Here is a 115,343-nt window from a genome sequence, read left to right as displayed (position 1 = left end):
TCTAAGCAATCCAATATAATAGCTGCACTAACTACAGTTGCCAAGCCCTCTCTTCTATGATTGTGATCAGTCGCAACTTCAATTTCAATCCCATCATTATAAATACTATAGGAGGATGCACCGCATACAACTTCTCCATTATATAAAATGCTATAACCTATACCACGGTTTATATAATCTTCTATCGAATGAAATTGACTTGTAAAATCTTCAGATATCTTATGTAATTTGGGGCTATTTGCGATATGCTCATCTATTCTTCTTAACTCATATTCTTTTGGAAGTGCTGATATAAAAGATTGTAATTTTGAACGATTAAAAACTTCTGGATTTCGTTTGAATTTATAACGTAAAAACTTATCTATTTTTCTTTCATGGAATGTTTCTAAGCGTTGTTTCCACTCTTCACTATTTACGATAACTAAAATTCTTTCTGGAATATTACGTAATAACTCTTCTGTTTCTTTCGTATTTGGGTCTCCAGCGTAAAATGTAAAAATTCCTACCGTAACTTGTGCTACTGTTGGATTTTCAAGATCATTTACATTCCCGCCTTCTTTAGAATCAACCACTCTTAACATTTTCATGAGCGCTCCATAATTCGTATTCATATACACACCCACCTGTTCATCATAAAAGCAATTGACTATTAAATTGAAACTTCGAATATTTATAAAATATCAGTAAACATAAAATGATTATAACATCTACTAACTATGAAATGATCAACCTATAAAATAAGTCAACAATAAATATATTTCTTACTCGTTAACAAATGGCTTAAAGGATCAACATAATTAATTATGTAACAACCCTCAACAATAGTTTGAGGGTGCATTTAAATACATGTATTATAACTCATTTTTATAAATAAAAGATTCCGTCTCACCGTTCTTATATACTTTAGTCAATTTAACAACTGACTTGTACGTATTATCGTCATCCTCTATCATTTTTTCATCTCTTCTATTTCGGCATTACCAGTTCCGCCCTCTATTTTTAAACAGTTCGAAATGGCAAGGTATCCGCTTGATGCCAATATAAAAATAAAAATCGTATCAGGAAAATTAATAAATAATAATCCGTAGTTTAAAGGGTCTCCAGCTGGATGTGATAAAAGTAATCGAAAACCTACCAGTTCAGGTACTTGAACAAAATCTCTAGAAACTCTCGGTTCACAACCCACTTACACTCCATCCCTTCTCTATATAGAATTGCTACTACATACATATAGGAAGAAAATAAGAAAAGCTTGGACAATATAACTTTAACGTAACATTATCGTTACCTACTCGTACATTTATATGGAAATCACACCAATTTTGAGTAAGAACACATAATTTTTACTATAAATACATATAACAATTTCATCTTTCATAAAAAAAACGTTATAATGAGGTGTAGCCTCTACGATTACGTTATAAAGGAGATTAAAATTATGGCTAAAATTAAAGTGTACCAAGCAAAAGAAGAAAATATGGATGCAGTAAAAAATATCATTGATGTTGAGGAACAAAACCCAACTGCTGAAAATTTACAAAATCTATATGCGTGTGTATTAGATACTGAAGATATGGCATTGCCTGAATCATATATTGAAGAAGATATCTTAATTGATTCTATTGAAGTTATGGTTAACGCTTCTCAAAGCAAAGTAAGAGACTTAGGCGCATACGATGTAATCGAAGTTCAAAACAAAGGCAAGAAAACGCAAATTTTATTACTTGCAGACGAAGAATACGAAATTATCGAAGGCTAATCTAACACCGTACATACGAAAAAGCTCCTTTCCAATTGGAAAGGAGCTTTTTCATTACGCTTTTGATGTTTCACTCTTTTTATTCATTTGTTCTTTCTTAATTACCATACGCTCATTTCCCATAAAGAAAATGAACATGAATGCTAATCCAGCTGGTACCAATGCCCACATGAATGTTTGAACAATTGAACTAGAAAGAGCGTCAATAATCTTATCTAATATTTGCGGAGGGATTTGAGATCTTGCCGATTCTGATAAAATGGCTCTTGAATCCCCTAATTTTGTATTCATTCCCCCGCTCATCCCTTTAAATGCTTCTTCTAATTGATCTTGGAAACCTGTTCTTTGGATCATTCCGAAGATTGTAATACCTAGTGTCATTCCTAATGAACGAATGAAGTTACTCGTTGAAGTTGCAGATCCACGCTGTTCCATACCGAAGTTATGAATTGAAGCCATACTTAGTACAGAGAATGAGAAACCTACTCCAAATCCGATAATAATCATATAAACCGTTAATAATGCACGACTTGTTTCTGGCGTTAATGTACTTAATAAGAATAATCCGATTAACATAATAACAGCAGAAATAATCATAATGTTTCGGTAGCTCAGCTTAGTCGTTAAAAATCCACCTAACTGCGCTGTTACGACTGATCCTAGCATCATAGGTAAAAGTAATAATCCTGAGTTTGTTGCAGTCCCGCCGTATACACCTTGAATGAATAACGGAATGTAAACAGTTGCTGACATAAATGCAGCACCGTAACATAATGCAATAATTGTACTCATTCCGAATAAGCGCTGCTTAAACATCTCAAATGAAATAATTGGTTCTTCTACTTTTCGTTCAATAAAAATGAATGCGATGATTAAAATAGCGAATCCACCAAATAAACTTAAAATAAAGCTAGAATCCCAATCATATTTTTGTCCGCCTAGTTCAAGCGCAAACATTAAAGAAACTACTGCACCAACTAAAGTAATTGCGCCAAACCAATCAATCTTTTGCTTTCTATGAACGCGTGATTCTTTATAAAAGAATGTAATAAAAATAAGTGCTAAAATGCCAAGTGGTAAGTTAATATAAAATACCCAGTGCCAGCTAATGTAATCGGTAATATATGCGCCAAGTAATGGCCCGAAAATACTAGATAATCCAAATACAGCTCCGAATAAACCACCCATTTTCCCGCGTTTTTCAGGTGGAAAAATATCAAAAACGATAGTAAACGCGATCGGCACTAATGCCCCGCCGCCAATACCTTGAATGGCACGATAAATACCTAACTGTGTAATATTTTCAGCAGTACCACAAAGTGCCGAACCAATCATAAAGACAATTAAACCGAAAATAAAGAATCTCTTTCTACCATACATATCTGATAGCTTACCGAAAATAGGCATGCCTGCCATTTCTGCGACCATATAGGCAGAAACGACCCATACAAAGTTTTCGAGGCCTCCTAAGTCACCAACGATTGTTCCCATCGCCGTTACGACAATGGTATTATCCATCGATGCCATTAAAATACCTAGCAATAAGCCCGCCACAACAAAGCCGAGCTTATTATTCTTCTCAACCATATCTCTTGCTCTCCCTCATACTACTTATATTTGTTTATGTTCTTTTACGACTGCATTACCTTTTTGATTAAAACTAGTATGATATTCTACAACACTAATTTCACATCCAGGACCAATTGTGACGTTGTTGCCTCTTACAACTTCAGCAATCGTATGTTCTAAATAGATATCATCTCCTTCAACAATTGAAGTTTGGAGGTTTCCAGCATGACTAGTAAAAGGAATAAATCTCGCTTTTTTACGAACGGTAATTTTTTTACCACCAATTTCTCTTACCTTACTGCCTTCATAACGAAGTGAGATTTGAATATTTTCAGCATTAAGTAATCCATCACTTTCAAGACCACCAGTTAATGATAAATCTTCTACTTCAATATCTCCCTTTACATTTAAAGCACCTTTTACATCTACGAAATCACCTGAAAACTTTCCTTCAATATTTATCATACCTCTAACTTTTGTTTTTTCAATATGAGCATCACCATGAATTTGTGTATTACCATATACTTTTACATATTCCGCATCTACATTTCCTTGTACTTCGTTATCTCCATACACGACATAGTTTTTCACTTTCACATTACCGCGTACATCACTCGTTCCGTACGTTTTAAACTCATTGCAACTCATATCATTCGTAATTGTTCCTTCACCGCGAATCTTCACTTTATTATAATCTCCGCCTGCTGAATTACCAGAACCATTTACTGTGAGACTATGTGGATGTTCCATACTGATTTCTCCCTTCCGTTAAACCTGCTTAATTTCTTTTACATTTGCATTTTTATCAACAGTAAGAACACCGGTATATTCAATCAGTTCAATCTCACAGTTTGCTCCTACTGTAACATTGTTTCCTCTTACCGTTCTTATGTGAGCATAATCAATATCGATATTGTCACCTTCTAATAGTTCAGCTTCTAACTGCAAGCCAAATACTGTTTTAAATAGCCTACTAAATGTACCTGATCTATGTCTTACTTTAATCGTTTGACCACCAATTTCTTTCGCTCGACATGTACCGTGAATATTTATATTAATTTCATCTGCGCTTAATAAACCACCGATTGTAAATTGTCCTTCTGAAGAAAAAGTATCCACTTCACAATTACCGTCAATTGTAGCTTGACCATTGACTTTAAATTCTTCACCAGTGACATTTCCACCTATCGTACCTTTTCCTGCAATTTTCAAACTGTTTGCTTTTACATTTTGCGTAATTGTTGCTTTTCCATCAATTCGCATCGTTTCAGCTTGAACTGTGCCATCAACTTTACCAGATCCGCTAATTCGTGCACTGCTACTTTTCAAATCGCCAGTAACTGCACCGTAACCGTTACATTCAAATTGCTCACATTCAACATTTCCATTCACAGTTCCTTTTCCGTTTAATTGCACTTTATGAAACTCGCCACCATTCGATGAACCGTAACCATTTATAATCAAATTATCTGTACGCATACTTTCTCCTCCACTACAACAATTTAGTTTTTAATGCTTCGGTATATTTCATAATCGCTTCGCGTAAAACGATTTTTGTGCCTTTTTCAAAAATTAAATCGTCCACGTTTGAAACTAATAAACATGTAGAAATCCCTAACTTTCGGACAATAATTAAGTCACAAGTTTTATGTTTAATTGCTTCATAATTTTCACGTAAAACTTGCAAGACCATTTTTCCTTCTTCTAAACTAATCTCTCCTGATTGCAGTAATTCTTCTAACATGTACACATAAAGAATATCTACAAATTGAAACTCTGCTCTTTTATTCGTTTGTTCTATGAAAAATTGTAAAACTGGTTCTGATGCAATCCCCTTGCATAAAATGTCTTCCTTTGTTAAAAGAATTTCTCTCACACTCGGCGAAAACATGTTCGCTAGTTCATCAAGTGATAAATCCTCTTTCATCGTTTGGATTTTATCGATACGCTCTAATATCTTTTCTTTCGGAAAAAATGTCTCTTGACCTGTAAACGTTGATTTTCGTACAAACCAATCTTCCGGAATTAAATTTTTTCTTTTCCACCTATATAACTGTCCGTATGAAATACCAGTTAGTTCTAATAAATCTTTTTTTGAAATTAAATCTGTACTCAACTGTATAACACTCCTTCCTGATAACAATGTAACATAACACTGTTACGCTGTAAATAAACTTTTATCACAAGTAGCGTAACAATGTGTAAAACAAACCTATTCCTACATACAAAAAAGGCTCTTACACACCTTATGAAAATGTGCAAAAGCCCTTATATATCAAGACTTAAACCAAATATTATAAAAATCAATCCAACCTTGTGAATTAATCATTATATTTTGAACTTTTTCATGTGTACTTACCTCTTGTTTATTACGATATAAAGGAATAATATGAATTTGACGTAACAAAGTATCCTCGATATCGCGTAACAGTGTAACTCTTTTCTCTAATTCTTCTTGTCTAAAATAAGGAGACAACTTTTCATGAAAGTCCATGCTGCTTTGTCCATGAATAAAACTATTTTTTGTAAGAAACATATATAATAGACTATCTTCTATTCGTTCACTAATTGTGGCACTATCATGCATCATATCGGCCTTTTGTATCGTACTTACTTCCAATAGCTCTTCTATATCAAGAAAATTATTTTCTACACGAATCCCGTATTTCGCACACTCTTTTTGTATCCACTGTGCATCTTCAACATGATCTCGTCCTGTAAATGTGTAGAGTTGTAGCACTTCATTATGATAAGTACTCCTTTTAATTAAACTTTCTACATCTTCCTCAATCTCTACAATGCTTTCACCTGCTAATATTAGTTTTTTTGCCACTTCTCCACGTTCTCCGCCGAGTTCTTGAACGATTGTATAACCATGAATGATGTTATATAACGCTTTCCGAAATAACGCATCTTGCATTGGTCCTTCTTTCGTAAGATTACATGTTATATATGTCACGTTCGACTCAAGCCGAGACAATTCTTTATTATGTTTTTCTTTATCTTTATACTGCGCCTTTACTAAAACATCGTATGTACTTACACCTTGTTCTACATTCCACAACTCAACACGATCTAAAAAAGGTCTTTCACGAAAATATAAAGGATGTCCTTCTAAAATGAACAGATTTTCATTACTTTTATATAATTGAAAAGGCCCGGTTCCAATTAGCCCTCCTGCTTCATCTTCATTCACGATAGAACACTGTTCTGCACTTAGCATATGTAAAAACATTCGATTTTCTGTATGTAATTGAATTTCGAAAACGTAGTCATCCACTGAACGGATACTTTCAACGTGTTGTAACATCCATGCGTGTGCATTATTTTCCAGCTTCATAAATCGATTCAACGAGTATATAACATCATGTGCAGTAAGTTGTTTTCCATTATGAAAGTGAACTCCTTTTCGTAAGTAAAACGTCCATATTTTTTCAGCGTCATTATATTCCCAGTGAAATGCAAGTCTTGGCTCTATAATGTTTGTATTACCGTCTACATACACGAGTGTGTCGAATATATGTTTTACCATATGGCATTCTGAGCGCATTGTAGCGTATACAGGATCTAATGTGATATCTAAATTCATTTGTACTTGCAACCGGAGTACATCTCTTCTCCCTTCAGATGTCATTTCAACCTTATGACCAAATATTGAATCCACCCAGGAATGATATTCTCCCTTTACCGATGGAAAATGTGAGCTATAGCGTTCCACAAATATACTTCCGCTTTTCACATCCCCTTTTTTCGTTATTTCTTTTCCTCTATCTAAAATTAAAGATATCGGGTGCTTTTGAAATATTAACTTAGACCGATTTCCTCTGCCGCGACCTGGAAACCACTTGATCCAATTTAACTCATCTAATTTTTTTATAATTAATTTACTATTACGCTCTGTACAAAATAATGTACCAGATATATTTTGCACTGTTACTTCCAATCGTTCTCCCTCTTTTTTCCCTTTTCCATAAGCAATCCATAGTTCAATGTATTGATCTAAAATAAACATCATACTCCCCCTAAAAGGTGAAAAATCCTCCCTATAGTTTCTACCCTTTTTCCAACTCTCCTTTCATCTTATCATTTCAATATAGAAAGGAGGAATTAATATTGAATTATCTCTTACTTCGTTACAATAAACCTATTTTTATTAGATTGTGCGGTGAATTATTAACCCGAACGACTGAATCTATGTTAGCTCTCATTATGATTATTTACGTCAATAAAATGTTAAACGGCAATATAATTATAACTATGCTAATTTTCGGATTACAGCCACTTTCAGACATTTTATTTACACTTATTGCTGGAGGAATTACTGATAAATATGGCCGGAAAAAGATTATGTTACTCGGATTATTACTACAAGGTGTTGCAATCGGCAGTTTCGTTTTCGCTCAATCTGTTTTTATATTTGCACTGTTATATGTCATTAATGGTATTGGCCGTTCCTTATACATTCCAGCTCAGCGTGCACAAATTGCTGATTTAACAAAACAAGAGCAGCAAGCAGAAGTTTTTGCTCTCCTACAAACAATGGGAGCAATTGGATCCGTAGTCGGCCCTTTAATCGGTGCAAGTTTTTATAATACTCACCCAGAATATTTATTTATTGTGCAAAGTGTAACCCTTACGATATATGCCGTTGTTGTTTGGACCCAGCTCCCAGAAACCGTTCCACCTATGAGTAAGTCGAAACAAACAGTTGAGGCAAGTTCACCAAAGCAATTTATTTTTAAACATTATGCCATATTCGGTCTTATGGTTTCTACACTTCCTATTAGCTTTTTTTATGCACAAACTGAGACGAATTATCGTATTTTTGCAGAACATGTATTTCCTAATCTCGTATTCATACTCGCATTTATTTCAACATGCAAAGCCATTTTGGAAATCATTCTACAAATCTTCCTCGTAAAATGGTCTGAACGATTTTCTATGGCGAAAATCATCCTTATTTCTTACGCCTGCTATACAATAGCTGCAGTTGGCTTTAGTTATTCAACGACGATATTCTCGTTGTTCTTCACCTTACTCTTTTTAGTCATTGGAGAAAGTATTGCTCTAAACCACTTATTACGATTCGTTTCAGAAATTGCACCTCACAATAAACGTGGTTTATATTTTTCAATTTACGGTATACACTGGGATATATCTCGAACGTGCGGACCAGTTATTGGTGCAGTTTTATTAAGTAAGTTACATGGAAGTATGCTGTTTTATATTTGTGCTAGTTTCTTATTAATTGGAGGTATTGTTCAAGCACTGTTTGTTCAAAATTTAGAACGTAAAAAAATCATGAACCAGCCTACACATAATTTATAGGTTACTACTTTTTCAGTAGATCAATATTTCTTATTGGATGAATATTAAAAAACAAAAGTGAAGTATTTCGCGTATGAAAGTATGTTTTATATGGCAGGAGACGTTCCTTATTTACAACTAAAAACACCTCACTTAAGGAAAGTGAGGTGTTTTTGAAATCACTTAATTTCTTATCCTGCCATTTTATTAATACTATCCTCTGGTGAAAATACAGAAATATGATCTACCTTACCAGTCGATTTTGGAATGACAAATTTCAGCTCATACTGGTTATTTACTTTGTATACATATATTTTATCTTCACCATTCTCTTTAACTGAAGATGGTTTTCCTAATGCTTTTTCAATTTCTTGTAATGTAATCAATTTTAGTTCTGCATGATATGAGCGTACATCAAAAACTTGTGACCCTTTATTAAATCCGAAAACAATATTTTTATTTGTAAAAGTTGCGTACATTCCGTTCCCTGCATATTCGGTTTTATTTGCTTTCCCCCACGCTTTTTCAATTTCTTCAATATCCCCTGTATGGGCTCCAAATGGTACATTAGGTACTTTTCCTTCTTTTGCGAGTTCAAACAAATCTTTAACGTGGTTAATTGATTTTTGATTAAGTGTTCTATTTTTCGAATCTGGGTCAGGCGATGGTTTTGTTGTTTTTTCATTGCTTGGTTTTGCTTCAGGATTTTTCTGTTCTTCTGAAAAATTACTTTGTTCATTTTTATTATTTTCCGAGGTTGGATTTGTTTCCTTTTTTTCGTCTGTCCCTTTACATGCGACTAGCGCAAACATACATGTAAACACCAAAAATAACATAACTATTTTTAAATATATTTTCATCATTTTTACCCCCTATTGCATCTTATTCATTTCGTTAACCAACCCATTACATTACTTTTCAAATTATGTTTGTTCCAAAAAGTCAGTGCTTCACTCTCTCCAAAAGCTTGTACAAAATATATTACAAAAGCTGTTTCTAAAAAGTAACCAAGTCTGTTATATCCGAAGTAACTACCTCTTGATAAACGAAACCATTTTCATCTCCTTATTTAAACCTTCTCTTCTCAATGATAATATCCTCTATCTATAACTTAAAACATGCTCTCACAACAGCTCCTTGAAACAGAAAAAAACCAGTAGGAAGTGATTACTCTTTTCCTACTGATTGAAATAAAATTATACGGTAAATCTTAGCTTCTTAAAAAATGTAGCGATAGTATTTTTTACAGTTTCAAAATTATAAGCAAACGTGTTATCTCCACTTAATGATGAAATACATGTTAAACCTGCAGCTTTAATAAAAGCTTTTACATCTACAAGCATAAAATTAGCCTCCATGAATTTAATTACAATCATTATAACAGGTGTTTTACGATGCTAACATGAAAGTAATAAATAAATTTCTATTATTAATTTATCCCGCTATTTGCCGGGCAGTAAGATCCCCACCTCAAAATTCAGCGGAAACAAAGAAGTTAGGTGGGGGCCCTGCTGTCCGTAAAAGCCCGATTGGTGAGGGCTGATAATCAGTGGGGATGAACACCCCCCACTGATTAAAGTTTCACTTTATTTAGCTCACAGTACACCATTCCAATGTCATATAAAAAAGCTGCCCAAAAAGGGCAGCTTCAAATATGTATATTACACTTCGATTGATTTACCATCTTCAACAATATGATAAAGTAAATGCGCTAAATGATGAATTGGACCGTATTCTTCCTCTTCCTCATCTGTTTCACCTTGGAACTCAAGATCGTTTAAGTACAGTGCTAAAAATTGATAGTATAGTTTTAAATCAAATCCGTAGCACGCAGTTGGCTCTTCATGATCACCTTCGTATTGTAACATTAAGTATTGATCGTTTCCTTCTGCATCTTCTGCGTCAAAGAATACGAAGAATCCAACGTTTGTATCTAAATCAAATAGATGACGAGTGCCTTTTTCTGTTGCTTTGTTAAAGTCCTCTTCACTTAATTTATGTACTGTTGTCGCTTTAGCATTATCTTCTTGATGGAAATTTACTGTAAATGTTTTCAATGCTGACACCTCCTGATTGTATAATACTAGCATAACATATAAAAAGGACTGCTTACAAATGTAAACAGCCCTTACATTCATTTTCGCATTGCTCGTAATAAGAAGCTTACGATGAAAATCAAAATGATCGCACCGATTAAAGCTGGAATAATTGCATATCCGCCAATGACTGGACCAAAACTACCAAGTAATTTCGAACCAACCCAAGAACCGATAATACCAGCAATAATATTACCAATTACACCACCAGGTACGTCCTTTCCAGTAATTAAGCTCGCAAGCCATCCTAATATACCACCGACGATTAAAGACCAAATCATATAATAACCTCCTTTGCATTTCACCAATCAAAATATAATTAGAAACAATTGCTTACCATTAGTTATGTGACATTTTTCATAAGTTATTCATGTTGTTCAACTTTAAGATTTTTGAGAATAATACACACAGATTAAACCTTTTTTTGAACTAACGATTTATCCGACTTGTTATTACACACATTAAGGACAATCTGGCTTCAATATTGTTCGCATAAACTCTTCTTTAAAAGCTGCATAGTTAAAACCAACAGCAATTCTTTGAATCGGCCGATTATCAAACCTTGTTGGCTCAGCTATTTTTCTAAAGTCTGCTACACTTTGGCCCCTAGTCACATCATTTGTCGTACTAATCCACACTGCCGATTTTTTATATTCGAAAATACTGTCATCTATAAACGAGATAAACGGTAGTAAATCGTGTATAGGACTTCCACCAATACCCGGATATTCTTTTTTATAGAAGTTCTCATAATAAAAATCAATCATTGGTTTAATGAGTTTCGCCTGTCCAGTTCCTTGTTTATCTATTATATTGGCCATTTCAGGCGTAATAAGCGCGCCCTGTGTTACATTTAACGGGTATATGCTAGCGTTTTTCGCATATTTCATAACAATATTTGCTGCAATTGGATCACCATAAAAATTCGCTTCAGATACTGGTGTAACATTACCTGGAAATAGGAAAGCGCCGCCCATTATATAATACGAACAAATACGATCCATTATATTTGGATACAATAAAAATAACGTAGCAAGCGTCGTTAGTCTCCCTGTCGCCACAATTATAATATCTTCTGGACAAGGTTCGATTAATTTGATTAATTCACAAAAATTTTCTCGTTTACAAATTCTCATCTCAGGTGGAATAATAGGACCTAAACCGTGATCCCCGTGGATTTCAGGGAAAAACAAAGGCTCTTCAGCTGTCATCGGTCTACTCGCACCTTCAATAATTTTCACTTGTGTAGCATAGTACCTTTCTAAAAAATAAACATTTTCCGTAACGATATCTCGTGATACATTCCCGTACTCAGCAACAATACCTAGAATATCTAATTTACATGTTTTATTTGCATAAATTAACGCTACGGCGTCATCAATACCAAAGTCTCCAAAAAAGATAATTTTCTTATTAACTATTCTCACCCCTCTTCAGCATAATCTACTATCATTATTATGTGAAAAAGACAAGGCGGTGAAACAGCGCAAACTAAAAAAGCCGCCTATTTATTGGCGACTTCAATCTTTTTATAAGACAAATATGCAAGTACATTTTTACTTGAATCGTATTTCGGGTTATTTCCTTTTCTCGGCTCTCTCATATGTGTCTTTTCAAATCCAGGAATGTCTGGCATTTTCCCCATAAATTCAAGCATTTCTTCCTCAGTACCTTCAATGCGTACACGAATCATTATAACTATTCCTCAATTCTCAGTTTCTCTGTACTAAGTATATCGTACTTCAGAAAGACTGCAACACATTTATCTTTTTAACGTTATACTTTTTTTACATATAAACATAGCCATTTCAGTATAGAACGATTCTACTTTATTATTTTTAAATTGAATATTAAAATATTCCTTCATTTCGTTTGGTGCTTTCATCATACATTCTGTTAATTTTTCACGCTTTTGTAAAGGGACATCCATCATATTACACCACCAGTCAAAATCAAACTTCTTATCAAAAGTAAGACATGACTGCATTTGCAAACCATTTTTTTCTAATAAAGTAAGCCATTCTGTCTTTTTTAGAGCTCGTTCATGACTTGGGTCACGCTTTTTTTCTATAAAATTATAAAATGTATCATATTCATTATTTTCTGGCGAAACATTATCTATTAAGATGAATAATCCATTATCCTCCAACGTACGATTTACTTCATAAATAAATTGAGCCGGACTCGTAAAATGATGGGCTGCAATCCGGCATGTAATTGTATCAAAAAAATGGTCTGCAAATGGTAAATTCTCTGCATTTCCTGCTACAAAAGATACATTTTCATGACCATTCTGCTTTATAAAAACTTTTGCTTTTTCTAACATCTGTTCTGTTAAATCAAGTGCAACTACTTCTTCAAACATAGGTGCTAACATATTTGCCACATGCCCGCCACCAGTAGCAACATCAAGAAGACGATTATTATGACGAGACTCAACTTGTTGAACTACATATTGTAAATCCAGTCCTTTAGCATGTATTTTACTATTTACATATTTATCTGCATTGCTGCCAAACTGTTTTTTCACAAGCTCTTCTTTACTCATATTATCATCTTCTTTCTATTGTTATTTACATATACGACTCATATAATTATTACAATTCTCTTAATGTATTTTCAAATCCTCTTTTCATCTCACTTCTTATCATATTTACCTTTCATTAAAATAATATAATTTTGCATTTTATTATTAAACAAAAAAAAGGCTATGGGAACTTCCCCCCTAACCTGAATAAATATTTACTACATTTTTATTTCTTCGTATATATCTATATAATATAAATCCTCTTTCAACTTCATAATAACATCTACTTCGTTATAAGTAGCCTCACGAGCATGTAAACCAAATTGATCCATACCAATCCATATCCACCCAGGTGTAAGATATAAAACATCTATATTAAAATAATCTAACTTAGTAAGCTCCGATGTAATAAATTTATCTTTATTAGCGATTTGTTTATCTATTAAACCGTATTCTTTCCCATTTTCAAATAGCGATATAAATTTCCCTACAATCGGATGTTCACGAACAATAAAATGATATTCTTTTTCCTCTATATTTACCACAATCAAACGAGAAACAGATAAATCAGGCCCTGAATTCGACATATTTGTTTATTCACCTCCTTATATAGGCTTCTTAAATATGATAACAAATGAATATTCAAATTAAGTTAATATAATGTAAAAAATAAAAAAGCTGATTTCCCTTTAGAAATCAGCCTTTATAATTTGATCAACTTTATTCTTTTACAAATTATTATAATGTTTCTTTTTCCTCATCATTTCCAGAAACTAAATTTCCTATAGCATCTGCTGTTACTTCCACTACAAATTCACAAATACCAGCCACAACTTCTCCAATTATTTCATCCATCTTTTTACCCCCTTATTTTATGTAACCTATTTGCATTATAGAAGAAACTGGTAAATACAAACTATCGAAAAAGGTGACATAAACCTTACAGAATTGTAAGCTCTTTCATTTCTTTACTTATCCCCTTTGAAACTCCAAGTATTTTTAGCAGACATATAGGCCATCATAATATGAAGCAAGTAATAATCTAGTGTCAGGAGGCGTTTAATATGTATTACGTAAAATTAATTAAAGGTCAATCTTTCTACGCTTTTGATCATCGTTTCTTAGTGTCTGAAGAAGAAGAGGTTTCAGAGAAAATTTATAATTACTTGCGACGTAATGAATTTTTTGAAGTACGTAAAGAAGAATATTCTGCTTAATTACAAAAAGCATTAAGAAAAATATCATCTTATTGTGATATATTCTTAATGCTTTTATGTGAATTTCTTCTTTTCAATAATTATTGTTGACTCTATTAAATAATCCAGTATTTGTCCAAGCTAATTCTTCACTATTTTCATATTCTAGTATATGAGGAGGTGAAGAATATGACTCATATCATTGATTACCAAGCTACTCAGCCTATAAGTAAAACTGGTGAAACAACTTTTGCAATCCCAGCTTCTCCAAATAAAGCAATTTTAGCAAATTTAAAATTGAGAATTTCAAGTAGAGATTCACGAAATAATCGAGTAGAATTAATCGCTACAATTGGTGTAGAAGGTATAACTGAGACTTCACAAGTTTTATTCCGAATTTTCCGTGATAACATTGAAATTTTTAATGCACAAGTAGGTATTGAATCTACAGATTCTGAACAATTCTACGTACAAACATTTCAAGCTATAGATCAAAACGTTAGCAGTGGAACACACGAATATTCATTAACTGTAGAAAACCTTACTAGTGGTGCAAGCGCAGAAGTTGTTGGCCCATTATCTTTTAGCGCTTTAGCTATTGGACAAGAGCGTAAATGTTGCTAAGTGAATCTAATATTTAATTTTGTACTTGAGAAAAGCGAGGCGTAGTTATACGTTCTTGCTTTTTTATATGTATCCTTACTTTCTATTAGCTTTAATCATAAATTTTTTACGTTTTGATTCACTTATTTCATCAATTAACACATCAAATTTTTGACAAATCAAAAAGATTGAAATCCAATTATGAAACACGTAATATAGACTCTGACTCTAAAAAAGTTCGTATGAAAATAGTGCATAAATAAGGAGGTTTTATATACGAGTTTTTCATTTTTAAAAGACGGAGAGGTTTTATGTTATGTGGCGTAATAAAAACGTTTGGATTGTTCTAATTGGGGAGTTTATTGCAGGTCTAGGATTATGGCTTGGTATTCTTGGCAACCTTGAATTTATGCAAAAATATGTCCCTTCTGATTTCATGAAATCAGTTATATTATTTATCGGACTATTAGCCGGTGTTCTAGTTGGACCTATGGCTGGCCGTGTCATCGATCAGTATGAAAAGAAAAAAGTTCTTCTTTACGCTGGGTTTGGTCGAGTTTTAAGTGTTATTTTCATGTTTTTTGCTATTCAATTTGAAAGTATCGCATTTATGATCGCATTTATGGTTGCTCTTCAAATTTCAGCAGCATTTTATTTCCCTGCATTACAATCTGTAATTCCACTCATCGTACGTGAGCATGAGTTATTACAAATGAACGGTGTACATATGAATGTTGGTACAATTGCTCGTATTGCAGGCACTTCACTAGGTGGAATTCTTTTAGTTGTGATGAGTTTACAGTACATGTATGCCTTCTCAATGGCAGCATACGCCTTATTATTCCTCTCGACTTTCTTCCTACAATTCGAAGACAAGAAATCAACAACACCAAGTAAACAAGCTGCAAAAGATAATAGCTTTATGGAAGTATTTCGTATTTTAAAAGGAATTCCTATTGCTTTTACAGCACTTATATTAAGTATCATCCCTCTATTATTTATAGCTGGGTTTAATTTAATGGTTATTAACATTAGCGAAATGCAACATGATCCTACGATTAAAGGGTTCATATATACAATTGAAGGTGTCGCATTTATGTTAGGTGCCTTCGTAATTAAACGTCTATCTGATCATTTCAAACCTGAAAAATTACTATATTTCTTCGCAGTTTGTACTGCTTTTGCACATCTGTCATTGTTCTTTAGCGATATAAAATGGATGGCTCTTACATCATTTGGTTTGTTTGGGTTTAGTGTTGGCTGCTTCTTCCCTATTATGTCGACGATTTTCCAAACGAAAGTGGAAAAAAGTTATCACGGTCGCCTCTTCTCATTCCGTAATATGTTTGAGAGGGTTATGTTCCAAATCGTCTTACTTGGCACAGGCTTCTTCTTAGATACAATTGGGTTACAATATATGGTTCTCATCTTTGGAGTCGTTTCATTATTGATTATTTCTATTTCCCTTTCTAAGCAGAAACATTATGAAAAACAGCATTCGCAATCTGCAAATTTATAAAATAAACAAAGAAGTATGGGTCTAATATTGAATCCATACTTCTTTGTTTTATAATACGCCTATTTATTACGTTTATTGAAATTACCTAAAGGAGTATCCCCCTTTTATTTCGAATAGATTATAAAAAGTACTCTTTATAAAAGGAGTGGTAAAATGTCTGATGGCATCGAAGTATTTATTGTCCTGCTCTTTGCAATTGCTCTGTTTAGCATCCTAAACTTTTTAGCCATTTCCTTATCTGGACATAGTTTTAAAAAAAGAATCGTGGCAGGTTTCATATTTTTACTACTGACTCCCATTATCTTTTTGACTATCGCAACATTTGCTTCTATATTCGATAAAGCAGGATTTGGCGCAGGTACGTTAGCCTTTATGACCGCAAGCGTATATATATTAAATGGAATAGTGATTCTGCTTTCCTCTTTATTTATCCTCAAAAAAGACATAACATAGGCTATAGTACTAGCATGAATCTGACTTTACACTAGATTCATGCTTATTTAATTTCTCCTAAATTTTTATATGAAATTAAATAATTCTTTAAAAAAATTTAAACTTTATTTATTATAATATCCCTATCGTATTCGCACGTTTATTCAAATTTAAAAGAAAGGAGCACAAAATGAAAAAGGTTCTACTTACAATTCCTATACTAATCATCCTACTTAGTGGATGCAGCAATAACGATATATACGGTTCTTGGGAAGTCGTTGACAATAAAAAAGGTGAATGCCCTGTATATTATAAATTTGAAACAGTTGTCAAAAAAGAAAATAAAGAGGAAATTGTGCAAAATTTAGTAGAAATGCAAACAACAAAGAATAAAGACGATTTATATAAAGGCTCATTTGTCAAAAATTCTAATGTATATCACATTGATTATGGTAATTCATTTACATCGGACCAAACTTTAAAAGTTGCCGACGGTACATTAAATGTATACTTTTTGACAGCCGAAAAATTATGCACATATAAAAAGAAATGATTACATTTCAGAGGAGACGCAGAAAATATTTTCTGCGTTATTTCACTTTAGAAATCGTCCACAAAAATAGCCCTTGTTTTCGTATTCTTTTTCATTCAAAACATGAGAAATATACTTAATAAAAACTAGAAAATATCTTAAGTTATATAAAATGAATCCTATAATAGACATTTCAATTAACACATCTACGCTATTTACATCGTTACTTTTCAAAATAGGCTAATCCTCCCTCTAAATTTGTCAATCGTTTTAATTTTCATAAAAAAATGATAAAATGTAAACATGTGTTTTCAGAATAATTAAAAACGCAGAATGAAAGCACTGTTTTTAGGAGGGGTTTTGATGACTTACACGTTAGCAACTAGAATGAAAGCATTCCAATCTTCTATATTTAGTGAATTAGGAGCCTATAAAAAAGAAAAAATTGCAGCAGGTCATAACATGATTGATTTGAGCATCGGAAATCCTGATATGCCGCCCGCTGATTTTGTAAGAGAAACAATGGTACATACAGCGAGTGAAAAAGAGAGCTATGGGTATACATTATCAGGTATTCAAGAATTTCACGAAGCTGTAACTGAATATTACAACAACACTCATAACGTTTTATTAAATGCGGATAAAGAAGTTTTATTATTAATGGGTTCACAAGACGGGCTCGTTCATTTACCTATGGTTTATGCAAATCCAGGTGATATTATATTAGTTCCTGATCCAGGATATACAGCTTATGAAACAGGTATTCAAATGGCTGGTGCAACATCTTACTACATGCCTTTAAAGAAAGAGAATGATTTCTTACCAGACTTAGAAGTCATCCCTGAAGAAATTGCCGATCAAGCGAAGATGATGATTTTAAACTTCCCAGGGAATCCCGTTCCAGCAATGGCTCATGAAGATTTCTTTAAAGAAGTAATCGCATTCGCGAAAAAGCATAATATTATCGTTGTCCATGATTTTGCTTATGCTGAATTTTATTTCGATGGTAATAAGCCAATTAGCTTTCTCTCTGTACCTGGTGCTAAAGAAGTTGGTGTAGAAATCAATTCTTTGTCAAAAAGTTATAGTTTAGCAGGTAGCCGTATTGGATATATGATTGGAAACGAAGAAATTGTTCGTGCACTTACTCAATTTAAATCTAATACCGATTACGGTGTATTTTTACCAATTCAAAAAGCGGCATCTGTAGCACTAAGAAATGGCGCTGCATTTTGTGAGAAAAACCGCGATATTTATCAAGAACGGAGAGATACTTTAGTCGATGGATTCCGAACATTTGGCTGGAATGTCGATAAGCCAGCTGGTAGTATGTTTGTCTGGGCTGAAATTCCACAAGGATGGACTTCTCTAGACTTCGCTTATGCATTAATGGATCGTGCGAATGTCGTTGTTACACCTGGTCATGCATTTGGACCTCATGGAGAAGGCTTCGTACGTATTGCACTCGTTCAAGATAAAGAAGTGTTGCAACAAGTTGTTGAAAATATTAGAAATAGCGGCATTTTCGTCCTTGAAAAAGTAGATGAATTAGTTAAAAATTAGTTCCCACTCCCCTGCTTAACTTTAGCAGGGGTATTATTAATTGGAGGTACTTTCATATGCATATTAAAGACACGCTTCCCCATCGTTATCCATTTTTAATGATTGATAAAGTAACAAATGTAAAACAAGGTGAATCCGTTACAGGATATAAACTCATTACAAATAACGAATGGTTTATAAATGATAGTCAAAAACATATGCCTCATATGTTAATTGTAGAATCACTTGCCCAGCTTAGTGCATTTGTACATACAAGTGATTCTGAAGGACTAGGATTTCTCTCCTCTTTAGATGGAGTTGAATTCCACGGAAAAGCATATCCCGGTGATAAACTTGATTTACATTATGAGCTAACGCGCAATCGCCGAGGTTTTATTCTTGGTAAAGGTATTGCAACTGTAAACGACCAGCCTATTGTAACTATAGAAAAACTATTAATATATCAAGCAGATTAAAGTGTTCCTTATATCAGTTGGAAATATCTATTCTCAACCAATTAAGTAAATAGGAAAACATATTACGTAGTTAGGAGCAGGAAAATGGAACGTACTATCGGTATCGATGCTGGAGGCACATTAACGAAAATAGCTTATTTTAACGAAAAAAAGCTATTAACTTTTGAAAAATTTTATTCACATGAACAACATAAAATAATAGATTGGATTAAAAACAACAATGGCATAAAACAAATATGTATTACGGGTGGTAAATCGAAACTATTACAGCATCTGCTTACAGGTTCATATAAAATAATAGAGCTAAACGAATTTGAATCTACTCTTGCAGGTGTCCAATACATATTAAAAGAAGAAAAACACACTATAAACAATTTTATTTTAACCAATATCGGTACAGGTACTTCTATCCATTATGTTTATAATGAACAATATATTCGCGCTGGTGGAACCGGAGTTGGCGGTGGGACTATTATGGGACTTTCAAAATTGTTAACAAATATAGATCATTTTGAAGATGTAATTCCTCTAACAAAAGTAGGATCTAGAAAAGAACTAGATATTACGGTTGGAGATATTTATGGTGGTATTCTCTCACCTATTGATAATAGCTTAACTGCTAGCAATTTTGGTAAAGCCGCTATTTCAGAATCGAAATATAATAGCTCAGACATACTTGCTACTATACAAGGACTTGTCGGTGAAGTCGTTACTGCATTAAGCCTTCAATTCGCTGAAACAAAAAACATTAAACATATTATTTATATTGGTTCGACTTTATGTAATAACGTACAACTTCAACATATTATAAGTAGCTACACCGAATATCAAAATAAAACACCAATCTTTTTACAAGATGGTGGTAATAGCGGTGCAATTGGTGCATTACTTCATGCTACGAAATAAAAAGCTGACTTTTGTCAGCTTTTTAAAAATGGCACTTCAAATTCAATAATTGATTCCCCGTTCTCTTCAATTCGCTCCACGCTTATTCTATCAATCACACAATTTAACTTCCCATGAAAACTAGGAATCTCCTTCACTACTTCAGCAGCTAATTTGGCACTTTCTTTTCTTCCGACTGTTACATGCGGGATGTACGGAATGTCTTCTTTCAAAAATTGTAATAAAGGTCCTGCATTCTATGATAAGAAATTTTGTATACTAACTCCATCTTCTCCCCTCCATTATTTCAACTGGCTCACTGGATATTTAGCAAATAAAGATTTCCGAAAATCTTTATCTTCCACAAGCATTTTAATTTTTTCTTCATTGCCGTTAAAGAACTTTATAACTTTATTTTTATCCCATATATCTTTTTCTTTTGGAAAATCATCGAATATTCTATGCAAAATTGATAACATTTCTTCCCTCGTTATCTTAAAGTTTTTATTCTCTACCTGAAACTCATAAATTTTTGCATTTGGCACTAAAATCACTAAATATATAGCATTAAAGAAAAAATTCTTCTTCATCGTATCCTTCTCATCAAACCAATACGTCTCAATCATTTCTTCTGTAAGAGCCCCACTTTCTTTTGCGCCATAGTTCACTTTTATATTTTCATTTTCTAAACTTATACTTTGAACTGTTCCACCACCGGGTAAATGATTAACAATTGCAACCACATCTGAATTATTACCAACGTATGTCCCAGTATATTTCTTAAAATCATCTGACCTAATATCATATATATCTTTTATTCTTTCTCCATTAGAACAAGCCGCAATGAATAAAAAAATTGTTAGCATAACGATCATGTTATGATGCATATATTTCATTTAGCATCCCCCATTTTTATCGATATTTCGTTAATTACAATATTTACTTTCAAATCCCTTTTAAATATACGCATTTTAATCAAAATTAAAAATTTTCATTTTTTACGTTTACAATTATCCATTAATTGTATATACTTACTAACGTAAGAAAAAAATTCTAAAAGGAGGTCGAAGGAAATGATGAAATTACAATTACATGCATTAACTTTAGCGTTAACTGCACCTGTGTTTTCTGGACAATTAAATATGAATTCGACCACCCTAATGGAGAATTGAAAATCGTACTTTATTTCATTTAATTCATAAATTCGCCACAGGAGGCCGTATACTTTCCTGTGGCTTTTTCACGCCCAGCCATAGGAGAACTGTATCTTCCTGTGGTTTTTTTGCGCGATTTTTTAGTCTCTTACATTATTTTTCTAAGAAAGGAGCAACATTCAATGACTATTAGCGTATTGTTTTTAAGTATTACGATTCAAAGAAATATAATTTCCAAAGATGAAATTCTTCATAATGAGCAAATTGAAAAAGCTATGAATGATGTTAAGGAGCGCCAAGCACTTTACTGTGATCACCTGTAATTCCTTTTCGAAAGGAGGAATTCATTTATGACTTTTCATATTTTCTTTTTTACGACTGTACTTCAAAAAAATAATTTATCTGAAAATGAAATCAATCGTAAACAACAGTTAAAACAACTGACTGATAAAATAACTGACATTAAAAGTTCATACTACACTCAAATGTATTAAAAATATATTTTAAAGGGGTAATATATTCATGAAATTTAAAGCATTCTTTTTAACAATCACTATTCAAAAACGTAAGCTCTCACAGAAAGAGATTTTACGTGAACAACACATTCAAAACATTATGGACGAAGTAAAAGAGCTTCAATCTTCTTATTACACTCGTCTTTTCTAAACCACTTATAAAGGGGTAATTATCCTATGAAATTTAAAGTATTCTTTTTAACCATTACCATTCAAAAAAATAAATTTTCCGAGTCTGAAATGCTTCATGAGCGACAAATTAATCAGGCTATGGATTCTGTAAAAGAAAGACAAAGTCATTACTGTAGTCACCTGTAATTTCTTATTACACTCGTTTTTTCTAAATCACTTATAAAGGGGCAATTATTTTATGAAATTTAAAGTATTCTTTTTAACCATTACCATTCAAAAAAATAAATTTTCTGAGTCTGAAATGCTTCATGAACGACAAATTAATCAGGCTATGGATTCTGTAAAAGAAAGACAAAGTCATTACTGTAGTCATCTGTAATTCCAATTCGAAAGGAGGAATTCACATATGAAGTTTCACCTATTCTTTTTAACGATTACGATTCAAAAAGAAACAATATCTCAAAATGAATTAAAACAAGAAAGACAATATAAACAAGTTATTGATGAAATTCGAGATCGTAGAAGCAAATACTACACTCACCTTTAATCGTTTAACTATATAGAATTGAAAGGAGTCGATTATGATGATGATAGCACGCTGTAAGAAAATGATTTGGATAGTTCAGAGGGATTCCACATAGTTTTATAGAGCTTATGTCACACAAGTTCATCGCTGAATTTGATGTATAAAAAATATATAATAAAATCAAATCAACCTGCTTTTAATTATTTTTTTATAAACAAAAGATACACCACTTAAAAAGAGGTGTATCTTTCTCAGGTTTTACTATTTCCGATTACTTCTCTTCGTTTTAAACAATCTCACTAAGTTTGAAACAACTGTTTTTGTTACTGCATAAACTGGTACTGCTAAAATCATTCCGATGATTCCAGCAAAGTTACCTACCCCTAAAATTAGGATAATAATTGTTAATGGGTGGATGTTTAATTTCGAGCTCATAATACGTGGTGAAATAATATTACTTTCAAACTGTTGTACAATTGTTACGATAATAATTACGTATAAGGCTTGCATCGGAGATACGAACAGTCCTACAATAACAGCTGGTGCTGCTCCGATAAATGGACCTAAGTTAGGAATGATGTTTGTAAATGCTGCAATAATTCCTAAAACGAAAGCGTACGGTAAATCGATAATTAAATAACCGATAAAAGTAAACGCACCTACAAATATACAAACGAGCGCTTGCCCTTGAATATATGCAGATAATGTTTCGTTCGTTTCCTTAATGATACGAAGCCCCTCTTCACGGTAAGACTCTGGTAATAAACTTACCGCTTTCCCTGGAAAGGCATGTCCATCTTTAAACATGTAAAATAAAATGAACGGTACAGTAAATACAACTAATGCAACGTTCGTGATAATACCAAATAAAGCCGTTGCACTCGACGTAATTGTATTTGGTATATCTTTTAAGTATTCAATCGCATTTTTTTCAATTGTTTCAATGGAAACGTAGTTTTGTGTAGATAACCATTCAAACAACCTATGATGTGATAATTCTTGTATGTATACTTTTCCTTCTTTTATGTAGCCTGGCATATTTTTTACTAAGTCCATTAGCTGTTGTGAAATCGTAGGAACAACTACTCCAACGCCAACTGCAGTTAATGTTATGATAAAAAGATATAACAGCAATATCGCTAAATTTCTAGGTACTTTTTTATTCTCCAAAAAGATTAATACAGGATTAAATATGAAGTATAAAAAAAGCGCGATTAAGATTGGGAAAAATAATGTTGATATGAAGATACCAATCGGTTGAAATAAAAATGATATTTTTGTGCAAATAAATATGATTCCTACAACCATTAGCACTTCTAATGTCCAAAAGTGCACTTTTGATTTCAAAAAAATGGCCTCCTTTAAACTAGCACTTCTCTTCATTGTACCAAAATAAGTATGAATTTCACATAATATTTTCCTTTACAATATTCCAAAATACCAATAAATACACTACAATGAGATTACATACAAATTTGCAGGTAAAGGTGATAAAAATGACACAATGCATCATTTGCAGAAAAGATACGAAAGAACTTAGTGAACAATATGTCATTCCAGAAATATTATGTGGATATTATTTCACAAACTCAATTTGTGATACTTGTCATGAACAAATGACAGCAAATATTGATCGTCCTTTAATTAGGCATAAATTGAGTCAATTTAAGATTGAACAAATGAAAAGACAAATTGATTCCCCACTCTATACGAATGAGCACGGTGAGGAACTTGCAGCTGCTGAGACTGATGTTGTCGAAGTAAGCGACGAAATTCTTTATTCTAATGCATTAATTATGAAACTATGTAAAAAGCACGATATTTCCTTACATAATGAAATTTGGAAAGAGGAACGTGTAACGAAAGTAGCCAGTTCTATTCAACGTGAATTGCTATTGGATAACCGTAAATATAAAATGAGTATATTAAAAATGGCTTATACATTCGCTGTACAAACAGTTGATGGCTACTTTGAAGATCAAGATGCGATTGATATCTCTACCATTCTCTCAAATGCAGATTTCGTGGAACTAAAAGAAAAAAGCATTGTACGTGATTTAAGCAAAAGTTCTTTATGGAATACGCTAAATACAAGTAGTGAAAATCATTACTTTATTTTACTTAGCGATAAAGACGGTTTGTTTTGCTTTATTCGTTTGTTTGACATTTTTGATGTTGTCGTTCATTTATCAGAAAAAAGATTTGACCTTCCATCACCCATTGTCGGTGTAAATAATGTGAATACGCAGAAATTTTATGTCCAAAGTTTAAAACAGTATATGGATGGGCTGTTTAAAGAAAAAGCACCTACTATATAACAGGAACCAGAACATACGGTCTCCTTTCTTGATGAAAAGACACTGTGTTATAATGAGTATGAAAAGAACAATACAATCACATAAACCAATTATAAATTGTATATAAATAAAAAAGACTAGTGTGCGGCTACACACTAGTCCACGTAACTTAGCAGATTGGATTGTTCATTTATCCTATTTGTTTCTTACGAACAAAACAACCCACATTCTATAAGCATAGGTGGGTTGTTATTTTTTGAGCTTGTCTATTAAAACGACGACGAACGTTAACAATGCAACGAGAAACAGTCCACCTTGCAGTAGCAACGCTATTTCACTCACGTATTATCACCCCCCTCCTACTCGGAGAAGTGATAATTGAACAACCAACCGCACCTTAAGTTACCCTTTAATTTTACCATATTTTCTAATAATTTACGATGAAAACCCGCAAGCGAATAACTTGCGGGTTTTTTATCCCGTGTTAACAGGCAGTAAACAAAATGGAGCAATAAATAAGTGAAACTTTATTTCTCACTATTTTTTTAATGCATATGCATCAGCAATCATTTCACCAACAATTTTATTTTCTTCTTTCTTCTCGTCTTTCAATAATGGGAATAACAATTCTGCCACTTCATACGCTTCTTCTAAATGCGGATATCCTGATAAAACAAACGTATCAATTCCTAACGATTCATATTCTTTTATCCTTTCTGCTACTGTATGCGGATTGCCTACAAGTGCAGTACCTGCCCCACCTCTTACAAGTCCGATTCCAGCCCATAAATTAGGGCTTATCTCTAACGACTCTCTCGTACCTTTATTTAAATGGGTCATCCGTTTTTGACCAACCGAATCATATCTTGCAAATGTCTTTTGAGCAAGCTCAATTGTTTCATTATCCACATATTGAATTAAACGTTCTGCCTCTTCCCATGCTTCTTCTTCTGTTTCTCTTACAATTACGTGTAATCTAATGCCAAATCGCACTGTACGCCCCTTCTCTTCTGCAAGTTTTCTTACTTCTTCTATTTTCTCTTTCACTTGCTCTGGCGGCTCTCCCCACGTTAAATATACATCACTATGTTCAGCTGCTACTTCTTTTCCAGCAGCTGACGATCCTCCGAAATATATAGGAGGATATGGTATTTGAACTGGTGGGAATACAACTTTACTATCTGTAACTTTAATATGTTTTCCTTCTAAAGAGATCGTTTCACCTTGCAATGTCGATTTCCAAACTTTTAAAAATTCATCCGCTGCTTCATATCTTTCATCATGATCAAGATATAATCCATCTCCTTGTAGTTCAACTGGATCTCCTCCAGCTACTACATTAATAAGCAGCCTCCCATGTGAAATTCTATCAAATGTAGATGCCATCCTCGCTGCAACTGTAGGGGACATTAGTCCTGGTCTCACTGCTACTAAAAATTTTAGTTTTTCTGTTTCAGCAGCAAGAGCTGAAGCTAACACCCAAGGGTCTTCACATCCTTGACCAGTTGGAAGTAAAACACCCGTATATCCTAAATAATCAGCTGCCGCAGCAACTTGCTTATAATAACCATATTCAGCTGCTCTTCCTCGTTTTGTCGTTCCTAAATATCGACCATCTCCATAAGCCGGAATAAACCATAATAATTCCATACCTTTACACACCCCTTATTTATTTTGAATCGTATACTAACACATTCTATATAAATTACCCCTAATAATTTATATGTTAATTCCCTGTCTCACCTTTAAAGTTATCTCGCCATCTTAAAAACTTCACTTCTAGTAAACGTACTAGAGAGTCAGAAAACTTCCCAACAAATGCAAATATAATTATGCCGACAAATACGATATCTGTATTTGAAAATTGCCTTGCATCCATAATCATATAGCCAATACCTTCTGTAGACCCCATAAGTTCTGCAACTACTAAACTCACCCACGCAACACCTAACGATAACCTTGCTCCTAGTAAAAGGTTAGGCAATGCAGCTGGTAAAATTAGTTTCGTGATTAATTTTCTTTTACTAAACTCTAACACTCTCGCAACATCAAATAACTTTGAATCCACACCTCTAATACCTAAAAATGCGTTTACGTATAAAGGAAAAAATGCACCATCTGCAATTAATAACACTTTTGATGTTTCACCAAAACCGAACCATAATACGAAAAGCGGCGCAACAGCTAAATGAGGTACAGTTCTTAACATTTGCACAGATGGGTCTAAATATTGCTCACTTCTCGTTGAAAATCCAACAATCGTTCCTAAAATGATTCCTAAGCCCCCACCAATAAAGAAACCAGCCGCAGCCCTGAATACACTAATACTTAAATGGCCGAATAACTCTCCTGTTTTAATAAGCTCTTGGAAAGCTAGAAAAATATCTAATGGTGTTGGTAAAACTGTTTTAGAAACAAGACCGAATACGCCAGCCAACTGCCAAATTATTAATATAATAACCGGTATAGTAATCGCCCTTACTAAAACTTTTACATTTAACTTTCGTACCTTCTTTATGCCATTTTTCTTAATCGTTATACTCGCTGGTTTCATAACAGCTTTCGTATTTTCCACTTTACAAAACCTCTTTTCACTTCGCTTTCAATGCTTTTTCTACGAAAGAATTATCTACAACTTTTTCCGTCTTAATTTCTTTCTTTATAGAACCGAGCTTATATTGAAAATCCGCAGTCTTTTGTTGTTCTGCTATTATTTCCTTAGTTACCGGAACTAAAATTGGTTTGTCGTGATTAAACACTTCTTTTACAATCTCTGCATCTATCTTTTTTACAGAAGTGTATACTTTTATTGCTTCATCTAAGTTAGCATCTTGCCATACACGTGCTTTTTCATAAACTTTGAGGAATTTCTCAACTAATTCTGGATGTTCTTTCGCAAATTTTGTCCTCGTAATTAAAAATTCTGGTGAAGAGACATTTAATGTTTCACCGTCTGCAATCACCTTCGCACCTTTATTTAACGTATGTAATGATATGAAAGGGTCCCAAATCGCCCATGCATCTACTGATCCTGATTCGAATGCAGGCTGCGCTTCATCTGGTTGTAATTGAATGACATTTACATCTTTTGCATCAATACCTTCTTTATCAAGTGCTCGATATAATAAATTAAAGGCACTACTTCCTTTTGCTACTGCAATTTTTTTACCTTTTAAATCTTTTACACTCGCAATCTTACTATCTTTTTGAACGAGAATTCCAGTTCCTTTTCTCGCATAACTTGTATTGGCGATTTCGGTAAATCCAATACCTGCTGCTTGCGCTGAAATGACTGGAGAATTCCCTACTTCACCAAAGTCTAACCGGTTTGATGCGATTGCTTCAAAATAAGGAGGTCCACTTTGGAACTCTGTCCATTTCACTTTAACTCCTTCTTTTTTAAACTCCTCTTCAAACCATCCCTTTTTCTTTGCTAGTAATAGCGGGCTTAATCCTTGTTGTATACCAATTTGTATTGTTACATCTTCTTTCTTACTACTTGCTGTACTTTTTTCACATCCTAACAAACATACTGATATAGCTAAAGCAAAAGAAAGAATTTTTAATTTTTTATACATATAAAATCACCCTTTTCCTATATACTTGTTTGAATCAACCCTCCATATTCAAACTGCTGTAATACTTTCGTTCGAAGTTGTTGGAACGATTGAGAAGTTTTATTTCGCGGATAAGGCAAATTATTTTCAATCACTTTATGTATTTTCCCTGGTTTTGCACTCATAATGATGATTCGGTTTGAAAGATATATCGCTTCGTCTATATCATGTGTAACGAATATCATTGTTGTTTTCTTCTGCTCCCAAATATTTAGCAATACTTCTTGTAAATGACTTCGAGTAAAAGCATCCAGCGCTCCAAAAGGTTCATCAAGTAATAATACATTTGGATCTCTTAATAACGCTCTCGCTATCGCAACACGTTGTGACATCCCGCCTGAAATTTCTTTCGGATACGATTTTTCAAAGCCATCTAACCGAACGATTTCAACCCATTCTCTTACCTTATCTTTCACATACTTATCTTTTAACGATAAATCTGCCGCTATATTTTCTTCAACTGTTAACCATGGAAAAAGCCTATGTTCTTGAAAAATAAAACCTTGTTTCTTGCTCGTTTTTAAGATAGGCTCCCCGTCAATAACAATTTCCCCTTCAAAATTATTATCTAGACCGGCAACAATTTTTAGTAATGTACTTTTTCCGCACCCACTCGGACCAATTACTGTAACAAAATCCCCTTTCTCTAATTGAAAATTAATATTCTCTAATACTTGAACAGTACCAGTTTGTTTCAAAAAATATTTTGATACCCCATCAATTGAAACAGTCATTTCTTCCCCTCCTTAAAATGATTCATATAAATGAACAGATTCAGTATTTGTGCAATAAAAAAACCAAAGGCATTTTATCTGTTGATAAAATGCCTTTGGTTTCTCCAATCAGCAATACGTTATGGAATTAAGTACATATTATACAAATATTTCCGATAAGTCAACTAGGTTTTATTAAAACATACATATGATTTGTTTGAACATTTTACTTTTGTTTATTTAAACGATATCGTTTACTTACTATTTTTTCTGATCTTTAATCCACTGTAACCAATAAGAAAACTCACACGCTAAATGCATTTGATGGGATTTAATAACTAAGCGACGAAATTTCTACAAAAAAAAGAGTAATTTCAAGAAATATGCTACTAACCTTAGATTTATTAAAAAAGTTAGATCATATAACTTGAGACTACTCATTCCCATTCAAAATATTTATGTAATTAAATTTTATTTCCTCTGCACCCTGGCTGTCTCCAAAACTATTGGTGGCAGCTCTTTTTGAATGATTTCTTTTAATCCATAAAGAGCTTTCCTCACATACCCACCTTCGAAATTTCCTAATGGTTCTGGTAATTCATCTTCATCCAATATGAAGTATTCTCCATTTGGAAGTACCATAATATCGATGATTAAATCTTCAAAGGAAACCACTTCATCTTTTATTTGTGTGTTTTTTACGATATTAAAATAGGAACCTAAATACTTTCCTTTTATATCTCTCCATACGTATAAATTGTACGGACGATCTTTCCAGTAATATGCGATTGTATAACTTCCTTTTGGGATTGTTAACTTAGTATCATTTGCAGTCATTGTAAATGAATACTGCACCTCGTGAAATAAAACGATACTTTGTGATTGCTTTTCAAGTAATAAGCAATTGTGATCTACTATTGTTGAGTTATACCGGATTTTTCTTTCTATAATTTCAATTTTCGATGTAAGTAACTTATTCATTATTTTGTTTCCCCTTATGCTAGTTCTATCCTCAATTATATCCATTTATGTAGTGATAAAGAAGTGTATAGTTTTTTATATAATGATTTATAAAAGTACATAATAAAAACTCCTTCTTATTTAGAAAGAGTTTTTCACTATCCATGTTTCATATTTTTTCACTTCTAACGGAAGCTCATTTGTTTTTATGTAACTAACAGCACTATTACTCATGTTTTAACTTTTCCTTAACCGCATCATAAAATTTTCGTTCTTCATCAACATTTAAGTAAACACGACTTACTGTTTTAGAAAAGCCGTATAACAACTGCGCTTTCACTGGCTCTTTTAATGTTATTTTAAAAGTAGCAGGTTCTTTTATGAACTCCATAACAGTTGCATCCAATACCTGTTTCCTTTCTTTTGCCGTTAGCAATTCACCCTTGTAGAACGCAATATTATCAATTTGTGTAAATGGCATAACAATTTTCTTTCCTAATCCGATTTGAATGACTACTTGTTCTTCTGTTACGACAAGGGGATTTTTGCGCATCGCTTGTATTTCAGCTATAAAATAAATCATCGCGTATACATTTAAAATAAGTAAAATCCATGCTATTACTGGATTCCACTGATGTAGTAAATAATGAAAACCAATGCTTTCAATTATTGTTGCATGAATAATCATGATATACACACCTATAGCACCAGTCTTTTTATGATATGAGTATACAGATTTACCTGTTGGTACTTTTTCACGCCACGATAAAAACGCATAATAGATTAACTTACACTCTGTTAGAATGACATCTACTAACTTACTTCTTTTCATAGTGGCGTCAAACGCTGCATCAATTGCATAAGAAAAGGAATAATTTTCTCTTCTATATTCTTTATATTTTTTTATTATTTTAGGAAGCACTCTAACAATTTTATAGAGAAGGAATAATTCTAGACCTACAAATGCAATTTCAGCCGCAACAATAATATAAGAGATGAATGAAAAAGCTTGTAAATAGTCACTTGGAATAATAAATCTTGCAAAAATATAACCAGCTATTACAACAGGAACTATATACGTTAACGAGTATCTTTTTCGAATAATGAAGAAATACGTGATGATTGGAATGACAAACATGCAATCTAATAATGACCCAAGCACAACTTCTTTCGGCGCAACTGGTACAATTGGAAGGGCATACAATAAATAGTTTGGTAGCATAATTAAAAAGACGAGTCCAATCCAAACACCTTTTCGCCTTCGTGATAGTGTAACCTCCATACGTTCACTCCTTTATTTAAAAACCTCATTTAAATGGTCTTTATAAAATGAAATGGCACGTTCAAATTCTTTTACTTCCTCTACTTTCACGACAGTTTCAAGTAATAATTTCATCGCTGATTCGTGATCGTTTACGTTATATTTTGCTAATGATAAAAATACTTTCATCGGAGCGTTCTCTGGGAATTTTTTCACCCCAGCTTCTAATACTGTAATTGCCTTTTCATATTCCCCTATACAACGATATGTACTTCCTAAACCAATATAAGCACCGCAAAGCGATTCGCCATCGAGTCCATTTGCGATTGCCTGCTCATAATACGGAACTGCTTCTGTTTCTAGCCCCATTACATCATGTATCCACGCACACTGATACAGTACTTCTGCATCCTTTGTAAAGTTTGTTAATCCTATAAGCATCTCTTTAGACTGCGCATATTTCTTTTCGTTTCTAAGTTTAATAGCTTGCTTTAATAAATGTTCCATAGAATCCACTCCTCACCAATTATTCTGTGTATAGCTCTTGATTGGTATACGCTTCACATTCGTGTAAAAGTAAAATTCCCACCAATTAAAGTTTCGCTTACTTATTACTATGCGGATTCATTCTCATCTAAAAACTTAATTTTAAAAAGCAGTGACACGATTACATAATAACTCTAAGCTTTTGACAATTTCTTTCGCTGTTTCATCTTTCCCATTACACAACTTCCCTTTACCATCCTGTCCAATTACATAATGCACAGCTCCGCGCGAATATAAAGAATGTGGTGAATTCGCAATCATTACATTCGCCCTTGCTTCTTTCATTCTATTTTTTGCTCTTTCAAACAGTTCTTCTTCATTTAAATCACTTTCAAGTTTAAAACCAACAAGTACTGTTTCTGGGTCCCATTCTTTTATTTGTTTTAATACTTTTGGAGCCTTTTGAAAGTGAATAATCGGTGCTATATCACTTGAAATTTTTCCGTTCATATTAAGAACATTACCATCTTGATCACAAATTTTCTCCACAATCCAATCTGATCCAGCCGCTGCCATAATGACTGCATCAATCTTTTCATGTGATATGATACTTTTCATTTTATCTTGTAAATCAACGATTCCTTCAAATGGATGTAATTCTAACCCTCTATGTACATCACTCGGTTTCTCCGCAAAATAACCGTGTAAATATATAACATGTGCCCCTTTAGCTAGAAGTTCTTCTGCGATTATCCTTCCGATTGTACCTTTGGCCATATTCGTATGCCCGCGTACTTGATCCCATTTTTCTAGACAACCACCGCTCGTAATTAATACCTTTTTCCCCTTCATTGTAACCATCCCTTACTAATTTTTCTTACGAAACCATTCTGTTCCAAAGTCAACTATATCACGCTGTTTCATTAGACGACACGTTGCATTCCCTATCTTCCCATTTTTTACAGTTCCTTTTCGCTCAAACTCCACACCAATTTCTACAAACTTCTCAGATTCGTAATCCATTTCAAAAAACTCTTTCCACACTCTTTCACCGTTTTCTATAATAGGTGCTCCTACTTGTATTAACTCACATGCACCAGAACGCACCTCGGATAAATGAACAGACGTATTGGAATCATATCCAACACCAATTAATAATACGTACCCGTCTAAATCATATATTTTTCTTAATGGAGATTCTTCTCCAAAGCTCATTGATAACGAATGGTTCATTGTTATTTCTACTGCATGTTTTCCCCATGCAGCAAAACTTCCTAACGGATGATTACTACGTACTACATTCGGATATGTACGAAAACATTCAACTATTTCACCCATTCCCCTTGTTGGGGTTATACGTGAATCAAATGCTGGGACGTTATCTCGGATAATTTGCCACCAGTCTTCCGGTACAGGTGGTCTTGACCAATGTTTCGGATCGGACAAATCCGAAGATTGCGTTGGCATTATTATCGTTCCTTCTTCCGTAACAACTTTCATTAATGCTTCTACTACAGCAACCGCACCACCAGATATCCACCCGATAGAACTTAGTGATGAATGAACGATAATTGTCATTCCTTTTTCGACTCCTAATGCTTTTAAATCTTTTGTTATTGTTTCGATTGTATTTGGAAATTGTGTACTTGCTACTATTTCATTCATTTTCATATTGGTTCCCCCACTAGCTACGTAAATTTAAACTTTTATATAAATATATTATCATATTTTTCTTAATTTTTAACTTAATCATTTTTCATATCTATAAAAAATGGTAATATTATTACACAAAAAAATTTTTAAATTATAATATCCAGATTTAAAACACAAAAAGAAAGTGAAGTTTTTACATCCCCACCATAAAAAGCTGTTTTATACATAGACGAAAGAGCTCATCACAAATGATGAGCTCTTTGTTTACTTTATCCTTCAATTGTAACCCCAGTAAACATTGATAAGTTTCCCGTTATTTTCTCACCTACACGTAAAAATAAGCCTGCTGCTCTTCCGCTTATACAGTGAGAGCCAATTAATAGTTTACCAGTATATGGACCATCCCATGTGTCAATGGTATAGTCAGGCATTTCTATGTATTGCTGGTATATCTTCCTTTGTTCAAAGTAATACTCTGTTTTATCTTCAGCTAATAATTCATCATTTTCGTATATAGATACTCCGCCACCTTCACGACCAAATACAGGTTTGGAAACGTATGATTCATGTCTTTCTAGAAATCGCTTATTTGAAAAATATGTTGGTAGAAAGTATTTATAAATAATGTCTTGCTCTTCTTCTGTAAAGAAAACACTTTCTTCATAAAGCTTCCAAATTAGTGCGAGTACACTTTTGTTTTGCATAACAAATGCGGCTGGCGGATTAATAATTTTCACTCTTTCTTGCGCAATATGATCTAAAAATTGTAAACCAATCCTTTTTCCATTCTTATCAACGTCCGTTACTAAATACTCTATTGGATACAGTCTATATAAATATTTTATTTTTTCTCCACTCGGCGTATATATACCATCTTCCGCAACGACAATGTCTTGTATTCCTACATAGTCCGTTGACTGATTTAAGCAATACGTTCTTAAAAACTGAACCGTTTGACTATCTTCATCGTGCCAATCATAACTAGTAAAATATATCGTCTCTTCAGGGCCTATATGATAGTCATGTTTAATTTGTTCCCATGCCTGCACAATATGCTCTTCTATATGGTTTGGGTGATTTACATCATGATAACGGCATAACACTTCATTTGCGACAGACGGTTCTAAATAGCCTGTTGGCGTATCACAATTTACTTCTATTAATTTTATATCGTCACCATTTACGATAAAATCAAACCTTGTAAAATATGAAAATAAACCATTATGTTTCATTCTCGCCATTTCCCACGCTTCAGCTGGGAATCCAAGTTTTTGAAAATCTTCTGTCGTATTTACAATATATTGATACGTTCTATATAACACATACATGATTTCTTCTGTCGCTTTTGAGATAGCAGTATAAGTTTTTGCTGGCATGCGATACATCCCTGTTGCCATATATTGATTCCATTCTTCATTCTCTAACAGACTAGGCCAAGTGAAACCATTCCTACTAGCCTCTTCTGCAAGTGAAAACCATACTTTCATATACTCTTCTTGCTCTCGTTCTGTATACATTACTCCATTACCCTTTCGTTTTAGGATCCTGCTGGCGCTTTTGCGTTTCCAATTCCACTTGAACCAGAGTTTACTTTCGGTGTTTGCGTAGTAGATGATTTTGGCGTATTTGTATCTGGTGTTACTTTATTGGATGGATTTGGCTGCTGTTTATTTAAATCTACTTTATTGGAAGTATTATTGTTACCGTTAGAACCACCAGTATAACCACCGCTACTACCGCCACCTGTTCTACGCTCATCTTTTTCACGATATGGAATAACATTATTTGCATACGGTTTCTTCATTAAATTTGGTTTTGCTGTATAATTCATATTTGAAGTTCTACTCGCTAATAAATATCCTGCTACAAATGGAAGTATCGGTAAATGAGAGTTTTCATGATAAGATGAAAATGACGGATTATTTTCCTTGCATAACTCATCTTTCTCTACATTTTCATTGGTTGGGGCTTTATCATCACAATTTAATGTTTCTTGTTCATTTCTTTGTTTTGCACCATCTGTTTTAACAGCTGTACTTTCTTGCTGAGCAGTTTCTTCTTCATAATCACCACAACCTGTTAATAAAAAAGATGACACCCCTATTGAAGTAGCTATTTTTATAAACTTACTTTTCTCCATTCTCACGTGTTATACACCTATCTTCTTTTATCTATATTTTTCCAGATACCTATATTATATAATGAAATTATTATTTTTTTCAAACTATATTCAATATGTACAATTATATATTTTCATGCTATTTTTCCATGTAACAATGAAATCTTTCTATCCCTGGATATTTTTCTCCTAAACTTTTAACTTGAAAACCAATTCTTTTATAAAATTCTACCGCCCCATCGTCTGTCTCTGCTTCTATATAAGTCAATTGGTATACTCTTACAATCTCTTTAATCATTTGTAGTGCAATTCCTTTTTGACGATAATCTGGCGCCACTGCTATATGACATACTCGTGCTTTAGTTGCTCCGATTACTTCAATACCTAGACAAGCTTTTTCTTCATATTTGTACAAAGTCCCTTTATTACTTTGATAAAATAATACTGCTTTCTTTAAGCTTATTTCATTTGGACCGACGGCATATTGTAGCACATTTAATATTGAATCTTTTTCAATTTGTTCAACACGCTGTAAATTCATATTTTCATCCCTTTCTATGAAAAAAAGACTAACTCTTAATAAAAAGAGCTAATCTCATTACGCCGTTATTTTTTCTTCTTTTTTTACAACGACAGCCACATAACTATGAAGTATCATTCCAATAATAACGAGACTCATACCAATCCAAGATAATGATGACGGAATTGGTGCAGATAACCAGATCAGCTCTCCTACTAGCGCAAATAAAACTTCACCAGACTGCGTCGCTTCCACTGTTGCTAATTTTTGCGGATCATCTTTCACAAGATCTGTTGCAAAGAAAAATAATACTGTCGCGATTAACCCAGAGCTAACTGCTACAATAAAACATTGAAAAATTTGGCTACTTGACGGTAATCCGCCTGTTGATACTTCGTAACCAGATAATAAAAACCAAAATGGTAAACTTGCTAATGTCATACCGAGTACTCGCTGAAATACATCTAATTCCCCTTTACAAACTTGCATCATTTTTCTATTTCCAAGAGGATACGCAAATGCTGCAATAAGTACAGGAACTACACATAAAACGGTTTCACGAATACCTAATGAAGAAGCATGTTCTACTTGCATGAGAACAACACCGAATAAAATAATGCCCGACATAACTAATTCCTTCATCGGAAGTTTTTTATGTAGTGGATTCACCGCAAAAAATGGTGTTAACAAAATCCCTGCAACGATTGTAATTTGCCATGTTGATGCAACAAGCCAACCTGGTCCGAACGCTCCAGCAAAACTAAGCGGCGCATAAAAGAGACCAAATCCAACGATACTCCACACTAACCATTCTTTCGGATTGTTTTTCATATATTGAAAGAGTTGCTTTAAGTTCCCTCTATACATAACAATAAGTAATAACATTGGAACCATAAAATAGTACCGTAATGATGCACTCCAAATCCAGCTTCCACCTTCTAAGTCCATTGCCCTGTTTAAAACAAAAGTAAAGGCAAAGAAAAATGATGCCAGTATCCCTATAACAATTGCTTTCATTGTAAAACCCCTTGTATTTAATTTTTTATCTCTATGACATATATTTTAGTATACGCGATGAAAAATCTACATACAAACTTACATTTCACTTTGGGATGATGAAGGAATTGTAGTAGATTTACATGGGAATAAAGTGCATTGGTATGAAATCGAGGCCATTACATATCAAAATTTTCAAGGGTCAAAATCTACTTTAATCTCGACCCACTATACTCACCATGAAAATATACACATCCGCTATAAAAGATGGCTACCAACTATTGCACATTCAATTTACTGGTTTTCTATTGAGAAACCAAAAGATTATCATAAAAATTTAATGATAGCTTGGGAAGAAAAGCGAACGAATAAAAACAAACGCCTCCTTTAATTATTATTTAGGGGCGTTCGTTCATTCAAAAATTAAAGAATATGTAGTTTATATTCTCTGTATAATTTCCTCAAACGACTGATATGAGCTTGATGATACCGATTATGATCTGCTATATGCCATATTCCCCATCTTATTGTCGCAGTTTCGCCTTTTTCATACAAAACTTCCTCTCTTAAAAGAACAACACCATATGTTCATCATCATTATACACACCATTCATTTTTATAGCCCTTTTTTCAATTCCGTATGTTTTAAATCCCATTGATTCATATAATCGTTTGGCTGGTTCGTTCGTTGAAACAACCCCTAAATTCAATTGCTCTAGCTTCATCTCTTTTGCCCTTTCAATTGCTTTACGTATTAAATCACGTGCAAGACCACTTCTTCGATTTTCAGTATCTACATACATTGCAACGATATGTCCTTTATGCTTATATGCGTCTTTTTCTTCTGTTAATAAAGTAACAACCCCAACTAAACGATTTTCATTATTAAAAGCACCAAATGTAAAACTACTATTGGATGAAAGATTACTAGCAACTCGTTCAAGAGGATTTTCTTGACGTACTGCTTCTTCATAAGTCGTTATAAATGCTTCTGGATTTACTTGTAATGCTTGTAAACGTAACTCCCAATATTGTTTTGCATCCGCTTTTGTAAGTAATCGAATCATTTTATCTTCCCCTTTTCAATTTACATAATATTTTTATAGGCTACTTTTTTTGATTCATACTCTTCTTTTAATATACTGTAACGATTGCGATGAATGAACTTCCCCTGTCTCAATCGATCATTTCTCATTAACCCTTCGCATACAAATCCGGCACTTTCATAACTCTTTTTAGCTTTTGTATTATCTTCATCTACACGTAACCAAATTTTCTCCAATTCAAACTGAGAAAAACCTATTTGTAACATGCTGTTTAGAGCTGCCATTCCAAATCCTTTACCCCAATAGTCTTTATTTCCAATCGCAATTCCTAGTTCAGCATTTTTATTTGTTTTATCAAAATTTTTAAGGTCTACCCATCCAATATGTATACCTGCCTCAGTAACGATTGCCCTTTGTTCATAACCATTTTTTCGGCTTATACAAGCTTCAATCCAGTTTCTCGTATCTCCACGAGTGAACGGAGGATATTGATCTGGTACGACTAAATGCTTTGTTACATCTCTATCTAATGACCATTGATAGCGATCTTCTACATCATCTAGTGTCAATTCTCTTAATTGAACATATGGTACATTCATTTTTCTCTCCCCTTTTTATTTACCAATAGAAAATCCTTCGAACACTCTTCCACCATACTGTTCTAACATCTTTTCTATAAAATGAATTAATTCATTTTTCTCTCCCGTTTTATAAAAATGATCAAAAGCGGCTACAAATTTGTTTGCATATTGCTCATCATATCTTCTTAGCACTCTAATAAACCATTTTGAACTCCCAAGCCACTTACCATTTACTCTTAATACATATTCATGTACTAAATCCGCTAATAAATTAGCGATAAACAATTCTTCTTCTCTTTTTGTTGCACCAATAAAGTCATCTAAAGTATCCGTAATAAAATATCGCTTCTGCTTAATCGTTTCTTCGGTCCATTTAGCTGGTCCTTTATGTAGTAAATCATTCGCTTCTTTTTTTAATTTCTCAACAATTTCCTTTTCCCCTTTTAATGCAATCCCTTCCGAAACTAATTGTGGTAACGACGGTCTCCCTCGATCACAATCCATTTTGAAAAAGGTTTTATATGTTTCAAAATTATGAACAAACACCTCAACAGGCCATCCATTACTATAGAAAGATTCCCTATAGCAAGAAGTTAAACTTTGGTCAACTATTACAATATCAAGGTCAGATGTTTTCGTCGCTTCTCCTCGTGCAACGCTTCCGCCGAGTAAAGCTACATCACAATTAGAAAATTGTAATGTAATTATGTTTTGTGCTGCGTCAATTGCTTTCATAACCGATCCTCTTTTCTTATTTCACTTTCTTTTTTTCAGCTCTTTCTCTCGCTTTTTTTATATAGCTTTCTGCATCTGGTGTTTTACATGATGTTGCACCGTGATCAACCTCTACTTTTCCAATTTCACGTGCAATTTCAATCGCTTGTCGCTCTAAGTCTTCATTACGAATTCCTATTGCGATTAAAGCACTATTCATCGCTTCTTTTTTTCTATTTTTTTCATTATGTATATTTTCTTTAATCTCTTCTAAGTACGGAGAGAAGAAATCATCATGTAACGTTTTATTTTTAATCGCTATATTTGCTAATAAAGACCAGCCAGCTCTTCCAATCCATTCATCATTAGACTTTGTCCACTCTTCCATTCTTTCTATTGCAATTGGCGAAGTACATATAGATGTCATAAGAACATCCATCAAACAGTAATAATCAACATCCTGAATCCAACTATTAAGCTGTTCTGTCGTTATTTTTTTCGGATCTAAAATATAAGTTGCTAATGTCATTGCGTCCATATTTTTCGTTTCCCACAATCCAACTGCTAAATCATGATCTTTTTTTATCTTCTTTTTTAACAATTTTAAATTCGCAAAACTAACTCCAAATAACGGCTCTTTCGCTCCGTGGTTTTTATACGTTTTTCGATTTTGTTCTGTTCCATATTCCTCTAGTTGCTGCATTACTTCCTCAAGTAACATATACCCACCTCTTTATCTTTTATGTTGACTGTATATATGTATGTACGATATATTCTACATTACTTTTTGGTTTTCCTATATTTATTTTTAAAATACGGTATGTGAAATTTTTAAACATTGCACAGCTACACCATCAAAAAACTATACATGTTAAACATACAGTTTTTTGATGGTATCAATTTTCCGTAGAATAAGATATAAACTACGAAAGAACTTTTAATGAGATGTGTATTTCCAACATGTTTAGAAAACTCTTTAAAATGGTTTACTATCATACTTTTATACCTCCTTCATAAATTATGTTTACTACATTTATTCTTAGCCAAAATACTTTCTACATTTTAATAACTCTCTCAATAAGATTTTCTTATATAAAAATCCCTACAAACGCTGTAGGGATTTATGTCTAAATCATTTTGCTACACTCTATTTCATATGAAAATAGTTTCCTTATTCAGATGCATTCATAAGCACAATTCTCCAACCATCTGGATCCTCTATTGTGGTTCCTTTCTCTATCCAATACGGGTTTTCTGGTTCCACCTCATGATAGCCCATATTACTTAATCGATTCACTATCTTTTCAATTTCATCTTTATTAGGCATATAAAAAACTAGTAAATTATCTTTTGTCGGTGCCGGACATGGACTTCCATTAACATGTGTAGTAAACTCCAAATGATACTCTTCATCTGGTAATCCAAACATAACCCCGTCATATCCTTCGTGATTGTGAAATTCCCCTATACGTTTTAGTCCTAATCCTGTTTCATAAAAACTGATCACTTCTTCAAATTTATCTGTTGGTCTTGCAATTCTAAATTGAACCCAATTCTTCATGCAATTCTCCTCCTTTTCATTTTTCAAAGCTTTATAGTAATTAGTATAGGTTACATATATTCCCTTTAACATCCCTCATTAGTGTGAGCTTCCTAAGTTGAAAGACCTATTAGTTAATAAACAATAGGACTTTAGTATAAATTGCTATTTTGCATTGTTTCTAATGTTATCCATGACTGCCCAATTGGATTAACATATGGCCTTTCCTCATTACAAATTTTACAGTGAGAAGGTGCTTCTTCATTTTCGGGATACTGTACTCCACATGTAGTGCAAATATAATTATTCATATTCCCGCTCCTTTTTTCATATAATTGTTTCTTTACCAATATTTTAATAAAAATCAAAAATATTCGAATCAATATTTGGAACGAAAACGAAGTGATACGAAAGTATGATTTGGTGATTGAAAGTTTAAATAATAAAGGTTAAATTCATTCTATTTTTCAAAACTGCAATTGATATAAAATCTTGCATACTTTTGGGTAAACTTTTTTACAAGTGTAAAAAAGTTTCTTTGCATTTCCCTACCTATAATTGCTAATATAGTAGAGTAGAACTTTTATAGAGAGAAGGAAAATTATGCACAATGGAATTCGAATGACAACTTTAGTAAAAAGGGCTATGTTAGTTTGTGCGGGAGTATTATTCACATACGAAGCGGCTTTTGGATCAGTACATACTGCTTTAGCTAGTACAGAGGATGAAGCAAAATCTGTTCAACTTGTAAGTGAGATTCAAACATCTCTTGCTCCGAAAGAAGCTCCAAAACATTATAACGGGCAAGTTAGAAAAGTCGCTTATTTAACATTTGATGACGGTCCTGGAAAATACACAGCTGAGCTTTTAGATATGTTAAAGAAAGAAAATGCAAAAGCAACATTTTTCCTAATTGGTTCAAACGTAAAAGCTTTCCCTGATCTTGTAAAACGCGAAGATGCTGAAGGCCACTACGTTGGGATGCACAGTATGACTCATAACTACAAGAAACTTTACACTGAAGGTCATTACGTAGATGAAATGAAGGAAGACCAAGGCTTAATCGCTGGTGTTTTAGGTAAATCACCAGTATTAACTCGTCCAGCTTACGGCTCTATGCCAGGATTAAACGAAGCTCTTCGCAACAAAGTTGTAGACAATGGCTTAAAAGTTTGGGATTGGACAATTGATTCTTTAGACTGGAAATATAACAAAATGCAAGTTGATGCTGCATCAGCTAAAATTGTAGAAAACGTTCTAGCTCATTCTACAAATCCAACAGAAGTTATCCTTATGCATGATATTCATCCACAATCAGTAAAAGCAGTACCTGGAATTATTAAAGGACTGAAAGAAAAAGGATATGAATTAGAAGCATATAATGAGAACGAACACTTCCCATTAAACTTCTGGCATGATAATCGTATGTAATGAAAAGACTTGATCCCCTCTAGTAGGTTATCAAGTCTTTTTTATCGTTTTTAGAATTTCCTTATAGAGAAAACCTATACACGCTTGCACCATATCAATATTATACGTCCCTTCCCTTTTATCAAATAAATTTAACTTTGAAATATCACATGCTATCTTTAATCTAGTTTAAATAAGTAGATGTTATATAATTGTATTTATAGTGCAAACTGAAGAAACTTGGAATCAATTTAAGAAAGAAACGCGATAAGTAAAAAACTACAAAAGCGACTTATTCAAAATAAAAACATACATATCAGAATACAGTCAAAAAAGGATTGAATATACAATTTCAATCCTTTTTTATATTATCAACACTTTAGCACATATTACTCTTAAGGAGTGATATGTATATGGATTTTCTTTCACCTGAATATTTGTCTGCCTTGCTTGCCATTATTGTAATCGATTTAGTGTTAGCCGGAGATAATGCCATCGTAATTGGATTAGCAGCAAGAAGATTACCGAAAGACCAACAAAAGAAAGTTATCATTTGGGGAACCATTGGAGCAATTGCTATTAGGGCTCTCGCTACCTTAGTTGTCGTTTGGTTATTAAAAATACCTGGATTACTCCTAATTGGTGGTGTACTTCTTATTTGGATCGCTTACAAGCTGATCGCTGAGGGCAAAAATCATGATATTAAAGCCGAAGAAGGATTTTGGTCTGCTATTAAAACCATTATTATCGCTGATGCGTTAATGGGCATTGATAATGTACTCGCTGTTGCAGGAGCTGCCCATGGTAACTTTTCTTTAGTAATCATCGGACTATTAGTGTCTATTCCAGTAGTCGTATGGGGCAGCACATTAATTTTAAAATGGGTGGATCGTTTTCCTGTCATCATTACGATCGGAGCAGCCGTTTTAGCTTATACTGCCGCGAAAATGATTGTAGATGAGAAATGGTTCGCTGGATTTTTCGAAAGTAACCCTTTCGTTAAATGGGCATTTATCATTATTATCATCGTCGGTGTAGTTTTCTTCGGAAAGGCAAAACAAAAAGCAACAGCTGGTTTTGTCTCATAATGATGGTATATTTACAAATAAAAGGCGCTATTCATATGAATAGCGCCTTTTATTATTTATTTAGCTTCCCCTTCCGGAGTCGTTTTTACCTTCGTTTTGTTTTTATCACGGTTGTTATAGTTATACTTCGAACGATCTACTGGAGTGAATCCTTCCGGTGTGTAGAATCGTAATAAGTCACCATTTACGACTTGGTCAGAGTATTTTAGTGAGTTTTGAACCATTTGTTCATTTTTCTTTATTTCATCTGTAAATTCTACAGGTTTTCCAGTAGTTGTATCATAGTATTTGCCGTTTAGTGCAGTAACTGTTGGGCTTACGTAGTTACCGTTACGGAACGCAACGACTTGTTTATGATCTGGTGATAATAAATCAGAACCGAATTGAACATAATTCTTTGTATCTGTACCTAGTAAGTGTAATAGCGTTGGAAGAACGTCAATTTCACCACCGTATTGATGTTGTACGCCACCTTTCACTCCTGGTACACGAACGATTAATGGTACACGTTGTAACTGTGCATTTTCAAATGAGTTCATTTCTTTACCCATTACTTTTGACATTGCTGCATTATGATTATCTGAAATACCGTAATGGTCTCCGTACATAACAATAATTGAGTTATCATATAAACCAGATTGTTTCAAGTAATCGATGAAGCCTTTTACAGATTCATCTAAATAGCGTGCTGTTTGGAAGTACGTATCTACTGATGAATCACCTGTTGTTGCTGGTTCAATCGTTGCTTCTGCCTTATCAATTGGATAAGGGAAATGGTTCGATAACGTAATAAACTTTGTATAGAACGGTTGTTTCAACGTTTGTAATAACGGAATAGATTCATTAAAGAACGGTTTATCTTTTAATCCGTAGTTTACTACGTCTTTTTCATTCATATCGTAGTATGACGCATCAAAGAATTTATTAAAACCAAATGATTTATAAATATCGTCACGGTTCCAGAATGTTTTGTAGTTACCGTGGAATACTGCTGATGTGTATCCTTGTTGTCCTAAAATAGCTGGTGCTGATTGATACGTATTATGAGATTTCGTTGTAAAGACAGAACCTTGCGGTAAGCCAAACATTGAATTCTCTAACATAAACTCCGCATCTGATGTTTTCCCTTGTCCTGTTTGATGGAAGAAGTTATCAAAGTATAGTGTATTCGCATCTTTTGTAAATGAGTTTAAGAACGGTGTAACTTCTTGACCATTTAATTTGTAATCAATTAAGAAGTTTTGGAATGACTCTAAATGAATGTAAATTACGTTCATTCCCTTTCCTTTACCGAAATACTCAGGATTTGGACTTGCATAAGTTGATGTTAAATAATTTCGTACTTCTGTCATATTATCGCCATCCGCTAATGCTCGTTCTGTCGATGCTTTCGCACTTTGAATTCCATCATAAATTGTGTAGTTGTATGCACCTAAATATTTCACAATATAATTACGGTCAAACGTTCTTGTTAATAATTCAGGACGGTCAGACTCTGCAAGACCTAAGTTAACACTGAATAATAAAATACCTACTACAAATACTAGAGATAATTTATGCTTCGCAACACGAATTGGTTTTGGATTTGCAAATTTTGTTGCGACTAACACAATTAATATAATCGTGTCTAAGAAGTATAATGGATCATAAAGATGTAACAACGCAAGAATACTACCACCTAAATCTCCAAAGTTATTCGTTTGTGTTAATGTCGGGAACGTAATAAAGTCACTGAAAAAGCGATAGTATACTACGTTTGCGTATAAAAGAATCGACAATAACAAATTAATGATAATTAACCAAATATAAGATCGTTTCCCTTTTGCAAATAATGCAAGTCCTAAAAATAGAACTGCTGAACTAAGCGGGTTAAAAAACAGCAAGAATTTTTGGATTGTGTTTGAAATTCCTAAATTGAATTCCGTTACATAAGCTGCATATGTTTTGAGCCACAATAAAATAACGGCAAACAGAAAGAATCCAAAATGATTGCTTAACACACTTTTGCTCTTTAATAAGAACTGTTTCATTTCTCCACCTCTTTTGATCATCCAAGGCTTATTTTTTATAAGTCTGTCTCTCTATTCAAATTTTCTTCTTCAAATAGATTATCTTTATTTAACTATATGAAGAATATTAGTAATTATAATTTGAAGCTAGTATTTATTCAACTATTTCTTTCTAGACATTTTGACCTTGGTTTCTATTTAACAAAATAAATTTGTAACATTTCCTGTTTTCTCCCAAGATTCATCCACTAATTATGACACCCCATACTATATACCTTTATAAACTCATTCGCAAACTATTCTATCTCCAAATTTGGTACATATTTCACATGACAAAATAATACGATTTGATTATATTACTCCACTTACATTTCCCTTCTTCAACTAACTCTTTAAATCTAAAAGTCATTACATCCCTTCCATACATGAAAGAATTCTCCTGTTCATTAATATTATATTTGAATAATTATTCATTTGACCGACCAGCGATGTTACGTTTTCTCGACAAAAAAACTCGCTCTAAAAAGAACGAGTTTTTTCATTATATATTATTGACCTTTGTACATTGCATCTACTTGTTTTTGAAGTTCCTCATTTTCTAAGAACTCATCATAAGTAGCCTCTTTATCGATTACACCGTTTGGTGTTACTTCGATAATGCGGTTTGCAATTGTTTGCACGAACTGATGGTCATGAGATGTGAATAAGATTGTACCTTTGAATGCAATTAAACCGTTGTTTAATGCTGTGATTGACTCAAGGTCTAAGTGGTTCGTTGGATCGTCAAGTGTGATTACGTTCGCACCACTTAACATCATTTTAGATAACATACAACGAACTTTTTCGCCTCCAGATAATACAGAAACGTTCTTCTTAACTTCTTCACCTGAGAATAACATACGGCCTAAGAAACCACGTAAGAAGCTTTCAGACTCATCTTGTGGAGAGAATTGACGTAACCATTCAACTAAGTTGTAATCACTGTTCTCAAAGTACTTAGAGTTATCTCTTGGGAAGTAAGATTGAGAGGTTGTAACACCCCATTTGAATGAACCGCTATCCGGCTCCATTTCACCCATAAGAATTTTAAATAATGTTGTCATCGCAATATCGTTACGGCCGATAAATGCAACTTTATCACCTTTATTTAAAGTGAAGTACACATTATCTAACACTTTTTCACCATCAATTGTTTTAGAAAGACCTTCAACAGTTAATAAGTCATTTCCTACTTCACGCTCAGGTGTGAAGCCAACGAATGGGTAACGACGTGATGACGGTCTAATATCATCTAATGTAATTTTGTCTAATAATTTTTTACGAGAAGTTGCTTGTTTCGCTTTAGAAGCGTTTGAACTAAAGCGTGCAATGAAGTTTTGTAACTCTTTTACTTTCTCTTCTTTTTTCTTATTAGCATCTTGTGTTAATTTTAAAGCTAATTGGCTTGACTCATACCAGAAGTCATAGTTACCAACATAAAGTTGAATTTTACCGAAATCAAGGTCAGCCATGTGCGTACATACTTTATTTAAGAAGTGACGGTCATGGGATACTACGATAACTGTGTTTTCAAAGTTCATTAAGAAATTTTCTAACCATTGAATCGCTTTTAAGTCCAAGTGGTTGGTAGGCTCATCTAATAATAGAATATCAGGTTGACCGAATAAAGCTTGAGCAAGTAATACTTTTACTTTCTCTGCCCCAGTTAATTCTGACAATTTCTTATCATGAAGATCTTCACCAATACCTAAACCTTTAAGAAGAATTGCAGCTTCTGACTCAGCTTCCCAACCGTTAAGCTCAGCGAACTCACCTTCAAGTTCAGCAGCGCGCATTCCATCTTCATCACTAAAGTCTTCTTTCATGTAAATAGCATTTTTCTCTTGCATTACTTTGTAAAGTTGCGTGTGACCCATAATTACTGTTTCTAATACTGGGAACTCTTCATATTCGAAGTGGTTCTGTTTTAATACTGCTAGACGCTCACCTGGCGTAATATGTATGTCACCTGTTGATGGTTCAATTTCTCCAGATAAAATCTTTAGAAATGTAGATTTACCAGCACCGTTTGCTCCGATCAAACCGTAGCAGTTACCTGGCGTGAATTTTATGTTAACATCTTCAAATAATTTGCGATCCGCGAAACGCAAACTAACGTTACTTACTGTAATCATTTGTGTCCTCCTACTAATACCGCTTATTTCAGCGTTTTCTCACCGATTGTCTTAAAAAATCGCATATTACGACTCAATTATTGTAGACTATAGCTATTATATAGTAGAAGCTGGATGAATAGCAACGGTTGATTACCTTTCTACAATGAAATCGGATAGTTTTTGTCCATTCCCCTAGCTATTGTATGTATATCATCGACCTCTTTCTCATATAACCTTTCACTGCTCATTCTGTAATATATCGGATTCATTTTCATCTGAAATATTATATACCGAAAAAACTGTAGAGAAATCATTCCCTACAGTCTCTTCTTATTTCGTATTTATTATTTTCTCTTTGTAACTCTTCATTTTACTCGTTAACCCTATTAACGCCGGTAATAATATCGGCATCACAATTAAAGCTAATAGAAGAAGTGCAACGCCAACTACTGATGCAACTTGTATAAGTGTTAATACACCTGATGGAATTAATGCTGCAAATGTCCCGCCTAAAATTAGCGCCGCTGATAATACAACTCCTCCTATATGACGAGATGCAGTTACAATTTTCGTTACCGAATCCCCTTCTATCTCGTTATAGCGCATCATTACGAAAATACTATAATCCACTCCTAAAGCGACAATCATAATGAAGCTAAAGAATGGAACATTCCAGCTTAATGAATCTACATGTAATACATGTGCACTAATTTGTTCGCTTATACCGAGTGATGCGAAGTACGCTAATAGTAATGAGCCAATAATAAATATTGTGTTTAGTAATGAGCGTGTAATTACGATTAATACAATCGCAATTCCAATTAACATAATTGTAGCTGTACGTAAGAAATCTTGCCCTGTTACTTCTTTTAAATCAACGTTTCTAGCTGTTGTTCCGCCAATTGCTGTTTTCGCATCATGTAATTCCGTTCCCTTTACAGTGCCATCGATTGTTTTATTGATTTCTTGAATAATTGGCATCGCTTCTTTTGAATACGGATTTACATCTAAAATGATAGTCATTTTAGCAATTTTTCTATCCTGTGACATGTACGTGTTCAATGCTTTTTGGAAATCCTCTCCCTCTAGCACTTCTTTTGGAATATAAAACTTCTCAGAGCTCTTCGATTCATTGAGCTCCCCTAAATATTTTTGTGCGTCATGCAGGCCATTACTTACTTTTCCAAGCCCTTCTGTACTTTTAGATAAACCGGATTGTAATTGCCCCATCTTTTCTTGCAGGTCTTTAAGGCCCGTTAAAAGTTGTCCTTGCCCATCGTTTATTTTCGTTAATCCAGATTGTAACTCAACTGATTTATTTGCAATTTGTTTTGAACCTGAAGAACCTTCATTTAATCCATTTTTAAGATCGGCTGCTCCCTTTTGTAACTTATTAACTCCATTGCTCATTTCTTTTAAGCCGTTATCCACTTTCAGTAACGATTGATTCGCTTCTTTAAATGAACTCATCGCCGTTTTGTGCTGTGTTGCTAATTGATTTAATTCATTTGAAAGTACGCTTAATTTCTTTTGAGCCTCTTTAGCAATTCCTATCGTTTGTTGTATGTTTGGATCATTCGCTAATTCTGGTTTCGTTTGAACGAAATTGGTCATTAACATTTCAATTTGTTCATATCCCTTTTTCGCACCATCAATCGCTTGAAAAATACTTCCGAAGAATTGATCGTAAGAGTTTAAACCTTTTTCTAACTGTGCATAACCAGCATGCAGCTGCGACGTTGCATTAGATAGAACATTTATATTTTCGTTTACTGAAGCTAAACCACTCTCAATTTGCTGTGCTCCTTGTGCACCGTCGTTTATGCCATTTGATAATTGATGTAAAGCTGTTCCTAATGCTGATACCCCGTTTTTCGCCTCGTTCGTTCCATCAATTAATTTTTGAACATTCGCAAGACTATTTGAATCATTACTTCCCATTTTATTTTTCGCATCTGTTAATCCATCATTAATTTCCTTTATGCCACCATCGGCATCTCCTAATCCTGTATTCAATTCTCCCGCTTGCTTATTTAAATATAATTCTTTTATCTTCTCACCAGTTGGACGTGTTGGTGCATATACTTCTGACACACCTTTAACTTTCGAAATTTTATCAGTTAATTCGTCTAAAATTTGTAGAGAAGTTCCTTCATCCAGCTTTTTATCAGATTGAATGACTAATGTACTCGGTGAAGAGAAACCAGGCGGAAAATGATCCTCTATTACGTTAATACCCATCTTGGATTCATACTTATTATCCACTTCAAATAAATCATTGTAATTAAGTGTATTAGAGTATTTTAATACGAAAGGAATCGATATTACGAATACGATGATTAAAGCGACAAATGGCCTTGCTACTGAGTTTTTCGCAAAGAATCCCCATAAGCGACTATCCTCATGACCTTTAAATGTTTTAACTGGATAAAACATTCCTTTTCCTAAAAGCACCATGAAAAATGGATTTAAAGTCGTTAATACGAGTAATAATACTAAAACACCAATTGCTACCGCTGAAGTCGATTGATATAATTTAAAACTTGCTAAAGCAAGTGATGCAAAACCAATTAGCACCGCTATTCCGCTATATAATACAGTTTTACCTGCTGATTTGAATGTTTCTTTCGTAGCTAAAAATGCATTTTCTTGTTTACTTAATTCTTCTTTAAACCTCGTATATAATAAAATGTTATAATCTGTTCCTACCCCAAACAGGACGACGACTACGAACACTTGTGTAAAGTTTGAGAATGGAAAATTAAATTGATCTACAAGCTGGGCAATAATCCCCATTGAAACTAAATACGATATACCAACTGTAAGAAGAGAAACAATTGGAACAACTGGTGAACGGAATACGAGGATTAATACTACAAGAATGAAAATGATTGAAATAACTTCTGTCTTTTTCACTCCCTCTTGAGAGGATTTAAGAAAATCACCCGCTATTAAGTCACTTCCTGTTAAATACGTTTTTACCCCTTTCGTTTGCACTTTTTCATGAAGATTATTTGAAACTTTTGATATTTCACCATGTTTTTTATCTATCGATATTTGCGTTAAAATAGTCGTATTATCTTTAGAAACTAATTGTTTCTCCAAGTCTTTATTGTCTAAATGTGAAACAACTTCCTTAATTCCTAATTGCTCTTTTTCATTTTGCAGGGCGTTGATTGTTTTTGTTATTTCCTTTTTTTGTTCATCTGTTAAAGCTGCCTTATTGCCACTATTAAAAACGGCTATAATTTCATACTTTTCAACCCCTTCTTTATCCATCTCTTTCATCATCTTGTCAGCAATACTGCTTTGCTTTGTATTAGGGATTGTAATTTTCCCTTTTTCTTTCACTAATTGATCCATATTAGGCATCGTTACGACCATTGTAATAGTAATAACTATCCATAATAGAAAAGATAAACTTCTCCAACTTTTTAACTTGCTCATTTGAATCATCTCCCGTTTTGAAAGTTTCACGTTAGTAACGGAATGAACGTTCATTCCTATTGTTCTATTACATTATTTTGTAAATTCTATTAAACTAGTCTTTCCGGAATGAATGTTCATTCCCTTAGTTACACAAACATCCTTTCCTACTCTCATTTTTTAAATCTATTTAGGAATGAATATTCATTCCTTTCCTTATAAAGCTATAGAATCAAATGATTCTAATAGCGTTCCAAGAGCTTTCTTCTAATTCTTTTACTAACTCTTTCGAGTATTCTAATTGCCCTGTTGCAATTACTTTCGTTAATTTTTCTAGCGGTTGATATACAATAATAATTAAAGCAACTGGAGGCAATGGACGAAGAAGACCTTTTGCGATTCCATCTTCAATAATATTCATAAAGAAGCCTATAAAATCATCAAATATTTTCTTACTCTGTTCATCAAGAAAATAACTATCACAGTGAGAATTTGTAAATAAAAAAGCATCTACATTGTTTCTCGCAAATTCAAATAAACGGTTGTACGTATGACTAAACTGTTCACGAATATTTGCTTCAACAGGAAAATCCGTTTTTATTATTTCAGAAAGCTGTAACATACTTTTTGAAAATAATGAGTTAACAAGTGCCTCTTTATTTTCAAAATAGCGATAAATAGTACCCGCACCGACTTTTGCCTTTTCAGCGATCATTGGAATTGTCGTACCATCGTAACCACGCTCTGCAAAAAGTTGCATCGCAGCATCAAAAATATCCTCTTGTTTGTTTTTAGCCATTTTTTCCACCTCTATTTCCAGGAATGAAAATTCATTCCGTTTTTAATTATAAATTACATGGATTAAAAGTCAAGTGCGTGACAAAGTATAGTTACGTTTTAGTGAAAAAATTATATCAACGATTATTAGAATATATCAGCGCAAGTCTAATTATATCAGCGATTTTCAGAATATATCGGCGCATCTCCAATTATATCAGCGATTTTCAGGATATATCGACTTACCGACAACCAAAGAGAAAGCTGTCCCAAAAATTGTTTTTGGGCAGCCCAATTTTCTATTGAAAACTTAAAAGAAATCATAAATAAATGCTTCTCGTACCGGAACTATTTTCTCAAACGCTTGTATTTCCTCTTCACTTCCGCTAATTAATTCTAATTCATTCAGTTGTAACGGACGTTTATAGCCGAACATTATTGTAGATAACTCGTTTATATCCAGTTTGATGCCTTTATCTATTGTTTTTTCTTTTATTATTGTTATTTCATGATTTGCAAGTCTCACTGTTATGTTATTCCACGGAGCAAATGCGTCTGTAATGTTTAGGATCACTTCTTGCTGTACATTGCTCCAATTCAACTCATATTGTTTTAAGAACTGCTCTACATCTACAATTCTTCCCATAAAATATGGATTTATTTCTGTCTTCACGCGCGGCTCTTGCAATGAATATAATAACGGTTCGCTTTCACTTACTGTCATTTCAATTTCTTTAATCATAGAATCATGCTGACAAATAAAGTTCCACAGACCATTTCGTGCTTCATTATGCAGTGGTACAAATTCTTCTACTGTCATTTTATAGTTTTCTATTTTGTATAACATGTAACCTGCTGCCTTTTTATTTTCATCATAGTAAATCGCTAATGTTAAATCATCATAAACCGCTTGTAACCACCAGTTCTTCTCTCGAACTAACATACATGAAAAACGTTCTGCAAATGCTTCATAGAGCTTCTCGACTTCTTCTGGATGATTTTCTTTATTAAAACGTTTCACAGTACCATTTACTTGTTTTTTCATCACTAAATCGCTCTTACTTATATGACATTTGAGTAGATTCGCACAAAGTTCCCAGCCGTATTTACGGTAAAACGAAACAGCAAATGGATGTAACATAGAGACTGTAAAGCCATCTTTTTTCATTGTTTGAAGTGAATGTTGAAGTAGCTCTTTTACATACCCACTTCTTCTGTACTCTGGATACGTCGCTACTCCTGCAACGCCACCCATTTTAAATTTTTCTTTACCTATGTAAATATGAAACGGGATGAGGTGTAGTTTTGCAGCTAAGTCTTCCCCTTCCATAATGCCGTATATTTCATGACTTTCCTTCATTTTTGTAAGTTGCTGCTGTAATCGTTCCTCATCTACTTTATATTGAAAAGCGTATTCTGATAAACGTAATGCTTCTCTAAACTTATCTTCTTTTAATTGTATGACATTCATATAATTCTCCTCCATTCTCTGTTTGAATTGTATCATAATTCTTACTATTATAGTTCGATAAGTGAAATTACAAGGACGTTTTAACAAAAAAAGCAGATACATCACGTATCTGCTTTCCACCCTTTTTATTTAGCTAACTTTTGAAGTTCGTCAAAGAATGTAGGATATGATACACCTACTGCTTCTGCATCTTCAATAATTGTTTTTCCTTCTGCCAAACAGCCAGCAATTGCAAGCATCATTCCGATACGGTGATCACCATAACTATTTACTGTATTGCCTTTTAGAGCTGATTTTCCGTAAATGATCATACCGTCATCAGTTGCTTCTATGCGAGCTCCTAGTTTCGTTAACTCAGCAACGACTGTATCAATACGGTTTGTTTCTTTTACTTTTAATTCGTATGCATCTTTAATTACTGTAATTCCTTCTGCTTGCGTTGCCGCTAATGCGATTACAGGAATCTCATCGATTAATCTAGGGATAATATCTCCGCCAATTTCAATTCCTTTTAATGAAGATGTTTCGATTGTAATATTTGCAGCTGGTTCTGATGCCTCTTCGTTAATTAGATCTACAGTGAACGTAGCACCCATTTTTTCTAAAACATCAATAATACCTGTACGGGTTGGATTCATTCCTACATTTTGTAATACTAGTTTACTATTTGGGATGATTGCACCTGCTACTAAGAAAAACGCTGCTGATGATACGTCACCTGGCACTTGAATGTCTGTTGCTGTTAATTTTTGTCCACCTGACAGCTTCACTGTTTTCCCTTCGCGAGTTACTTTAACACCAAATGCTTCGAGCATTCTTTCCGTATGGTCGCGTGAAATATGTGGTTCTGTAACAGCTGTTACACCTTCTGCACGAAGACCTGCAAGTAAAATAGCCGACTTTACTTGTGCACTTGCAACAGGAGAAATATATTCAATTGCTTTTAAATCGCCGCCACGTATTGTTAACGGTGTAAATGTTCCTTCTTCTCGGCCGTCTATGTTTGCGCCCATTTGTTTTAATGGGTTTGTTACACGCTTCATCGGTCTTTTTGCGATAGATTCATCACCTTGTACGCAAGAGAAAAATGGTGTGTTAGCTAATATACCTGACATTAATCGGATTGTTGTACCAGAATTACCAACATCTAATACAGCTTTCGGTTCTTGTAAACCTTCTAATCCTTTACCAACTACAGTAACCTCATCACCGTTTTGCGTAATTTCTACTCCCATTTCTTTAAAACATGAAATCGTACTTAAACAGTCTGCACCGGGCAAGAAACCTTTAATTGTTGTTTTCCCTTCTGCAATAGAACCGAACATAACAGCACGGTGTGAAATGGATTTATCACCTGGGATTGTAATGTTGCCATTCAATCCGTTATTAACAGGTTGTATTGTTCTTTCTTTCACGTTTTTCACCTTCTCATTTAAATTGTTTCATAAGTTTGGTATTCTTCTTCTCCAAGCGCTAGCTTTGCTTTCATACGATCTTCTTCCCTTTGGAAGCTAATACGTAATACCCCAAGCAGTCCTTCACGCGCTTCTAATATTTGCAAGTTCGTAATACTAATTTCCTCGCGCGCTAAAATACTCGTAATATGAGCCAACGCCCCCACCTTATCTAATACATCGACGTATAAGTCGTGATAGGCAGGAATTGCCCCTCTCTTTCTTACTGGTAAAGAATCACGGTATTCTTTCGCATCTGCAAAATAGTTTTGAATCTCGCCTGCATCTCCGGTAGAAACTGTTTTATATAAATCTTCCATTTCAGAGATCCACTCTTTTAATAATACCATTAAATGCTCTCGATTTTGCTTTACAATATCACTCCACATTTTTGGACTACTAGATGCGATACGTGTAATGTCTTTGAAACCTCCAGCAGCTAGTTGATGAATGAGCGGATTATCTCCTGCATGTTTCTCAACTTGCTTTACTAAACCTGCTGCGATAAGGTGCGGAAAATGACTAACGATCCCTGTTACATAATCATGTTCTTCCGTATTTAAAACAAGAAAATGTGACCCTGTTCCTTTTAACCATACTTTAAGGTCTTCCACTTGTTTATTTGGCACGTGATTCATCGGTGTTAAAATGTAAAATGCATTTTCAAATAAATGTGCCTTTGCACTTTCAACTCCCGTTTTATGAGAACCCGCCATCGGATGTCCACCAATGAAAGAAACATCCTTTGAAAATAAAGCTTCCGCTTCGTTCATAATAGACCCTTTTGTACTACCAACATCAGTCACTATAACATCTTCTCGTAAACGGAATGACGCAAGTTTGTGTAATAGCTTCTTCGTTTCTTCAACTGGAGAAGCAAAAACAATTAAATGTGCCTCTTCACATGCACGCTGTAAATCAACTCCTATTTCATCTACTACGTGTAATTCTTTTGCACGCTCTACTTGCTCTTTAAATATATCGTACCCTGTTATCGTTACATCGTGCTCTTTCTTAATTGCTAATGCGAGAGAGCCTCCTATTAAACCTGTTCCAATTAATACTACCTTTTTACGCATTTGCCTCATCTCGAGACTTATTTTTTTTATTTTCAAAGTGTTGTTTTAACACTGAAATCACCCCTTCATTTTGCTCCCTTGTTCCAACTGTAATACGGACACCATTCGGGAACGGACGAATAATAAATCCTGCATGTGCACAAGCTTCATAAATCTCTCCAGCATTATCTACCGGTAAGAAGATGAAATTAGTTTGTGACGAATAAAATGGTATACCGTTTTCCTTACAGAAACTCTCGTATTGCTGTAACCCTTCTGTATTCATGTGAACTATTTCTTTAATAAACTCGTCATCACCAAAAGCAATCGTCGCTGCTTTTTGCGCTAATGAAGATACGTTAAATGGTAAACGTACGACATTTAATTTCTCAATTAGCTCTTCCTGTCCGATCGCATATCCAACGCGGAAAGAAGCTAATCCGTATGCTTTAGAAAACGTTCTAAGTACAAGAATGTTTTTATGTTTTTCTAAAAGCGGTAATGTCTCAGGGACATCTTTTGCTGTTACGTATTCATAGTACGCTTCATCAATGACAATTAACGTATTTTCACTAATGTCTTCAATAAATTGAGTTAATTTTTGCTCATTCACATATGTGCCCGTCGGGTTGTTCGGATTACAAATCCATACGATTTTCGTATTATTATTTACCGCTGACGAAATTTCGTCTAAATCGTATACACCTTTATTTAAAGGAATTTCTTTCACTTCACAGCCTTCAATAATCGCATGATGGCGGTACTGCGGGAATGTTGCACCTGCTGTTACAATGTTATCTCCCGCTCGTAATACGGCGCGGCTTATCATTTGAATGATTTCATCTAAACCACTACCACAAAGTACTTGTTCCATTTGCACATGCAACTTATCTGCGATTGTTTGACGGAGCGTTGTAGCACCTCCGTCAGGATATAAAGCATGTTCCAACCAAGAGTTTTGCAACTCTTCTAAAACTCTCGGTGAACAACCAAATGGATTTTCATTCGATGCTAATTTCACAAACAAATGATCTCCGTACACTTCTTTCATTTGTTCTGGTGATTTACCTGGTTTATATGGTTGTAATGATGATAGTTGATCTTTTACTTGCACGTTAAACCCACCTTTTTATTAAAATTCTTTTGCGTAGTTATTGTGTTGCATAATGTTTTGTTTTAATAATTCCATACGATCTTTTCCGAATTGTTCGACTAGTGCATCTGCAAGTTCCCATGCCACAACAGATTCAGCTACTACACCCGCTGCTGGTACTGCGCAACTATCAGATCTTTCAATACTCGCTTGGAATGCTTCTTTCGTATCAATATCAACGCTTGCTAACGGTTTGTATAAAGTAGGAATTGGCTTCATCACGCCTCTTACGATAATTGGCATACCTGTTGTCATACCACCTTCTAAACCGCCGGCATTATTCGTTTTTCTCGTGTATCCTTTTTTTTCATCCCACAGAATTTCATCATGCACTTTGCTTCCTGGTTGTCGTGCCGCTTCAAAACCTACGCCGATTTCAGCACCTTTAAATGCATTTATACTCATAATTGCACCAGCAAGTTTTGCATCTAATTTACGATCGTAATGAACGTAACTACCAACGCCAATCGGCATACCTTCTGCAATGACTTCCACAATACCACCGATTGAATCTCCACTACTTTTTGCGTTGTCAATCGCATTCATCATTTCTTGCTCTACTTCTTTATCTAAACATCGAACTGGTGAGTTTTCAGTAATTGTTTGAATTTCTTCAATTGATAAGTTTGAAATATGTTTTGCTTTTACTCCACCAATTTCAAGAACATGTCCTGCAATTCCCACGCCTAATTCGCTTAAAATTTGTTTTGCAACTGCACCAGCAGCTACACGAACTGTCGTTTCTCTTGCAGATGACCGCTCTAATACGTTTCTTATATCACGATGACCATATTTAATTGCTCCATTTAAATCTGCATGTCCGGGACGTGGTTTTGTAATTGTACGTTTCATGTCTTTACTTTCTTTTTCCGAAATTGGCTCTGCACCCATTACTTTCGTCCAATGTTTGAAATCATCATTTTTTACAATTAACGTAATCGGTGATCCAAGTGTCATCCCGTGACGAACACCACTTACAATTTCAACTGTATCTGTTTCAATTTGCATACGTCTTCCGCGTCCATGACCTTTTTGTCTTCTTAATAATTCTTTATTAATATGTTCCGCCGTAAGTGTCAAACCTGCTGGTACACCTTCTAAAATAACTGTTAACTGCGGTCCATGTGATTCTCCAGCTGTAATGTATCTCATTTCTCTTGCCCCTTTACTATTTTTTTGTACAAAAAAGTCCCTACTGAGCGCTCAGTAGGGACGATGTTTATCGCGGTACCACCCTAGTTGTAGACTTCTTTCGTCTACCTCTCTTCTTCTTTAACGATCATTCGACCGTCTTACCCTCCAAAAGTTGTCGGGAAAGATGCTCCAAGGCTGTAATTCATGCTTACCTTTGTACTGATTCACACCGACCATCAGCTCTCTTTAACAGTGAGATAAGCACTACTGTTTCCTCTTCAATGCATATATGATATGGAATTAAGATAATTTATTTTTGAAACCTTTTAACTCATCCATGAATCTATGGAATTCTGGAATGTCCATTTGTTGTGCAGAATCTGATAATGCAACTGCTGGATCTGGATGAACTTCAGCCATTACTGCATCTGCGCCAATTGCAAGTGCCGCTTTCGCTGTTGGTAATAATAAATCTCTGCGTCCAGTTGAATGTGTTACATCAACGATAACTGGTAAATGTGTTTCTTTCTTTAAAATTGGTACTGCAGAAATGTCTAATGTGTTACGTGTTGCTCTTTCGTATGTGCGGATACCGCGCTCACAAAGAATAATTTGATCGTTACCTTGCGCAATGATGTATTCCGCTGCGTTAATGAACTCATCAATTGTTGCTGCTAATCCACGTTTTAATAATACTGGTTTGTTAACTTTACCTACAGCTCGTAATAAATCGAAGTTTTGCATGTTACGTGCGCCAACTTGAATTACATCAACGTAGTCTAATGCCATTTCAACATCGTTCGGATTTAAAATTTCACTAATAATTGCTAAGTCAAACTCGTCTGCTACTTGACGTAAAATTTGAAGTCCTTCTACTCCTAAACCTTGGAAATCATATGGAGAAGTTCTCGGTTTGAATGCACCACCGCGCATTAATTTTAAGCCTTGGTCTTTCATCGCTTGCCCTACTTGACGAACTTGTTCTAAACTTTCTACTGCACAAGGTCCCATGATGAACGTTTGTGTTCCGTTTCCAATCAATTCACCTTTTACATCAACAATTGTATTTTCTTGTTTCTTTTTACGTGATACTAGTAACGCTTTACGGTTATCATCTTCTTGTAACTCTAAGCTTGCTTTGAAAATCGTTTTGAAAATATGTTGAACTGTTGATGTTTCGAATGGTCCTTCGTTATGCTCTGCAATCATATCAAGTACTTCACGCTCACGTACTGGATCAAAGCGTTTCGTGCCTTGTACTTGCTTTTGCTCTCCAATTTTTTGAACAATTTCACCACGTTTGTTTAAAAGGTGTAATAGTTGTAAGTTAATTTCATCTACCTGTTTACGTAATTGATCTAATTCATGATTTGCCATTTGGAAATCCTCCTCTAATGTTTTAAAAGTATAGTAAGAGAATAAAAAATTCTCTATTTTCTGAACTGACTAATTATACAAATTTATAGTGGAATCGATACCTCTTCTTATTTTAAACTAATAATTCGTACAAAGACATGAACTACTAGTTAAAAACCCACTTTTTTGTACAAAAAAGCCCTACTGATTCAATCAGTAGGGACGATATTTATCGCGGTACCACCCTAGTTGTAGACTTCTTTCGTCTACCTCTCTTCATTGTTAACGATCATCTGACCGTCTTTCCCTTCATAAAGACAATACTATCTTTACTACGAAAAAGATGCTCCAGGACTGTAATTCGCTCTTGTTTATGTACTGGTTTGCACCAACCACCAGCTCTCTGTTACAGGGAAACAACAACTACTGCTTTTCCTTTCAATGCATGACTATTTAATTTTCAAGTTGAACCACTAAAATACAAAAAGTCCCTACTGAATAAATCAGTAGGGACGATATTTATCGCGGTACCACCCTAGTTGTAGACTAACTTTCCGTCTACCTCTCTTCACTGTTAACGATCAATTGACCGCTTTTTCCTCATAAAGACAAACTATCTTTATTACGAAAAAGATGCTCCAAGACTGTAATTCATGATTATCCCTGTACTGGTTCACACCAACCACCAGCTCTCTGTTACAGTAAGACTAACCACTACTGTGATCTCTTCATTGCACTTTGTTTATTCAAATGTTTTTGAAATTGAATAAGTATGATTCGTATTATAGAACGCTTTTCAAAACACTGTCAACAACTTTTTATATATTTTTTTAAATTCCACTTTCGTCCTATAATTCTTTTTGTAAATCACCCATTACAATTCCTATGCGAATTATTTCATTTTCTAGTAAATGTAAAACATATTCCTCTACTTCATACTGAACTAATAATTCTTTTATTTGTATGATTTCTTTTTCAAATAAAACGGCTTCGTGACATGTTTGTAGTAAAATAAAAAACACATTTGCAAACATTTCTTTATGCGCTTTCATACTTTCTTTTTTATGAAGCATTTCAATCAATAACCGCTTCATTTCCTCACCTGTACATTTACCATGTACACTTGAAAATGCACGAGACATAATACATAATCCTTTTTCTAATATTTCATCCATGTATAAAATAATACGTAAAAGCATCACATATTCTCTCGCAGTTATCTCACCCATTTTTGGTCGTTCTCGCAAAAATACACTGAGCCAAGCTGTCCAAAACTTTTGTTGTTCTTTTACACTTAATGTTTTGACGTAATAGCATAAAAACTGCATAAACTTAATTTTATTTTCTTCATTTTCTAGTATGAGTAACGGGTATAACCAATTTGTTTTTTGCTCCCAATATAGTACACATTTAATAAATACAAAGCTAAGCCACTTCAAGAAAGCTTCTCTCGTATGCGGATGTAACACTTCCAAATGTTCTATCGCATACTTAATAAATCGCTTCATTTCTGTAAATAAAGGTAAATTTATTTGCGTGTAACATAAGCCGGCCCATGCATATTCCGTAATCTCGTTTTGTTTTTTTAAATCTAAGTATGGTAACAAATATTTTCGGCACCATTGTTTTTCAATATGATATAGAAATGTAATATCTGCTATTAAACGAGCAAACATAAAGTTTGTTCGTTCCGAATTAACTCTTACTTGTTCTTCAAATAAAAATAAATATTCATATACATTACGATCGTATAAATGATCATATGATAACAACTTTAATAATACAGCCGTCATTTTTCCAACTGGATGCTGAATTGATTCATTATAAAAATCTTGTTTCCCAAGCTTAAAGTCTGTATCACTCTTCATAACTTGAGGGAACACTGAAAAAGCAAATCGTTTTACAACACGTATACTATTCTCTTCTAACTCTTCTAGTCGATTACTAATTTCATATAGAAAACTACTAATTAACCAATGAAAAGCAGTATTTCTAACAAATTTCTGCAATAGCGGAATAATTTTTTGGATTTGCTCATTCGTCAATCCTCGATTATTTCGCCATTCTCTAATACAAACAAACCATACTTCATTACTTATTTCTTGCACTCCTACTAATTGGTATGCAAATGAAATACTCCACTCTGTGTTTAATTTACATGCTTTTGATAACATCTCTAAAAAATGGCGTTGTTCAAAAACACCATCTTGCGAAAATTGCTGAACTTGCTTCATAATTTCAACATCTTTCAGCTGCAATAATCCGTCAGCAGTTACATTACAAGTAATGCTTTCTGCTGTATCCTCTTTCTTTTGTACACTGTATCGTTCAGAATGAAAATGAGGATGCTTTTGCTTCATTAACTCATACCCATTTGCCGTAGATGGGCTATTTGAATCACACTTGAATAATAAGTCTAATACGAGATATGCATCAAATACCCTCTCTTCTGTAAGATGCTTTATTACAGTTCGAGTGACTTCTTCTTTTGTTTTTTCTAAACAATATGCATAATGCCTTTTTAAAAGTTGAAAAACTTCGTGTTTATAAGTGAAATCTAAAAGAAGTCCTTCATGTAACAACCATTTCATTTTGTCATCTACACGAACAAAAATATTTTTATTCATCGCATCAATTGCAATTCGCTTTTGAAGTACACTATTTGCTTCTATCATTTCTGTAATATAATAATCCGCTTTTTTCTCATTGTTTTCGCATAAATAAGTTAGACACTCTTTTACAATTCGTATTAAAAATGCAAGATCATTTTGATGAAACTCTTTCTCTACATTTTCCTTATTTCTTTTTTTCAGTGCCGTTTGTCTTAACGACAACATTCTCAATTTTTCTAATCCAATCATCATAATTGGAACAGCATAATAAGCGATATATGGCCTCATCTTTTCGTTCCAAATTTGCTCCACATGAGAAAATGTAGATACTGGTAAGCGACTCGATTCCTCGAGTTCTATTGATTCTTGCGTATCATTCCCCCATTTTCTTACACGTTTCAACTTCAGTTTTCCGTCTAAAATAAAAGTTAGTAACAATAAGGCAATTTCTTTATGCTCAGGAAAAGAACATTTTTGCAGTAACTTAGAAATCTTTTCTATAGAGCTACTATCTTTTTCAGCTGTTTCTAATAAAAGGAGTGTCCACCTTGCAAACAACAGCGGGTCCATCTTACTCTTCGTTTCGTTTAAGTAGTTACAAATTGTTCTCCATAATAACGGTGATATTTTAGAATAGTTTTTATAAATTAATTGAAATAATTCTTTCTGATGACTAAAAAGAAATTGTTCCACTAACCATTCTGCAAGTAATTCATCTACTTCATTATAGTTTGGCGTAAGCATAAACAAATTTTGTAATTTACCTTCTGCTTCTAACCATTCGACCCATTCATAATCATGAGCAAATTCCACAAAGTAACGTACTGTTTCAATTTTTTTAATCGATTGCTTTATGTATGATAATTGTTCCTGTTCTACTGACGGGGGAACCGTTACAATATCCCGAATACGCATTCTTTTCGTAATATAATTATCACCCATTAATTCAGCCCAGCGTTTTACTGCTTTTACGAGGGGTTGATGGTTATTCACCTTATTCGGATACACAATTGGTCTTATCCCTAAATGTTCCCAATGGTACGTATTTTCTCCTTGTGCGACAAAAGCAAATCGTCTTGTACTTGGTGGTAAACCAGTTGCTAAATATTTCATTACTGGGTCATTATGACTATATCCAATGAATAAAACGGTGTAATTTGAGAATAGATCAACTAAAAATCTTCTCGCCCACCCTTCCGTTAAGTAAGCCCTTCCAAAATCACCATCTGTTAAAATTAAAGCCTCTTTCTCCTGTTCTACATTACCATGTATATAAGCAAGACCTTTAAAAGCTCTCCCAGTCGGTAAAGCTGGAGCGTAATAAACATTGATATCTCTATTTATTTCTTTAATTGCTGTTGTAAAATGTTGATCAAAATTTGTTGTTACAATGCGGATATCTGTATCTAAAGGAAATAGCCTTGGAATTGCATAATGCAATGGATTCGGTTTTGATTTCTCTATATGAACAAGATCTCTTGCGACTTGATGTACATCTTTTGTTTTCGCAATTTTACCAAGATAATAATCATGTGGTTCTGTTATTTCACGTTTTTCGACATATAACGTTTTTGCAATTTCATCAACTAAATCATCAAAATTCGGTAAGTTTGATTTCCCTTTCATAGAAACTCCCGCTCCAACAAATAATACTAACTTTCCTTGCTCAAGGTGATCAATTAACTCATCTGGAATTTCTACTTCTGAAGTAATCCACATCCTGGATTCCCCCTTACCTAAAAATGTCATACACTCTCATTTTACTATAACATTTTTTCGTTGTTTTTATAATATTTAGACTAAATTCCGAACATGAAAAAGTTTTATGTAAATAAATCCGTTACAATGTATGAACTCCAGAATTTATTGAAAAACTATGTATAAATCGGAGGTGTAAATTTTGAATGATTTCACAGTAGTGCTTATCAAGTTTATATCGTGCATTATCGCATTTAGCATTGGGCTTGCTTTATTTTTCCCTGCAACGTTTGTTCAAATTATTTCATTCAGTCTCTTTGTTACAATCGTATCCTACATGTTCGTTGATAAAATCATTTTAAATCGAATTGGCAATACTGGTGCCATTATGTCGGATTTCTTATTAACATATTTAAGCGTATGGATTTTCGGTAATATTTTATTAGACAACTATATGCAAATTGCATGGGGCAGTATCCTTTCTGCCATCGTCTTCACTTTATCTGAAGTAATCGTTCATCGCTTCTCTAACTCTCATACAAGGCACAACAATGATAACATTCGTATTAATCGCCGCTTTGCATATGGTACAGAGTTTGCTGAAGAACAAAATATATTGGATAAAGATAAAAAAAAGTAACGTTTTAATGCAGGAGCGCCCTTTTTAATTATGTGGTGCTCCTTTTTTTATTTTTTCATTATGGTACGTGAAATTATATAAGTGATTATTTCAAAATACCGACCTACTAACAATATTTGACGCTATTTTTTCTAATAAAAAACTGCCTCTTATTTAGAGGCAGCCACTTTTAAGTCTTTTACTGCAACAACATCCGCAAACGCTCCCAATACTGCGTTATGATGTTTCACAATATCTTCAGCACGTAACACTTCTGTATTAAATGTACTATGTGCATCACTCACTAACGTTACTTTATATCCTTCACTACATGCTCTGCGCGTTGTCGTATCTACACAATACTCTGTTTGCATTCCCGAAAGAATAACGTGTTCAATTCCTTTCTCTTGTAACACTTCGCTTAAGTTTGTATTATGGAATGAATCTGGAGTCGTCTTTTCAACTATATGATCTCCTTCTTGCGGAGCGATGGCCGCATGGATTCGCCATCCATCCGTACCTTTTTCTAACGGATGATCTTTAGGACCGTTATGTTGGATATAAATAACTGGAATATCATTTGAACGACATTCCCTAATAAGCTCTTGCAATGTTTGTAAAAACTTTCCCCCATTATGTACTGGCATTCCAGCTGTATACATACCCGCTTGCACATCAATTACGATTAATGCTTTTTTCATTTCACACATCCCCCTTTGTTTGTATAAGCCATTATTATTGTTTATATTCCATCATCCAACAATCTTCTAATTTCCCCTCATGCAACTCATGTTCCTTTAAAATCTTTACTTTTTTAAATCCACTTTTTTCATAACACTTTATTGCTCGTTCATTATTTACTTTCGGATCCATTGCAATTGCTTCTGCTCCCATTTCACCCATAATATATGTAATTGCTGCCTGAACGAGTTTTGTTCCAATTCCCTTTCCCCAATAGGCTGGTTCACCGATAAATTGGTCCATACCCCATACATTTTGTGATTCTTTATAGCCATATAACGCTTTCCACTCTGAATCCACTGGGTACATTTGTATGTAACCAATCGGAATGTTATCAAATTCTATTAAACATCTTTTTTCATTACTGTTTGGACTATGTATAAAATGATCAAGCACCTTTTCTACAGATTGCGGATTATCTCGTCCTTCGTAATACCGCAGGACTGCTGGGTCCATTAACCATTTAGAAATGATAGATGCATCATCTTCCATTACGTATCTAATCAATAAACCTTCTTTTTGAAAAAGCATATTCTACCTCTATTATTCCTTTATATTTTTTCTTGCTGTTACATCTTTCATTGCACCTACTAATGCATATGGTAGTAATGTAATCGCAAAAAATGCTGTAAATACGTTAAATTGCGGGATTGTATAGAGTGTGAACCATTCAGTGAAAAATTGAGAATTTAATATTCTATTAAAAAACTCTCCGCCTGGCCTAAAGTTTGGTACCCACCCAGTTATTTCACACAAAATAAACAGTAACTGAACAATAAAAAATGCCCCTAGATAACGAAACTTACCCCCCTCCTTAAATATCCATCATATTGATTATACACTTTCCTCACTTTATTTGTTAAAATTTTCTATATAATTAATACTGTTGGGGGAATACATTATGTCTAATCCTATATTTACATCCACTTTAATCATTCTTAGAGGAAACTCCGCAAGTGGTAAAACAACGATTGCAAAACAACTACAAGAACATTTCGGACAAGGGACACTTTTAGTATCACAGGATGTTGTACGTAGAGATATGCTTAGAGTACACGACACAATGGGTAATTTATCACATGATTTACTATTTGAAATTACGAAGTACGGAAAAGGAAAATGTGAATTTGTTATTTTAGAAGGTATATTGAACAGTCATAGGTATGGTGAGATGTTAGAAGAATTAATTCGTTATTTTGATGAAAATGCATTTGCATATTACTTTGATTTATCATTAGAGGAAACTATTAGACGACATAACACAAGGGACAAACGACACGAATTTGGTGAAGATTCCCTACAAAAATGGTATAATCCGCACGATACTATTAAGGTTGCCAGAGAAACTATTTTTACAGATAACTTTACGCAAAAAGATATATTTGATGCAATTCTTAATGATGTTGCGATCAAAAAACAAGCCTAACATATTATGTTAGGCTTGTTATGTATTTTGTATTTCAGTTTTTATAATTGAACAATCTATACATAAATAATAGTATATATTCATTTCCCCAAACTGGAAATTAACTACTGAAATAAGTCCACGTTCCTCAATATCTTGAGTAATTGTAGCAACATATTTCATCTCTTTCGCACAAGTTGGACACGCCAAATCCTTTGGAAGATCATCATATAACGGTACCCCTAATAATCTACATACATATTCAGAACCGAACAAGTCAAAAGCTTCCCAGTAACTATCTTCATCTGTAGGTATATCTTCATTTTTCATATTTATAAGCTTTACCGTTGTTTTTGGTAATAAAACTGGTAACTTATATTCCTCTTCCATTATCCATTCTTCTGTATTTTGCTGCTGTATGATTTGAACAGTTTTCCCTCCATCACTTAACTGAAAATATTGCGGTTCCCATACCATCGCGCAGTTTAAACATGAAACGAATGGTAAAATATTTAGTTCATTACTTTTAAGTTCAGCAAGTCTCCCATCTTTTAAATCAAAACAGAGAATTTGATGCATCTTTTCACCGCATAACTTACATACTGGCAAATTACAATCTTGACCGCCAAAATAATGATTATATGAACCTCTTCCTTCAATTACTCTATACCCTTTCCTTTCTTTGCAATGTGCACCATATAATTCTGTTGTCATATTCTATCCTCGCCTTTTATAAGAATGATTCACAAAATGATAATAATTAAGACTAAAAAACATCGTCTTCCTGAATAGTTTCCATAATAAATTCTTTTAAACTCGGAGATATTTCTTCCATTTCGTCATCCGCGTGATACCAAATGTATATTTCATCATCCATTTTTCCATTATTTATTTTAAAGCACAATTTATCCCCTGAACCATCGTCACCAATTATGATAAGGTTTTCTGGCATATACTCATCTCTCATGTCAACATTTTGTCTAACTATATCATCCCAAGTTTTCGTTACATTTCTATTATCTTTAATCGGATATAGTATCCATTCCCCTATTTCAGCATTATTAACTAATTTAATAAGATCCCTATATTGATTTGGGAAAGCAGCACCTAACTTTTCTTCAGTTTCTTTTATTTGCAGCTCCAATACACCTTGTTTCTTTGTTTCAATATATTCTCTTACTTCTTTCATGAAATACACCTATCCTTTGAACTTAATTACACTATTATGAGTGAAAGTGTTTAGTAAACGATTTGATCCAATTTATACATTTCATTATACGTTAATCCTTCGTTTTCAACATACTACTCTTCTCTACTTCTCAATAAACTTCTGTTCTACTTCCTTACCTCATTCTTAATAGTTTTATTTTCTAAACATCATACAATTTTTATGTTTTGTTACAGGTTTAGTAATAAGCCATTTAAAAATCCTATTATCCTTCTACTAAAAAAATAAAAGCCAGCCTCAATAAAGAGAACTGACTTCTATTTGGATAATTATTGTTACTATAAAATTTTCACTTTAACAGTTTGTCTTCCCCAATTCATAGCTTTACTTTTTGAACCCATTAAAACATCAATACGATTACCTTTAATTGCACTTCCAGTATCACCAGCGATAGCTTCTCCATAGCCTTCTACCCATACTTTAGATCCTAATGGGATTACTTTCGGGTCAACTGCGATAATTCTCATATTCGGATTTGCCGTTAAATCATGCCCCATCGCAGTTAAAACGCGTCCACCATATGTACCATTTTCACTTGGATCAGCAGTATACGCTGTCGCTACTACCGTTAATTCACGTTTAGCAGACTGTATGTTGTTTTTAGATGCTTCTTTCGCTCTCTCTTCTTCTTTAGCTTTTGCTATTTCTCTTGCTTTTTCTTCTTCTTTAGCTTTTACTATTTCTTGCGCTTTCGGTTCTTCTTTGACTTTTGCCTCTTCTTTAGGCTTTACTATTTCTTGCGCTTTCGGTTCTTCTTTGACTTTTGCCTCTTCTTTAGGCTTTACTATTTCTTGCGCTTTTACTTCTTCTTTGACTTTTGCTTCTTCTTTAGGCTTTACTATTTCTTGCACTTTCGGTTCTTCTTTAACTTTTACTTCTTCTTTGACTTTTACCTCTTCTTTAGGCTTTACTATTTCTTGCGCTTTCTCTTCTTTTTTAACTTTTACTTCTTCTTTGACTTTTAACTCTTCTTTAGGCTTTACTATTTCTTGTGCTTTCGTTGTTTCTTTCGCTTTTGCTACTTTCTGCGTCTTTACTTCTTTCTTTTCTTTAACTGATTTTTGTACTTTCGCTACTTGCTTCGTTTTCTCTTCAGTTTTCTTTTCAGTTGGTGCTGTACTTGATAGGAAAGAAACGTTTGCATAAGCAGTTTTTCCTTTATACTCAAATTGCAGCCATCCGTCTTTTACTTGATGCGTTGATTCAATTACATCATCTTTTTTTAGTCTGCCAAGAATTTCTGAATCCGTGTTTGCTTCAGTGCGTACATTTAACAAATTCGCCGTTACATGATATACATCTTTTGTAAACTCCGAACTTACAAACACTTCTTTACCATTCAACTCAATTTTTGACCAGCCATCTTCGGTATTTATGACTTTTAACTCTTGCCCATTCTTTACTTTTTCGACCACTTTTGATTCTGTAGTCGGTTTTTCACGTACGTTAAGTACATCTGCTGTTACAATTGTTTCTGCGGTAGCAGTTGTGGTAAACGCCCCCAATCCAAAAACAGTTGCTGTTGCTGCGCCAATTACTTTTTTCATATTAGCCTCCATTAAATTTTTTTGAATTTTACCAAATGCCTTCGTAAAATTGTATAATCTTACATAATATCAAAACATTTGCAACAGTATATTAATATTGTTTAATATACTGTTATTAAAACTCCTTACTCCAATACTATCAAATTCTCATTTCTAATTCTATATATTATAAATCTCCTTATCTTTTATAAAAGCTCCATGCCCTTCTTCACACTAAATAGTTGTAGCAATTCCCGCCAAAAATAAACTTACGATTGCTAAAATTTGAGTAGCGACTATAGCCCCTCTTAAATGAAACTTATAATCTTTATATCCTTTCATACCTTCCGTACTAGGAATCACAACAAACCTTGGAGTAATCCAGCAAAAAATTAGCCAATCAATTATAAGTAAATCTACTAAATTGAAAATCATTAAAATACCAAAAGTGTGTAAATAGGCATCCATATACATTAATTTTTCATGCTTATGTAGTATATATGTAGAAATGAAAGGAGTACCGAAAAGAATAGTATTATATAAAATATTAAAATAAATGGTTTGCTTTTTTTCATGAATCGATTTTGGAAAAACTACTTTTTGAATATCTTTCGGATAATCAGTTAATGAAAGTCGAGGATTATAATATAAGGACCCTAAAATCATTACAGATAGTACAATAGACATGATGACACCAACGTACATCATTTGCTCAAATTGATTCATATACTGTATTCACCCTTTTCTGTAATTACTATGATGGTCATTCACTTAATTACATATTGTATGTACGTACATAATCAAAAATTAACAACTAGCTTTAATAGCAAAGCAAAATTGTTGCAATGCAAATGCAAATTTAATACAGTGGAAGCCTAATTGATACAGATAGGATTGGTGAAACCTATGAAAATTGAACATATCGCAATTTGGGTAAATGACTTAGAATGTATGCGTGATTTTTATATAAAATACTTTAATGGTAAAGCAAACTCGTTATACCATAATGAAATGAAACAATTTGAATCTTATTTTATTACGTTCGAATCTGGAGCAAGGCTTGAACTTATGCGTAAAAAAGGGGTTGAAAATAAGCCTAATTTAAACATAACTGGCTATGCTCATATGGCTTTTTCTGTCGGTAGTGAAGAACGAGTGAATGAACTGACAAAGGTGATAAAAGATGCTGGTTATCCTTTATTAAATGGACCACGTTTTACTGGAGATGGCTATTATGAAAGTGTAATAGGTGATCCAGAAGGCAATCAAATAGAAATTACGATTTAACTTACCCTTTTTTACCACCTCCATATTTTCCCACGGATTAGGCGGTGCTGTTGCTGAGGTGCCAAATGAGGCAACTGCTTACTTTTACCGAAAAGCACTATCAAACATGTCAATATTCGCTACTTGGGAGCAACCAGAAGGTGCCGCTGGAAGTATTCGATGGGTTGAAGACTTCCGCTTAGCGATGCTTCCATTTACAAAAGGTGTCTACGTTAATACGCCTGACCTATCCATTAAAAATTGGCCAGATGCATACTTCAGTTGCAACTTTGACCGATTAATGGAAGTAAAAGCGAAATATGATCCGAAAAATATTTTTAACTTTCCGCAAAGTATTCCGCTTTTTCAAACTATATATTACACCTAATATATTAAAATATAAAGCATCCATTTTTTAAATGGGTGTTTTATAAATAAAGTTTACATAATATAATTATTGGTTAATTCTTTTACTAAATATCTATTCAACAATCCAAAGTAACACTTTCTCAAACTCTTTTTTGGACAACATACTTTCGTTTATATAGCCATTCTTTTAATTGTACTTCATCCAAAGCTCCGTTCCCCTCTCATGATCCTTCACACTATATTCGCTCGTTTTTCACAAAAGGTTCATTTTACATGAAAATTTATTTATTACAATAAAAATATAAGGTATATTTTTATGAAAAGGAGGAATTCAAGAATGAATACAGAGGATAAAATTTACGCTGAAAAAGTGTTAAAAAATCTCTTTATCGGATCACAAGTTGATGGATTACAATTATCCCTCCTGAATCTTTAGCAATTTTCTATGAAACAGTTACATCTTCAAAGTTCTTCAGAAAATCTGATGAGCTGAATGAGTTAGCTTCAAAAATTGTACAAGCTACAGCAGAACAGAAGTACATGATCCATTATGGGGTTTAAATGTAATTCAAAAAATGCTTAGGATTTCTCCGAAGCATTTTTTGTATGTTACTAATACATTTATTCCTTAACCATTTAGTCAATGCTTGAGCCTATGGTCCCTTCTTTTACAAGTGAGGGCGCCCCTATTAATCTAAATAAGCGTCTCATTTCCAATCTTCCAGCTAAACCATCTCCCATGCCCTTCTGTTTCTCCAACCGTTTCACGATATTCGTTTCCGTTAATATAATAATCAATATGAAGGTCACGATCCCACATGTTGTTATACAGGTGAAATACATCACGTTTTGCGCCAATTTCTTGTATTTGTTTTTCTAACTTATGTTTTACTTGTTCTTGTATTTGATTTGCGACGTGTGTATGGAAAATACAAATAACAGCTTCTTCACTTATTTGTTCAATAATAGATGATAATAGCTCTACACCGTCTCCTTCTATTAATTGGACAGATTCATTTTTCACTAAAGATGCAGCTTGATCAAACATCTCAAACCTTTCTTTATGCTCTGGCCAAATTAAAGCACGTAACCATAAATAATCTTCCTCATTATGTAAATCATTCACATGTAAGTCCAGTCCGATTCTTTCTACGACAGATGGGCTTTCTTTTAGAAAATGCGGCACATTCTCCCCTCTTATTTCAGAAGTTACATGCACATTTGAATCTATATTTCCGTACATTTCATCCGTCCCGTACGAATAACGATATTGGTCCCAGAACAGTTGCAACCCAGAACTTGTCCCAATTTCAATTAACGCTAACGGCTTCTTCACTTTGTTAAATATGTAGCAGAAACTTGGGTATAAGTATGCGCACCGTCTTACTTCATTTGTTTGAACGAGTTTCGTTTGTAACAAAGTAATGATTTCTTCTCGGTACTCTTTACAGAAATCTTTAAAATGATTAAAAGCTTTATCTAAATTTGTATCAGCATTTTCAACTAAACTACTATAATACGTTTTTAAATGATGTTCTTTCCCTGCTAGCAATAAATAATGTACTGCACCTAATAGTAAGTTTGGGACTGGTTGACCTACCTGAGCATAGGACGATAGTGTAAGTACTTCCTCATCTTCAGCAATTTTCATTGATAAATATTCATATAAATCACTTGACCCTTTACATTCCTTTATTGAAAAGTTTCGAAATAAGTTTGAAATTTGTTCTTTTGTACACATTAGAGTCCCTCCTTTTTATTTTTCAGAATAATCTTACCATTACATAAAGAATAATCCCATAAAAAGGTACTCGATTTAGTCACTTAAGGATACGTAAGCTTTTTCGAGATAATTTCAAACTGTAATTTTTTTCTATTTACCACCTTAAAAGAGCTTGTTAAATAAGATTTTTAGCGAATAAAACGTTAAATAGTTTAAAATTATCAGATAACACTAGATATTTTAGTCTATTAATTATTATAATAGAGTATGAGATGGTTATATAATTGAGACAAAAAAGGTATACACCTAGGTGGGGCCTAGGCGGTGTTTCTCTTTTACGGCTTAGACATAGAAAACACCTACACTTTTTTGCCAATATAGGGGATGGAGAGATTATCATGAGCAACATGCAGCAAAAAACAGACGTTATCTTAATTGGTGCAGGAATTATGAGTGCAACGTTAGGCTCATTACTAAAAGAATTAGCACCAGAATGGGAAATTAAAGTTTTTGAAAAACTCGCAAGTGCCGGGGAAGAAAGCTCTAACGAATGGAATAATGCAGGTACAGGGCATTCTGCGCTATGCGAACTGAACTATACTTCCGAAAAAGCTGACGGATCTATAGATATTAGTAAGGCTGTAAAAGTGAATGAGCAATTCCAGCTTTCAAGACAATTTTGGGCATATCTTGTAAAGAGCAAATTAATTCGTAATCCACAAGATTTTATTATGCCACTACCTCATATGAGTTTAGTACAAGGGGAAAAAAATGTTGAGTTTCTAAAAAACCGTTTTGAAGCGCTTTCAAAAAATCCACTGTTTCAAGGAATGGAATTTTCTGATGCTCCTGAAACATTAAAAAAATGGCTTCCACTCATTATGGAAGGTCGCACATCTAATGAACCGATGGCGGCAACGAAGATTGACTCTGGAACAGATGTTAACTTCGGTGCATTAACACGTATGTTGTTTGATTACTTAAAAACAAAAAATGTCGAGCTAAACTACAAGCATAGTGTCGAAAATATTAAGCGCACGAAAAATGGTTTGTGGGAAGTAAAAGTACACGATATGAATAGTGGTAAAATTGAGCATCATACTGCTAAATTCGTCTTTATTGGCGGCGGTGGCGGTAGCCTACCTCTACTTCAAAAGACTGGTATCCCTGAATCAAAGCATATCGGTGGCTTCCCAGTAAGTGGACTATTTATGGTATGTAAAAACCAAAAAGTTGTAGAGCAGCATCATGCGAAAGTGTACGGTAAAGCTAAAGTTGGCGCTCCGCCAATGTCTGTACCTCATCTAGATACGAGATATATAGACAATAAAAAAGCTTTACTGTTTGGACCATTCGCAGGCTTCTCACCTAAATTCTTAAAAACTGGCTCAAATCTTGACTTAATCGGTTCTGTAAAACCGAATAATGTCTTAACGATGTTAGCCGCTGGTGTAAAAGAAATGGGACTTACAAAATACTTAATTCAGCAAGTTATGTTATCACATGAAAAACGTATGGAAGAATTACGCGAATTCATTCCGAACGCGAAAAGTGAAGATTGGGATATTGTAGTTGCTGGACAACGTGTACAAGTAATTAAAGATACTGATGCTGGCGGTAAAGGAACACTTCAATTTGGTACAGAAGTAGTAAGTGCAGCTGACGGCTCAATCGCCGCATTACTAGGCGCATCACCAGGTGCTTCTACTGCTGTTCACGTCATGCTCGAAGTATTAGAAAAATGTTTCCCAAGCCGCATGGTAGAATGGGAAGAAAAAATAAAAGAAATGATTCCTTCATATGGCATTTCACTAACTGAAAATCCAAGATTGTTCCAAGACCTTCACACTTCTACTGGTCGTACACTTGGATTAAACGAAAAAGAAACTGTTCATAATTAATGCAGAAATAAAAAAACGTCCGATATATTCGGACGTTTTTTTGTCTACTAAAAATTATACTTATCAATATTATCTTTCGTAAATACAACTCGTTCTGGTAATACGATAATTCCGTTCCCTTCTGCCTCATAATCATATCCTTGAATGGAGTTTGGCTCTACTTTCACTTTTCCAATTCCTTTTACTTCGAAGCTATCCCCTACTTTTAACTTCTTCCCTTTTACAACAATTTCATTTGCTACATACGTTGCGAGAGCACCTTGTTGTTTTACATCCCATAAACCAAATTGTTGTACTGTTCCTCGTTTTACATAATCACGCATAACGTTCGGTGTAGAAAATCCAGTTACCACTACTTTTTTATCCATTTTTAAGTTTTCAGCTGCCTGCGCCATTGCTGGGAGTGCTGTTGCATCTGGACAAATAACTGCGTTAATATCTGGATACGTTTTTAATATGTTCTCCCCTACGGATAAAGATTTTTGTGCATTATTTTCACCGTACTGCGTCGTTACAATTTCCCAGTTCGGATATTTCTTTTTAATAATTTCTTTCGCTTTCGTTACCCATTGGTTTTGATCCGTTACTGTCGGGCTAGAATAAAAGAATGCTACTTTTCCTTTATCTCCAATTTGCTTAGAAGTCATTTCTATTAATAAGTTAGCAAGTTGGTCTGGTGTTCCTTGGCTTATATAAAAAGAACGATCTTTCGGATTCACATCAGAATCCCATGTTAAGACGGTCATTCCTTTTTTCTTAGCACGTTGTAGTGATTGCGATAAACCATCAACTGATGTAGAGGAAACCATAAGTGCATCATAGTTTTGGTTAATAAAATTATTTATATACTTTACTTGCCCTGATACACTCGCTTCAGACGGCCCATCATATTTCACTTGTACGCCTAGCTTCTCTCCCATCTCCTTTGCTCCTTCACCTCCCGATGTGAAGAAACCAACTCCTGTTAATTTCGGAATAAATGCAAATTTCACATCATCAGCCTTTTTCTTATCTGCCGTTTGGCTAGAACACGCAATTAAACCGATTAAACAAATACATACAATCAATACAATCCCTAGTTTTCTCTTCATGACATTTCCCCCTTATGCAAACTCTGTCTTTTCCCCGCTAAAAATTGATGTAATTTGAAATGTCTCATAATAACTGAAAGAATAAGGATAATACCTATTACTACATTGGATTGTTCATTTGTTAAACCCGTCATTTGCAAGCCATACTGCATGAGCCCAATGAAAATACTCGCCAGTACAGTACCTAAAATACTTCCTTTTCCACCTGTAATAAGTGTCCCGCCTAATACAACTGCTGTAATAATTGGTAATATTGTTTCGCTTCCTATATCAGCACGTGCAGAACCGAAATATGCAGTTAAGAAAGCTCCTCCTAATCCACCTCCTAACCCAGAAAGTATGTAAGCAATGATTACTACTTTCTTCGTCTTAATCCCGGTGTATTTTGCTGCATTTTCATTCGCGCCTGTTAATTTTACGTGGCGCCCATATATCGTTCGGTGAAACAAAATCGTGCATACAATTGTTAATAAAATAAGTAGCCATAATAAATTGGGTATTCCTATAAAACTACCATTTGCTAGTTGTACATAAGTATCAGGTAAGCCGCTTATCCCTTCATATCCAGAAGCACCTGCCCCTCCTGAAATGACGAGTGCAATTCCTCCGTATAAAAACATCGTTCCGAGTGTAACGACTAGTGGTTCTACATCTGTCAATTTTATAATAAGCCCATTTAAAGCTCCTGCTAAGCAACTGACTATAAGTGCCATTATTACTGCTAGTAAAATATGAATTCCATTCATCCAAAACACACCAATTAAAATCGAGGTTAGCCCCATAATTGATCCTACAGATACGTCAATTCCTCCTGTTACAATAACGAAAGTCATTGGAATTGCCGCGATTGCTATGAATAGAAAATCATTTGTACTAAAAAGGAGATTACTAATATTTAAGAAATTGCTGTTTATAAAACTAAAGAGAATGAATTCTATAAGAAGTAATATGATTAACACACCTTCCCATCTGTAAAAATACTTCATAGATTCATTCTCCTTTCTGCTTTCCACTTCTTCATGACGCTATCTAATATGATAATAAGTAATAGTAAAAAACCTGAAATAGCATTATTCCAAAATGCTGGTATTTTTAAAAAGATAAGTGAACTGCTTATCACTTCTAAAAACAATGCTCCTAGTGCAGCTCCAAATATAGAACCTGTTCCTCCTTTTAGATGAATTCCTCCTAGCACAGCAGCTGCAATCACCTGTAGTTCCATTCCTGTACCAGTTTGATTTGGAACGAACCCGATATTCATAACAAATATGCAACCAGCGAGCGCAGCGCTTATGCCTGAAATCATAAACGCATATATCTTCACTTTATTAACAGGTATACCAATAAGCCTCGCGCCATCTTCATTATCACCTACCGCATAAAAGTATCTTCCCAATGGCACTTCTCTTAAAAAAAAGTATAGTAGTAGTAAAATAATAAGAACGAACCATACAGTTATAGGTAAACCAAGAATGATGATAGATGACAGCTGCTTAAAATCGTTTGGAATATCTTCAATCCACTTCCCGCCTGTGAAAATTAACATTGCACCTCTAACAATTCCTAACATGCCTAATGTCATAATAATGGCTGGTACCCGAAACTTCGCAACTCCAATACCATTTACGAAACCGATAATGGCCCCAAGTATAATAGCTACAAATATCGACAAGAATGCACTATACCCATTCGTTAACATCATTCCGCAAACTGCTGCACTTAATCCCATGCTTGAACCAACTGATACATCTATATTTTTCGTAAATAAGACGAACGATTGACCGATTGCTAGCACGACTAAAATAACGCTTGATTTCATCAGTAAAGATAACGAGGTAAATTGAATAAAACTAGGGTTTATCATCCCTACAATAGCTATATAAATTAGTAGTAACATTATGATAGACGTTTCGTGCATTTTATACATACGTTTCATTCCGTTACACCTCCGTATGCAAGGCGTGTAACTTCATTCACACTCAGTTGTTCTTTTTCCATATGAGAAACAAATCGCCCATTTCTCATTACATATACACGGTTTACTAATTGGATAATTTCTTCAACATCTGAAGAGATTAATAAAATTGCGAGTCCTTCCCTTTTCATTTTTTTTATCGTCTCATACACTTCAAGCCTTGCTTTCGCATCAATTCCGCGAGTCGGCTCATCAAGAATAATAATTTTAGGATTACATGCAAGATACTTCGCAAGCACGACCTTCTGCTGATTACCTCCTGATAAAGATGCCAATTCTTTATTCATATTCTGTACAACAATTCGGAACTGTTCTATAAACGAATTAACTAAAGCGCTTTCTTTTTCTTGATTTATAAAAAAGCGATTATTTTGATATAAACTTGCTGCTGCAATATTTTCTTTAACAGAAGCAATTGAGAAAATTCCATTCCTCGCCCTATCCTCTGGCACATAAACTAGTCCTTCGTCTAGCCTTTTATGCAAAGAACACGTATCAATTGATTTTCCCCCCAATAAGATAGACCCTGATTTTATAGTTTTCAATCCAAATATCGCTTCTGCTAATTCCGTTCTGCCAGATCCTATAATGCCAGCAACACCTACAACCTCACCCGCATGTACAGTGAATGATATATTTTCGAATGCGTGACCATTTATATCAACCACTTCTAATATTTTTTTCGTCTTTGCTGTCTCTTGAACTACTTCTATTTTCTCTTTCTGTTTATATCCTTTTGGCAATAGTCCCTCCATCAGCATGTCATATGTATAGTCACATACATCACCTTGGCTTACAACCATTCCATCACGTAGTATTGCTACTTTGTTGGCAATTTCAAAGATTTCTGGAAAACGATGCGTAATATAAATCATCCCAATTCCTTTTTCTTGTAAACTTTTCATCAACACAAAAAGACTCTTAATTTCGTGTGTTGTTAATGTCGATGTTGGCTCATCTAGAATAAGAATCTCAGCTTCTCTTATTAATCCTCTAACGATTTCTACTAACTGTTGTTGCGCAATAGATAACGATTCTCCCTGTTCATTAAGATCAATATCCCAACTTAAACTGTCAATTAATTGCTGAACTTTTACTTTAAGCTTCTTTCTATTCCCCTTTAATCCAATACATATATTTTCTTCAATGGTCATATGCGGAAAAATGAGCGGTTCTTGTGGTATTAAATAAATCCCTTCTTGGTGTGCTTCTTTTGGATTTGCAAACTGCTGTCTCTTTCCTTTCACATACATTTCTCCACTATCATACGAATATAACCCCGTTAATATTTTCATTAATGTCGATTTCCCGGCGCCATTTCCACCAACTAAAGCGTATATATCACCATGCTCTACTTGTAAGTTCACTTCCTTTAGCACAAGTTGATTCGAAAACGCCTTACTCATTTTCTTCACTTGTAATAAGGGCACATTCTCCACATGATGTCACCTGCCTTTACCCAGAACATTTTTTGAGAAAATGATTATTTGTTCTACTTGTTTTGTAGCATTGTATATTCCTTTTTTTATATCTAGAACACTTTTTTCTACGTACTATTAATCGTTTCAACTGGAATAAACAAAATATATGGTACATATGTTTAAGCTGTGGTCAATTGTTGAAAGGGATGAAGAGTATGACTCAGCTGAACTTTGAAGAAAATTTATTAACTAAAGTAGCTTGGTACTATTATAAAGACCAATTAACACAACAGGAGATCGCGTCACTTCTTCATATTTCAAGAAATAAAGTCGTCCGGTTATTAGATAAAGCGCGGAGTGAAGGTATCGTTACATTTCACGTAAAAGGGACTGGTTTGCACTGTTTAAGTATTGAGCGTGACCTAATGAAAAAATTCCACTTAAAAGATGCTTTTATTATCCCTACCCCAGTAAACAATTATCACGCTTCTCTCGGAAAAGCTGCTGCACAATATTTAGAAACTCATCTCCAGCAAGGCGATTTACTCGGTATTGGCTGGGGAGAAACAATTAGCAAAATGCTAGAAAACATTCATTTTGAAAGTTCTATCAACCTTTCAATCGTAACGCTAACAGGCGGGGTAAATCACTATCTCCCGAGAAAACAAAACTATTTACACTACATGCAAGGCGAACTTCACATTATCCCTACGCCGTTTCTAGCGTCTACAACCGAAATGGCACAAAGTATTCTATCAGAACCGAGTGTAAAAGATATGCTTCAAGTCGCTTCACTTGCTCATACGGCTGTTGTCGGTATTGGGGGATTATCTCAAGACGCTACGATTGTAAAAGAAGAAAAATTAACACTACGTGAGATGACATATATTCGTAGTCAAAACGGTGCTGGCGATATTTTAGGACAATTTTATAATACAAATGGCGATTTATTAGAGCTCTCGCATCACAATCGTCTAATTGGCACGCCCCTCTCTATTTTGCGCAATATGAAGCATGTCGTCGGTGTTGCTGGAGGTACTGAAAAGATAGATGCAATTTATGGTGCCTTAAAAGGAAAGTTTATTCATTCATTAATTACCGATGAGGAAACTGCCCTCTCCTTATTACGAAAGGATGGTGATTGTTAATGTCCCATTTATTAGCTTTTGATGCTGGTACAGGGAGCATTCGAGCAGTTCTTTTTGATTTACATGGTAATCAAATTGCAGTAAGTCAAAAAGAATGGATTCACAAATCTGACCTTCGTTATCCAGGCTCTATGAACTTTGATGTAGTAGAAAATTGGAAGCTAGTACAAGAATGTACGAAAGAGGTGCTTCAAAAAAGCAACACTCCTGCCTCTTCTATTCTTGCTATTAGCGCTACAAGTATGCGAGAAGGATTTGTTTTATATGATCAAGATGGGAAAGAAATATGGGCGTGTGCAAATGTTGATGGGCGCGCATCCGTCGAAGTTAGTGAATTAAAAGAAATTCGGTCACATCTTGAAAAAGATTTATATACAAAGTCTGGTCAAACTTTTTCATTAGGTGCTTTACCACGCCTACTCTGGATAAAAAAACATGAACCCGACGTCTATAATAATATTTACTCTTTTACAATGTTAAACGATTGGATTTTATATAAACTAAGCGGCGTACTACAAATTGATCCCTCAAACGGATGCACGTCAGGTATTTTTGACTTACAAAATAGAGTGTGGGATAACGATGTCGCTAAGGAGTGCGGTCTATCTTTGCCATTTTCACCAACAGTAAATGAAGCTGGTACAGTAATTGGCAACGTTACAAAAGAGTGTGCAGCATTAACTGGATTACGTGAAGGGATTCCTGTCGTCGCCGGGGGTGGAGATGCTCAAATGGCATCGCTCGGAACAGGAATCGTGAAACCAAATCAAACGTTAATATGCGGGGGTAGCTTTTGGCAACAAGAAGTGAATGTTACTGAGCCAATAACAGATCCACATGCTGCGATTCGAGTAAATTGTCACGTCGTTCCGAACCTATGGCAATATGAAACAATCGCCTTTTTCCCAGGTCTCGTTATGCGCTGGTTTCGAGACGCTTTTTGCCAAGAAGAAAAGAAACTTGCTGATAAACTCGGTGTAGATGCTTATGAATTACTAGAAGAACAAGCGAAAGACGTACCTGTCGGTTCACATGGCATTATCCCTACTTTTTCAAACGTTATGAACTACATTTCTTGGCGTCATGCCGCACCTTCTTTTTTAAATTTAAGTTTAGACGCTGACAAATGCGGAAAAAAAGAACTGTTTCGTGCTATTGAAGAAAATGCAGCCTTCATTACACTTGGAAACTTAAAATTAATAAAAAATCTAACTGGCACATTCCCTTCTGAAGTTATTTTTGCTGGCGGTGCCGCTAAAGGAAAACTATGGCCACAAATTCTATCAGACGTACTCGGTATTCCTGTAAAAGTACCTGTTGTGAAAGAAGCAGCTGCTTTAGGAACTGCGATTGCTGCTGGAGTTGGTGCTGGCATATATTCATCTATGGAAGAAACTGCCGAAGAGTTTGTACAGTGGGAGCAAACATTCGAACCAGTTACTGAAAATCACGAACTATATAAAGAGTTCTATGAAACATGGAAAACTGTATATGACAGTCAGCTCGCTTTAGCTGATAAAGGGCTCACCTCACATATGTGGATTGCGCCTGGTGCACTGTAACACATTACATAAAGGAGTGAACTGTATGTTAAAAGCGAATGAAAATGACTTCTCCTATCGCTTCGGTGATAACGGGCCGAAATATTTAATACAAGGTCCAAATATTGATCTTGGCCTTGTTGTCATTCAACCGGGCCAGGAGTTTCAAAACCATTATCATACGACGTGCGAAGAGGTCTTTTATGCATTAGAAGGTGAAATAGATTTCTATGTGAATAATGAAAGAGTTCCAATTAAACAAGGTGATGTCCTGCAAGTTCGTCCTCATGAATCTCACTATCTTATTAACCATTCTGACAAACCTTTTAAAGCTGTTTTTATTAAGTCACCACATTTACCAAATAAAGATACTGTACAAACGGAAAATCCAACATTAACGAAGGAGTGATTTGGAATGACTTGGGGATTTAAAAATCGATTAAATACAATTTTACCTGATGGCAGAGCGGTAATGTTAGCAATAGATCACGGTTATTTCTTAGGACCAATTCACGGACTAGAACAACCACTTGAAACAGTTAAAAACTTACTTCCTTACACGGATTCTCTCTTTTTAACGCGTGGTGTACTTAGCTCCTGTATTCCTGAAAACTGCAGCACACCGATGGTTATGCGTGTATCTGGCGGTGCTACTGTCGTCGGTAAAGATTTAGCGAATGAAACAATTGTTACACCTGTAAAAGAAGCAGTGAAGCAAAACGCAATTGGCGTTGGCGTTTCTGTTTTTGTCGGATCAGACTATGAAACACAAACTGTTACAAATCTCGCAAATGTAGTCTCTGAAGCTCACGATTACGGCCTACCTGTACTCGGCATTACCGCAGTCGCAAAAGAATTACAAAAACGTGAAGCTCGCTTTCTAGCACTTGCTTCCCGCGTATGTGTTGAAATGGGTGCTGATATTATTAAAACGTATTACTGTGAAGGATTCGAAAAAATAACGAGCACATGCCCTGCCCCAGTCGTCATCGCGGGTGGCCCAAAACTAGATTCAATTGAAGACGCATTAAACATTACGTACAATGCGCTGCAAGAAGGCGCAATTGGAGTAGATATGGGCCGAAACATATGGCAATCCGAGCACCCAGCTGCGATGATTCAAGCGATACATGGCATTGTGAAAAATGGATTGAATGTGAAAGAGGCACTTGAACTTTATGATGATGTGAAGAATTAATGTGAAAAGACAGACTATTTATTAGTCTGTCTTTTTTACTTTACAGTGAAACTTTCTTAATCCGTCTTCTAATATGATACATACTTAAATTCTATACACCTTCAAATGATTACTATTAAGCTTTGAAACTTTCTTACCTTCTCTATAATCAAGACAAGACACTTCAATTAATAAGCCATTAAATACTGTAAAATAAAAACCATAACTACTACCTCGCATCAAATAAGGTTCCTTGTCTATTTCAATGCCGCCGGCTACTAAACGATTATACGCTTGATCCACTTCACTTGATGTATCCACTAAAAAACCAATATGAAAAGCTTCCGGATACGTAACTTCCTTATTCCCTTTAAATGCTTTTGGATCACTTAGTACAAGTATAAAACCACTCTCATCACTCATGACTACAAGTGCTTTCCCTTTTTGCTCCAAAAATTGAAAATCAAAAAATGTTTCAAAGAAATGTCTCGCTTCCGATAAATCATCAACACATAAATTTAAATGATTCAGCTTCATGTACTCATCTCCTTTTAAACTGAGGGTATATGGATTCATTTTTTTCATAACACTTAAATATGTAAGGGAAAATATTCAAGCGTTCCGTCTAAGACTATGCTTTATAAGTCTAATATTTTTTTCTATAGCCTAGAACGTTTTTTAAATGAATGAAAGATTTCCTATCATTCCCATCCCCCCAGTAATAAAAAAGAGGATACATGTTTGCTTCTACAACATGTATCCTCTGCTTGTATATTACAACTGTTGATAAGCCGATTTCGATGATTTCACATAATAAACCGCATGATCCACATTAATAATATGATCTGGTTTTGGTTTACCACGGCCCGCTCTATGTCCAGCTAAGTGTTCTTCACTTGTTTCCCAGTTTTTCCATGCTTCTTCCGATTCCCAGCGAATCATTACGACAACTTCTTCGTCGCCGCGTCTTACTTTTTTCACGAGAACACTTAAATCGATGAAGCCTTCAAATTTTTCAATAATACCTTCTCCAGTGAAACGTTCTACAACTATATTTGATGTACCTTCTTTTACTGTAAATGTTTTCGTTTCGATAAACATTTATTCCACTCCCTCTTTGTTATACGAATACTAGTATTCTTCTATTATAATTGATTATGATAATTATTTTCAATTGTAAAGTTTTAATTTTTTGAATTATGCTGATTTCTTTTCTATCGCCTCATCTAAAAATTTGAAATATGGAAGTAACATCCCTATTAAAGATGTAACACATATAACTGCACCGATAATTACATATAGCGCTCTTACTCCCCACATTTCACTCAATATTCCCCCTACTAACACACCTAATGGCATAGCGGATCGTATGAAAAATAAACGCACTGAAAATACTTGTCCTATCATATTATTTGGGACGATTTGTTGGCATATTGTTGTGTTATGAACATTGAAAAATGCAATACAAATCCCTGCTATTACTTCAATTAGTATTGCAATGATAATACTATGATTGAACCCTAGCGAAATGTATGTGAGTCCCCCTATAAACAATCCCCCAAGCATAAGTATACGCCGGCTTTTATATGTTACTTTTCCGACTAATACTGAGCCAATTACGTAGCCAAGTGGAAAACCTGCCATAAAATAGCCGTACTCTGCATATCCCGCTAACAGCTCGTCTTTTATATAAGGAAGATTTGTGACCATCGTTACCCCTACTCCAAACTGCACGAAAGTAAGAAATATACCGAGCCAAACGATGATTGGTTTTGTAAAAAAATATGTAAAACCTTGAAGAAATTGTTCTAGCCACGTTTTTCGTATATCTGTTGTAGTTCTCTTTTCTTTTATATAAAGTAAGAAAGCACCACTAACAAATAGACAAATACATACGAAAGATAATGTAAGTTCTGTTCCAATGAAATGAATGACTACTCCGCCTAATACTGGCGCAAGAAACATCATGAGACGAGTCATTCCATCAATATACGCATTTGCGTCTTGAAGTTGTCCTTGACTTACAATGCTCGGTGTAATTGCTTGACTTGCAGGTGTATAAAGAGGTGTAATAAGTCCCACTACAATTTGAACAACATAAATGTGCCAAACTTCTATACTACCTGTAACTAGCATCACCAAAGGTAATAAGAATACGGACGCCCGTATCCATTGTGAAAAAATCATAATCCACTTCCGGCTCCATTTATCAATAAATGGGCCACTTATTAATTGCAGTATGAGTGATGGGATGAAATATAATAGCCACATACTACTTAAAGCCATTTCCGATCCTGTTAACTCATATACTAGAATTGAATTACATAACGTTCCGAAAGCCCCTCCTAATTCAGAGATTGCACTACCAATCCACATAAAAAAGAACGAACGATTTTTCAATATATTTTTCAATTTCACACACCAACTTTTCTTTTATATTCCTCCCTTTATGTACATTCTCGTTGTTAATTATCTATTCAAAAACATATCTAATTCTTTCGCTAAAGACTGTACTGCTTTCTTTCTTAATACATATTTTCCGTCATGTATATCAACTAACTTCGCTGCACGTAACAATTTCAAATGATGGTGTACAGTCGATTTACCAAGCTGTAATCTTTCCGTTATTTCCTGTAATGTACGTTCTTTTTCAAATAACATTTTTACAATTCGCAATCTCGCCTCATCCCCAAGAGCCTTATGTTTTTGAACTAAAAAATAATTCGGTTCATACGGATCTTCAGGATGAATGCTTTCATTCGCAACTGGATAATGAAATACTTTCGTATCATCAATATCCGCTTCAATATTCCACGGTCTGTACGTCATTTGCGGAATAAGAAGTACGTGATGAACACTTGGCTCTGGCATATAGTTCACTCCGCCAGTCGCCCACTCGACAAACTCTTCCGGCTTCATCTTTTTATTCATTTCATTTTTCGCTTCATAATCTCGTTTTAATATAGAAAGTATTTGTTCTTCCTCTCTTTTAATAACACTCTTATACCAACCTGTCATAACAGCGATTAAATGCGATTTCAGCACTTGTACATCTACATTACATATAAAGCTAATATAAGTAGAAAAAAACTGATGATTATCTGTTAGTTCCTTTAGTTCGTGTATTGCACATACAACTCCCGTTGCAGCTAAACGTCTTTTCTCTTCATACTTCTCTCCTAAAAACGGTAAACATATAAATTTCAAATCTTCTTCTGAAAATGAATCAATTTTAAAATTAAACTGCGATAAATCTTGAAAATCCTCTTCATACAATAACTGGAGTAATGCTTTCCACGTATTATGTTCTTCTACAAACTGTAAGTGTTCTCTCATTTCTTCTGTTAATGCTTTCTTAATTTCTTCCCATTCACTTTGAGTTTTTTCAAGAGTATCAATTAACCTTTTATGAGTAATCGCTGCAATGCCAAGTGCACATTCGAAAAGTATCGAATATTTCACCTGAACGTTGTATGTTTCCCTTTTTCTGCTCGTTATGTGATAGACCTCCATTTTTATCCCCTCCTTGTTTGCTATATAACATATTCTATTTTCATCGAATTTTACCTTCTATATTTTTAGAACCGTTTTGCAACTTTAAAAAAACTTTAATCAATGAGCAAACAGAAAAAGGTTTATACTCTTTTCATTCTGACTCAATGAAAGCCTTGATTATTAAATATCATATTAAAAATGAGATTTTTTAATGGCTCAATTATACGTTGTATTTCACTCTCTTGTTCAACTATAGAGAAGGTTTATTGAAGAGAAAAGCGAACGCTTCAAGTACATGATGCCTTACAATCTTCATTAACCGCCCTTCAAGAAGCAGAACTAGATCAACTAAGTCCTTCTCTACCAGTTTGGCGACAATATATGAATATCCTTTTGCATGATGCTTATCATACAGGACAAATTATACAGCTTCGGAAACTTCAAGGTTCATGGCCAACTCACCGTTCTTATTTATAAAGTGAAATTTTAATCAGCTCTTACCAATCGGGATTTTGCGGGCAGCCCATCCCCACTTCACTTCTTTGCTTTCCCTGAATTTTGAGGTAAAAGTCTTACTGCCCGTTAATCCGGGATAAACGATGTTTAAAATCGCATACGTTTAATATCCAACAAAACAATTGAAAACAACTAATTGTTCGATAATTACTACGATTGCTCAAAATAAAGCAAATTAAAATACATTGATTCCTAACATAACTTACATGCTTCATAACTTCTAATCATAATCCAAATTTGGAAGAATAGATGCTTTTTTATATACAAATAATAAGCCTCAAGGAGTTGTTGACATGCATTTCATATTGAATATGTTAGGGATTTTCGTTGTCATATTAATCGTTTTCTTATGTTCGCCTAATAAAAAACATATAAAATGGAGACCAATTGTAATTCTCATCCTATTGGAGCTTTTTATTACGTGGTTTATGTTAGGCACAAAGCTCGGCAGTATTATCATTAATAAAATTGCGTCATTTTTCAGTTGGCTACTAGCATGTGCGAATGAAGGTATTCGATTTGCATTTCCTTCAGCTATGGAAAGTCAGCACATTGATTTCTTCTTTAGTGCGTTACTTCCTATCATTTTTGTTATTACTTTTTTCGATATTCTTTCTTATTTCGGAATCTTAACTTGGATTATTGATAAAGTAGGTGCAGTTATTTCAAAGATTTCTCGTTTACCAAAGTTAGAAAGTTTCTTTTCGATTCAAATGATGTTTTTAGGAAACACCGAAGCACTTGCGGTTGTTCGTGATCAATTATCTGTTTTAAAAGAAAATCGATTATTAACTTTTGGAATTATGAGTATGAGTAGCGTTAGCGGATCCATTCTTGGTGCTTATTTATCAATGGTTCCAGCAACATATATTTTCAGCGCAATCCCATTAAACTGTATTAACGCATTAATTTTAGCCAATGTATTAAATCCTGTGGAAGTTTCGAAAGAAGAAGACGTTGTTTACACACCTTCAAAACATGAAAAAAAGGATTTCTTTTCTACTATTTCAAACAGTATGTTAGTTGGGATGAATATGGTTATCGTTATTTTAGCTATGGTAATTGGTTATGTAGCTTTAACAGCATGTTTAAATGGGATTTTAGGATTTTTTGTAACGGGGTTAACAATTCAAAAAATCTTCTCCATTATCTTTAGTCCTTTTGCATTTTTACTCGGTTTATCAGGCAGTGATGCTATGTATGTAGCTGAATTAATGGGGATCAAAATAACGACGAATGAATTTGTTGCAATGATGGATTTAAAATCAAACTTAAAGTCGCTACAACCGCATACGGTTGCGGTTGCAACGACATTTCTAGCTTCTTTTGCTAACTTTAGTACAGTAGGTATGATTTACGGAACTTACAATTCATTATTTGGCGGAGAAAAATCATCAGTCATCGGTAAAAATGTTTGGAAGCTTCTTGTTAGCGGGATGGCTGTTTCTTTATTAAGTGCTATGCTCGTTGGGCTATTTGTATGGTAAATAATTTTTATAATAAAAGACACCCAAGCCAATTGAGTGTCTTTTATTATTATTTTCGAATTTGCCCATTTCCACGAATCACATATTTTGTAGAAGTTAATGCTGGAAGCCCCATTGGTCCTCTTACGTGTAACTTTTGTGTACTGATACCAATTTCCGCTCCGAATCCAAATTCGGATCCATCTGTAAAACGAGTCGATGCATTATGATAAAGTGCCGCGGCATCTACAGAAGTAAAAAACTTGCTGACGTTTTCCTCGTTTTCAGTAATAATCGCTTCAGAATGCATAGATCCATACGTATTTATATGATGAATCGCTTCTTCAACAGTGGAAACCACTTTCACTGCTAGTGTGAGAGATAAAAACTCAGTTTCCCAGTCTTCTTCTGTCGCAAGTAAGATAGAAGGATCAATCGCCACTGCTTTATTATCACCACGTAGCTCCACTCCTCTTTCCTTCAAGGAAGAAAACAACTCGCTACCATATTGCTCTGCCCAATTCTCATGAAGTACAATCGTCTCAATTGCATTACATACAGATGGACGCTGCGTTTTTGCGTTTATAATAATATTAAACGCCATTTGTTTATCTGCTGTTTCATCAATGAATATATGACAATTTCCCGCACCTGTTTCAAGTACTGGAACAGACGCTTCTCTCACTACTGTATCAATTAATTGTTTACCGCCTCTTGGTATAAGAACATCCAAGTACTCGTTCAATGTAAACAACTGTTTTGCACTATCTCTCGTTGTATCTTCTATGAGCTGTACACTTTCTGAAGGCAAGCTAGTTTGCTTAAGCGCCCGGTGAATAACGCTAACGATAGCTTTGTTAGAATGTATAGCAGAAGAACTACCACGTAGTATTACTGCGTTTCCTGTTTTTAAACAAATTGTAGCAGCATCAACAGTTACATTCGGTCTTGCCTCATAAATCATTCCGACAACACCAAGTGGTACGCGCATCTCCTGAATAGATAGTCCATTTGGTCGTTCCCATGCACTTACACATTCTCCAATAGGATCACGTAATTCAATTAACTGCTTAATACCCTCTGTCATATCAACAATTCGTTGTTCATTCAGCAAAAGGCGATCAAGGAGTGAATGAGAAAATCCTTTCTCCTTACCTTCTTCAATATCCCGTTTGTTTTCTTCTAAAATATAAGCTGTTTCTACTATCAGCTGATTAGCAATTGCAGCAAGTGCTTCATTTTTTTGATCTGTAGTTTTAAGCACAAGTTCTCTAGCAACCTCTTTTGCTTTTATCCCCTTTGCCAACACTTCATTCATTTTTATTTCCTCCTTTTTAAAGTGAAACCCAATGATCCCTATGGATGACTTCATAACTATGTCTCTCGCCTCTTACTTGAATATCTTGGCTTTGCATACCTTTTACATCTCTTAGTTCCTCTGCACTATATGTGCATTGTCCTTTTCCTATTACGCGCCCTTGTTGCGTTACAACCTCTACAACTTCACCCACTTGGAAAAATCCTGATACATTCGTAACACCAGCTGGAAGTAAACTCTTCCCATGCTGAATGATGGCAGTAGCTGCCCCAGCATCTACTTCAATTTGTCCGCTAACAAGCGAATGCAAGGCAATCCATTGCTTGTTCATCTTCATTTCTTTTTGAGGAGCATTACCAACATACGTTCCATCACCCTTACCCTTCAAAACATCTACAAACTTTTCCTGTCCACGTCCTGTTCCGATAAATACACTCACACCAAGAGAGAGTGCTGTCTTTGCAGCATCGATTTTTGATTTCATACCGCCAGTCCCAAGTTTTGAGCCTGCATCTCCTGCAAGAGAAGAAATTTCTTCCGTAACTTCAGGAAGAAAATAATATTTTTTTGCATCCGCATTTTTCTGAGGATTTTTGTCATATAACCCGTTCACATCCGTAAAGATCATAAGCATATCCGCCGAAACAAGCCCGCTTACTAAAGCTGACAGCATATCATTATCACCGAACGTTAGCTCCTCTAAAGAGATGGAATCATTTTCATTAATAATTGGAAGAGCGGAACGGTTTAATAATTCTCCTAACGTAGCGTAAGCATTACTATATTGTTCTTTTCTAGAAAAATCACTTCTCGTCAGCAAAAGTTGCGCAGTAACGATGCCATATTTACGGAATTCCTCCGTGTACGCCTGCATTAACAAACTTTGTCCGACAGCTGCTGCAGCCTGTTTCCCTTTAATCGTTACAGGTCTGCTAGGATATCCTAGCGCTGAAAAACCTGCAGCGACGGCTCCAGATGTAATTAACACAACCTCGTGCCCATCTTCTTTCAACCGAGCCAATGCGGCAACGTGATCTGAAAGCTGTTCTGTAGAGATGCCTCCATGACTATCTGCCAAGGAACTACTCCCAATCTTTACAACAATTCGTTGTTTTTTCACTTTTTTATCCCCCAAGTCTAAAATCAAAGTTTTTTTATAAATTACACTTCATTCACTTTGTAACTATATCTATTCTCATCAATGCTGCACTGAAGTATTTAAGAGCAAAATAAAAATGACCGCTTCGCCCTTAATAAAATAAAAAGGACGAAACGGTCATTGTTCCGCGGTACCACCTTAATTGATATACATAGATATCCACTTGGTGCCTATAACGCAGGCGAACGCCTAAACTTTCATTTAAGACTCAGGGATAGGTTCGATATATTCTATACGAGGAATCTTTCAGCCGGTGAATTCCACTCTCTTTCGCAAGAAGACATATGTACTAATTCCCTTCAACGATTTTCAATCTAATTTTTTTATATTATGCGATATAGTTCGATTCGGTGTCAAGAGGTATTTTTAAAAATAAATAGAGCCACAAGTTATTTGTATGAAATTATCGCCCTACTGAATGAAAATACAAAATGATATAAGTTTAACTCATATTCATAAACATAAAACCTTACATTATAGTGTATATATTTACATAATGTCGAATATAATTAATTTTTGTCTTTTAGTGTTGCAAAAAGGAATATATTCTCTTAGAATGTTTCTTTATATTGCACAGGGATGTTATTCTTATTCTAAGAAAATAATATCAAACCGATATAATTGATTATAAAAGGAGCAAGATTGAGTTATTATGGATAAACAAATTGGATTCATCGGTTGCGGAAATATGGGAATGGCTATGATTGGCGGAATGATAAACAAAAATATAGTGTCTTCAAATCAAATTATTTGTTCAGATTTAAACACTGCTAATTTAAAAAATGCTAGTGAAAAATATGGGCTAACTACAACTACCGACAACAATAAAGTAGCTAAAAATGCTGATATTTTAATTTTATCAATCAAACCAGACCTATATTCATCAATAATTAATGAAATAAAAGAAGTAATCAAAAACGATGCTATCATCGTTACGATCGCTGCTGGAAAAAGTATTGAAAGTACTGAAAATGCCTTTAATAAAAAAGTAAAGGTTGTAAGAGTAATGCCTAATACTCCTGCTCTTGTTGGAGAAGGAATGTCTGCATTATGCCCTAATGAAATGGTGACAGAAAAAGATTTAGAAGATGTACTAAACATTTTCAATAGTTTTGGTCAAACAGAGATCGTAAGTGAAAAATTAATGGATGTTGTCACATCCGTAAGTGGTTCTTCACCAGCTTATGTATATATGATTATAGAAGCGATGGCAGATGCTGCTGTACTAGATGGTATGCCAAGAAATCAAGCATATAAATTCGCTGCTCAAGCTGTGTTAGGCTCTGCAAAAATGGTACTAGAAACAGGAATACATCCAGGTGAATTGAAAGATATGGTTTGTTCTCCTGGCGGAACGACAATAGAAGCTGTAGCAACATTAGAGGAAAAAGGATTACGAACAGCGATTATTTCAGCTATGCAGCGTTGTACGCAAAAGTCTGTTGAACTATCTGGTCAAACTAAAAAATAAAACTATAAAAGAGATTACGTTAGCTATGAATTCACATAATTTTAATTAAAAATTCACTACATGATAAACGGCCAAACTCATATAAAATTGAGCTTGGCCGTTCTACTTTTTAATTATATTAAAATAATTTGATTTAACTCTTCTTTAAAGGTTCTGTTTTATCCCTTACCTATTCCCTACTATGATTGTGTAATTTTATTAGAAACTAATAATTTTTCAATGCATTTCGGTAACATATCTAATAGTGTTTCAAATGCGTAGTTTACATCTAGACGTTCTGTCCATTGATGTGCATCTTTTCCTACCGGTCCCATATTTAATACTGGAACATCAAACTCTTCTAATTCCTGAAGCGGAATTGAATAGCCTTTATCCCATAATGGCATATTGTCTACAAGCGAACTCATTGAATCCAGTGGATACTGCAAGCCTACATAGCTTAAATCTGAAATCCCCCCAAAATAATTTTGGTTTTCAAATGTAATTTTATGATTGTAATGTGCGTACTTTTCCATTTCTACAACTACCTCTTTTATTAAAGGATTGTTGCGTGAACTCACAGCTGGATAGTACGGCGGAGCGAAGAAAAGTACAATCATCGGTGCCTTTTCTTTACATAAAATCGCTAATTTATCTACTAAATCAATCGTTACCGCACGATCATCTCTATCTCCTCTATTTTTTATAATATTAGATTGAATATGATCTATTTTTTCTCGTCCATGTTGCTCAATTGCATATGTGATAAGCTCTTCATAAGTTAATACATTTACTTTGAGATTAGGTGGTATAAATGGATTATATTTAGAAAAACGATATGCATGTTTTTCATACGACTCTTCTATTTTCTCTGCTACTTTTGTTACTTTTTGACGTAACAATGAAACTACATCTGTCATTGATTTTTCTAATAAAAACAAATTAAATAATGTGACTGCACGATGCGGAATTTGTACAGAATAATCCTCTTTTAAGTCCCTTTGAAGTAAGTTAGTTGGCGGCGGACTCGCTTCCCCTTCTACAATATCACAAAGGTCTGTGTTTAACTCTAAGTCTGCTGTTATTAATGAAGCCATATAAATCCCATTTAAACCTGCAAAAGGTTCACCTACATGTGTCTCTTTTCCGTAGCACAGAAAACCAGGTAACACTTTACCAATAGAGCCAGTGTAAATATACTTATTTTGGTCACCAGGATGTCTTGAAAACATAGGCTCTGAGTTTAAGACCGTTTTATAATCTAAGTTATGCTCTCTTGCTAAATCTAACAGTCTCGGAACAGCGGCCCTCATCCCTACCGAATTCACTTCCTCATCTGGTACAGCCAATAAAAGAACATTCCCATCGAATCTTCCTTCACATGCTTGTTCAATCATTGCCATTTGTAATGCGAGGCCACATTTCATGTCCATTGTTCCTCTACCAAACAGCCAATCTCCATGTTCTATATCTTCACGTACATGGTCTGGAAGTTCATCTTTATGAGAATAAAACATAGATGTTAACTTTTTAGGATTAAATGCATCTTCTTTCCACACTCCGTAATCTTGTACATCTACAACATCAAAGTGACTTACTAGAATTACAGTATTTTTTGTACTATCGCTTTTCTTTACTAGTGCTGTAACAAAAAATCGTCCGTCCCCTGTCGGATTTTTTTGTAAATGATGCTTGTTTTCTTTGAAGTACTGTAAATCAGATAACTGTTCCACAACAAAGTCTGGCAATATTACTTCAGCTTCTGAACCAGTAATACTAGGAATTTCAACAAGACCGCTTAATAATTGAATCAATTGTTCTTTTGATTGCCACTTTGACATATAAATCCCCCTATTTTTCCGCATTATGAAAACGAATTCCAATATATGAATAAAAAATGACGACAGCTATCAAAATTATAGTTCTGATGTACTGCCGATTTTTATTGATATTTCATGAGCTGCTTGTTTTACCTTGCTAATAAGAAAAGATAGTCGATCATCATTAATACGATGACTAATTAACCCAACACTTAATGCTCCTACTACTTTATGATTAAATCCGATAATAGGTGCAGCTACTGAAGCTGTCCCTTCTGTTTTTTCACCATAACTGACAGCATATCCTTCATTTTTTATTTGCTTTATTTGATTAAGAAGAATTTGCTTTTGTTCTGGTAATGAAGAAAGTAAATGCTCTACAATATGTTCCATTTCATTCGTTTTCATATTGGCAAGCATCGTTTTATTTGCGGCACCAATTGAAAGTGGAATTTGTTCCCCTAGATTATCAATAACTCGAATTTTTAAAGGACTATCAATTCTTTCAATGATAATAGAATGTGTTCCGTTTGGAATATTCAAATAGACACTTTCTTCCACTTCAGCAGCCAAACGTTTCATCACTTCTCTTGCAACAGATCTATAGTCTACCTTCTCCAATTGACGCAACCCTATTTCCATCCACATTGGTCCAATTTTGTACTGTTTTGTCTCTGAAATTTGTGTAACTAACCCATGCTCCATTAGAGAGTTAAGTAATCTATGTACTGTACTAACCGGGAGATGTGTTCCATCAGCTATATCAGAAATAGCCCAATACTCTTTTTCATTTGTAGAATTCAATAATTTAATAATACTTATCGCTCGATCAATGGACTGTACCATAACTCGCCTCAACTTTACTCGTAATATGTTAGTACGCTTAATTAACTATCAATTTAGCAAACATTCGAAATGAAATCAATCTATTTATTTAATTTTCCAACAATAAAAACATATCACTAACAACGAATTGAAAACGCAAACAAAAAAATATTGACTTTTCTTTTTAATTATCTGAAAATTATAACAAGATTTCACATCACGGAATACATTCCATAATACGGAAAAACATCAAACTTTATTCTATCAACTACGAAAGTGAGGAAAACAATGGCGCAAGTAAACAATACAAACAATGAATTAAAACGTACGATGAAAAGTAGACACTTATTCATGATTGCACTCGGTGGTGTGATTGGAACGGGGTTATTTAACGGATCTGGCTTTATTATAAGTCAAGCTGGACCTGGTGGATCCGTACTTGCCTTTATGGCCGGTGGATTATTAATGTATTTCGTTATGCTATGTCTTGGTGAACTCGCTGTAGCCATGCCTGTTTCGGGTTCTTTCCAGGAATATGCCACTAAATTCATCAATCCTGCAACTGGCTTTACAATCGGATGGTTGTATTGGTTAAGCTGGGCGAATACGACCGGTCTTGAATTTACAACTGCCGGTATTACAATGCAGCGCTGGTTTCCTGATATTCCTGTTTGGGTTTGGTGTTTAATATTTGGCGTTACAATCTTTACTATTAACGCATTATCTGCTCGTAGTTATGCAGAAACAGAATTTTGGTTTTCAAGTATAAAAGTATCTGCCATTATAGCTTTTATAATTCTTGGTGGCGCCGCTATGTTCGGCTTTATTGATTTAAAAGGCGACGAACCAGCTCCACTTCTTTCAAATTTCGTAAATCATGGTGGTTTATTTCCGAATGGACTTGCAGCTATTCTATTAACAATGGTTACAGTCAATTATTCCTTCCAAGGTACAGAGCTTGTCGGAATCGCAGCAGGTGAAAGCGAAGATCCAGCAAAAACTTTACCTCGTTCTATTAGAAATATTATATGGCGCACAATGTTTTTCTTCGTCTTAGCAATCTTTGTTCTTGTTGCTTTAATTCCTTGGGAAGAAGCAGGACTCACAAAGAGCCCATTCGTTGCTGTTTTTGATAATATCGGTATTCCATATGCAGCTGATATTATGAACTTTGTTATTCTTACTGCTGTTCTTTCTGTTGCAAACTCAGGACTATACGCTGCTACTCGCATGCTTTGGTCTTTATCAAAAAACGAAATGGCTCCAGCATTTTTAAAGAAATTATCATCACGTGGGATTCCTCTCAACGCTTTAATCATGACAATAGCTATTTCTGCTTTTTCTCTTTTAACAAGCGTCGTAGCTGCTGAAACGGTTTACTTATGGTTAATTTCCATTTCTGGAGTCATAACAATTATTGTTTGGATGTCAATTTGTGTTTCTCAATTCTTTTTCCGCAAACACTATTTAGCTGAAGGTGGAAAATTAGACGATTTGAAGTTCAGAACTCCACTCTATCCCCTTGTACCAATTCTTGGTTTTGGATTGTATGGCATTATATTAGTAAGTCTTATCTTTATCCCAGATCAAAGACTAGGCATTTATTGTACTGTACCATTTATCATCTTTTGCTATACCTACTATCACTTTAAAGTTAAGAAAAGAATTGCAACTAACACTCAAAGTGAAACTAAAATTAGCGAAACTTCGTAATATTGTACGATACAAAAAAGACAACACGTGGCGTTTCACTTCATGTGTTGTCTTTTTTTATTATTTAAATATGAGTTCACCTGAATTTAATGGATTTTTCTCTTCTCCTACAAAAGTAGTAAAATTTTCATTTGAACTTGCTACCTCAGTTGGATTTATCGTATTTCAATTTCGATATAATAATAAATAGGTATATCAGATATAGCTGTACATTATTAGAATTACATTCATTACTCAACTGGTAGTTACCAAGAAAGAAAGGAATGATCATAATGATACAGAACATATACGAGACTCATTTACATGTAAGAAATTTAGAAAAAGCGATAAATTTCTATCAAAACAAGCTAGGATTAACGTTAGCAAGAAAACTCTCCAAAAGAAGAGTGGCTTTCTTTTGGGTCGGAGAAAATAAAAAACAAATGCTTGGACTATGGGAAGTAAATAATATCGAAGACTTTGAGCTGAGACATTTTGCTTTTGGTGTAAATTTAGAGTTTTTAATGACTTCTAAAGCGTGGTTAGAGGAGCGTGGAATAGAAGTGATAGGAAGTCAAGGAAAAGGAAATCAAGAGCCAATTGTCCAAAGGTGGATGCCCGCTGCAAGTGTATACTTTCTAGATTGTGATAGAAATAAATTAGAATTCATTTCTATGTTACATGACAATCCAGATGAATTAGAATATGCATCCTATTTAAGTGTATGGAATGCGGAACACCAAGAAAAATGAATGAAATTTCCGTTCAAGTCTTTTCTAATTTTTTAGATATACTGTTGTACGATCCCCCTTTTGCTATTAATTTTCGTCGGATTTATGAACAGTTATCGTAATGGAACATTCATGATAACTCCACTTGTTAACATAATGCATTTATTGTCATCTTGTATTTGTACTTACGTACTAGCAATTCCTAATCTGCTTCCATTACAATTTGAAACATTTAATTTTTCTTCTTATCTGGCATCTAATCTTTAAACAAAAACTCCCCTTAAATCGAAAATGATTAAGGGGAGTTTTATATACGATGCAATTATAGTTCAGATTTCACCCGAACAGAAACATTATTTTTAATTATATTTTTGACATCTTTAAAGCTAACAAAATTGTTACTTTTCTCATCCCAAAGACGGAAACGGAGTGAACGCAAGCTTGTAGCAAGCGTAATTGTTGGTACATTTTTTAAAGGAAGGGTATTGTTGTGTGCCTCTTCTAGTTTATAGTTAGGTACTCTTGGACTTAAATGGTGAACATGATGAAATCCAATATTACCCGTTAGAAATTGCAAAATTTTTGGAAGTTTATAAAAAGAACTTCCCTCCACTGCCGCTTTCACATATTCCCATTCTTTATCTTCTTCAAAATAAGAATCCTCGAATGTGTGCTGTACGTAAAACAGCCAAATCCCTATTGAACCTGCTATTAAAAATATAGAACCATGTACTAAAAGAAACGATTGCCATCCAATTGCCCAGCAAAGCATTCCTACAATAGCAACGATTAAAATATTCGTTAAATAAGTGTTCATACGTTCTTTTTTTCTAGCACCTTTTCGGTTAAATCTATTTTTAAGCAAGAAAACATAAATCGGGCCTAACCCAAACATAACGAATGGATTGCGATATAAACGATATGCTAAACGGAGTCTAAATGGTGCTGCTACATATTCATCTACTGTAAGCGTCCAAATATCCCCTGTACCCCTCTTATCCAAATTACCACTCGTAGCGTGGTGAATAGAATGCTCATGCCCCCACTGATCAAATGGGAATAATGTTAAAACACCCATACACGTTCCAACTATTCTATTTGCACGTCGACTTTTAAAGAATGAATAATGGGTACAATCATGAAAAATAATGAAAATCCTTGTCATAAATCCAGCGGCTAACAGTGCTGGAACTAATGTTAACCAATAAGAAACTGACAAACTTTTATAAGCAAGGTACCATAAAATAATAAATGGCACGATTGTGTTGATCAGTTGCCAAACACTTTTTTTAATCGTTGATTTTTCAAAAGGAGCAACTTGTTTTTTTAAATTTTTAGTATTTTCTAAGGTCATTGTTCTAATTCCTTTCCTTTTTGTTGCTAATTCATATTATAGCACACTATTAGTATCAGGTGTTAAAAGTAGCTATAATAAATATTTTATACTATGAAAATCTCTTTTTTCTTACTCATTACTTACAAATTTCTTACGTCCAAAATAGCTTCTATAATTGGACAGACGGAGCATTTTATGTATCAAAGAAACTTCATATTTTTCCAATAAATACATAAAAAACAGCGAGTTTTTTCACAAGAAGAAAAAAGCTGCAATCAGTCAGTTTCACCGACTTATCGCAGCTTCTCTTCTTTTTACCTTATTTTATCGATGAAGCCAAACTGCACCTGCAGACTTGTCTTCAGCTTGGCCTACCACTTCAAACTTCAGTCCTAGCTTCGGTAACTTACGTCCTGCATCAGGAATAACGCTGTTGATGTATTGCTTAGAATCATCAAATTTTGCCACTCCTGGTAATCCTTTATAATCAAAGATACCGCGTGTTGGTGAATTTACTTTCCATGCTGGTGTTTGATCAAATGAGAATGCCGCATCGGCAATTTGATAACGCGTACTGCTCTTCACAGTAGGTTGTCCGTTTAATGTCCCTACAATTGCCTCTGGATGAGAATCTACTACTCCTAAGAACCCTTCACCTGGATGAACGCCTACCCAGTTATCTGTAAAGCTTTGATCCGCATACCATACAACCATTCCTGTATTAAATACTGGGCCACGTGCATATTGTAACGCAGTGTCAGAACCAGCGTAATTTCTCCACTCTACATAGTAATTATGTTTTTTCTGTTCAAATCCGTTAGACACAGTAAAGCCTTTTAACGTCATTGCAGGCTGACCTTCTGCATCATCAGAGAAAACAACTTTTCCATCTACAGTTAAGGCTGCATTATCTAACGCAAATCCTTTATAAGCTACTGCAATATCTGTTAAGTACTCAAATTGCAGTTTTACTTTTTTTCCTTTGAATTGGCTTAAATCGTATGATTTATCAACCCACTTACCATCAGTTGTATCCGCGCCGCCTTTTATATCTTTTTCGCCCATTCTATCAATGCGTGTCTTCGTTCCATCTTCTGCAATCGCATATACGTCAAGGAAATCATACTTCGCTTCAAGTTCGTAAAATGCCTTATAATCGAACTTAGCATCCTTTGCATTTGTTAAGTCAAATACTGGTGTCTCAAGTGTTGTATGAATGTCATTTCCTTTTGTACTGTAATAGAACTTCTTACCAAACGCTGATTCGATATTTTTTATATCTTTGTCCGGCAAGTTAACACGAACAATTCCAGGTCGTTTAGATTTTGTAGTACTTTGATCTACATATGTTGCAACACCGATTCCTTTGCTAAGTTTGTCATAATCTACTTCAAGAATATTCGCCCAGTTCCCCTTCATATTCTTTTGGAAAAACTCTTTATTTTGTGGCGAGAAACTCGTTGGCTCTGTTCCTGCAATTTTTCCAGCCCAGCTACCACCACTCATAATAGACCATGACTCAACAGGTTCACCTTGTCCTGAGTACTTTGTATCATATTCATCTGGTAAGCCTAAATCATGGCCATACTCATGTGCAAACACACCAACTGCTCCGTCTTCAGGCTCGATTGTATAATCATATGCAGCCATCTTTCCGCCCCAGTTCGAAACAGAAGATTTCGTGCCATCAATTGCATATGGTTTTGAACCTAATTTTGAACGATGTGACCAAATCGCATCATCTTTCAATTTACCGCCGCCAGCTTCTTGACCAACACCAGCATGTACAACCATTAAATGATCAATAATGCCGTCTGGCTCGTTTTTATTTCCATTACCATTTTGATCGTACTGATCATATTGATCAAAGTCTGCTAAATTTATCCCTTTTGCTACCGCTGCTTTTAATGCTTCTTTCACAAGATCTTTTGGTCCTAAAGGTCCCTTGTTATCATGACCAGTACCCGCATCAGCACCATAATCTGATGCTTTTCCTGGAACAGTAAGCCATTCTGTTACAGTCCCATCAACTGTATAGCTACCACCAGATTGTTCTTCATAATATTGCTTAAATGTGTTAATCTTCGATCCATCAAATAAAGTAAATGGTTCATCACCAAATAACATTTTTTGATAATGTTCACGATTAAAGTCCTTAGAATACATGTATCCTGGCTCTTGATCAATATTGTTATGCTTAAAATCGCTAAATTCTACAAGTAAAACAAGTACTTTATCTTTTCGAACAGCTCCATTGTATTCTTCTTGCTTCGCTGATGTAGTAGGTACTTTTCCATTTAATTTCCCAGGGTTCAATGCTGCACCTTGTCCAGCTACTGGGCCTACTTCAGGCTGCTGCGCCTGTTCATTTTCCCTCATTTTTGCATCTTTTACTTTTTTCATAAAGTCAGAGGCTTCTTGCGTAAGACTATCTCCTGTTAAGATTTCTTTCCCAGGGTTTTCCCCTTTCTTTTTCTCAACATATTTTTCGACAGCTTTTGAAGTCTCAGCTTGTGATGCAGATTGATCAATTACCCCCCGTTGTTTTAGCGCTTCAGCCAAACGCTCCTCCGGTATTAAGTGCTCATCTATTGGTAGAGATGATGTTGGTGTCTCAGCATACGCTGCGTGACCTCCAAAAGCAAACGTACTACTTAGTACTGCTGCTGTTGTTAATACCGCTAATGGTTTTAATTTCTTTTTCTTTTTCTTTTTCAATGTATTTCCTCCCCAGTGTCTGCAAATTATCGTTTTTTGCCGATAACAACATAATATTCGTTATAATACGAATATTCAATCTTTTTCAACAAATAAAATGTTGAGAAATATTTTTTTATGCAGGGTGAAATACATAAGATATAAAAACAAACAGACTCTTCTATAAATAACAGTGAACTTTTATATGTTCTTAGTTACAATCAAAATCCAGTAAATCTGGGATTCATACTTTTTTAATAAAAATAAGAATTAAATATTTTCTATACTATTTAATCTATGGATTACCATATTACTCACTATTCTCATTATTACAAGCTAATAGTGGTTCGTACATCATTATAGCGTGATTCTCTGTTACATATTGATCTTCTATTAACTGTTTCTGTTGATTATATACTTTACGTTGAATCACATTATGTCGTATATAACCGCCCCAGTATGCAGGTTGAATTGAGTGTTCTTTCTCATACACTTCATATTGATAAAGTTGCGGATAGACTGTTCTCCATTCACCAACTAAATGTTCATCTGTCATATAAAGGTGAAGTTGATACAGTTGGTCCGTTTCATTTTTAATTTGTAAATCCAAATAGTTATAGGAACAAGTCGCCCCACTCCCAAACGGTTGAGTGCGCCTAGAGTCAGGAAAGACATCAAAGCTATGACGATATCGTTCTGTTACTGTCAGTGGTGTATGTAAAGTCATCCAATATATTAAATTCGAAAGCTGACAAAGACCTCCTCCAATACCTGTTTGAAAAGATCCGTAATGTAATACCATACCTTCTACATACCCTTTTTTCCTCGTTGGCTTACCTATTAAACGCCAGTAAGAAAATGTTTCTCCCGGTCTAATGACGATACCATTTAGTTTTTTAACAGCAATTTTCAAATTAACAACCTTATTCTGTTGATACCACATATCTACATCTTTGAGCTTACGAAGTAATATCGTTCGGTGCTGAATTGCTGTACAAGGTAGCTTTTCTTGTTGAAACCTTTTTGCATATGTTTTTCCGTCTGCTAACCACTGAATGTACCTCTTTGTAGAGTAATACCACTTCCCTAGCATAATGCGATACTTAGACCGCTGTTTAGGACGTAAGTGCACTATATTCATTTTATTCCCTCTCTCTTTCTTCAACTAAATTCTAATATATTTCTAATTCAATAAATTACAGTTTTCTTAGCTGCATAATAATTTCCGCAAAAAAATAATAAATTTACTCTAGTGGAGATTTTATTTTGATGATTGCTTTATAATTATATAAAACTGAGCTTCAATACAATAAATTGAAATAAACATATTATAAATATAACGGATAACCTTAAATAAAAAATAATGAACATTAAAGAAATTCTAAAGTATTAATATATTTTTCGTAAATATTAATTGATAACACATTAGACTTTACTATATGTATAACTTCTTATTCTACAAAACGAAATTTTTTAATGTAAGAAAAAAATATAATTTCCCTTTAACATTTATACAAGTCTCATATGGAAAACTTTACAAAACAATTCGAACACTTATATTTAGAATAAACACAAAAAATTGCCACCAGTTAACTTAACTGGTTGGCAATTTTTTAACGAGAATGCTTTACAAATAGTTGAATTGCTTCTTCTGGTACATAGCACTTTCCATTGCTCTCTACAATAATACTTCTTAATTCATACCCTTTACCATTGATACGAATTATATTTTTGTTACCAAATAATTGTGCTTCTACTTTATTATGTTTTACTACGAGTAACGGGTTTGCTCCTTCGGTTTTGTCGGCTGTTACAGTTGCACCGATTTTCTTAAAGGCTTGTTCACTCTCTAAAAATATTTTATTCGTTACTTCTTCTAAGTTAAAGCCCATCGCTTTCGCCATCGTCTTCGCAATGTCTGTATTTTGGATTAAGCCTTCTGGTTTTTGAGGTCCATAAGAATGTAAGAATACATCCTCACCTGTATGTCCTCCTGTCGTAAAGCCGATATTTGCACGATTAGCCAATAATGTAGTAAAAATTCGTCCTACATCCATTTTCTTTTTTGCCACTTTTAATTGTTCTTTTTCATCATGAGTTAGATTATCCAAACCGTATAGTTTAGCTACATCTTCTACATTTGATAAATCAGATTTCAGTTTATTTATAGTTCCTTCAAGTGTCATTTTCGCCTTTTTCAATGGATCAATGTATACAGAAACCGGTGTAGTATTGTATCCTTTTGTCGTATTCCTATTCCCTATAGAGATGCCGCTGTTACCATGATCAGTTAAAGCGATGAGCATCGTATCCCCATCTTTCTTCGCAAATTGTAACGCCTTTGCTACCGCTTCATCAAATGCTAATACATCACTAATCATCCCAATTGGATCATTAGCATGAGCTGCCCAATCAGGCTTACTACCTTCTACGAATAAAAAGAAGCCATCTTTATCTTTTGATAATGTTTGAATTGCTTTTTCTGTCATTTGAGAAAGTGTTGGTTGTTCTGGATTTGTTGCTATACGATCCATATCAAACGCAAGAGCATGATGTGAGAAAGAGCCCCAAATTTTATTAGATTTGGAGTTCAATAACGCATCTTTCGTTTCAACGAAATCGTATCCTTTGTCTTGAATCACCTTTACTAAATTTTCACCATCTTTTCGGATTCCATTACTTTTCATAGGTAACAGCGCCGCTTTTCCCCCGCCTAATACGACATCTATATTTTGATATACTTGCTGCTTCGCAATTACGTCAAAATGTTTGCGATTGACATGGTGAGCAGAGAATCCGGCCGGAGTAGCATGCTGAATTTCAGATGTAGCAACAATGCCAGTTGCACGACCAGTACATTTTGCGCCTTCTAATACGTTTGCGACCGGCCGTAACTTTTCTTCTTCTTTTATTGGCTGTAAGCTAGGCGAACTTACAATAGAAGGTAATATACCTACATATCCTGAATTCGATTTATTTCCAGTTGCTAAAGCTGTTGCTGCTGGCGCTGAGTCTGTAATAGCTGATTCCGCCGAAAACGTACGAACACCTCCTGTTACAATTTGATCTAACGTAAGCGGTGCCCCTTTATACCAGCGAGCCAATGTTGTCGCCGTTGAACTCGTTCCGTCCATAACCATCATAATTATATTTTTAGGCTGGTGTTCTACTTTTTTCACCTTAGCTTTGGCCGCATGATAATTCATCATACTTTCCGTACTTAATACGCTTACTATTATAGCTCCCACTAATAGTAACTTTTTCATCTTCACACCATAATTCAACATGATTGTTCCTCCATAAACTTTGCATTCATTTCAATACACCTTATTTCCTTTTCCATACCAAAACCTACATATGTTTTATTAGTTCCCAATTCTCATAAAGCTAACAATAGTTACTTTCTCTTTCTTTAATTAAATATCGATATGTATCATTTATCTTATAAAAAAGATTTAACATCCTTTTCATTAATTACTTGTTTAACAATAAATCCTCGATTAAAAGAAATAAAAATTTATTGTTAAACAATAAATTTCATGTTAAATTAATAAGATATTAAATAAATGAGGTGCTTTTTATGAAACAAGGATCCACACTCTTTTTAAAGACCGTTGTAATTCTAATCGGAATCCCCGTTCTTGCTATGTGCATTTTTTTAGTCCCTAAAATAGGAAATTTTGCCGCAGAATTATATCCAGATATTGCATATATTAAATATCTTGTATTTATCAATTTATACGCAACAGCAATACCTTATTACTTCGCACTGTACCAAACATTTAAGCTTTTAAACTATATTGATAAAAATAACGCATTCTCAGAGCTATCTGTTCAAGCTTTAAAAAATATTAAGTACAGCGCATTGGCAATTAGTGTATTATATGTATTAGGTATGCCACTTTTTTATCTCGTGGCAGAGAGAGATGATGCCCCTGGCATTATTATTATCGGAATGATTATGATTTTTTCTTCAATGGTAATCGCGGTCTTTGCTGCCGTTCTCCAAAGACTATTAAAAGATGCTATAGATATAAAATCAGAAAATGATTTAACGGTCTGAGGTGAATAATATGGCAATTATTATTAATATTGATGTAATGTTAGCAAAAAGAAAAATGAGTGTAACAGAACTTTCGGAGAAGGTTGGAATTACAATGGCTAACCTTTCTATCTTGAAAAATGGAAAAGCAAAAGCAGTCCGTTTTTCAACTTTAGAAGCAATATGTAAAGCATTAGAATGCCAACCGGGGGATATTTTAGAATATCAACCTGAAGATACCGAGTAAAAAGAGTCCTTCATATGAGTAATGGGTTCAGTGTAGGAAGAGAAAAATGCTAATAACCATTAGAAATAACAAACTAAAACGCTCAGAAGATATTCTGAGCGTTTTTATTTCCTTATTCAACTAAAGCACCAGTTAGTGTAAAAAGCTATTTCACCATTTGTATGGCTAACTTATCTTTTAACATTGACCTATATGAGTCAATTTCATATTTTGTATTATTGATTTTTTCTTTTTTCATTTTTAACATATCGAATATTTCTAATTCTAAATTCCTTCTAGCTTCAAGAACTTTTATCGCTCCTTCTATACCTGAATGGTTATGTTCTTTTCCATAGCCTTGGTTAGTGTAATAGTCAATAATTCCTGTGGACCATTCTGGAGTTCTTTCTTTTAACGCCTTCCTAAATGAAAATTCAAGATTATCTTGTTCTACATACAATAACATTGGATTTAAATTCTCTATGATTTTTGCAACTTTCATTATATAATTTATTATTTTTTCTTTTTGTTCACCATATTTAATCATCCCAATAGTTAATGGATTTTGTATGAAACAACATTCAAAGATATAAACCTTATTGTCTTCTAGAGCGGTTTCAGCAAAGTCATTCCATTTATTAGCAATTAATTCAACATTTTTATCGAATGGTAATTCGTATATATCATTTTTAGAAATAATGTTAAATAATTCGTCCGAAAACTGGTCACCAAACTCATTTTTTATCTTTCTGTATGGTAATAAATAATTGCTTCCTTTTTTTAGAACTTTCTTAAGGAGCACTTCTTTAAAATCCCCACTGTTAGATAATAATCTATCGAACTCAAATTTATTAAAACAAGATACACCATCATAGTCGGCTGGGTGGTTCAAATTTCCTTCTAAAAATAGTTCAACTTCAATTTTATTTTGGCTTAGAATTTCATTTATTAGCTTTGCAGTGGTTGATTTTCCAAATCCAGGTAACCCTTCTACTATTATTAGTTTTGTATTCATAGTTATAAATGCCTTCCTTCAAAGTATTTAACTAAGATTAAAAAAATCACTTACTCCACTGCAATCACCCCTTCAAAATATGATATTTACCATTTCCTTTGAAAAAACCTTCTTAAAGTAACCTGACTGTTAGTTTAAGAACATTTTTTCATAATCTCTACAACTATTTTAACATAAATTTTCCATTTATCTTTTTATTTAGAACACTATTTAACTATATAAAAGTGCTTAAACACTATAATAACAATAAAAAAAGGGTGCTAAATCATATGTGATTTACATCCCTAATTTGTGTGTTATTTTATATTTTCTCTCCCGTAACTGAACCCGATATCATACGAGAAGGACTCTTTTTATTACACATTACGGCGCAAAACTAATTTGACCAGTAAACAATAGGATAATTGCTATGATCCAAAATATAAAAAATGATGAGGACAGTATTAATGAAAGAATAGCAATTCCCTTCTTCTCTGTTCTTTTCGTCATTGTGATTATTGAAAGCATGATACCTACACCTGTAAGGGCAATTGTAATATAATCCCCAACTATATTACCTGCATTGGCTATCCTTGTTGGCGTTATAAAAACGAATAGAAAACACAGAATGCCGATGAGTAAAGATACATAGCTTATTATACTGTACTTCTTTTTAGGAACTATTTCAGTTTTCATACTAACCCCACCCCTTCTATATAGCTATGAGTTCATATTAACATGAATAACCATAATTTAGTTAAAATAAACTGGCCACTTCCTTAATAAAGATGGACGATTATCCTTTAATCTCTAGTAATTATTATATACAGAAAATAAAGTGAAACTTTAATCAGTGGAGGTTTTGTTCACCCTCCACTGATTATTAGTTGAAGCAATCAGGCTGCCCGTTAATGCGGAATAAAATGAAAGAGTTCTAAAAAATAAAGACTGTACCTTTAAAATAAAAGATTCAGTCTTTATTAATAACTTCTTTTATAAAGAAAACTCTCTATCACTCACTACCTTAAAAAACTCCGAGTAATGTGATAAAGAATAATCCGCTACATCACAATTACCTTGAAACATACATGTTGAAATACCTAATTCTTTTGCAGGTAATAAATCTAATTCTCTATCTCCAATAGCTAAATCAATATTATGCTTTTTATGTAAATGATTATAAGCTAAAGAGTTGGGCTTTCGGGGAAAGCCATCGTCAATTGTAACCATATCTACAAAGTATTTTTCCCAGCCGTAATATTTTAAAATGTCCATAACTCCTGCCCTATGTTTATGGGTCATAATCACATTTTTATCTGCAAATTTCAAAACCTCTTCGACACCTGCAAAAGGTTTCATATCTTTTGGCGTGAATTTTCCCTTCAAAACTTTAATCTTTTCTTCCTGCTCGCATGAAATATTATAATACTGAATTGCATGAGAGTATGATATTTTTAAGTTTTTGTATATTTCTTGTTTTTCTACTGAGTCACCTAATATTTCAGAAAGCATTATTGTATATGCAGGATACGTATCAAATAACGTCCCATCAAAATCCCATAAAATATTCATTCTATTCACCTTCTATTTTCAAATCATTGGATGACTAAATCCGCCCTATCCCTCGGCAATTCCGTTTCTAAGTAATAATCCTCTGCTTTCCAATACCTATTTTCAAACTTTGAAAGGTTCTTCTGTGTCTCCTCACTCTCACGTAGAAACCTTGTCTCTCTTGGACAGTCCAAATAGACCATATAATGAAAGAAATCTCTCCATTCTTTTCGCTGCAGAAAAACTCCTTCAATAACAATTACGCCTACAATAGGAATCTGTACTTTTTCCATTTCACATATATCTGTTTCTTCATGAAAAAAAGGTAATTTCAATTTTGTTTCGTGTTGTAGCTTTTGAAAAAATTTCTGCCTTAGCCATTCAATGTCCCATTGTAAATAATAATACTCGTACCATTCTTCATATCCAGTATGATATCGTTTATTACGCTCCACTATATGATCATCAATATGGAAAATATGAAACGGAATGCCTTCTTGTTTCATATTTTCTTTTAAATTGGCTACAAATGTTGTTTTTCCAGATCGACTTAAACCATCTATACCTAAAATGAATCTATTTTCCCTATGCTTCTTCATAATCGTTATAAGTTCGTTTGTACTCATTACTTCTTCCACTCTTCTTTTAATAAAGAATATAAAATGGTATCATGAGCAACTCCATTTTGAATCATATGTTTTCGAAGTAATCCTTCTTCTTGAAATCCTGCTTTACTTAATAATTTTTGAGAAGCTTTATTTTCTACATATACAACAGCAGCAACTCTAATAAGTTGCAATGTTTCAAACCCGTAAGTTAAAATTGCCTGTAACGCTTCCGTTGCATACCCTTGTCCCCAATATGTATCGTCTAATTCATAACCAATTTCAGCTCGTTTATGATGATTATTAATTAAATGAAATCCGCACGTTCCGATTAATTGGCCCGTCCCTTTTTTCTCGATTCCCCAGCGAAATACACTGCCCTCTTCATAACGATTTTTAAACGTTTGAATCGTTGTTTTCGCTTGCTCAATATTTTCAAAAGAATCCATTCCGAAATAACGTATAACTGATTCTTTCGAGAAATATTGGAACAGCGTTTCTGCATCTAATAGTGTAAGTTCTCTTAGTCGTAAACGTTCTGTTTCTAGTTTCGGAAATCCCATCTCTCTTTCTCCCTCTATTCTAATGAACTGCAAATTTCAATATAATTTCCATCTGGATCAGCAATGTAGGCAATTGTTTGTCCCCACGGTTTTACAATAGGTTCAACTAAAATCTTGATTCCTTGTTCTCTAAATTGCTCAATCGTTTCTTGTACATTCTCAACAACGAATCCTAATTCGAAATGAGAAGACTGTAATTCACCTTCTGTAAGCGGTAGTCCTGTTAATTCTTTCACATCTTGCCGCGTATTCATCGCTAAAATGGTAGTTCCAGTATTAAATTCAATATATGTTCCGTGCTCTGCTTTTATAGGTAACTGTAAAATATCTTTATAGAACCTTAAACATGCCTCAAACTTTTCTACATATAAAATGATGTACTTCATTTTCAAATTCATTTTACATCCCCCTTTGTATCTATTCCTAAAATTTCGACAAAAGTCTCATAAAAACCTTGTTCCTTGTAGTAATGAGCAAAAAAAATGAGGCCGATTTCTCGGCCCCCCAGCTTATTGGCATAAAACAGGAGATTTGGTTTGGACATAACCAGTTCGTACTTTTATTATATTTTATTTTTTCTGAATTTTAAATACATTAAACACCTATTTATATTGAGAAAGTTTTTTGCTTGCATAAAATTAAAGATTTTAAGAAATGATACAAATGGAGGTGTATACATATGGAACCAATGCTATGTCCAAGTTGTAAAACAAACCGTACCCGCTTTAATATTCTTGAGCAACAAGTAAAACCAGTCAAATTAAATCCACAAACTGGTCAAGTAGAAGAAGAATACACAAATGAAACGATGAATGCTTTTCATATGGCCTATCAAGGACCTACTTATCGCGTCCAATGCGCTGTATGTGGGCTTGTTGAAAATCCAGAACAATTTATTAAACCTGCTCAAAATCAGTCTTTCTAATAAAAACATGATTATCCCTTATAGAAATAGATTTTTCTATAAGGGATTTTTTCTTTTAATAAGTTAATTAAAAATGGATTTCTTCCTTATTATATGTTAAACTTCGCACTATTTTGCTAATATTCAAAAAAGGGCAATACATCAAGTAATATTAATATTTAGGATTTCGGATCATTTTAACTAGTGGTTTATTATTAAGAATCATTTCTTATTCATTTATGATTTTTATTTGGTTATAAGATTTTAATACTTAACTAGTAGTTCTACACCTTAATTGCATAGTTTTTATTATGTAAAAAAGAGTGAGCAAATTACGTTTATATAGAAACAAAAGAAGTTGATCTCGGTTTTCCCTCTCATCAACTTCTTTTAAACTCCACTCTTTATTATAATATTTCACTTTTTAATTTTTTGATTTTCCAAGAGAGTCTTATAAAAAAGTACATCCACATACAACCTGAAAGACCTGTCGTAACTTTCGCCCACATTGGCAATCTTGATTCCATCGGGCTTAAAAATAGGTTATACATTGATGGTAATATACTTGCTGATATAATAACAAGGAATAGCAATAATTCATTTAGTTTTTGTATCCTCGTCTCTTTTTCTGAGTAAATATCAGGCAATTCATTAACCTCTTCTACCTCTTTACAAAAATAATTCCATCTTGTGAAACTTGTTACGCGTTTCCAACCTGACATTTCGTATATTTCGAAATACTCTTGTTGTTGTTCTTTCGAATCTCTATAAACCAATCTAAAATCAGCTTTGTATATTACATCTTTTGGCTCAGTTTTCTGAAACGTATACATTAAATTATATTTTTGTAATGCCCAACCTTGCTGATGCATCTTTCGTAAAAAAGCTTCTTCTTTTTCTAAATTCCATGCCGTAAAAAATTTAAATACCCTTTTTGTCTCCATCTTCCATTCACTCCCCTAATATACTATTTCCATTCCTTACAGATCTCTGCAATCTGTTATATTCTAGCTCTAACACTTCTCTCCCAAACGGCGTTAACTCATAGCACTTCTTTCTATCTGTAGAGGCAACTTCAACAATTAATTTTTCTTTAAGTAATTTCGTCGTATTCCCGTATAAAGTACCAGGACCGAGCTTTACTTCCCCATTTGTCATCTCTTCTACCATTTGCATAATTCCATATCCGTGCATTGGTTTCACTAGTGATAACAATATGTAATATGTCGCCTCAGTTAACGGAATATATTTTTGCGCCTTCCCATTCATTATAACTACCTCCGATACATCGCCTTATGATATATCGACTTACGATACATCGTATATCGATATTGTATAATCATATTCCAAAATATGCAAGAGTAATTTAATAATTAAATATCCATTTCTTTGAATTAAAAAACCATACAAATTTTCTGAATAATTTGTTAAAATATAGAAATATTAGCTCTTTTATAATGAAAGGAATGGTACATATGATAAATAAATTGAAAGAAAACATCGGATCTGTGTTTGTTGGGAAAGAAAATGTTATTGATCTACTGCTCGTTTCACTTCTTGCTGATGGACATGCACTACTCGAAGACGTGCCTGGTACTGGGAAAACGTTACTGGCGAAAACCATTTCCAAAAGTATTGGTGGTAGTTTTTCTCGCGTTCAATTCACCCCCGATGTACTTCCAAGTGATATAACAGGTATTGAATACTTCAACCCAAAAACAAGCGAATTCGAATTAAGAATTGGACCAGTTATGACAAACATTTTGCTGGCAGATGAAATTAACCGTGCAATGCCGAGAACGCAGTCGAGTTTGTTAGAAGCGATGGAAGAACGACAAGTGACGCTCGAAAAACAATCTACGCCTCTGCCGAAACCGTTCTTTGTTATTGCGACGCAAAACCCAATTGAATCACAAGGGACTTTCCCTCTTCCAGATGCACAGCTTGATCGCTTTTTAATGACGATTTCAATCGGTTATCCTACTCCTGAAGATGAGCTACAAATGATGCGACGTTTTCGGAACGATTTACCATTAGAAAGTGTCACATCTGTCATCTCATTAGAAGATATTTTAGAATCTCAAAAACGAGTAAAAGAAATATTTGTTTCGGAACCGTTAGAACATTACATTATTAAACTTGCTCATGCTACAAGAAATCATGATTATATCGCTAACGGTGTAAGCCCACGTGCTACATTAGCTTTAGTACGTGCTGTTCAAGCTTTAGCCTTTTTACGCGGGAGAGAATATTGCACACCAGAAGATATACAATTGTTAGTTCCTTCTGTTTGGAATCACCGTATCGTCTTATCAATGGAAGGTGCATTACGTACGACAAAAAATGATATTATGAAAAGTATTTTAAAAGAAGTTGACGTACCTGTGGAGATTGAGCAAGCATGAATGGACAGCGTGTTGTAACTGTGCCTTTATTTTTTCAACTCCATATTATTCAACTAACCGTTCCAATCGCGTTACTTTTCACATTCTTTTTCCCGCAACGAATGCTTATGTTTCTCTTTTTCTTCTATTATATATTTGCGATTTTTATTTATAAATATGTCGCTTTCATAGAGAAGAAGTTTCAAATCATAAATGAGAAACAAACTACACGGCTTTTTCCTGAGGAATCTGGACAGTTTTTTATTCATTTAAAAAATGGAGCCAGCATACCGCTCGTTAATGGTGTTTGTTACTTTCATTTAAATTCGTCCCTTATACCGCATAAAGAGCAAGGCATTGAACAAATATCAAAAACATTATTCTCTTTCCTATTTTCACAACCTGCAAATTCGGCACAAAAATGGGGTTTAACATTAACCGCAACGAAGCGTGGTGTGTTTCAAATTGAACAGTTTGAATGTGTATTAAAAGATCCATTTCATCTATTAACTGTACATTTACCTGTTTTTGATAAATTAAGGACTGAAATTATTGTGTATCCTTCTCCTAAAGAAGTAGCAGGTTTGCAAGAACTTCAGCAACTTTTGAATGGATTTTATCGAACGAATTTTTCTTTTTACAATGATGAAACATCTATTATCGGTGTAAAGCGATATGAGCGTGAGTCTTTCCGCTCTATTCATTGGAAGGCATCTGCTAAAATGCAACAATTACAAGCGAAGCAATATGAACCTGTAAAAAATTATAGTTGGACGATTTGTCTTTCTTTAGCTGCCGATCGTGGATTTGGTTGGAAAGATAATGTAGAAGAACTTATTTCATATGCAACATACATTTTCCAGTACACAACGAAGCACCACATTCCGTTTGAATTGTTTATTAGTGTATTAGCAGAAGGCGGTGCATTACATGTACCGTTAAATGAAGGACAAACACAATATGCAAAAGCTTTAGAAGAATTAGCCCGTATTTCAGATGATAGTACGTTACTTCCGAAACAAGGATTCCTTCATTATGTAAAGAGAAAGAGAGAACGATCGTCTACAATGATATACATTGGTTTACAAAGAAATGAACTCCCTCTTCTCTCGCAGCCAACGTTTCTCATTACTAGTGAAGGGATGGTGGAACCCGTTGAAAACTTGGCTATATCACATTCATGATTTCATTCTGCTCCTCCTGCTTTCATTATTAACAGAAAGAGATGAACTAATTAGTATTGCAATATTTTTAACAACAGGCTATATTGGAGTATTTCTTATTCATAAATTTATGCAGAAAAAAACAACAGGATTTGCAATACTTTTAGTTCTTCAAATCGTTCTTTTCTCTTTATTTTTACCTTTTTCTCTTTTTGGCACAATCATATTACCACTATTTTTCTTTATCGTACATGCGATCGGACCTGGATATCCAGTTCAAAAATCTTTAGGTGGTATTGTATGGTTTGTTGTTTCAGCTATATTTTATGCACCCTTTCCACCGTTGTGGAAACTATTAATGTTAGCCTTGCATCTTATGATTACATTTTGGTTAACCGGGGCAAATCGCAAACAACAACTATTACGTTTTGCTTCTATCATTACGATTGGCTTAATGAGTATATTAATTGTTCAAGTATTTCCTTTCATTCGACTTATTTTTGGTTTTATAACGGAAGTAGTCGCATTAGGCGTCGGCTATGCTTTAATGCCATTAATTAAAGCAGCGGAATTAAAAGATACTGAAGATGTTTGGGCAAATAAAGGACATCTCTTAAAACCAAAAATTGAAGACGGGAAAAAAATTCCTGATTTTGATCCAATACTCATAAATAGCGCTACAATAATAGTCTGTACAGCTATCGCTATTTACGTCGTTTGGAAAATATTAAAAAAACGAAAACATTTAAGTTTACCAAATATGCACGTCTTCGAATCTACTATCATTACTGATAAAGAAGGAATGAGCCAAAATCGTTTTAAACGAAATAAACCGCCACATAACGAAATTCGGAAGGAAATTTTTAAGCTAGAGAGTAAGTTAACCTCTCCTTTAAATAGAAAACGGGGAGAAACTGTTGAAACTTGGCTAGAAAGAATAAACGATGAAGAAGATGTAAATATTCAAAGTGATATTATTATAGATGCTTATAATACTGTGCGGTATTCAAATGGTGCAAACACTGTACTTCTACATGAATTTAAGGAAGAGATTCATAAGCTTTATGCATATCAAAAAAGTTTGAAGAAACGAAAGAAATAACGTAACAAAAAGACTCCTATATTTGAAGTGCACCCCAATTGTTAGACACATAATTAACAATTGGAGGTGCATTTTTTATGGCTAAATTTTCTTCAAAA

Annotated in this window: 116 protein-coding genes, 6 pseudogenes and 4 other annotated features (1 of these 126 running past the window's edge); of the genes and pseudogenes, 40 read left to right on the top strand and 82 right to left on the bottom strand. The window is 34.2% G+C overall.

The annotated features are described in order from the left end of the window. Both AB6801_RS17105 and AB6801_RS17100 read right to left on the bottom strand, forming a co-directional pair. Nucleotides 1–587, bottom strand: the 5' portion of a protein-coding gene (locus AB6801_RS17105; protein WP_255262011.1) for a GNAT family N-acetyltransferase. Its footprint begins 115 nt before the window's first position; 587 of the gene's 702 nt are visible here — the first part of the coding sequence; the start codon lies at nt 585–587; its stop codon lies beyond the left edge, outside the window. A gap of 264 nt (nt 588–851) precedes the next feature. After that, a pseudogene (locus tag AB6801_RS17100) lies at nt 852–1,177 on the bottom strand (BC_2878 family exosporium-associated protein); the annotation flags it as partial. Between the two features lie 261 nt (nt 1,178–1,438). On the opposite strand from AB6801_RS17100, the gene AB6801_RS17095 reads away from it, so the two are divergent. Beyond that, a complete protein-coding gene (locus tag AB6801_RS17095) occupies nt 1,439–1,759 on the top strand; it encodes a hypothetical protein (protein ID WP_001062727.1) in 321 nt (106 codons plus the stop codon). A gap of 54 nt (nt 1,760–1,813) precedes the next feature. Here the strand turns inward: AB6801_RS17095 and AB6801_RS17090 are convergent, their stop codons facing one another. The 5 genes from AB6801_RS17090 to AB6801_RS17070 form a co-directional block, all read right to left on the bottom strand. Then, complete coding sequence (locus AB6801_RS17090; RefSeq protein ID WP_000229619.1) at nt 1,814–3,346, bottom strand: MDR family MFS transporter; 1,533 nt, start codon at nt 3,344–3,346, stop codon at nt 1,814–1,816. A 24-nt stretch (nt 3,347–3,370) separates the two neighbouring features. After that, nucleotides 3,371–4,078: a hypothetical protein gene (locus tag AB6801_RS17085; RefSeq protein WP_000400911.1), complete on the bottom strand. Its 708-nt coding sequence runs from the start codon at nt 4,076–4,078 to the stop codon at nt 3,371–3,373. 18 nt (nt 4,079–4,096) lie between these two features. Then, entirely contained in the window at nt 4,097–4,807 is a 711-nt protein-coding gene (locus AB6801_RS17080; RefSeq protein WP_001258385.1) for a bactofilin family protein, read from the bottom strand. 13 nt (nt 4,808–4,820) lie between these two features. Then, nucleotides 4,821–5,444, bottom strand: a complete 624-nt coding sequence (locus tag AB6801_RS17075; protein ID WP_000102238.1) for a YhbD family protein — start codon at nt 5,442–5,444, stop codon at nt 4,821–4,823. A 159-nt stretch (nt 5,445–5,603) separates the two neighbouring features. Next, nucleotides 5,604–7,340, bottom strand: coding sequence for an ABC transporter substrate-binding protein (locus AB6801_RS17070; protein WP_000470202.1), 1,737 nt, complete (start codon nt 7,338–7,340; stop codon nt 5,604–5,606). A 101-nt stretch (nt 7,341–7,441) separates the two neighbouring features. On the opposite strand from AB6801_RS17070, the gene AB6801_RS17065 reads away from it, so the two are divergent. Continuing rightward, nucleotides 7,442–8,656 (top strand): MDR family MFS transporter, encoded by a 1,215-nt coding sequence (locus tag AB6801_RS17065; RefSeq protein ID WP_097999400.1) that lies wholly within the window; start codon nt 7,442–7,444, stop codon nt 8,654–8,656. A gap of 170 nt (nt 8,657–8,826) precedes the next feature. Here the strand turns inward: AB6801_RS17065 and AB6801_RS17060 are convergent, their stop codons facing one another. The 9 genes and pseudogenes from AB6801_RS17060 to AB6801_RS17020 form a co-directional block, all read right to left on the bottom strand. Then, nucleotides 8,827–9,498, bottom strand: a complete 672-nt coding sequence (locus AB6801_RS17060; protein ID WP_002098287.1) for a YjgB family protein — start codon at nt 9,496–9,498, stop codon at nt 8,827–8,829. Nucleotides 9,499–9,521: 23 nt separating this feature from the next. Beyond that, nucleotides 9,522–9,692 (bottom strand): annotated as a pseudogene (locus AB6801_RS17055) (aminopeptidase); the annotation flags it as partial. A gap of 139 nt (nt 9,693–9,831) precedes the next feature. Further along, nucleotides 9,832–9,978 carry a hypothetical protein gene (locus AB6801_RS17050; protein WP_000959548.1) on the bottom strand — a complete coding sequence of 49 codons (147 nt, stop codon included), beginning with the start codon at nt 9,976–9,978 and terminating at the stop codon, nt 9,832–9,834. Nucleotides 9,979–10,296: 318 nt separating this feature from the next. Then, nucleotides 10,297–10,692, bottom strand: a complete 396-nt coding sequence (locus tag AB6801_RS17045) for a hypothetical protein (protein ID WP_000847587.1) — start codon at nt 10,690–10,692, stop codon at nt 10,297–10,299. Nucleotides 10,693–10,769: 77 nt separating this feature from the next. Further along, on the bottom strand, nt 10,770–11,012 hold the full coding sequence (locus AB6801_RS17040; protein WP_000638306.1) for a GlsB/YeaQ/YmgE family stress response membrane protein: 243 nt from the start codon (nt 11,010–11,012) through the stop codon (nt 10,770–10,772). Nucleotides 11,013–11,192: 180 nt separating this feature from the next. Beyond that, nucleotides 11,193–12,158 carry a nucleoside hydrolase gene (locus AB6801_RS17035; protein WP_001223680.1) on the bottom strand — a complete coding sequence of 322 codons (966 nt, stop codon included), beginning with the start codon at nt 12,156–12,158 and terminating at the stop codon, nt 11,193–11,195. A 77-nt stretch (nt 12,159–12,235) separates the two neighbouring features. Next, nucleotides 12,236–12,424 (bottom strand): DUF3970 family protein, encoded by a 189-nt coding sequence (locus tag AB6801_RS17030; RefSeq protein WP_000621885.1) that lies wholly within the window; start codon nt 12,422–12,424, stop codon nt 12,236–12,238. Nucleotides 12,425–12,493: 69 nt separating this feature from the next. Next, on the bottom strand, nt 12,494–13,279 hold the full coding sequence (locus AB6801_RS17025; protein WP_000031303.1) for a class I SAM-dependent methyltransferase: 786 nt from the start codon (nt 13,277–13,279) through the stop codon (nt 12,494–12,496). Between the two features lie 197 nt (nt 13,280–13,476). Next, nucleotides 13,477–13,845: a hypothetical protein gene (locus tag AB6801_RS17020; RefSeq protein WP_000071478.1), complete on the bottom strand. Its 369-nt coding sequence runs from the start codon at nt 13,843–13,845 to the stop codon at nt 13,477–13,479. Between the two features lie 477 nt (nt 13,846–14,322). On the opposite strand from AB6801_RS17020, the gene AB6801_RS17015 reads away from it, so the two are divergent. From AB6801_RS17015 to coaW, 8 genes are all read left to right on the top strand, one after another. Next, the gene (locus tag AB6801_RS17015) at nt 14,323–14,475 is read left to right on the top strand and encodes a YqbF domain-containing protein (RefSeq protein ID WP_000291905.1); all 153 of its coding nucleotides are present in this window, start codon (nt 14,323–14,325) and stop codon (nt 14,473–14,475) included. Between the two features lie 168 nt (nt 14,476–14,643). Next, entirely contained in the window at nt 14,644–15,078 is a 435-nt protein-coding gene (exsC, locus tag AB6801_RS17010) for an exosporium protein ExsC (protein ID WP_000148797.1), read from the top strand. Nucleotides 15,079–15,373: 295 nt separating this feature from the next. Then, nucleotides 15,374–16,576, top strand: a complete 1,203-nt coding sequence (locus tag AB6801_RS17005) for an MFS transporter (protein ID WP_000269261.1) — start codon at nt 15,374–15,376, stop codon at nt 16,574–16,576. A gap of 153 nt (nt 16,577–16,729) precedes the next feature. Further along, the gene (locus AB6801_RS17000) at nt 16,730–17,029 is read left to right on the top strand and encodes a hypothetical protein (RefSeq protein WP_001279464.1); all 300 of its coding nucleotides are present in this window, start codon (nt 16,730–16,732) and stop codon (nt 17,027–17,029) included. 169 nt (nt 17,030–17,198) lie between these two features. Next, nucleotides 17,199–17,561: a hypothetical protein gene (locus tag AB6801_RS16995; RefSeq protein ID WP_000757017.1), complete on the top strand. Its 363-nt coding sequence runs from the start codon at nt 17,199–17,201 to the stop codon at nt 17,559–17,561. Between the two features lie 342 nt (nt 17,562–17,903). Further along, nucleotides 17,904–19,103 carry an LL-diaminopimelate aminotransferase gene (locus AB6801_RS16990; protein ID WP_000222700.1) on the top strand — a complete coding sequence of 400 codons (1,200 nt, stop codon included), beginning with the start codon at nt 17,904–17,906 and terminating at the stop codon, nt 19,101–19,103. Between the two features lie 56 nt (nt 19,104–19,159). Next, nucleotides 19,160–19,558, top strand: coding sequence for a 3-hydroxyacyl-ACP dehydratase FabZ family protein (locus AB6801_RS16985; protein ID WP_000547659.1), 399 nt, complete (start codon nt 19,160–19,162; stop codon nt 19,556–19,558). A gap of 84 nt (nt 19,559–19,642) precedes the next feature. Next, on the top strand, nt 19,643–20,464 hold the full coding sequence (gene coaW / locus AB6801_RS16980; protein ID WP_000442493.1) for a type II pantothenate kinase: 822 nt from the start codon (nt 19,643–19,645) through the stop codon (nt 20,462–20,464). Nucleotides 20,465–20,478: 14 nt separating this feature from the next. Here coaW and AB6801_RS16975 read toward each other — a convergent pair. Together AB6801_RS16975 and AB6801_RS16970 are read right to left on the bottom strand one after the other, a co-directional pair. After that, nucleotides 20,479–20,694, bottom strand: a pseudogene (locus AB6801_RS16975) (2'-5' RNA ligase family protein); the annotation flags it as partial. Between the two features lie 51 nt (nt 20,695–20,745). Further along, nucleotides 20,746–21,339, bottom strand: coding sequence for a DUF4825 domain-containing protein (locus tag AB6801_RS16970; protein WP_000876535.1), 594 nt, complete (start codon nt 21,337–21,339; stop codon nt 20,746–20,748). Between the two features lie 440 nt (nt 21,340–21,779). Between AB6801_RS16970 and AB6801_RS16965 the strand changes: the two genes are divergently transcribed. From AB6801_RS16965 to AB6801_RS16940, 6 genes are read left to right on the top strand one after another with little or no spacing between them, the layout of a single operon-like run. Next, nucleotides 21,780–21,920 carry a YrzI family small protein gene (locus tag AB6801_RS16965; protein ID WP_000156176.1) on the top strand — a complete coding sequence of 47 codons (141 nt, stop codon included), beginning with the start codon at nt 21,780–21,782 and terminating at the stop codon, nt 21,918–21,920. Between the two features lie 27 nt (nt 21,921–21,947). After that, complete coding sequence (locus AB6801_RS16960; protein ID WP_000142715.1) at nt 21,948–22,091, top strand: YrzI family small protein; 144 nt, start codon at nt 21,948–21,950, stop codon at nt 22,089–22,091. A 28-nt stretch (nt 22,092–22,119) separates the two neighbouring features. Further along, nucleotides 22,120–22,263 carry a YrzI family small protein gene (locus AB6801_RS16955; protein WP_000668961.1) on the top strand — a complete coding sequence of 48 codons (144 nt, stop codon included), beginning with the start codon at nt 22,120–22,122 and terminating at the stop codon, nt 22,261–22,263. 26 nt (nt 22,264–22,289) lie between these two features. Next, complete coding sequence (locus tag AB6801_RS16950) at nt 22,290–22,430, top strand: YrzI family small protein (protein WP_000669805.1); 141 nt, start codon at nt 22,290–22,292, stop codon at nt 22,428–22,430. A gap of 52 nt (nt 22,431–22,482) precedes the next feature. Then, nucleotides 22,483–22,623, top strand: coding sequence for a YrzI family small protein (locus AB6801_RS16945; protein WP_000669805.1), 141 nt, complete (start codon nt 22,483–22,485; stop codon nt 22,621–22,623). Nucleotides 22,624–22,650: 27 nt separating this feature from the next. Beyond that, nucleotides 22,651–22,791, top strand: a complete 141-nt coding sequence (locus AB6801_RS16940) for a YrzI family small protein (protein ID WP_000668497.1) — start codon at nt 22,651–22,653, stop codon at nt 22,789–22,791. Nucleotides 22,792–23,031: 240 nt separating this feature from the next. On the opposite strand, the gene AB6801_RS16935 is transcribed toward AB6801_RS16940, so the two are convergent. Continuing rightward, complete coding sequence (locus AB6801_RS16935) at nt 23,032–24,117, bottom strand: AI-2E family transporter (RefSeq protein WP_000837892.1); 1,086 nt, start codon at nt 24,115–24,117, stop codon at nt 23,032–23,034. Nucleotides 24,118–24,266: 149 nt separating this feature from the next. Between AB6801_RS16935 and AB6801_RS16930 the strand changes: the two genes are divergently transcribed. Then, nucleotides 24,267–25,088: an HNH endonuclease gene (locus AB6801_RS16930; RefSeq protein ID WP_097999401.1), complete on the top strand. Its 822-nt coding sequence runs from the start codon at nt 24,267–24,269 to the stop codon at nt 25,086–25,088. Nucleotides 25,089–25,316: 228 nt separating this feature from the next. Here the strand turns inward: AB6801_RS16930 and AB6801_RS16925 are convergent, their stop codons facing one another. The 20 genes and pseudogenes from AB6801_RS16925 to AB6801_RS16830 form a co-directional block, all read right to left on the bottom strand. Further along, nucleotides 25,317–25,409 carry a putative holin-like toxin gene (locus tag AB6801_RS16925; protein ID WP_001289320.1) on the bottom strand — a complete coding sequence of 31 codons (93 nt, stop codon included), beginning with the start codon at nt 25,407–25,409 and terminating at the stop codon, nt 25,317–25,319. 195 nt (nt 25,410–25,604) lie between these two features. Next, on the bottom strand, nt 25,605–26,717 hold the full coding sequence (ssuD, locus tag AB6801_RS16920; RefSeq protein WP_000422258.1) for an FMNH2-dependent alkanesulfonate monooxygenase: 1,113 nt from the start codon (nt 26,715–26,717) through the stop codon (nt 25,605–25,607). Between the two features lie 76 nt (nt 26,718–26,793). Beyond that, nucleotides 26,794–27,642 (bottom strand): ABC transporter permease, encoded by an 849-nt coding sequence (locus tag AB6801_RS16915; RefSeq protein ID WP_000432134.1) that lies wholly within the window; start codon nt 27,640–27,642, stop codon nt 26,794–26,796. A 16-nt stretch (nt 27,643–27,658) separates the two neighbouring features. Then, nucleotides 27,659–28,645, bottom strand: a complete 987-nt coding sequence (locus AB6801_RS16910) for an aliphatic sulfonate ABC transporter substrate-binding protein (protein ID WP_000277087.1) — start codon at nt 28,643–28,645, stop codon at nt 27,659–27,661. Nucleotides 28,646–28,662: 17 nt separating this feature from the next. Further along, nucleotides 28,663–29,418: an ABC transporter ATP-binding protein gene (locus AB6801_RS16905; protein WP_097999402.1), complete on the bottom strand. Its 756-nt coding sequence runs from the start codon at nt 29,416–29,418 to the stop codon at nt 28,663–28,665. 450 nt (nt 29,419–29,868) lie between these two features. Next, entirely contained in the window at nt 29,869–30,378 is a 510-nt protein-coding gene (locus tag AB6801_RS16900) for a ribonuclease FAU-1 family protein (protein WP_001037878.1), read from the bottom strand. 205 nt (nt 30,379–30,583) lie between these two features. After that, nucleotides 30,584–31,639 carry a hypothetical protein gene (locus AB6801_RS16895; RefSeq protein WP_000454146.1) on the bottom strand — a complete coding sequence of 352 codons (1,056 nt, stop codon included), beginning with the start codon at nt 31,637–31,639 and terminating at the stop codon, nt 30,584–30,586. Nucleotides 31,640–31,651: 12 nt separating this feature from the next. After that, nucleotides 31,652–32,125, bottom strand: coding sequence for a tetratricopeptide repeat protein (locus AB6801_RS16890; RefSeq protein ID WP_000400636.1), 474 nt, complete (start codon nt 32,123–32,125; stop codon nt 31,652–31,654). A gap of 141 nt (nt 32,126–32,266) precedes the next feature. After that, nucleotides 32,267–32,956, bottom strand: a complete 690-nt coding sequence (locus AB6801_RS16885) for a phosphopantothenoylcysteine decarboxylase domain-containing protein (protein WP_000676724.1) — start codon at nt 32,954–32,956, stop codon at nt 32,267–32,269. Nucleotides 32,957–32,971: 15 nt separating this feature from the next. Next, the gene (locus AB6801_RS16880; RefSeq protein ID WP_000783344.1) at nt 32,972–33,775 is read right to left on the bottom strand and encodes an AAC(3) family N-acetyltransferase; all 804 of its coding nucleotides are present in this window, start codon (nt 33,773–33,775) and stop codon (nt 32,972–32,974) included. Between the two features lie 251 nt (nt 33,776–34,026). Next, nucleotides 34,027–35,274 (bottom strand): glutathionylspermidine synthase family protein, encoded by a 1,248-nt coding sequence (locus AB6801_RS16875; RefSeq protein WP_000287883.1) that lies wholly within the window; start codon nt 35,272–35,274, stop codon nt 34,027–34,029. Nucleotides 35,275–35,294: 20 nt separating this feature from the next. Then, entirely contained in the window at nt 35,295–35,903 is a 609-nt protein-coding gene (locus AB6801_RS16870) for a hypothetical protein (RefSeq protein ID WP_001242222.1), read from the bottom strand. A gap of 112 nt (nt 35,904–36,015) precedes the next feature. Beyond that, nucleotides 36,016–36,417, bottom strand: coding sequence for a GNAT family N-acetyltransferase (locus tag AB6801_RS16865; RefSeq protein ID WP_001053321.1), 402 nt, complete (start codon nt 36,415–36,417; stop codon nt 36,016–36,018). Nucleotides 36,418–36,474: 57 nt separating this feature from the next. After that, on the bottom strand, nt 36,475–37,413 hold the full coding sequence (locus AB6801_RS16860; protein WP_000644600.1) for a DMT family transporter: 939 nt from the start codon (nt 37,411–37,413) through the stop codon (nt 36,475–36,477). A gap of 402 nt (nt 37,414–37,815) precedes the next feature. Then, nucleotides 37,816–37,962 (bottom strand): annotated as a pseudogene (locus AB6801_RS16855) (DinB family protein); the annotation flags it as partial. Beyond that, complete coding sequence (locus AB6801_RS16850; RefSeq protein ID WP_000620316.1) at nt 37,959–38,459, bottom strand: GNAT family N-acetyltransferase; 501 nt, start codon at nt 38,457–38,459, stop codon at nt 37,959–37,961. The pseudogene AB6801_RS16855 and the gene AB6801_RS16850, both read right to left, overlap by 4 nt. 20 nt (nt 38,460–38,479) lie before the next feature. After that, nucleotides 38,480–39,037, bottom strand: a complete 558-nt coding sequence (locus AB6801_RS16845; RefSeq protein ID WP_001102496.1) for a GNAT family N-acetyltransferase — start codon at nt 39,035–39,037, stop codon at nt 38,480–38,482. Nucleotides 39,038–39,052: 15 nt separating this feature from the next. Continuing rightward, entirely contained in the window at nt 39,053–39,754 is a 702-nt protein-coding gene (locus AB6801_RS16840; protein ID WP_370941105.1) for a nucleotidyltransferase domain-containing protein, read from the bottom strand. A gap of 16 nt (nt 39,755–39,770) precedes the next feature. Next, nucleotides 39,771–40,454, bottom strand: coding sequence for a DNA alkylation repair protein (locus AB6801_RS16835; RefSeq protein ID WP_000923455.1), 684 nt, complete (start codon nt 40,452–40,454; stop codon nt 39,771–39,773). A gap of 450 nt (nt 40,455–40,904) precedes the next feature. Beyond that, nucleotides 40,905–41,294, bottom strand: coding sequence for a VOC family protein (locus AB6801_RS16830; RefSeq protein WP_000800670.1), 390 nt, complete (start codon nt 41,292–41,294; stop codon nt 40,905–40,907). Between the two features lie 582 nt (nt 41,295–41,876). Between AB6801_RS16830 and AB6801_RS16825 the strand changes: the two genes are divergently transcribed. Then, a complete protein-coding gene (locus AB6801_RS16825) occupies nt 41,877–42,704 on the top strand; it encodes a peptidoglycan-N-acetylglucosamine deacetylase (RefSeq protein ID WP_000551443.1) in 828 nt (275 codons plus the stop codon). Nucleotides 42,705–43,096: 392 nt separating this feature from the next. Then, on the top strand, nt 43,097–43,771 hold the full coding sequence (locus AB6801_RS16820; RefSeq protein WP_000346944.1) for a TerC family protein: 675 nt from the start codon (nt 43,097–43,099) through the stop codon (nt 43,769–43,771). A 56-nt stretch (nt 43,772–43,827) separates the two neighbouring features. On the opposite strand, the gene ltaS is transcribed toward AB6801_RS16820, so the two are convergent. From ltaS to AB6801_RS16765, 11 genes are all read right to left on the bottom strand, one after another. Continuing rightward, entirely contained in the window at nt 43,828–45,801 is a 1,974-nt protein-coding gene (gene ltaS / locus AB6801_RS16815) for a lipoteichoic acid synthase (RefSeq protein ID WP_000808774.1), read from the bottom strand. A gap of 527 nt (nt 45,802–46,328) precedes the next feature. Next, nucleotides 46,329–47,954 (bottom strand): ABC-F family ATP-binding cassette domain-containing protein, encoded by a 1,626-nt coding sequence (locus AB6801_RS16810; RefSeq protein WP_000633864.1) that lies wholly within the window; start codon nt 47,952–47,954, stop codon nt 46,329–46,331. 312 nt (nt 47,955–48,266) lie between these two features. Then, nucleotides 48,267–51,383 (bottom strand): MMPL family transporter, encoded by a 3,117-nt coding sequence (locus AB6801_RS16805; RefSeq protein WP_000040300.1) that lies wholly within the window; start codon nt 51,381–51,383, stop codon nt 48,267–48,269. 211 nt (nt 51,384–51,594) lie between these two features. Next, complete coding sequence (locus AB6801_RS16800) at nt 51,595–52,161, bottom strand: TetR/AcrR family transcriptional regulator (RefSeq protein ID WP_097999403.1); 567 nt, start codon at nt 52,159–52,161, stop codon at nt 51,595–51,597. Between the two features lie 288 nt (nt 52,162–52,449). Next, on the bottom strand, nt 52,450–53,610 hold the full coding sequence (locus tag AB6801_RS16795) for a GNAT family N-acetyltransferase (protein WP_141530649.1): 1,161 nt from the start codon (nt 53,608–53,610) through the stop codon (nt 52,450–52,452). A 125-nt stretch (nt 53,611–53,735) separates the two neighbouring features. Beyond that, entirely contained in the window at nt 53,736–55,025 is a 1,290-nt protein-coding gene (aroA, locus tag AB6801_RS16790; protein WP_097814010.1) for a 3-phosphoshikimate 1-carboxyvinyltransferase, read from the bottom strand. Between the two features lie 17 nt (nt 55,026–55,042). After that, nucleotides 55,043–56,143, bottom strand: a complete 1,101-nt coding sequence (gene tyrA, locus AB6801_RS16785) for a prephenate dehydrogenase (protein WP_001228131.1) — start codon at nt 56,141–56,143, stop codon at nt 55,043–55,045. Then, the gene (gene hisC / locus AB6801_RS16780; protein WP_097814009.1) at nt 56,136–57,236 is read right to left on the bottom strand and encodes a histidinol-phosphate transaminase; all 1,101 of its coding nucleotides are present in this window, start codon (nt 57,234–57,236) and stop codon (nt 56,136–56,138) included. The genes tyrA and hisC overlap by 8 nt, the downstream gene beginning before the upstream one ends. A gap of 18 nt (nt 57,237–57,254) precedes the next feature. After that, entirely contained in the window at nt 57,255–58,427 is a 1,173-nt protein-coding gene (gene aroC, locus AB6801_RS16775; RefSeq protein ID WP_001269429.1) for a chorismate synthase, read from the bottom strand. A 53-nt stretch (nt 58,428–58,480) separates the two neighbouring features. Continuing rightward, nucleotides 58,481–58,700 (bottom strand) — a binding site (T-box leader). A gap of 9 nt (nt 58,701–58,709) precedes the next feature. Further along, complete coding sequence (locus AB6801_RS16770) at nt 58,710–59,786, bottom strand: bifunctional 3-deoxy-7-phosphoheptulonate synthase/chorismate mutase (protein WP_001273575.1); 1,077 nt, start codon at nt 59,784–59,786, stop codon at nt 58,710–58,712. A 194-nt stretch (nt 59,787–59,980) separates the two neighbouring features. Then, nucleotides 59,981–60,216 (bottom strand) — a binding site (T-box leader). Nucleotides 60,217–60,270: 54 nt separating this feature from the next. After that, nucleotides 60,271–60,506: a binding site (T-box leader), on the bottom strand. A 107-nt stretch (nt 60,507–60,613) separates the two neighbouring features. Further along, the gene (locus AB6801_RS16765) at nt 60,614–64,096 is read right to left on the bottom strand and encodes a DUF4020 domain-containing protein (RefSeq protein WP_065703850.1); all 3,483 of its coding nucleotides are present in this window, start codon (nt 64,094–64,096) and stop codon (nt 60,614–60,616) included. Nucleotides 64,097–64,277: 181 nt separating this feature from the next. Here AB6801_RS16765 and AB6801_RS16760 point away from each other — a divergent pair, with 181 nt between their 5' ends. After that, nucleotides 64,278–64,715 carry a YndM family protein gene (locus AB6801_RS16760; protein ID WP_000997702.1) on the top strand — a complete coding sequence of 146 codons (438 nt, stop codon included), beginning with the start codon at nt 64,278–64,280 and terminating at the stop codon, nt 64,713–64,715. Between the two features lie 149 nt (nt 64,716–64,864). Here the strand turns inward: AB6801_RS16760 and AB6801_RS16755 are convergent, their stop codons facing one another. The 3 genes from AB6801_RS16755 to AB6801_RS16745 are packed head-to-tail and all read right to left on the bottom strand — an operon-like array spanning nt 64,865 to nt 66,257. Beyond that, a complete protein-coding gene (locus AB6801_RS16755) occupies nt 64,865–65,395 on the bottom strand; it encodes a cysteine hydrolase family protein (protein WP_000709536.1) in 531 nt (176 codons plus the stop codon). A gap of 34 nt (nt 65,396–65,429) precedes the next feature. Beyond that, nucleotides 65,430–65,966 (bottom strand): GNAT family N-acetyltransferase, encoded by a 537-nt coding sequence (locus AB6801_RS16750; protein WP_000898764.1) that lies wholly within the window; start codon nt 65,964–65,966, stop codon nt 65,430–65,432. 12 nt (nt 65,967–65,978) lie between these two features. After that, the gene (locus tag AB6801_RS16745; protein WP_033667163.1) at nt 65,979–66,257 is read right to left on the bottom strand and encodes a YfzA family protein; all 279 of its coding nucleotides are present in this window, start codon (nt 66,255–66,257) and stop codon (nt 65,979–65,981) included. Nucleotides 66,258–66,336: 79 nt separating this feature from the next. Here AB6801_RS16745 and AB6801_RS16740 point away from each other — a divergent pair, with 79 nt between their 5' ends. Continuing rightward, nucleotides 66,337–66,861, top strand: coding sequence for a kinase (locus AB6801_RS16740; RefSeq protein ID WP_000070080.1), 525 nt, complete (start codon nt 66,337–66,339; stop codon nt 66,859–66,861). A gap of 18 nt (nt 66,862–66,879) precedes the next feature. Here AB6801_RS16740 and AB6801_RS16735 read toward each other — a convergent pair whose 3' ends face one another. From AB6801_RS16735 to AB6801_RS16720, 4 genes are all read right to left on the bottom strand, one after another. Then, entirely contained in the window at nt 66,880–67,554 is a 675-nt protein-coding gene (locus AB6801_RS16735; protein ID WP_000206086.1) for a hypothetical protein, read from the bottom strand. 52 nt (nt 67,555–67,606) lie between these two features. Next, complete coding sequence (locus tag AB6801_RS16730) at nt 67,607–68,029, bottom strand: SMI1/KNR4 family protein (protein ID WP_000665936.1); 423 nt, start codon at nt 68,027–68,029, stop codon at nt 67,607–67,609. A gap of 317 nt (nt 68,030–68,346) precedes the next feature. After that, nucleotides 68,347–69,615 carry a cell wall-binding protein EntB gene (gene entB, locus AB6801_RS16725; RefSeq protein WP_258034737.1) on the bottom strand — a complete coding sequence of 423 codons (1,269 nt, stop codon included), beginning with the start codon at nt 69,613–69,615 and terminating at the stop codon, nt 68,347–68,349. Nucleotides 69,616–69,828: 213 nt separating this feature from the next. Then, nucleotides 69,829–70,320, bottom strand: a complete 492-nt coding sequence (locus AB6801_RS16720; protein WP_001071234.1) for a hypothetical protein — start codon at nt 70,318–70,320, stop codon at nt 69,829–69,831. A gap of 180 nt (nt 70,321–70,500) precedes the next feature. Here AB6801_RS16720 and AB6801_RS16715 point away from each other — a divergent pair, with 180 nt between their 5' ends. The 3 genes and pseudogenes from AB6801_RS16715 to AB6801_RS16705 all read left to right on the top strand — a co-directional run. Beyond that, entirely contained in the window at nt 70,501–70,881 is a 381-nt protein-coding gene (locus AB6801_RS16715; RefSeq protein WP_000687533.1) for a VOC family protein, read from the top strand. Between the two features lie 58 nt (nt 70,882–70,939). Further along, nucleotides 70,940–71,248: a BBE domain-containing protein gene (locus AB6801_RS16710; protein WP_002196612.1), complete on the top strand. Its 309-nt coding sequence runs from the start codon at nt 70,940–70,942 to the stop codon at nt 71,246–71,248. Nucleotides 71,249–71,637: 389 nt separating this feature from the next. Further along, a pseudogene (locus AB6801_RS16705) lies at nt 71,638–71,790 on the top strand (short-chain dehydrogenase); the annotation flags it as partial. Between the two features lie 133 nt (nt 71,791–71,923). Here the strand turns inward: AB6801_RS16705 and AB6801_RS16700 are convergent. Beyond that, nucleotides 71,924–72,970 carry a DUF2332 domain-containing protein gene (locus tag AB6801_RS16700; protein ID WP_000337436.1) on the bottom strand — a complete coding sequence of 349 codons (1,047 nt, stop codon included), beginning with the start codon at nt 72,968–72,970 and terminating at the stop codon, nt 71,924–71,926. A 380-nt stretch (nt 72,971–73,350) separates the two neighbouring features. Between AB6801_RS16700 and AB6801_RS16695 the strand changes: the two genes are divergently transcribed. Further along, nucleotides 73,351–74,853, top strand: coding sequence for a malate:quinone oxidoreductase (locus AB6801_RS16695; RefSeq protein ID WP_000069138.1), 1,503 nt, complete (start codon nt 73,351–73,353; stop codon nt 74,851–74,853). A gap of 47 nt (nt 74,854–74,900) precedes the next feature. Here the strand turns inward: AB6801_RS16695 and lsrB are convergent, their stop codons facing one another. From lsrB to AB6801_RS16675, 4 genes are read right to left on the bottom strand one after another with little or no spacing between them, the layout of a single operon-like run. Next, nucleotides 74,901–75,944 carry an autoinducer 2 ABC transporter substrate-binding protein LsrB gene (lsrB, locus tag AB6801_RS16690; protein ID WP_000823656.1) on the bottom strand — a complete coding sequence of 348 codons (1,044 nt, stop codon included), beginning with the start codon at nt 75,942–75,944 and terminating at the stop codon, nt 74,901–74,903. Then, nucleotides 75,941–76,930, bottom strand: coding sequence for an ABC transporter permease (locus tag AB6801_RS16685; RefSeq protein WP_141530667.1), 990 nt, complete (start codon nt 76,928–76,930; stop codon nt 75,941–75,943). The genes lsrB and AB6801_RS16685 overlap by 4 nt, the downstream gene beginning before the upstream one ends. Further along, nucleotides 76,927–77,880, bottom strand: coding sequence for an ABC transporter permease subunit (locus AB6801_RS16680; RefSeq protein ID WP_000827684.1), 954 nt, complete (start codon nt 77,878–77,880; stop codon nt 76,927–76,929). Before AB6801_RS16680 ends, AB6801_RS16685 begins: the two co-directional genes overlap by 4 nt. After that, nucleotides 77,877–79,358, bottom strand: a complete 1,482-nt coding sequence (locus AB6801_RS16675; protein ID WP_000432630.1) for a sugar ABC transporter ATP-binding protein — start codon at nt 79,356–79,358, stop codon at nt 77,877–77,879. Before AB6801_RS16675 ends, AB6801_RS16680 begins: the two co-directional genes overlap by 4 nt. Nucleotides 79,359–79,555: 197 nt before the next feature. Here AB6801_RS16675 and AB6801_RS16670 point away from each other — a divergent pair, with 197 nt between their 5' ends. Genes AB6801_RS16670 through lsrF form a run of 4 tightly spaced genes read left to right on the top strand, consistent with a single transcriptional unit; the run spans nt 79,556 to nt 83,227 of the window. Then, nucleotides 79,556–80,488 (top strand): sugar-binding transcriptional regulator, encoded by a 933-nt coding sequence (locus AB6801_RS16670; RefSeq protein ID WP_000192709.1) that lies wholly within the window; start codon nt 79,556–79,558, stop codon nt 80,486–80,488. Then, the gene (gene lsrK / locus AB6801_RS16665; RefSeq protein WP_141530666.1) at nt 80,488–82,050 is read left to right on the top strand and encodes an autoinducer-2 kinase; all 1,563 of its coding nucleotides are present in this window, start codon (nt 80,488–80,490) and stop codon (nt 82,048–82,050) included. Before AB6801_RS16670 ends, lsrK begins: the two co-directional genes overlap by 1 nt. Nucleotides 82,051–82,075: 25 nt before the next feature. After that, nucleotides 82,076–82,438: a cupin domain-containing protein gene (locus tag AB6801_RS16660; protein WP_000909986.1), complete on the top strand. Its 363-nt coding sequence runs from the start codon at nt 82,076–82,078 to the stop codon at nt 82,436–82,438. A 6-nt stretch (nt 82,439–82,444) separates the two neighbouring features. Continuing rightward, entirely contained in the window at nt 82,445–83,227 is a 783-nt protein-coding gene (gene lsrF / locus AB6801_RS16655) for a 3-hydroxy-5-phosphonooxypentane-2,4-dione thiolase (protein WP_000219782.1), read from the top strand. An 84-nt stretch (nt 83,228–83,311) separates the two neighbouring features. Here lsrF and AB6801_RS16650 read toward each other — a convergent pair whose 3' ends face one another. From AB6801_RS16650 to AB6801_RS16635, 4 genes are all read right to left on the bottom strand, one after another. Beyond that, a complete protein-coding gene (locus AB6801_RS16650; protein WP_097999634.1) occupies nt 83,312–83,743 on the bottom strand; it encodes a VOC family protein in 432 nt (143 codons plus the stop codon). A gap of 237 nt (nt 83,744–83,980) precedes the next feature. Beyond that, nucleotides 83,981–84,307, bottom strand: a complete 327-nt coding sequence (gene hmoA, locus AB6801_RS16645) for a heme-degrading monooxygenase HmoA (protein WP_000469497.1) — start codon at nt 84,305–84,307, stop codon at nt 83,981–83,983. A gap of 96 nt (nt 84,308–84,403) precedes the next feature. Next, the gene (locus AB6801_RS16640) at nt 84,404–85,624 is read right to left on the bottom strand and encodes an MFS transporter (protein WP_080450943.1); all 1,221 of its coding nucleotides are present in this window, start codon (nt 85,622–85,624) and stop codon (nt 84,404–84,406) included. A gap of 51 nt (nt 85,625–85,675) precedes the next feature. Then, nucleotides 85,676–86,719, bottom strand: a complete 1,044-nt coding sequence (locus tag AB6801_RS16635; RefSeq protein ID WP_370941103.1) for an ArsR/SmtB family transcription factor — start codon at nt 86,717–86,719, stop codon at nt 85,676–85,678. Between the two features lie 258 nt (nt 86,720–86,977). Between AB6801_RS16635 and AB6801_RS16630 the strand changes: the two are divergent. Beyond that, a pseudogene (locus tag AB6801_RS16630) lies at nt 86,978–87,178 on the top strand (DinB family protein); the annotation flags it as partial. 332 nt (nt 87,179–87,510) lie between these two features. After that, nucleotides 87,511–88,704, top strand: a complete 1,194-nt coding sequence (locus tag AB6801_RS16625; RefSeq protein WP_000545484.1) for a NupC/NupG family nucleoside CNT transporter — start codon at nt 87,511–87,513, stop codon at nt 88,702–88,704. Between the two features lie 49 nt (nt 88,705–88,753). On the opposite strand, the gene AB6801_RS16620 is transcribed toward AB6801_RS16625, so the two are convergent. Then, complete coding sequence (locus tag AB6801_RS16620; protein WP_001006620.1) at nt 88,754–90,001, bottom strand: glutamate-5-semialdehyde dehydrogenase; 1,248 nt, start codon at nt 89,999–90,001, stop codon at nt 88,754–88,756. Between the two features lie 16 nt (nt 90,002–90,017). Further along, complete coding sequence (gene proB / locus AB6801_RS16615) at nt 90,018–91,121, bottom strand: glutamate 5-kinase (RefSeq protein WP_000744736.1); 1,104 nt, start codon at nt 91,119–91,121, stop codon at nt 90,018–90,020. A 140-nt stretch (nt 91,122–91,261) separates the two neighbouring features. Further along, nucleotides 91,262–91,472 (bottom strand) — a binding site (T-box leader). Between the two features lie 340 nt (nt 91,473–91,812). Here proB and proC point away from each other — a divergent pair. Beyond that, on the top strand, nt 91,813–92,631 hold the full coding sequence (gene proC / locus AB6801_RS16610) for a pyrroline-5-carboxylate reductase (protein WP_000360729.1): 819 nt from the start codon (nt 91,813–91,815) through the stop codon (nt 92,629–92,631). Nucleotides 92,632–92,810: 179 nt separating this feature from the next. Here proC and AB6801_RS16605 read toward each other — a convergent pair whose 3' ends face one another. Continuing rightward, nucleotides 92,811–94,475: a M20/M25/M40 family metallo-hydrolase gene (locus AB6801_RS16605; protein ID WP_141530665.1), complete on the bottom strand. Its 1,665-nt coding sequence runs from the start codon at nt 94,473–94,475 to the stop codon at nt 92,811–92,813. 51 nt (nt 94,476–94,526) lie between these two features. Continuing rightward, nucleotides 94,527–95,276 (bottom strand): IclR family transcriptional regulator, encoded by a 750-nt coding sequence (locus tag AB6801_RS16600; RefSeq protein ID WP_000250750.1) that lies wholly within the window; start codon nt 95,274–95,276, stop codon nt 94,527–94,529. Between the two features lie 267 nt (nt 95,277–95,543). Between AB6801_RS16600 and AB6801_RS16595 the strand changes: the two genes are divergently transcribed. Then, a complete protein-coding gene (locus AB6801_RS16595) occupies nt 95,544–96,968 on the top strand; it encodes an amino acid permease (protein ID WP_000079967.1) in 1,425 nt (474 codons plus the stop codon). 272 nt (nt 96,969–97,240) lie between these two features. After that, the gene (locus AB6801_RS16590; protein ID WP_000615639.1) at nt 97,241–97,699 is read left to right on the top strand and encodes a VOC family protein; all 459 of its coding nucleotides are present in this window, start codon (nt 97,241–97,243) and stop codon (nt 97,697–97,699) included. 301 nt (nt 97,700–98,000) lie between these two features. Here AB6801_RS16590 and desA read toward each other — a convergent pair whose 3' ends face one another. The 4 genes from desA to AB6801_RS16570 form a co-directional block, all read right to left on the bottom strand. Continuing rightward, nucleotides 98,001–99,032 carry a Delta(5) desaturase DesA gene (desA, locus tag AB6801_RS16585; RefSeq protein ID WP_000171499.1) on the bottom strand — a complete coding sequence of 344 codons (1,032 nt, stop codon included), beginning with the start codon at nt 99,030–99,032 and terminating at the stop codon, nt 98,001–98,003. A 306-nt stretch (nt 99,033–99,338) separates the two neighbouring features. Next, nucleotides 99,339–101,732, bottom strand: a complete 2,394-nt coding sequence (locus AB6801_RS16580; protein ID WP_087875493.1) for an immune inhibitor A domain-containing protein — start codon at nt 101,730–101,732, stop codon at nt 99,339–99,341. A gap of 289 nt (nt 101,733–102,021) precedes the next feature. After that, nucleotides 102,022–102,852, bottom strand: a complete 831-nt coding sequence (locus AB6801_RS16575; protein WP_009327106.1) for a VanW family protein — start codon at nt 102,850–102,852, stop codon at nt 102,022–102,024. Nucleotides 102,853–103,324: 472 nt separating this feature from the next. Next, nucleotides 103,325–104,998, bottom strand: a complete 1,674-nt coding sequence (locus AB6801_RS16570) for an alkaline phosphatase (protein WP_000935923.1) — start codon at nt 104,996–104,998, stop codon at nt 103,325–103,327. Nucleotides 104,999–105,291: 293 nt separating this feature from the next. Here AB6801_RS16570 and AB6801_RS16565 point away from each other — a divergent pair, with 293 nt between their 5' ends. Both AB6801_RS16565 and AB6801_RS16560 read left to right on the top strand, forming a co-directional pair. After that, nucleotides 105,292–105,774: a DUF2975 domain-containing protein gene (locus tag AB6801_RS16565; RefSeq protein ID WP_000809119.1), complete on the top strand. Its 483-nt coding sequence runs from the start codon at nt 105,292–105,294 to the stop codon at nt 105,772–105,774. A 10-nt stretch (nt 105,775–105,784) separates the two neighbouring features. After that, entirely contained in the window at nt 105,785–106,000 is a 216-nt protein-coding gene (locus AB6801_RS16560; protein ID WP_000974619.1) for a helix-turn-helix domain-containing protein, read from the top strand. A gap of 145 nt (nt 106,001–106,145) precedes the next feature. Here AB6801_RS16560 and AB6801_RS16555 read toward each other — a convergent pair whose 3' ends face one another. From AB6801_RS16555 to AB6801_RS16530, 6 genes are all read right to left on the bottom strand, one after another. After that, nucleotides 106,146–106,994, bottom strand: a complete 849-nt coding sequence (locus tag AB6801_RS16555; protein WP_069605300.1) for a P-loop NTPase family protein — start codon at nt 106,992–106,994, stop codon at nt 106,146–106,148. Between the two features lie 363 nt (nt 106,995–107,357). After that, nucleotides 107,358–107,669, bottom strand: a complete 312-nt coding sequence (locus AB6801_RS16550) for a hypothetical protein (protein WP_000845560.1) — start codon at nt 107,667–107,669, stop codon at nt 107,358–107,360. A gap of 297 nt (nt 107,670–107,966) precedes the next feature. After that, on the bottom strand, nt 107,967–108,545 hold the full coding sequence (locus AB6801_RS16545; protein WP_001024221.1) for an HAD-IA family hydrolase: 579 nt from the start codon (nt 108,543–108,545) through the stop codon (nt 107,967–107,969). Between the two features lie 23 nt (nt 108,546–108,568). Continuing rightward, nucleotides 108,569–109,150, bottom strand: a complete 582-nt coding sequence (locus tag AB6801_RS16540) for a kinase (RefSeq protein WP_000106112.1) — start codon at nt 109,148–109,150, stop codon at nt 108,569–108,571. Further along, a complete protein-coding gene (locus AB6801_RS16535; RefSeq protein WP_000506676.1) occupies nt 109,150–109,692 on the bottom strand; it encodes a GNAT family N-acetyltransferase in 543 nt (180 codons plus the stop codon). The genes AB6801_RS16540 and AB6801_RS16535 overlap by 1 nt, the downstream gene beginning before the upstream one ends. Nucleotides 109,693–109,706: 14 nt before the next feature. Then, nucleotides 109,707–110,090, bottom strand: coding sequence for a VOC family protein (locus AB6801_RS16530; protein ID WP_001049847.1), 384 nt, complete (start codon nt 110,088–110,090; stop codon nt 109,707–109,709). A 281-nt stretch (nt 110,091–110,371) separates the two neighbouring features. On the opposite strand from AB6801_RS16530, the gene AB6801_RS16525 reads away from it, so the two are divergent. Next, nucleotides 110,372–110,617: a hypothetical protein gene (locus AB6801_RS16525; protein ID WP_000433609.1), complete on the top strand. Its 246-nt coding sequence runs from the start codon at nt 110,372–110,374 to the stop codon at nt 110,615–110,617. Between the two features lie 386 nt (nt 110,618–111,003). On the opposite strand, the gene AB6801_RS16520 is transcribed toward AB6801_RS16525, so the two are convergent. Continuing rightward, nucleotides 111,004–111,540, bottom strand: a complete 537-nt coding sequence (locus AB6801_RS16520) for a DUF2812 domain-containing protein (protein WP_000448684.1) — start codon at nt 111,538–111,540, stop codon at nt 111,004–111,006. Between the two features lie 7 nt (nt 111,541–111,547). Further along, the gene (locus tag AB6801_RS16515) at nt 111,548–111,865 is read right to left on the bottom strand and encodes a PadR family transcriptional regulator (RefSeq protein WP_001013435.1); all 318 of its coding nucleotides are present in this window, start codon (nt 111,863–111,865) and stop codon (nt 111,548–111,550) included. Between the two features lie 206 nt (nt 111,866–112,071). On the opposite strand from AB6801_RS16515, the gene AB6801_RS16510 reads away from it, so the two are divergent. The 3 genes from AB6801_RS16510 to AB6801_RS16500 are packed head-to-tail and all read left to right on the top strand — an operon-like array spanning nt 112,072 to nt 115,245. Next, nucleotides 112,072–113,001, top strand: a complete 930-nt coding sequence (locus AB6801_RS16510; RefSeq protein WP_047386390.1) for an AAA family ATPase — start codon at nt 112,072–112,074, stop codon at nt 112,999–113,001. Continuing rightward, nucleotides 112,998–114,164 (top strand): DUF58 domain-containing protein, encoded by a 1,167-nt coding sequence (locus AB6801_RS16505; protein WP_087947752.1) that lies wholly within the window; start codon nt 112,998–113,000, stop codon nt 114,162–114,164. Before AB6801_RS16510 ends, AB6801_RS16505 begins: the two co-directional genes overlap by 4 nt. After that, the gene (locus AB6801_RS16500) at nt 114,136–115,245 is read left to right on the top strand and encodes a DUF4018 domain-containing protein (RefSeq protein WP_087947753.1); all 1,110 of its coding nucleotides are present in this window, start codon (nt 114,136–114,138) and stop codon (nt 115,243–115,245) included. Before AB6801_RS16505 ends, AB6801_RS16500 begins: the two co-directional genes overlap by 29 nt. Nucleotides 115,246–115,343 lie beyond the last annotated feature (98 nt).

Origin of the sequence: Bacillus sp. RCC_6_1, from assembly GCF_041360755.1 — a bacterium.
Classification (GTDB): Bacteria; Bacillota; Bacilli; order Bacillales; family Bacillaceae_G; genus Bacillus_A; species Bacillus_A cereus.
The sequence above is the reverse complement of the archived record's forward strand: the minus strand, read 5'-3'. Positions and strand labels throughout refer to the sequence as shown.

Coding starts and splice junctions, on each gene's coding strand:
- tyrA (WP_001228131.1), bottom strand. CDS start 56,143: ATGCGTAAAAAGGTAGTATTAATTGGAACAGGTTTAATAGGAGGCTCT.
- AB6801_RS16515 (WP_001013435.1), bottom strand. CDS start 111,865: ATGAATGGGAAGGCGCAAAAATATATTCCGTTAACTGAGGCGACATAT.
- AB6801_RS16940 (WP_000668497.1), top strand. CDS start 22,651: ATGAAGTTTCACCTATTCTTTTTAACGATTACGATTCAAAAAGAAACA.
- coaW (WP_000442493.1), top strand. CDS start 19,643: ATGGAACGTACTATCGGTATCGATGCTGGAGGCACATTAACGAAAATA.
- AB6801_RS16860 (WP_000644600.1), bottom strand. CDS start 37,413: ATGAAAGCAATTGTTATAGGGATACTGGCATCATTTTTCTTTGCCTTT.
- AB6801_RS16555 (WP_069605300.1), bottom strand. CDS start 106,994: ATGAATACAAAACTAATAATAGTAGAAGGGTTACCTGGATTTGGAAAA.
- AB6801_RS16955 (WP_000668961.1), top strand. CDS start 22,120: ATGAAATTTAAAGCATTCTTTTTAACAATCACTATTCAAAAACGTAAG.
- AB6801_RS16840 (WP_370941105.1), bottom strand. CDS start 39,754: ATGAAAGCAATTGACGCAGCACAAAACATAATTACATTACAATTTTCT.
- AB6801_RS16950 (WP_000669805.1), top strand. CDS start 22,290: ATGAAATTTAAAGTATTCTTTTTAACCATTACCATTCAAAAAAATAAA.
- AB6801_RS16890 (WP_000400636.1), bottom strand. CDS start 32,125: ATGGAACATTTATTAAAGCAAGCTATTAAACTTAGAAACGAAAAGAAA.
- desA (WP_000171499.1), bottom strand. CDS start 99,032: ATGACCTTAGAAAATACTAAAAATTTAAAAAAACAAGTTGCTCCTTTT.
- AB6801_RS16835 (WP_000923455.1), bottom strand. CDS start 40,454: ATGTTACTTGAGGAAGTAATGCAGCAACTAGAGGAATATGGAACAGAA.
- AB6801_RS16875 (WP_000287883.1), bottom strand. CDS start 35,274: ATGTATACAGAACGAGAGCAAGAAGAGTATATGAAAGTATGGTTTTCA.
- AB6801_RS17020 (WP_000071478.1), bottom strand. CDS start 13,845: ATGTCGAATTCAGGGCCTGATTTATCTGTTTCTCGTTTGATTGTGGTA.
- AB6801_RS16750 (WP_000898764.1), bottom strand. CDS start 65,966: ATGCTTTTTCAAAAAGAAGGTTTATTGATTAGATACGTAATGGAAGAT.
- AB6801_RS16795 (WP_141530649.1), bottom strand. CDS start 53,610: ATGAATGTCATACAATTAAAAGAAGATAAGTTTAGAGAAGCATTACGT.
- AB6801_RS17085 (WP_000400911.1), bottom strand. CDS start 4,078: ATGGAACATCCACATAGTCTCACAGTAAATGGTTCTGGTAATTCAGCA.
- AB6801_RS16990 (WP_000222700.1), top strand. CDS start 17,904: ATGACTTACACGTTAGCAACTAGAATGAAAGCATTCCAATCTTCTATA.
- AB6801_RS17005 (WP_000269261.1), top strand. CDS start 15,374: ATGTGGCGTAATAAAAACGTTTGGATTGTTCTAATTGGGGAGTTTATT.
- AB6801_RS16900 (WP_001037878.1), bottom strand. CDS start 30,378: ATGAATAAGTTACTTACATCGAAAATTGAAATTATAGAAAGAAAAATC.
- AB6801_RS17050 (WP_000959548.1), bottom strand. CDS start 9,978: ATGCTTGTAGATGTAAAAGCTTTTATTAAAGCTGCAGGTTTAACATGT.
- AB6801_RS16740 (WP_000070080.1), top strand. CDS start 66,337: ATGTCTAATCCTATATTTACATCCACTTTAATCATTCTTAGAGGAAAC.
- exsC (WP_000148797.1), top strand. CDS start 14,644: ATGACTCATATCATTGATTACCAAGCTACTCAGCCTATAAGTAAAACT.
- AB6801_RS16770 (WP_001273575.1), bottom strand. CDS start 59,786: ATGGCAAATCATGAATTAGATCAATTACGTAAACAGGTAGATGAAATT.
- ssuD (WP_000422258.1), bottom strand. CDS start 26,717: ATGGAATTATTATGGTTTATTCCGGCTTATGGAGATGGTCGATATTTA.
- AB6801_RS16825 (WP_000551443.1), top strand. CDS start 41,877: ATGCACAATGGAATTCGAATGACAACTTTAGTAAAAAGGGCTATGTTA.
- AB6801_RS16680 (WP_000827684.1), bottom strand. CDS start 77,880: ATGAAACGTATGTATAAAATGCACGAAACGTCTATCATAATGTTACTA.
- AB6801_RS16865 (WP_001053321.1), bottom strand. CDS start 36,417: ATGAATTTACAGCGTGTTGAACAAATTGAAAAAGATTCAATATTAAAT.
- AB6801_RS16765 (WP_065703850.1), bottom strand. CDS start 64,096: ATGTGGATTACTTCAGAAGTAGAAATTCCAGATGAGTTAATTGATCAC.
- AB6801_RS16845 (WP_001102496.1), bottom strand. CDS start 39,037: ATGAATGTACCATATGTTCAATTAAGAGAATTGACACTAGATGATGTA.
- AB6801_RS16850 (WP_000620316.1), bottom strand. CDS start 38,459: ATGATTCGATTACTTACAAAAGCGGATGCAAAACAATATTGGGAGTTA.
- AB6801_RS16695 (WP_000069138.1), top strand. CDS start 73,351: ATGAGCAACATGCAGCAAAAAACAGACGTTATCTTAATTGGTGCAGGA.
- AB6801_RS16700 (WP_000337436.1), bottom strand. CDS start 72,970: ATGTGTACAAAAGAACAAATTTCAAACTTATTTCGAAACTTTTCAATA.
- AB6801_RS16960 (WP_000142715.1), top strand. CDS start 21,948: ATGACTTTTCATATTTTCTTTTTTACGACTGTACTTCAAAAAAATAAT.
- AB6801_RS17060 (WP_002098287.1), bottom strand. CDS start 9,498: ATGATGAAAATATATTTAAAAATAGTTATGTTATTTTTGGTGTTTACA.
- AB6801_RS16965 (WP_000156176.1), top strand. CDS start 21,780: ATGACTATTAGCGTATTGTTTTTAAGTATTACGATTCAAAGAAATATA.
- lsrF (WP_000219782.1), top strand. CDS start 82,445: ATGACTTGGGGATTTAAAAATCGATTAAATACAATTTTACCTGATGGC.
- AB6801_RS16600 (WP_000250750.1), bottom strand. CDS start 95,276: ATGGTACAGTCCATTGATCGAGCGATAAGTATTATTAAATTATTGAAT.
- AB6801_RS16510 (WP_047386390.1), top strand. CDS start 112,072: ATGATAAATAAATTGAAAGAAAACATCGGATCTGTGTTTGTTGGGAAA.
- AB6801_RS16635 (WP_370941103.1), bottom strand. CDS start 86,719: ATGGAGGTCTATCACATAACGAGCAGAAAAAGGGAAACATACAACGTT.
- AB6801_RS16685 (WP_141530667.1), bottom strand. CDS start 76,930: ATGAAGTATTTTTACAGATGGGAAGGTGTGTTAATCATATTACTTCTT.
- AB6801_RS16830 (WP_000800670.1), bottom strand. CDS start 41,294: ATGAAGAATTGGGTTCAATTTAGAATTGCAAGACCAACAGATAAATTT.
- AB6801_RS16720 (WP_001071234.1), bottom strand. CDS start 70,320: ATGAATCAATTTGAGCAAATGATGTACGTTGGTGTCATCATGTCTATT.
- AB6801_RS17040 (WP_000638306.1), bottom strand. CDS start 11,012: ATGATTTGGTCTTTAATCGTCGGTGGTATATTAGGATGGCTTGCGAGC.
- hmoA (WP_000469497.1), bottom strand. CDS start 84,307: ATGTTTATCGAAACGAAAACATTTACAGTAAAAGAAGGTACATCAAAT.
- AB6801_RS16885 (WP_000676724.1), bottom strand. CDS start 32,956: ATGAAGGGGAAAAAGGTATTAATTACGAGCGGTGGTTGTCTAGAAAAA.
- AB6801_RS16620 (WP_001006620.1), bottom strand. CDS start 90,001: ATGAATGAAGTGTTGGCAAAGGGGATAAAAGCAAAAGAGGTTGCTAGA.
- AB6801_RS16650 (WP_097999634.1), bottom strand. CDS start 83,743: ATGAAGCTGAATCATTTAAATTTATGTGTTGATGATTTATCGGAAGCG.
- AB6801_RS16520 (WP_000448684.1), bottom strand. CDS start 111,540: ATGGAGACAAAAAGGGTATTTAAATTTTTTACGGCATGGAATTTAGAA.
- AB6801_RS16895 (WP_000454146.1), bottom strand. CDS start 31,639: ATGGAGGTTACACTATCACGAAGGCGAAAAGGTGTTTGGATTGGACTC.
- AB6801_RS16735 (WP_000206086.1), bottom strand. CDS start 67,554: ATGACAACAGAATTATATGGTGCACATTGCAAAGAAAGGAAAGGGTAT.
- AB6801_RS16535 (WP_000506676.1), bottom strand. CDS start 109,692: ATGGGATTTCCGAAACTAGAAACAGAACGTTTACGACTAAGAGAACTT.
- AB6801_RS16525 (WP_000433609.1), top strand. CDS start 110,372: ATGGAACCAATGCTATGTCCAAGTTGTAAAACAAACCGTACCCGCTTT.
- AB6801_RS16715 (WP_000687533.1), top strand. CDS start 70,501: ATGAAAATTGAACATATCGCAATTTGGGTAAATGACTTAGAATGTATG.
- AB6801_RS16970 (WP_000876535.1), bottom strand. CDS start 21,339: ATGAAATATATGCATCATAACATGATCGTTATGCTAACAATTTTTTTA.
- aroC (WP_001269429.1), bottom strand. CDS start 58,427: ATGAGATACATTACAGCTGGAGAATCACATGGACCGCAGTTAACAGTT.
- AB6801_RS16545 (WP_001024221.1), bottom strand. CDS start 108,545: ATGAATATTTTATGGGATTTTGATGGGACGTTATTTGATACGTATCCT.
- proC (WP_000360729.1), top strand. CDS start 91,813: ATGGATAAACAAATTGGATTCATCGGTTGCGGAAATATGGGAATGGCT.
- AB6801_RS17070 (WP_000470202.1), bottom strand. CDS start 7,340: ATGTTTATTTTAGATCAATACATTGAACTATGGATTGCTTATGGAAAA.
- AB6801_RS16575 (WP_009327106.1), bottom strand. CDS start 102,852: ATGAATATAGTGCACTTACGTCCTAAACAGCGGTCTAAGTATCGCATT.
- lsrB (WP_000823656.1), bottom strand. CDS start 75,944: ATGAAGAGAAAACTAGGGATTGTATTGATTGTATGTATTTGTTTAATC.
- AB6801_RS16530 (WP_001049847.1), bottom strand. CDS start 110,090: ATGAATTTGAAAATGAAGTACATCATTTTATATGTAGAAAAGTTTGAG.
- AB6801_RS16880 (WP_000783344.1), bottom strand. CDS start 33,775: ATGAAAATGAATGAAATAGTAGCAAGTACACAATTTCCAAATACAATC.
- AB6801_RS17015 (WP_000291905.1), top strand. CDS start 14,323: ATGTATTACGTAAAATTAATTAAAGGTCAATCTTTCTACGCTTTTGAT.
- AB6801_RS16590 (WP_000615639.1), top strand. CDS start 97,241: ATGATACAGAACATATACGAGACTCATTTACATGTAAGAAATTTAGAA.
- AB6801_RS16945 (WP_000669805.1), top strand. CDS start 22,483: ATGAAATTTAAAGTATTCTTTTTAACCATTACCATTCAAAAAAATAAA.
- AB6801_RS17080 (WP_001258385.1), bottom strand. CDS start 4,807: ATGCGTACAGATAATTTGATTATAAATGGTTACGGTTCATCGAATGGT.
- AB6801_RS16730 (WP_000665936.1), bottom strand. CDS start 68,029: ATGAAAGAAGTAAGAGAATATATTGAAACAAAGAAACAAGGTGTATTG.
- lsrK (WP_141530666.1), top strand. CDS start 80,488: ATGTCCCATTTATTAGCTTTTGATGCTGGTACAGGGAGCATTCGAGCA.
- AB6801_RS16565 (WP_000809119.1), top strand. CDS start 105,292: ATGAAACAAGGATCCACACTCTTTTTAAAGACCGTTGTAATTCTAATC.
- AB6801_RS16595 (WP_000079967.1), top strand. CDS start 95,544: ATGGCGCAAGTAAACAATACAAACAATGAATTAAAACGTACGATGAAA.
- entB (WP_258034737.1), bottom strand. CDS start 69,615: ATGAAAAAAGTAATTGGCGCAGCAACAGCAACTGTTTTTGGATTGGGG.
- AB6801_RS16670 (WP_000192709.1), top strand. CDS start 79,556: ATGACTCAGCTGAACTTTGAAGAAAATTTATTAACTAAAGTAGCTTGG.
- AB6801_RS16550 (WP_000845560.1), bottom strand. CDS start 107,669: ATGAAAACTGAAATAGTTCCTAAAAAGAAGTACAGTATAATAAGCTAT.
- AB6801_RS16995 (WP_000757017.1), top strand. CDS start 17,199: ATGAAAAAGGTTCTACTTACAATTCCTATACTAATCATCCTACTTAGT.
- AB6801_RS17090 (WP_000229619.1), bottom strand. CDS start 3,346: ATGGTTGAGAAGAATAATAAGCTCGGCTTTGTTGTGGCGGGCTTATTG.
- AB6801_RS16660 (WP_000909986.1), top strand. CDS start 82,076: ATGTTAAAAGCGAATGAAAATGACTTCTCCTATCGCTTCGGTGATAAC.
- AB6801_RS16625 (WP_000545484.1), top strand. CDS start 87,511: ATGCATTTCATATTGAATATGTTAGGGATTTTCGTTGTCATATTAATC.
- AB6801_RS16570 (WP_000935923.1), bottom strand. CDS start 104,998: ATGTTGAATTATGGTGTGAAGATGAAAAAGTTACTATTAGTGGGAGCT.
- AB6801_RS17095 (WP_001062727.1), top strand. CDS start 1,439: ATGGCTAAAATTAAAGTGTACCAAGCAAAAGAAGAAAATATGGATGCA.
- AB6801_RS17030 (WP_000621885.1), bottom strand. CDS start 12,424: ATGATTCGTGTACGCATTGAAGGTACTGAGGAAGAAATGCTTGAATTT.
- AB6801_RS16905 (WP_097999402.1), bottom strand. CDS start 29,418: ATGACTGTTTCAATTGATGGGGTATCAAAATATTTTTTGAAACAAACT.
- AB6801_RS16930 (WP_097999401.1), top strand. CDS start 24,267: ATGACACAATGCATCATTTGCAGAAAAGATACGAAAGAACTTAGTGAA.
- ltaS (WP_000808774.1), bottom strand. CDS start 45,801: ATGAAACAGTTCTTATTAAAGAGCAAAAGTGTGTTAAGCAATCATTTT.
- AB6801_RS16820 (WP_000346944.1), top strand. CDS start 43,097: ATGGATTTTCTTTCACCTGAATATTTGTCTGCCTTGCTTGCCATTATT.
- AB6801_RS16540 (WP_000106112.1), bottom strand. CDS start 109,150: ATGAGTACAAACGAACTTATAACGATTATGAAGAAGCATAGGGAAAAT.
- AB6801_RS17000 (WP_001279464.1), top strand. CDS start 16,730: ATGTCTGATGGCATCGAAGTATTTATTGTCCTGCTCTTTGCAATTGCT.
- AB6801_RS16910 (WP_000277087.1), bottom strand. CDS start 28,645: ATGTATAAAAAATTAAAAATTCTTTCTTTTGCTTTAGCTATATCAGTA.
- AB6801_RS16805 (WP_000040300.1), bottom strand. CDS start 51,383: ATGAGCAAGTTAAAAAGTTGGAGAAGTTTATCTTTTCTATTATGGATA.
- AB6801_RS16605 (WP_141530665.1), bottom strand. CDS start 94,475: ATGCGGAAAAATAGGGGGATTTATATGTCAAAGTGGCAATCAAAAGAA.
- AB6801_RS16560 (WP_000974619.1), top strand. CDS start 105,785: ATGGCAATTATTATTAATATTGATGTAATGTTAGCAAAAAGAAAAATG.
- AB6801_RS16810 (WP_000633864.1), bottom strand. CDS start 47,954: ATGATTACAGTAAGTAACGTTAGTTTGCGTTTCGCGGATCGCAAATTA.
- AB6801_RS16985 (WP_000547659.1), top strand. CDS start 19,160: ATGCATATTAAAGACACGCTTCCCCATCGTTATCCATTTTTAATGATT.
- AB6801_RS16755 (WP_000709536.1), bottom strand. CDS start 65,395: ATGAAAAAAGCATTAATCGTAATTGATGTGCAAGCGGGTATGTATACA.
- AB6801_RS17025 (WP_000031303.1), bottom strand. CDS start 13,279: ATGAGTAAAGAAGAGCTTGTGAAAAAACAGTTTGGCAGCAATGCAGAT.
- AB6801_RS16800 (WP_097999403.1), bottom strand. CDS start 52,161: ATGGCTAAAAACAAACAAGAGGATATTTTTGATGCTGCGATGCAACTT.
- AB6801_RS16505 (WP_087947752.1), top strand. CDS start 112,998: ATGAATGGACAGCGTGTTGTAACTGTGCCTTTATTTTTTCAACTCCAT.